This is a genomic window from Pseudomonas syringae (assembly GCF_000737245.1).
Classification (GTDB): Bacteria; Pseudomonadota; Gammaproteobacteria; order Pseudomonadales; family Pseudomonadaceae; genus Aquipseudomonas; species Aquipseudomonas syringae_J.
This window is the reverse complement of record NZ_JPQU01000023.1, coordinates 114,414-229,756: the sequence shown is the minus strand read 5'-3', so window position 1 is coordinate 229,756 and position 115,343 is coordinate 114,414. Positions and strand designations below refer to the sequence as shown.

The 115,343-nt window shown below is 57.1% G+C and carries 95 protein-coding genes and 5 pseudogenes (2 of these 100 cut by a window edge); 48 read left to right on the top strand and 52 right to left on the bottom strand.

Annotation, left to right across the window (positions count from 1 at the left end):
- The 3 genes from cobN to IV01_RS17735 all read left to right on the top strand — a co-directional run.
- Positions 1 to 955: the 3' end of a cobaltochelatase subunit CobN gene (gene cobN / locus IV01_RS17725; protein WP_032627264.1), read on the top strand. It extends 2,822 nt beyond the left edge of the window; 955 of the gene's 3,777 nt are visible here — the last part of the coding sequence; its start codon lies beyond the left edge, outside the window; the stop codon is at positions 953 to 955.
- Positions 955 to 1,980, top strand: coding sequence for an ATP-binding protein (locus IV01_RS17730; protein WP_080290245.1), 1,026 nt, complete (start codon positions 955 to 957; stop codon positions 1,978 to 1,980). Before cobN ends, IV01_RS17730 begins: the two co-directional genes overlap by 1 nt.
- Before the next feature lie 77 nt (positions 1,981 to 2,057).
- A complete protein-coding gene (locus IV01_RS17735; RefSeq protein WP_032627263.1) occupies positions 2,058 to 2,645 on the top strand; it encodes a vWA domain-containing protein in 588 nt (195 codons plus the stop codon).
- Between the two features lie 172 nt (positions 2,646 to 2,817).
- Here IV01_RS17735 and IV01_RS17740 read toward each other — a convergent pair whose 3' ends face one another.
- Complete coding sequence (locus IV01_RS17740) at positions 2,818 to 3,084, bottom strand: hypothetical protein (protein WP_032627262.1); 267 nt, start codon at positions 3,082 to 3,084, stop codon at positions 2,818 to 2,820.
- A 377-nt stretch (positions 3,085 to 3,461) separates the two neighbouring features.
- Here IV01_RS17740 and IV01_RS17745 point away from each other — a divergent pair, with 377 nt between their 5' ends.
- The gene (locus tag IV01_RS17745; protein WP_032627261.1) at positions 3,462 to 4,790 is read left to right on the top strand and encodes a sigma-54 dependent transcriptional regulator; all 1,329 of its coding nucleotides are present in this window, start codon (positions 3,462 to 3,464) and stop codon (positions 4,788 to 4,790) included.
- Between the two features lie 3 nt (positions 4,791 to 4,793).
- On the opposite strand, the gene IV01_RS17750 is transcribed toward IV01_RS17745, so the two are convergent.
- Positions 4,794 to 5,321 carry an AAA family ATPase gene (locus tag IV01_RS17750; protein WP_032627260.1) on the bottom strand — a complete coding sequence of 176 codons (528 nt, stop codon included), beginning with the start codon at positions 5,319 to 5,321 and terminating at the stop codon, positions 4,794 to 4,796.
- A gap of 343 nt (positions 5,322 to 5,664) precedes the next feature.
- On the opposite strand from IV01_RS17750, the gene IV01_RS17755 reads away from it, so the two are divergent.
- Together IV01_RS17755 and IV01_RS17760 are read left to right on the top strand one after the other, a co-directional pair.
- A complete protein-coding gene (locus IV01_RS17755; protein ID WP_032627259.1) occupies positions 5,665 to 6,495 on the top strand; it encodes an undecaprenyl-diphosphate phosphatase in 831 nt (276 codons plus the stop codon).
- A gap of 5 nt (positions 6,496 to 6,500) precedes the next feature.
- Positions 6,501 to 6,932, top strand: coding sequence for a DUF1294 domain-containing protein (locus tag IV01_RS17760; protein WP_032627258.1), 432 nt, complete (start codon positions 6,501 to 6,503; stop codon positions 6,930 to 6,932).
- Between the two features lie 128 nt (positions 6,933 to 7,060).
- On the opposite strand, the gene IV01_RS17765 is transcribed toward IV01_RS17760, so the two are convergent.
- Positions 7,061 to 7,405 (bottom strand): MmcQ/YjbR family DNA-binding protein, encoded by a 345-nt coding sequence (locus tag IV01_RS17765; RefSeq protein ID WP_032627257.1) that lies wholly within the window; start codon positions 7,403 to 7,405, stop codon positions 7,061 to 7,063.
- A gap of 35 nt (positions 7,406 to 7,440) precedes the next feature.
- Entirely contained in the window at positions 7,441 to 8,346 is a 906-nt protein-coding gene (locus tag IV01_RS17770; protein WP_032627256.1) for a LysR substrate-binding domain-containing protein, read from the bottom strand.
- 129 nt (positions 8,347 to 8,475) lie between these two features.
- Here IV01_RS17770 and IV01_RS17775 point away from each other — a divergent pair, with 129 nt between their 5' ends.
- Both IV01_RS17775 and IV01_RS17780 read left to right on the top strand, forming a co-directional pair.
- Positions 8,476 to 9,084, top strand: coding sequence for an FMN-dependent NADH-azoreductase (locus IV01_RS17775; protein WP_032627255.1), 609 nt, complete (start codon positions 8,476 to 8,478; stop codon positions 9,082 to 9,084).
- Positions 9,085 to 9,572: 488 nt separating this feature from the next.
- Entirely contained in the window at positions 9,573 to 10,610 is a 1,038-nt protein-coding gene (locus IV01_RS17780; protein ID WP_032627254.1) for an alpha/beta hydrolase family protein, read from the top strand.
- A gap of 4 nt (positions 10,611 to 10,614) precedes the next feature.
- On the opposite strand, the gene IV01_RS17785 is transcribed toward IV01_RS17780, so the two are convergent.
- From IV01_RS17785 to glgA, 10 genes are all read right to left on the bottom strand, one after another.
- Positions 10,615 to 11,268, bottom strand: a complete 654-nt coding sequence (locus tag IV01_RS17785) for a glycosyltransferase (RefSeq protein WP_032627253.1) — start codon at positions 11,266 to 11,268, stop codon at positions 10,615 to 10,617.
- Positions 11,265 to 11,864 carry an SAM-dependent methyltransferase gene (locus tag IV01_RS17790; protein ID WP_032627252.1) on the bottom strand — a complete coding sequence of 200 codons (600 nt, stop codon included), beginning with the start codon at positions 11,862 to 11,864 and terminating at the stop codon, positions 11,265 to 11,267. The genes IV01_RS17785 and IV01_RS17790 overlap by 4 nt, the downstream gene beginning before the upstream one ends.
- Positions 11,861 to 12,619, bottom strand: a complete 759-nt coding sequence (locus tag IV01_RS17795; protein WP_032627251.1) for a PIG-L deacetylase family protein — start codon at positions 12,617 to 12,619, stop codon at positions 11,861 to 11,863. Before IV01_RS17795 ends, IV01_RS17790 begins: the two co-directional genes overlap by 4 nt.
- Positions 12,616 to 13,695 (bottom strand): acyl-CoA dehydrogenase family protein, encoded by a 1,080-nt coding sequence (locus IV01_RS17800; protein ID WP_032627250.1) that lies wholly within the window; start codon positions 13,693 to 13,695, stop codon positions 12,616 to 12,618. The genes IV01_RS17795 and IV01_RS17800 overlap by 4 nt, the downstream gene beginning before the upstream one ends.
- The gene (gene glgX / locus IV01_RS17805) at positions 13,692 to 15,884 is read right to left on the bottom strand and encodes a glycogen debranching protein GlgX (RefSeq protein ID WP_032627249.1); all 2,193 of its coding nucleotides are present in this window, start codon (positions 15,882 to 15,884) and stop codon (positions 13,692 to 13,694) included. Before glgX ends, IV01_RS17800 begins: the two co-directional genes overlap by 4 nt.
- Before the next feature lie 156 nt (positions 15,885 to 16,040).
- Positions 16,041 to 16,427 carry a DUF2934 domain-containing protein gene (locus IV01_RS17810; protein ID WP_032627248.1) on the bottom strand — a complete coding sequence of 129 codons (387 nt, stop codon included), beginning with the start codon at positions 16,425 to 16,427 and terminating at the stop codon, positions 16,041 to 16,043.
- A 17-nt stretch (positions 16,428 to 16,444) separates the two neighbouring features.
- On the bottom strand, positions 16,445 to 19,228 hold the full coding sequence (locus IV01_RS17815) for a malto-oligosyltrehalose synthase (RefSeq protein ID WP_032627247.1): 2,784 nt from the start codon (positions 19,226 to 19,228) through the stop codon (positions 16,445 to 16,447).
- On the bottom strand, positions 19,225 to 21,303 hold the full coding sequence (gene malQ, locus IV01_RS17820; RefSeq protein ID WP_032627246.1) for a 4-alpha-glucanotransferase: 2,079 nt from the start codon (positions 21,301 to 21,303) through the stop codon (positions 19,225 to 19,227). Before malQ ends, IV01_RS17815 begins: the two co-directional genes overlap by 4 nt.
- Positions 21,293 to 23,107 carry a malto-oligosyltrehalose trehalohydrolase gene (treZ, locus tag IV01_RS17825; protein WP_032627245.1) on the bottom strand — a complete coding sequence of 605 codons (1,815 nt, stop codon included), beginning with the start codon at positions 23,105 to 23,107 and terminating at the stop codon, positions 21,293 to 21,295. Before treZ ends, malQ begins: the two co-directional genes overlap by 11 nt.
- Before the next feature lie 15 nt (positions 23,108 to 23,122).
- The gene (gene glgA / locus IV01_RS17830; protein ID WP_032627244.1) at positions 23,123 to 24,709 is read right to left on the bottom strand and encodes a glycogen synthase GlgA; all 1,587 of its coding nucleotides are present in this window, start codon (positions 24,707 to 24,709) and stop codon (positions 23,123 to 23,125) included.
- Between the two features lie 596 nt (positions 24,710 to 25,305).
- Between glgA and IV01_RS17835 the strand changes: the two genes are divergently transcribed.
- Positions 25,306 to 25,797 carry a GNAT family N-acetyltransferase gene (locus IV01_RS17835; protein ID WP_032627243.1) on the top strand — a complete coding sequence of 164 codons (492 nt, stop codon included), beginning with the start codon at positions 25,306 to 25,308 and terminating at the stop codon, positions 25,795 to 25,797.
- Positions 25,798 to 26,029: 232 nt separating this feature from the next.
- Here IV01_RS17835 and IV01_RS0124800 read toward each other — a convergent pair whose 3' ends face one another.
- Together IV01_RS0124800 and IV01_RS17840 are read right to left on the bottom strand one after the other, a co-directional pair.
- Positions 26,030 to 26,206: a DUF6026 family protein gene (locus IV01_RS0124800; protein WP_032627242.1), complete on the bottom strand. Its 177-nt coding sequence runs from the start codon at positions 26,204 to 26,206 to the stop codon at positions 26,030 to 26,032.
- A gap of 23 nt (positions 26,207 to 26,229) precedes the next feature.
- On the bottom strand, positions 26,230 to 26,463 hold the full coding sequence (locus IV01_RS17840; RefSeq protein ID WP_032627241.1) for a hypothetical protein: 234 nt from the start codon (positions 26,461 to 26,463) through the stop codon (positions 26,230 to 26,232).
- 30 nt (positions 26,464 to 26,493) lie between these two features.
- Here IV01_RS17840 and gnd point away from each other — a divergent pair, with 30 nt between their 5' ends.
- From gnd to IV01_RS17860, 4 genes are read left to right on the top strand one after another with little or no spacing between them, the layout of a single operon-like run.
- On the top strand, positions 26,494 to 27,507 hold the full coding sequence (gnd, locus tag IV01_RS17845) for a phosphogluconate dehydrogenase (NAD(+)-dependent, decarboxylating) (protein WP_080290244.1): 1,014 nt from the start codon (positions 26,494 to 26,496) through the stop codon (positions 27,505 to 27,507).
- Positions 27,508 to 27,530: 23 nt separating this feature from the next.
- Positions 27,531 to 29,039 carry a glucose-6-phosphate dehydrogenase gene (zwf, locus tag IV01_RS17850; protein WP_418903515.1) on the top strand — a complete coding sequence of 503 codons (1,509 nt, stop codon included), beginning with the start codon at positions 27,531 to 27,533 and terminating at the stop codon, positions 29,037 to 29,039.
- On the top strand, positions 29,032 to 29,844 hold the full coding sequence (locus IV01_RS17855) for a Cof-type HAD-IIB family hydrolase (protein ID WP_032627238.1): 813 nt from the start codon (positions 29,032 to 29,034) through the stop codon (positions 29,842 to 29,844). The genes zwf and IV01_RS17855 overlap by 8 nt, the downstream gene beginning before the upstream one ends.
- Before the next feature lie 47 nt (positions 29,845 to 29,891).
- The gene (locus IV01_RS17860; RefSeq protein WP_032627237.1) at positions 29,892 to 31,712 is read left to right on the top strand and encodes a glycoside hydrolase family 15 protein; all 1,821 of its coding nucleotides are present in this window, start codon (positions 29,892 to 29,894) and stop codon (positions 31,710 to 31,712) included.
- Between the two features lie 214 nt (positions 31,713 to 31,926).
- On the opposite strand, the gene alkB is transcribed toward IV01_RS17860, so the two are convergent.
- Genes alkB through IV01_RS17875 form a run of 3 tightly spaced genes read right to left on the bottom strand, consistent with a single transcriptional unit; the run spans position 31,927 to position 33,127 of the window.
- Entirely contained in the window at positions 31,927 to 32,601 is a 675-nt protein-coding gene (alkB, locus tag IV01_RS17865) for a DNA oxidative demethylase AlkB (protein ID WP_032627236.1), read from the bottom strand.
- A 23-nt stretch (positions 32,602 to 32,624) separates the two neighbouring features.
- A complete protein-coding gene (locus IV01_RS17870; RefSeq protein WP_032627235.1) occupies positions 32,625 to 32,807 on the bottom strand; it encodes a hypothetical protein in 183 nt (60 codons plus the stop codon).
- Positions 32,808 to 32,821: 14 nt separating this feature from the next.
- Positions 32,822 to 33,127 (bottom strand): DUF1883 domain-containing protein, encoded by a 306-nt coding sequence (locus IV01_RS17875; RefSeq protein WP_032627234.1) that lies wholly within the window; start codon positions 33,125 to 33,127, stop codon positions 32,822 to 32,824.
- A 168-nt stretch (positions 33,128 to 33,295) separates the two neighbouring features.
- On the opposite strand from IV01_RS17875, the gene IV01_RS17880 reads away from it, so the two are divergent.
- Positions 33,296 to 33,646, top strand: coding sequence for a hypothetical protein (locus IV01_RS17880; protein WP_032627233.1), 351 nt, complete (start codon positions 33,296 to 33,298; stop codon positions 33,644 to 33,646).
- Positions 33,647 to 33,667: 21 nt separating this feature from the next.
- Here IV01_RS17880 and IV01_RS17885 read toward each other — a convergent pair whose 3' ends face one another.
- Both IV01_RS17885 and IV01_RS17890 read right to left on the bottom strand, forming a co-directional pair.
- Positions 33,668 to 33,949 (bottom strand): hypothetical protein, encoded by a 282-nt coding sequence (locus tag IV01_RS17885; protein ID WP_032627332.1) that lies wholly within the window; start codon positions 33,947 to 33,949, stop codon positions 33,668 to 33,670.
- 101 nt (positions 33,950 to 34,050) lie between these two features.
- On the bottom strand, positions 34,051 to 34,233 hold the full coding sequence (locus IV01_RS17890) for a hypothetical protein (RefSeq protein ID WP_032627232.1): 183 nt from the start codon (positions 34,231 to 34,233) through the stop codon (positions 34,051 to 34,053).
- 390 nt (positions 34,234 to 34,623) lie between these two features.
- On the opposite strand from IV01_RS17890, the gene galU reads away from it, so the two are divergent.
- The 3 genes and pseudogenes from galU to IV01_RS0124795 form a co-directional block, all read left to right on the top strand.
- Complete coding sequence (gene galU / locus IV01_RS17895) at positions 34,624 to 35,457, top strand: UTP--glucose-1-phosphate uridylyltransferase GalU (protein ID WP_020293893.1); 834 nt, start codon at positions 34,624 to 34,626, stop codon at positions 35,455 to 35,457.
- Positions 35,458 to 35,555: 98 nt separating this feature from the next.
- The gene (gorA, locus tag IV01_RS17900; protein ID WP_032627231.1) at positions 35,556 to 36,914 is read left to right on the top strand and encodes a glutathione-disulfide reductase; all 1,359 of its coding nucleotides are present in this window, start codon (positions 35,556 to 35,558) and stop codon (positions 36,912 to 36,914) included.
- A 140-nt stretch (positions 36,915 to 37,054) separates the two neighbouring features.
- A pseudogene (locus IV01_RS0124795) lies at positions 37,055 to 38,713 on the top strand (ATP-binding protein); the annotation flags it as partial.
- Positions 38,714 to 39,236: 523 nt separating this feature from the next.
- Here IV01_RS0124795 and IV01_RS17905 read toward each other — a convergent pair.
- Positions 39,237 to 40,259 carry a DNA-binding protein gene (locus tag IV01_RS17905; protein WP_032627230.1) on the bottom strand — a complete coding sequence of 341 codons (1,023 nt, stop codon included), beginning with the start codon at positions 40,257 to 40,259 and terminating at the stop codon, positions 39,237 to 39,239.
- Positions 40,260 to 40,428: 169 nt separating this feature from the next.
- Between IV01_RS17905 and IV01_RS17910 the strand changes: the two genes are divergently transcribed.
- The 3 genes from IV01_RS17910 (at position 40,429) to ahpF (ending at position 43,762) form a co-directional block, all read left to right on the top strand.
- On the top strand, positions 40,429 to 41,388 hold the full coding sequence (locus IV01_RS17910; RefSeq protein WP_032627229.1) for a site-specific integrase: 960 nt from the start codon (positions 40,429 to 40,431) through the stop codon (positions 41,386 to 41,388).
- A gap of 112 nt (positions 41,389 to 41,500) precedes the next feature.
- Positions 41,501 to 42,064: an alkyl hydroperoxide reductase subunit C gene (ahpC, locus tag IV01_RS17915; RefSeq protein ID WP_032627228.1), complete on the top strand. Its 564-nt coding sequence runs from the start codon at positions 41,501 to 41,503 to the stop codon at positions 42,062 to 42,064.
- A gap of 135 nt (positions 42,065 to 42,199) precedes the next feature.
- Positions 42,200 to 43,762: an alkyl hydroperoxide reductase subunit F gene (ahpF, locus tag IV01_RS17920; protein ID WP_032627227.1), complete on the top strand. Its 1,563-nt coding sequence runs from the start codon at positions 42,200 to 42,202 to the stop codon at positions 43,760 to 43,762.
- 77 nt (positions 43,763 to 43,839) lie between these two features.
- On the opposite strand, the gene gloA is transcribed toward ahpF, so the two are convergent.
- Positions 43,840 to 44,361, bottom strand: coding sequence for a lactoylglutathione lyase (gene gloA, locus IV01_RS17925; protein WP_032627226.1), 522 nt, complete (start codon positions 44,359 to 44,361; stop codon positions 43,840 to 43,842).
- A 154-nt stretch (positions 44,362 to 44,515) separates the two neighbouring features.
- On the opposite strand from gloA, the gene IV01_RS17930 reads away from it, so the two are divergent.
- The gene (locus IV01_RS17930; protein WP_032627330.1) at positions 44,516 to 45,061 is read left to right on the top strand and encodes a DUF4946 domain-containing protein; all 546 of its coding nucleotides are present in this window, start codon (positions 44,516 to 44,518) and stop codon (positions 45,059 to 45,061) included.
- Between the two features lie 580 nt (positions 45,062 to 45,641).
- Here IV01_RS17930 and IV01_RS17935 read toward each other — a convergent pair.
- From IV01_RS17935 to nhaA (IV01_RS0124790), 6 genes are all read right to left on the bottom strand, one after another.
- Positions 45,642 to 46,004 (bottom strand): histone-like nucleoid-structuring protein, MvaT/MvaU family, encoded by a 363-nt coding sequence (locus IV01_RS17935; protein ID WP_032627225.1) that lies wholly within the window; start codon positions 46,002 to 46,004, stop codon positions 45,642 to 45,644.
- Between the two features lie 365 nt (positions 46,005 to 46,369).
- Positions 46,370 to 47,470: a tetratricopeptide repeat protein gene (locus IV01_RS17940; RefSeq protein WP_032627329.1), complete on the bottom strand. Its 1,101-nt coding sequence runs from the start codon at positions 47,468 to 47,470 to the stop codon at positions 46,370 to 46,372.
- A gap of 151 nt (positions 47,471 to 47,621) precedes the next feature.
- Complete coding sequence (locus tag IV01_RS17945) at positions 47,622 to 49,019, bottom strand: efflux transporter outer membrane subunit (protein WP_032627224.1); 1,398 nt, start codon at positions 49,017 to 49,019, stop codon at positions 47,622 to 47,624.
- Positions 49,019 to 52,210, bottom strand: a complete 3,192-nt coding sequence (locus IV01_RS17950; RefSeq protein ID WP_032627223.1) for an efflux RND transporter permease subunit — start codon at positions 52,208 to 52,210, stop codon at positions 49,019 to 49,021. The genes IV01_RS17945 and IV01_RS17950 overlap by 1 nt, the downstream gene beginning before the upstream one ends.
- A 10-nt stretch (positions 52,211 to 52,220) precedes the next feature.
- Positions 52,221 to 53,462 carry a multidrug efflux RND transporter periplasmic adaptor subunit MexE gene (gene mexE / locus IV01_RS17955; RefSeq protein ID WP_032627222.1) on the bottom strand — a complete coding sequence of 414 codons (1,242 nt, stop codon included), beginning with the start codon at positions 53,460 to 53,462 and terminating at the stop codon, positions 52,221 to 52,223.
- Positions 53,463 to 53,669: 207 nt separating this feature from the next.
- Entirely contained in the window at positions 53,670 to 54,896 is a 1,227-nt protein-coding gene (nhaA, locus tag IV01_RS0124790) for a Na+/H+ antiporter NhaA (RefSeq protein ID WP_050507337.1), read from the bottom strand.
- Positions 54,897 to 55,188: 292 nt separating this feature from the next.
- On the opposite strand from nhaA (IV01_RS0124790), the gene IV01_RS17960 reads away from it, so the two are divergent.
- Together IV01_RS17960 and IV01_RS17965 are read left to right on the top strand one after the other, a co-directional pair.
- Positions 55,189 to 57,069 (top strand): DUF294 nucleotidyltransferase-like domain-containing protein, encoded by a 1,881-nt coding sequence (locus tag IV01_RS17960; RefSeq protein WP_032627221.1) that lies wholly within the window; start codon positions 55,189 to 55,191, stop codon positions 57,067 to 57,069.
- Positions 57,066 to 57,788, top strand: coding sequence for a 3'-5' exonuclease (locus IV01_RS17965; protein ID WP_050507335.1), 723 nt, complete (start codon positions 57,066 to 57,068; stop codon positions 57,786 to 57,788). The genes IV01_RS17960 and IV01_RS17965 overlap by 4 nt, the downstream gene beginning before the upstream one ends.
- 39 nt (positions 57,789 to 57,827) lie before the next feature.
- Here IV01_RS17965 and IV01_RS17970 read toward each other — a convergent pair whose 3' ends face one another.
- From IV01_RS17970 to IV01_RS27380, 6 genes and pseudogenes are all read right to left on the bottom strand, one after another.
- Positions 57,828 to 58,940, bottom strand: coding sequence for a mechanosensitive ion channel family protein (locus IV01_RS17970; RefSeq protein WP_032627326.1), 1,113 nt, complete (start codon positions 58,938 to 58,940; stop codon positions 57,828 to 57,830).
- Positions 58,941 to 59,041: 101 nt separating this feature from the next.
- Positions 59,042 to 60,712, bottom strand: coding sequence for a BCCT family transporter (locus tag IV01_RS17975; RefSeq protein WP_032627220.1), 1,671 nt, complete (start codon positions 60,710 to 60,712; stop codon positions 59,042 to 59,044).
- Positions 60,713 to 60,909: 197 nt separating this feature from the next.
- Positions 60,910 to 62,154: a D-alanyl-D-alanine carboxypeptidase family protein gene (locus IV01_RS0124785; RefSeq protein ID WP_229636101.1), complete on the bottom strand. Its 1,245-nt coding sequence runs from the start codon at positions 62,152 to 62,154 to the stop codon at positions 60,910 to 60,912.
- Positions 62,155 to 62,233: 79 nt separating this feature from the next.
- Entirely contained in the window at positions 62,234 to 63,634 is a 1,401-nt protein-coding gene (locus IV01_RS17980) for a sensor histidine kinase (RefSeq protein WP_032627219.1), read from the bottom strand.
- A pseudogene (locus tag IV01_RS27385) lies at positions 63,612 to 63,842 on the bottom strand (winged helix-turn-helix domain-containing protein); the annotation flags it as partial. The pseudogene IV01_RS27385 and the gene IV01_RS17980, both read right to left, overlap by 23 nt.
- Positions 63,843 to 63,928: 86 nt before the next feature.
- Positions 63,929 to 64,289 (bottom strand): annotated as a pseudogene (locus IV01_RS27380) (response regulator); the annotation flags it as partial.
- A 159-nt stretch (positions 64,290 to 64,448) separates the two neighbouring features.
- Between IV01_RS27380 and IV01_RS17990 the strand changes: the two are divergent.
- A complete protein-coding gene (locus IV01_RS17990) occupies positions 64,449 to 65,240 on the top strand; it encodes a substrate-binding domain-containing protein (protein ID WP_229636100.1) in 792 nt (263 codons plus the stop codon).
- A 20-nt stretch (positions 65,241 to 65,260) separates the two neighbouring features.
- Here the strand turns inward: IV01_RS17990 and IV01_RS17995 are convergent, their stop codons facing one another.
- The 5 genes from IV01_RS17995 to IV01_RS18015 form a co-directional block, all read right to left on the bottom strand.
- Positions 65,261 to 65,647: a DUF1850 domain-containing protein gene (locus tag IV01_RS17995; protein ID WP_032627217.1), complete on the bottom strand. Its 387-nt coding sequence runs from the start codon at positions 65,645 to 65,647 to the stop codon at positions 65,261 to 65,263.
- Positions 65,644 to 67,671: a TRAP transporter permease gene (locus IV01_RS18000; protein WP_032627216.1), complete on the bottom strand. Its 2,028-nt coding sequence runs from the start codon at positions 67,669 to 67,671 to the stop codon at positions 65,644 to 65,646. Before IV01_RS18000 ends, IV01_RS17995 begins: the two co-directional genes overlap by 4 nt.
- Before the next feature lie 80 nt (positions 67,672 to 67,751).
- The gene (locus IV01_RS18005; protein ID WP_032627215.1) at positions 67,752 to 68,705 is read right to left on the bottom strand and encodes a TAXI family TRAP transporter solute-binding subunit; all 954 of its coding nucleotides are present in this window, start codon (positions 68,703 to 68,705) and stop codon (positions 67,752 to 67,754) included.
- 326 nt (positions 68,706 to 69,031) lie between these two features.
- Positions 69,032 to 70,519, bottom strand: coding sequence for a SulP family inorganic anion transporter (locus IV01_RS18010; protein ID WP_032627214.1), 1,488 nt, complete (start codon positions 70,517 to 70,519; stop codon positions 69,032 to 69,034).
- A gap of 344 nt (positions 70,520 to 70,863) precedes the next feature.
- Positions 70,864 to 72,147 (bottom strand): DUF2254 domain-containing protein, encoded by a 1,284-nt coding sequence (locus IV01_RS18015; RefSeq protein WP_032627213.1) that lies wholly within the window; start codon positions 72,145 to 72,147, stop codon positions 70,864 to 70,866.
- Positions 72,148 to 72,382: 235 nt separating this feature from the next.
- On the opposite strand from IV01_RS18015, the gene nhaA (IV01_RS18025) reads away from it, so the two are divergent.
- A complete protein-coding gene (nhaA, locus tag IV01_RS18025) occupies positions 72,383 to 73,732 on the top strand; it encodes a Na+/H+ antiporter NhaA (RefSeq protein WP_032627211.1) in 1,350 nt (449 codons plus the stop codon).
- Between the two features lie 42 nt (positions 73,733 to 73,774).
- Here nhaA (IV01_RS18025) and IV01_RS18030 read toward each other — a convergent pair whose 3' ends face one another.
- Both IV01_RS18030 and IV01_RS18035 read right to left on the bottom strand, forming a co-directional pair.
- On the bottom strand, positions 73,775 to 75,193 hold the full coding sequence (locus tag IV01_RS18030; RefSeq protein ID WP_080290240.1) for an FAD-binding oxidoreductase: 1,419 nt from the start codon (positions 75,191 to 75,193) through the stop codon (positions 73,775 to 73,777).
- A 45-nt stretch (positions 75,194 to 75,238) separates the two neighbouring features.
- The gene (locus tag IV01_RS18035; RefSeq protein ID WP_032627210.1) at positions 75,239 to 76,573 is read right to left on the bottom strand and encodes an MFS transporter; all 1,335 of its coding nucleotides are present in this window, start codon (positions 76,571 to 76,573) and stop codon (positions 75,239 to 75,241) included.
- An 861-nt stretch (positions 76,574 to 77,434) separates the two neighbouring features.
- Between IV01_RS18035 and IV01_RS18040 the strand changes: the two genes are divergently transcribed.
- The 3 genes from IV01_RS18040 to IV01_RS18050 all read left to right on the top strand — a co-directional run bounded on the left by IV01_RS18040 (position 77,435) and on the right by IV01_RS18050 (position 80,496).
- The gene (locus IV01_RS18040; RefSeq protein WP_032627209.1) at positions 77,435 to 78,409 is read left to right on the top strand and encodes a tripartite tricarboxylate transporter substrate binding protein; all 975 of its coding nucleotides are present in this window, start codon (positions 77,435 to 77,437) and stop codon (positions 78,407 to 78,409) included.
- 63 nt (positions 78,410 to 78,472) lie between these two features.
- Positions 78,473 to 78,964, top strand: a complete 492-nt coding sequence (locus tag IV01_RS18045) for a tripartite tricarboxylate transporter TctB family protein (RefSeq protein WP_032627208.1) — start codon at positions 78,473 to 78,475, stop codon at positions 78,962 to 78,964.
- An 11-nt stretch (positions 78,965 to 78,975) separates the two neighbouring features.
- Positions 78,976 to 80,496, top strand: a complete 1,521-nt coding sequence (locus IV01_RS18050; protein ID WP_032627207.1) for a tripartite tricarboxylate transporter permease — start codon at positions 78,976 to 78,978, stop codon at positions 80,494 to 80,496.
- 46 nt (positions 80,497 to 80,542) lie between these two features.
- On the opposite strand, the pseudogene IV01_RS0124780 reads toward IV01_RS18050, so the two are convergent.
- The 3 genes and pseudogenes from IV01_RS0124780 to IV01_RS18060 form a co-directional block, all read right to left on the bottom strand.
- A pseudogene (locus IV01_RS0124780) lies at positions 80,543 to 80,710 on the bottom strand (LysR family transcriptional regulator); the annotation flags it as partial.
- Between the two features lie 528 nt (positions 80,711 to 81,238).
- On the bottom strand, positions 81,239 to 81,784 hold the full coding sequence (locus IV01_RS18055) for a redoxin family protein (protein WP_032627206.1): 546 nt from the start codon (positions 81,782 to 81,784) through the stop codon (positions 81,239 to 81,241).
- Positions 81,781 to 82,491, bottom strand: coding sequence for a DUF4410 domain-containing protein (locus tag IV01_RS18060; protein ID WP_154232193.1), 711 nt, complete (start codon positions 82,489 to 82,491; stop codon positions 81,781 to 81,783). The genes IV01_RS18055 and IV01_RS18060 overlap by 4 nt, the downstream gene beginning before the upstream one ends.
- 358 nt (positions 82,492 to 82,849) lie before the next feature.
- Here IV01_RS18060 and IV01_RS26190 point away from each other — a divergent pair, with 358 nt between their 5' ends.
- Together IV01_RS26190 and IV01_RS27000 are read left to right on the top strand one after the other, a co-directional pair.
- Entirely contained in the window at positions 82,850 to 83,650 is an 801-nt protein-coding gene (locus IV01_RS26190) for a helix-turn-helix domain-containing protein (protein WP_195758763.1), read from the top strand.
- Between the two features lie 268 nt (positions 83,651 to 83,918).
- A pseudogene (locus IV01_RS27000) lies at positions 83,919 to 84,407 on the top strand (IS21 family transposase); the annotation flags it as partial.
- On the opposite strand, the gene IV01_RS18075 reads toward IV01_RS27000, so the two are convergent.
- Positions 84,408 to 85,322, bottom strand: a complete 915-nt coding sequence (locus IV01_RS18075; protein WP_032627202.1) for a LysR family transcriptional regulator — start codon at positions 85,320 to 85,322, stop codon at positions 84,408 to 84,410. It lies immediately after the preceding pseudogene.
- 383 nt (positions 85,323 to 85,705) lie between these two features.
- Between IV01_RS18075 and IV01_RS18080 the strand changes: the two genes are divergently transcribed.
- The 10 genes from IV01_RS18080 (at position 85,706) to IV01_RS18115 (ending at position 96,969) form a co-directional block, all read left to right on the top strand.
- Positions 85,706 to 86,728, top strand: a complete 1,023-nt coding sequence (locus IV01_RS18080) for a zinc-dependent alcohol dehydrogenase family protein (protein WP_032627201.1) — start codon at positions 85,706 to 85,708, stop codon at positions 86,726 to 86,728.
- 542 nt (positions 86,729 to 87,270) lie between these two features.
- Positions 87,271 to 88,776 (top strand): hypothetical protein, encoded by a 1,506-nt coding sequence (locus tag IV01_RS18085; RefSeq protein ID WP_032627200.1) that lies wholly within the window; start codon positions 87,271 to 87,273, stop codon positions 88,774 to 88,776.
- A gap of 292 nt (positions 88,777 to 89,068) precedes the next feature.
- Complete coding sequence (locus IV01_RS18090) at positions 89,069 to 91,330, top strand: ATP-dependent DNA helicase (protein ID WP_032627320.1); 2,262 nt, start codon at positions 89,069 to 89,071, stop codon at positions 91,328 to 91,330.
- A gap of 158 nt (positions 91,331 to 91,488) precedes the next feature.
- Complete coding sequence (pgm, locus tag IV01_RS18095; RefSeq protein ID WP_032627199.1) at positions 91,489 to 93,129, top strand: phosphoglucomutase (alpha-D-glucose-1,6-bisphosphate-dependent); 1,641 nt, start codon at positions 91,489 to 91,491, stop codon at positions 93,127 to 93,129.
- A 428-nt stretch (positions 93,130 to 93,557) separates the two neighbouring features.
- On the top strand, positions 93,558 to 93,956 hold the full coding sequence (locus IV01_RS0124775; protein WP_050507332.1) for a PAAR domain-containing protein: 399 nt from the start codon (positions 93,558 to 93,560) through the stop codon (positions 93,954 to 93,956).
- A gap of 3 nt (positions 93,957 to 93,959) precedes the next feature.
- Entirely contained in the window at positions 93,960 to 94,565 is a 606-nt protein-coding gene (locus tag IV01_RS25865) for a PAAR domain-containing protein (RefSeq protein ID WP_080290238.1), read from the top strand.
- Entirely contained in the window at positions 94,562 to 95,296 is a 735-nt protein-coding gene (locus IV01_RS18100) for an N-acetylmuramoyl-L-alanine amidase (protein ID WP_032627198.1), read from the top strand. Before IV01_RS25865 ends, IV01_RS18100 begins: the two co-directional genes overlap by 4 nt.
- A 367-nt stretch (positions 95,297 to 95,663) precedes the next feature.
- On the top strand, positions 95,664 to 95,951 hold the full coding sequence (locus tag IV01_RS18110) for a hypothetical protein (RefSeq protein ID WP_032627196.1): 288 nt from the start codon (positions 95,664 to 95,666) through the stop codon (positions 95,949 to 95,951).
- 100 nt (positions 95,952 to 96,051) lie between these two features.
- Complete coding sequence (locus IV01_RS0124765) at positions 96,052 to 96,381, top strand: hypothetical protein (RefSeq protein WP_050507330.1); 330 nt, start codon at positions 96,052 to 96,054, stop codon at positions 96,379 to 96,381.
- Between the two features lie 60 nt (positions 96,382 to 96,441).
- Entirely contained in the window at positions 96,442 to 96,969 is a 528-nt protein-coding gene (locus IV01_RS18115; protein WP_032627195.1) for a hypothetical protein, read from the top strand.
- A gap of 135 nt (positions 96,970 to 97,104) precedes the next feature.
- Here the strand turns inward: IV01_RS18115 and IV01_RS18120 are convergent, their stop codons facing one another.
- Positions 97,105 to 97,800: a pirin family protein gene (locus IV01_RS18120; RefSeq protein ID WP_032627194.1), complete on the bottom strand. Its 696-nt coding sequence runs from the start codon at positions 97,798 to 97,800 to the stop codon at positions 97,105 to 97,107.
- Between the two features lie 277 nt (positions 97,801 to 98,077).
- On the opposite strand from IV01_RS18120, the gene IV01_RS18125 reads away from it, so the two are divergent.
- The gene (locus IV01_RS18125) at positions 98,078 to 100,564 is read left to right on the top strand and encodes a UvrD-helicase domain-containing protein (protein WP_032627193.1); all 2,487 of its coding nucleotides are present in this window, start codon (positions 98,078 to 98,080) and stop codon (positions 100,562 to 100,564) included.
- Positions 100,565 to 100,574: 10 nt separating this feature from the next.
- Here IV01_RS18125 and IV01_RS18130 read toward each other — a convergent pair whose 3' ends face one another.
- A complete protein-coding gene (locus IV01_RS18130) occupies positions 100,575 to 100,832 on the bottom strand; it encodes a DUF1652 domain-containing protein (protein WP_032627192.1) in 258 nt (85 codons plus the stop codon).
- 673 nt (positions 100,833 to 101,505) lie between these two features.
- On the opposite strand from IV01_RS18130, the gene IV01_RS18135 reads away from it, so the two are divergent.
- Complete coding sequence (locus IV01_RS18135) at positions 101,506 to 103,131, top strand: methyl-accepting chemotaxis protein (RefSeq protein WP_032627191.1); 1,626 nt, start codon at positions 101,506 to 101,508, stop codon at positions 103,129 to 103,131.
- 143 nt (positions 103,132 to 103,274) lie between these two features.
- On the opposite strand, the gene IV01_RS0124760 is transcribed toward IV01_RS18135, so the two are convergent.
- The 4 genes from IV01_RS0124760 to IV01_RS18150 form a co-directional block, all read right to left on the bottom strand.
- Positions 103,275 to 104,591, bottom strand: a complete 1,317-nt coding sequence (locus tag IV01_RS0124760; protein WP_050507329.1) for an MFS transporter — start codon at positions 104,589 to 104,591, stop codon at positions 103,275 to 103,277.
- A 64-nt stretch (positions 104,592 to 104,655) separates the two neighbouring features.
- The gene (locus IV01_RS18140; protein ID WP_032627190.1) at positions 104,656 to 105,621 is read right to left on the bottom strand and encodes a sugar kinase; all 966 of its coding nucleotides are present in this window, start codon (positions 105,619 to 105,621) and stop codon (positions 104,656 to 104,658) included.
- The gene (locus IV01_RS18145) at positions 105,614 to 106,411 is read right to left on the bottom strand and encodes a sugar phosphate isomerase/epimerase family protein (RefSeq protein ID WP_032627189.1); all 798 of its coding nucleotides are present in this window, start codon (positions 106,409 to 106,411) and stop codon (positions 105,614 to 105,616) included. Before IV01_RS18145 ends, IV01_RS18140 begins: the two co-directional genes overlap by 8 nt.
- Positions 106,412 to 106,473: 62 nt before the next feature.
- Positions 106,474 to 107,457: a LacI family DNA-binding transcriptional regulator gene (locus IV01_RS18150; protein ID WP_195758761.1), complete on the bottom strand. Its 984-nt coding sequence runs from the start codon at positions 107,455 to 107,457 to the stop codon at positions 106,474 to 106,476.
- Between the two features lie 331 nt (positions 107,458 to 107,788).
- Between IV01_RS18150 and IV01_RS18155 the strand changes: the two genes are divergently transcribed.
- The 6 genes from IV01_RS18155 to IV01_RS18185 form a co-directional block, all read left to right on the top strand.
- Positions 107,789 to 108,877, top strand: coding sequence for an MFS transporter (locus IV01_RS18155; protein ID WP_418903514.1), 1,089 nt, complete (start codon positions 107,789 to 107,791; stop codon positions 108,875 to 108,877).
- Positions 108,878 to 109,153: 276 nt separating this feature from the next.
- Positions 109,154 to 109,834 carry a hypothetical protein gene (locus IV01_RS18165; protein ID WP_032627186.1) on the top strand — a complete coding sequence of 227 codons (681 nt, stop codon included), beginning with the start codon at positions 109,154 to 109,156 and terminating at the stop codon, positions 109,832 to 109,834.
- 55 nt (positions 109,835 to 109,889) lie between these two features.
- On the top strand, positions 109,890 to 110,507 hold the full coding sequence (gene lexA / locus IV01_RS18170) for a transcriptional repressor LexA (RefSeq protein ID WP_032627185.1): 618 nt from the start codon (positions 109,890 to 109,892) through the stop codon (positions 110,505 to 110,507).
- Complete coding sequence (gene imuA / locus IV01_RS18175; RefSeq protein ID WP_032627184.1) at positions 110,507 to 111,124, top strand: translesion DNA synthesis-associated protein ImuA; 618 nt, start codon at positions 110,507 to 110,509, stop codon at positions 111,122 to 111,124. Before lexA ends, imuA begins: the two co-directional genes overlap by 1 nt.
- Positions 111,125 to 111,131: 7 nt before the next feature.
- On the top strand, positions 111,132 to 112,547 hold the full coding sequence (locus IV01_RS18180) for a Y-family DNA polymerase (RefSeq protein WP_032627183.1): 1,416 nt from the start codon (positions 111,132 to 111,134) through the stop codon (positions 112,545 to 112,547).
- On the top strand, positions 112,544 to 115,343 hold the 5' portion of the coding sequence (locus tag IV01_RS18185; RefSeq protein WP_032627182.1) for an error-prone DNA polymerase. The gene runs 299 nt beyond the window's last position; 2,800 of the gene's 3,099 nt are visible here — the first part of the coding sequence; it begins with the start codon at positions 112,544 to 112,546; the stop codon falls past the right edge of the window. Before IV01_RS18180 ends, IV01_RS18185 begins: the two co-directional genes overlap by 4 nt.

Below are 115,343 nucleotides of genomic sequence, written 5' to 3'. Positions count from 1 at the left end.
GGTAGATGATTTCGAGATTCTGCCGCTGAGCCTGCTCGACCGTCCGCGAGTGGATGTCACGTTGCGGGTCTCGGGATTTTTCCGCGATGCGTTCGCCAATCTGATTCGCCTGTTCGATGCCGCCGTACAAGCGGTCGCCGCCCTGGACGAACCGGATGACCTGAACCCGCTGGCGTCCAAGGTGAGAGAAGAGCGTGCCACGCTGCAAAATCAGGGCGTCGACGCTGATCAAGCCTCAAGGCAAGCCGGCTGGCGTATTTTCGGTGCCAAGCCCGGCGCCTATGGCGCGGGCGTGCAGGGTGCCATCGACGCTCGTTTGTGGCAGAGCCGCGAGGATCTGGCGGAGGTCTATCTGAACTGGGGTGGCTACGCTTATGGCGCTGGCGACGAGGGCACGCCAGCCCGCGAGCGCTTTGCCAAGCGGCTCTCTCAGGTACAGGCGGTGGTGCAGAACCAGGACAACCGCGAACACGATCTGCTCGACTCCAATGACTATTACCAATTCCAGGGTGGCATGCTCGCCGCCGCTGAAAGCCTCAGCGGGCAGAAGGCAGCAAGCTATCACGGCGACCATAGCCAGCCCGATTTGCCGAAGATCCGCACCCTCAAGGAGGAGCTGAACCGGGTGATCCGCTCCCGGGCCGCCAATCCAAAATGGATCGATGGTGTGAAGCGCCATGGGTACAAAGGTGCTTTCGAGATGGCGGCGACGGTAGATTTCCTGTTTGCCTTCGATGCCACCACCGAGCTGATCGACGATCACCAGTATGCCTTGCTGGCCGATGCTTACTTGCTGGATCCCTCGACCCGGGATTTCATCCAGCAGCACAACCCTGATGCATTACGCGACATGACCGAACGGATGCTTGAAGCGCAGCAGCGGGGCCTCTGGCAAGAACCGGGTGAATACCGCGACGCGCTGGAAGGCCTGTTGCTGGATATAGAAGAGAACTGATGACGACATTGCCCGATCCCCCTCATTTCCCGCTGGCAGCAGTGGTTGACGCTGATGAGCTGAAACTGGCCCTGTGCCTCACCGCTATCGATCCGAAAATCGGTGGCGTGCTGATTGAAGGCCCCCGAGGCATGGCTAAATCGACCTTGGCCCGTGGGCTGGCGGACCTGCTGGCCAGCGGTCAGTTTGTGACCTTGCCACTGGGCGCGACGGAAGAGCGCCTGGTGGGCACGCTGGATCTGGATGCTGCACTGGGCGAAGGTCGCGCGCAGTTTTCACCTGGGGTGCTGGCCAAGGCCGATGGCGGGGTGTTGTATGTCGATGAGGTCAATCTGCTGGCTGACCATCTGGTTGATTTGCTGCTGGACGTGGCTGCCAGTGGCGTCAATCTGGTGGAGCGCGATGGCATCTCGCACCGGCATGCGGCGCGCTTCGTGCTGATTGGCACCATGAACCCGGAAGAAGGTGAATTACGCCCGCAACTGCTGGACCGTTTTGGCCTGAATGTAGCGCTGAGCGGGCAGACCTTGCCCGTGCAACGTGGACAGATCATTCGTCGTCGTCTGGAGTTTGACGCTGATCCGCAGGCTTTCTGCGATCAGTGGCAGGGCGAGCAAGACGCCTTGAAACAGCGCTGCGAACGAGCCCGGCAGCTACTGGGCAGCATTGCACTGGATGACACCTCTCTCGACATCATCACTGAGCGTTGCTTTGCAGCTGGTGTGGACGGGATGCGCGCCGATCTGGTCTGGCTCAGGGCCGCTCGCGCCCATGCCGCCTGGCGCGGTGTGACGGCCATCGCCGAGCAGGATATCGACGCGGTGGCTGAGTTTGCCTTGCGCCACAGACGTCGCAACAGCACGCCGCCTCGGGACGAATCCGCGTCGCAAGACAACGCACCACAATCTGCGCCACGTAACGCGTCACAGCAAGATCAGGGGCAGGGCAGTTGGGGCCAGTTACCGGCACAGCCCATGGCGACTGGCGCCCGTCGTGAAGTACCCAGCTGGCCAAAAAAGCCCTAGGCATCCGTCCTCGTGCTGCATCGGGCACGGATGCCAGACCCCGGCCCGGCAAGCTCCCTGGTGGTAAAACCGGCACTGTGCGCCATGGTGCTGCTGGTGCTATCGCCTGGTTGCCAACCTTGTTGCGCGGCCGCCCGAAATCTCGAAATGATCTGATCCGCCAGCCCCGCAGTCAGCAGGCCAAGGAACTGTGGCTGCTGATTGTTGATGCCTCCGCTTCCACCAAGCGCCATCAGGCCTTGAGCCAAGCCAAGGGGTTGCTGGCGCAAGTGTTCGACGATGCTTATCGGCGACGTGTTCGCCTGGCGCTGTTGACCGCCAACGGCAACGCGCCACGCTGGCAACATCAGGGCCTCAAGGCTTCCAGAGCGTTAATGCCATGGCTGGACGAATTGGGCGCTGGCGGGGGAACGCCGCTAATGGTCGCATTCGAGCAGGCGGGCGAATGGCTTGAACAGCGCAGGAGAAAACATCCGTCTGAACAGCAGCGTGTGCTGGTGATGACCGATGGCCGGGTAAAGGCTATGCCTTCAGATAGCCCATTCAACTGCCCGGGGCTGCTGATCGATATTGAAAGTGGGCCGATTCGCTTGCGCAAAGCCGAGCAGATGGCGGCAAAGTTGGGGCTTGAGTATCAGCATATCGAGGGTTTGCGGCCGTCGTAAATGATCCCTCAGGACTCAACGGAAACCCTAGGGCCGGCCAAAGCCGGTCCTATGAAACTCTGTGGGAGCGAATTCATTCGCGAATGGGTAAGTCCAGTCGATGCATCTTCATCGGCTTTTACATCGCCTTCGCGAATGAATTCGCTCCCACAGGTCCGAGGTCTGCCGACTATCAGGCTGGCATGGTCCACGGCTCGAGCCGGTAGCCTTCGTTGCTGATTTCCGCGCGGGCTTGTTCCAGAGCGCTGGCCAGCTGCGCCGGGTCCGAATAGATGCTGCGGGCAATCTGCCGACGGCCGATACGTGTGCTGGTACGGTCGATCACCGTCAGGCTCAGCTCGCCATTACCATCCTGTGGTGCCCAGGCGACGCATTGGAAAGGTTCAAAAGCGTGTCCAGCGATCAGGAGTGCATCGTTGAAGCGCAATGGGGCGTTCATGGTGTGTTCCTCAAAGTGCCCATATCAAGAGTGAGCGCCGGCGGTTGGGCGTACCGTTCGGCTGGATACTTGTGTTGATGACGAAGCCCCCCATTGAAGTCACACAGTCGGACATTTATTTTCGTTTTTTTTACGCATCCCACGTATTTCGCTGGCTCCAGGCAGGCGGCTTGACCATGGGCGAAGGTGCGGCACGGCGGCGCAGCGAAGACAGGCGCTTGTTTTATTCGCCTAATTCTATTTGGGTCTGAACCATATAGTTAATCGGTACAAGCGCCCGTCAAAAACTTGCTAATGTTCAAATCGAGACCGCCAACTACCTGTTTATAAATAGTTTTCTCAGCTTAATTCCTAAGTCATGGCGCCAGGGACTTCTTATGCATGAATCGGCACCACCATTGCGACGCTTGTTGATTGTTGATCCGTGTGACGATTGCCATCAGCTCATCCCCGTTCTACGCGCATCGATGTGGGATGTGGACATCAGCACCCTCGAAAACGCAGTCGGGCGCAGCTGCGATGTCGGCTTGATCCGCCTTATGCCGTACCATTTCGAGCACCCGGAAGTCGTCAAGGATTTGATTGCCCGCAGCCATACCGAATGGATCGCGGTGTTAACTCCTGATGATTTGCGTCGGGAGAAAATCGGTGACTTCGTCTGTGAATGGTTTTTTGATTTTCACACCTTGCCATTCGACGTCGCGCGGATGCAGGTCACTCTGGGGCGCGCGTTTGGCATGGCACGCATGCGCACTCAGGGTGCTGGCTATGTGTCCGGCCCGGAACACGAGATGCTCGGCGAAAGCCGGCCTATCCGTGAGTTGCGTCGCCTGCTGAGCAAATTGGCACCCACTGAATCCCCTGTCCTGATTCGCGGCGAGCCTGGCACTGGCAAAGAACTGGTGGCGCGCACCCTGCACATGCAGTCACAACGACGCCACAAGCCATTCGTGGCGATCAATTGCAGTGCTACCGCCGAACATTTGCTGCATACCGAACTGTTCGGCTATGAGCCGGGCGCCTTCGAGGGCGCCAATGAGCTGAAGATTGGCCGGATCGAGGCCGCTAACGGCGGAACCTTGTTTCTGGATGAGATCGGCGATTTGCCCATGGAAGTGCAAGCCAACCTGCTGCGCTTCCTCCAGGACAAGCAAATCGAGCGCATAGGCGGGCGCGAAGCTATTCCGATCGACGTGCGGGTGCTGGCGGCCACCCATGTCGATCTGGAGGCGGCAATCCGCAAGAAAAGCTTCCGCGAAGATCTTTATTACCGCCTGAATGTGCTGCAGGTCGGGACCGCACCGTTGCGCGAGCGCCATGGGGATCTGGCATTACTGGCTAACCACTTCGCTCATTTCTACAGTCAGGAAACCGGCAGAAGGGTGCGCAACTTCAGTCAGGATGCGCTGGTTGCCATGGGCAAGCATGACTGGCCAGGGAACGTGCGCGAGCTCGCCAATCGGGTGCGTCGCGGCCTGGTGCTGGCTGAAGGACGGCAGATTGAAGCGGCGGACCTTGGCTTGCTGGGCGAGGACGACATCATCAGCAGTATGGGCACGCTGGACGACTATAAATCCCGGGCAGAACGTCAGGCCCTGTGTGATGTGCTGACCCGCCACAGCGACAACCTGAGTGTCGCCGCAAAAGTGCTGGGTGTTTCGCGGCCGACGTTTTATCGGTTACTGCACAAACATCAGATCCGTTGAGAGTCAGTCCTTGCTCAGCAGATGATGCACGGCGGTAAACGCCTGCTCGCGACGTTGCGCCCAGTCGCCGCCAATCACCAGGTGAGTCTGCCGGTTTTGCTCAAGCCAGCGCAGGCTGTCTGCAAAGAATCGTTGGCGCAGGGCCAGTTCCGGCTGGCAACGCTGGCCGTCGCCAATCCATTCGACGCCTTCCGGGGCCAGAAGCAGATGCAGATCGTAATGCCGCGTCAGTAATGCCTGCTCTACCCATCCCGGACAATCCCCAAATAACGTCAGACTCCAGAGCATATTGCTCAGCAGGTGAGTATCGAGAATCAAAAGCTCGGGGGCGGCAGCGCGGGCGGCATCTTCGCTGTCGAGCTGGCCCTGGGCGATGGCCGGGATGTCAGCGTAACTAGTGTCCCGCTGGTGTTGTTCGATGAAATCACGAACGTATTCGCTCACCAGCCTCCCACCAAAGCGGTTTTGTATTTCTGCGGCCAGCCAGCTTTTGCCGCTGGACTCAGGGCCAGCCAGCACCAGAACCTTCATTGTTGCCGCTCCTTGGGGGTAGAAAACGGCGTGGATTGTAAGCGGATGACGCCTGGAGATACATGATTCGTGCAATCTCGCAGGTCCGGCTTTAGCCGGGAGAGCGGGAGTTAATGACGAAACAGATGGAGCGTATGTAACGCCATATTCCCGACTAAAGCCGGTCCCACGGGTTCAATGGAAGCATGCGCTCTGTATGTCTGTTAGGATCGCCGCGCCCGGTAATACTCAGGCCCGCGACCAGCGTATTCAGCTGCTGTTCACCGTTGGCCGGGTATATTCACACCGGTTGAAAACAATACGACTTACAGGCCTCCTTCGAGTGGGCCACATTGGGGGAATGATGGATCTTTGGACCGCCGCTCAGGCATTGATTCTCGGGATTGTCGAGGGGCTTACGGAGTTTCTGCCGATCTCCAGCACCGGACACCAGATCATCGTCGCGGACTTGATCAATTTTGGCGGCGAACGGGCGATGGCCTTCAACATCATTATCCAGCTTGGCGCGATTCTCGCGGTGGTCTGGGAGTTCCGGCGCAAGATCATCGACGTCGTGGTCGGCTTGCCAAAGCAGCGTCAGGCCCAGCGCTTTACCGTCAACCTGTTGATCGCGTTTCTGCCAGCCGTGGTGTTGGGTGTGCTGTTTGCGGACTGGATTCACGAATACCTGTTCAACCCCATCACCGTGGCGACGGCGCTGGTCGTCGGCGGCATTATCATGTTGTGGGCCGAGCGCCGCGAGCATACGGTCCACGCTGAAAGCGTCGATGACATGACCTGGGTAGACGCCCTGAAAGTCGGTTGCGCACAGTGTCTGGCGATGATCCCGGGAACCTCGCGTTCCGGCTCGACGATCATCGGCGGTTTGCTGTTCGGCTTGTCGCGCAAGACGGCCACCGAGTTTTCATTCTTCCTGGCCATGCCCACCATGGTCGGGGCTGCAGTGTACTCAGGTTACAAGTATCACCACCTTTTCCAGCCCGCAGATTTCCCAGTGTTTGCGATTGGCTTCGTCACTTCGTTCGTGTTCGCCATGATCGCGGTGCGTGGTTTGCTTCGGTTCATCGCCACCCATAGCTATGCGGTATTCGCCTGGTATCGGATCGCGTTCGGTCTGCTGATTCTCGCCACCTGGCAGTTTGGCTGGATCGACTGGACGTCGGTGAGCGGCTAAAGCGTATGGCTCAGCAGATTCGAACTGAACGCAAGGCCTCCGGCAAAACATCGGCGCGGCGCTTTGTGCGCCTGAAGCTTTTCGTGCTGCTGACGCTCTGCGCGCTGCCGATCATCGGAGCGGGGGCGTTGGCAATCAATGGCGTCTGGTTGCCGCTGGCGATCTATCTGGTTATGAGTGTGCTGGCGGTGTTTCTGTACTGGCGCGACAAGCGTCAGGCCAGAGCCGACGGCTGGCGCACGCCGGAAAAGGTCCTGCACGCCGTGGAGCTGTTGGGTGGTTGGCCGGGAGCGTTGATTGCACAGCAACTGTTCCGCCACAAAACCCGCAAAGTGTCCTTTCAATTGGTGTTCTGGCTGATCGTGCTGCTGCATCAGGCGTACTGGGTTGATCGGCTGTTGTTGGGCGGGAATTACCTGGCTCGGCATTTTTATTGAGCTCGCTGGGTTCGACTCCTGTGGGAGCGGTGCTTGCCCGCGATAGGTTTTACGCTATCTAACTGACATCTGCGGTGTCCTTATCGCGGGCAAGCACCGCTCCCACACAGTGACGGCACATCCATCCTCTACAACTTCAATCCGATCTGTTGCTTCTTCGGCAGCTTGCCGACCACCAACTGGTGGGAACGGGTCAGCAAATCCTGAAGTTCGTCGTCACTCAGGGCGTAGGGTACCGCCACGCTGATCCAGTAGGCTCTGGCCAGATAGGGCGCGGGGCGGACGCCGGGGCGGTCGACGTAACCCAGAAACAACTCCGGCGCGACTTTGAATGACAGGCCTTTGCCCGCCAGGTCCAGCACTGCGAACATCTTCTTCTCGGCTACGGAAAACACCCGCATGCCACCCCATTTGTAATCCTCTCGGGCGCCCGGCAGTTGCAGGCAGAATTGCGCGACTTGTTCGGCAAACATGGCATTCCTCGATTCAATCCCAGGATTCAAGAGTCTCAACGACAACCGGGCTCCGCGCCGAATGCTGCACTGACGTGCTCAATCCAGGCCCGCACCGCAGGCAACATTCCCCGCCTTTGGGTGTACGCCGCTTGCAGATTACCTCCGGGCAGTGACCAGTCAGGCAATAGCTGGATGAGTTGTCCGCTTTCCAGCTCCTTGTAGCAATTCATCATCGGCAGAAGCGTGAAGCCCAGGCCCTCTACCGCCGCATTCTTGCGAATCGGGAAGTCATCGACCACCAGCCGCGGCTCCAGGGCCAGATCACAGTGGTCGCCGTCAGCGTGCCGCAGTTGAAAGTGAACTTTGCGATCAGCCTCGACGGCACCCAGCACGGGCAGGGTGGCAAGGTCGCGGGGGTGGACGACGCTACGCCCGGCAATCAGGGCGGGTGAGGCAGCCAATATGGCACGGGCAGGGGATAGCTGACGAACAATGAGGCTGGGGTCTTCATCGCCGATATCCCGCACGCGCAATGCAACGTCGATGCCTTCATTGACCAGATCCACCCGGCGGTTGACCAGCAGCATTTCCAGTTGCACAAGCGGATGGCTGATAAGGAACTCGTTGATCACTGCCGACAGGTTCCAGTGAATCATGCCGACCGGACAGGATACCCGCAGCCGCCCGCGGGGTTCGGCGGACAAAGAGGCGACCACTTCGTCTGCCATTTCGGCCTCCAGCAGCATTGCCTGGCAATGGCTCAGATAGCGCTCGCCCACTGCAGTCATGGCCAGTTTGCGGGTGGTGCGTTGGAGCAGACTGGCGCCAAGCCTGGCTTCGAGCTCGGCAATACGGCGCGACAGTCGCGATTTGGGTATGCCCAGTAATCGTCCAGCCGCTGCGAATCCCCCGGATTCGACAACCTTGGCGAAGTAGTAAAGATCATTGAGGTCTTGCATGAAACGCTCGATTGTCCTGTAGGTGGGACGAACTATCGCATTTATGGCGACTAATCAGCTATTGGTTTCAAGGGTAGGATTATCGCCACTTGCCGCCTGCTGGCGACTCACTCACTCGGGAAGCTCCTCATGAAACTCTTGCACATCGATTCCAGCATCCTTGCCGACCATTCTGCCTCGCGTCAGCTGAGCCGCAGTGTGGTTGAGGCGTTCAGCGCCGTTGAAACTAGTACTCAGGTGATTTATCGCGATTTGGCCAGTGAAGCATTGACTCACTTTTCCGCAGGTACCCTGGCTGCTGCCGGCACTCCTGAAGAAGGTCGTGATGCTGCTCAACAGCAGGAAGTTGCCAGCAATGAAGCAACGTTGCAGGAATTTCTCGACGCAGACGTCGTGGTCATTGGCGCCCCGATGTACAACTTCACCATTCCAAGCCAGCTCAAGGCCTGGATTGACCGCATCACGGTCGCCGGTCGCACCTTCCGTTACACCGAAACCGGCCCAGAAGGGCTGTGTGGCGACAAGCAAGTGATCATCGTCTCCACCGCGGGTGGTTTGCACGTTGGTCAGCCAACCAGCGTAGGGCATGAGGACTTCTTGAAAGTGCTGTTCGGTTTCATCGGCGTCACTAACCTGAAGTTTGTTTTCGCTCACGGCCTGGCCTATGGCGACGAACCTCGCGCCAATGCAATGACCGCTGCACAGCAGCAGATTGCTGAAGAGTTGTTCGCGGCCTGAGGCAGCTACGAGCGGAAAGCTACAAGCGGCCCGGTGACACCTGTGGGAGCCGGGCTTGCCTGCGATAAGGTTTCGGTGATTTTTTCAAGAAGACCGCGGAGTCTGTATCCCGGGCAGGCACTGCGCAGGTGGTGCAAGGAGCCGTGGGAGCGAATTCATTCGCGAAGAGGTCGGTACATTCGCTGGATATGCTTCGGTTGTACGTCAGCATTCGCGAATAAATTCGCTCCCACGAGGCTGAGATCGACCAGCGCGTTGAGGTGTTTCCGAGAAGCCTTGCAGGTAATCAAGAATCTCCCCCAGGTTCTGAGGCCGCTCGGCCCGATTCACAAAACATCTGGCCCGCCCTATGCACTAATCCGTAAATCGTGACTCTTATCTCTGTACGCCAGTACTGCGAGAGTTCGCGCCAGAGCATGAAGCTCAGGTTCAGCTGCCGCAGAGGCGTCTGGATGGGTCATTTCGGATTACAAAGGTTGGGCCTTGTGATGGTACGTCTTTGTGCATTACTGATGTTTTCCCTGCTGGGCGGCATGGTTTCGGTGCACGCAAGCGCTGACGAACACTGGAGTGTCGGCTATCACCAGCTGACGTTTCCTGATCCGCTGGATTCTCAGCCGATGCATGCTCTGGCGTTCTACCCCTCTACCGACGAAGAACACACCAGCAAGGTCCAGGACTACTGGATTGAAGCCAGCCCTGATGCGGCCATCGCCATGGGGCGTTTCCCGCTGATACTGCTGTCCCACGGCAATACCGGCACACCCTTGGCGCTGCATGATCTGGCGACTTCCCTGGCACGCCAGGGCTTCGTGGTCGTAGCGGTTGTTCATCCCGGCGATAACACCCAGGATCACAGCCGATTGGGCAGCCTCAGCAATCTCTACGGCCGGCCGCTGCAGATATCCGAAGCCATCAGCGCAGCGCTGCTCGATCCCCGATTGTCTCCATATTTGAGCGCCGATCAGGTCGGAGTGATTGGGTATTCGGCTGGCGGTGAAACTGCGTTGATTCTGGCGGGCGCTGAACCTGATCTGAAGCGCCTGAAAACCTATTGTGTAGAGCATCCGCTGGATCGCGACGCTTGCAAGACTCAAGGCGAGTTGTTGCTGGACCGGGATGATTTGCATGCCCAGGCCGATCCCCGGGTGGGGGCCTTGATGCTGATGGCACCGCTGACTTTAATGTTCGGCCGCACTACGCTGTCAGGCGTGCATGTGCCGGTATTGCTTTACAGCGGTGGTGGTGACGAACTGCTCGCCGTCGACAAGAATGCCGAAGCGCTGGCCCGCAAACTGCCGCAGACCCCTGAATACAAACTGCTGGCCGGGGCAGGGCACTTCGTGTTCATGGCACCCTGCAGCGACGAGCAGCGAGCCACGGCGCCCATCGTCTGTACTGATCGCGAAGGCGTGGATCGTGAAGACATTCATCGTAATCTGAGCGCCGAGGCTGTGCGTTTTTTCGAGGATGCCCTGGGTATGCCCGAGCTGAACACCGGCTTGCAAACAGCCCATCAGCCATAGCCTTTCAGTCAGCCAGAGCCCTTAAATAGTCAGCAAAACCGCCAGAGGCCCGAGCTTGTAGCCGGGTACTGGTGGTGACTCGCGGGCGGCAGCTCCAGGCAATGCGTGCGCCCCTCAACTCCAACTGCCGAATGAGATGGACGTCTTCATGACACGCCAGCGGTGGGAAGCCGCCCGCCAAGGTGTAAGCCGCTGCGCTGACACCCAGATTGGCGCCGTGGATATGCCGATGCCCGTCCCGATGCTGATAGCTTTGTTGGTAGCGGATCTGCGCTTCCAGCGGAATCTCGTCGTGCCACTGGCCAGGCGTCACGGTCCCGCAGACCGCATCAGCGTCCAATGCCAGCTGCTCAACCAGCCAGTCCTGCGCAACCGTACTGTCGCCGTCCGTACAGGCAATCCAGCGGGCGCCGCGTTCCAGCAGCAATGACGCACCCGCCGCCCGCGCCTGACCCACGTTTCGGACCGAGACTTCCAGAGTGGCCACAGAATAATGCTCCGCTATAGCCGCCGAGCCGTCTGTGCAGCTGTCCAACACAACCAGGACCAACACCTGCTCATCCGCAAGTGCCGGGTGCTGGCCCGCCGCAAGCACCGTCTCCAGACATTCACCGAGCAGTTGTTCTTCGTTGTGGACCGGGATGAGCACGCCAATCATCTTAGAAGCTCCTTTTCTGCCACGGATTCGCCTTCGCGACTCCAGATATCGAGTAAGAAGTCGGGTTCCTGGTGAGTGAACAGTCGGGGCATTTGCAGCCGTTCCTGAAGGATTGCGTGAACCCGCTCCGCGTTCAGCGGGCAGCCGTCGATGTCGGGTCGCCAGTGGCAAGCCAGCAGTTGCCCGCTGTCGGTGAGTGAAGCGAGCGCGCGATCAATCCACAGATTCAGGTCGACTTCGTCCAGGTAATAGCCCAGTTCACTGAGCACGATCAGGTCGAAGCGTTCATCGGGCCATTGTTGCGGCAAACGCGCCTGTATCACTCTGACATGGCTGAACGTGCGCAAACGCTGACGGGCCAGCTCCACGGCGGGCAAGCAGGTGTCGCAGGCCAACAACCGGTCGCAGCGTGTCGCAAGGTCTGCGCTGAGTTCGCCGTTGGCACATCCAGGTTCGAAAATGGCCGCATAGCGCTCTCGGGGCAACGCCGCGAGGGTTAACGCGCGCTTGCGGCGTTCATACCAGCGCTGCTTGAAAGCCCAAGGGTCATCACTGGCCTGGAAGAGCTCGTCGAAATAGCTGTCGGCGACGCTCACACGAACACCACTTCAAACGGTTGCAGCAGACGCTCCAGGGCAGACGCCGAGAGGACTGGGGGCAGACCAATGAGCGGGTCGCCTTCCAGTTGGCTGGCGAAAGCGTGGACCGCATGACGTTTGCGGGCGATGGTGACTGGATCCAGCAGCACCTTGCGGGCCCTGTCCCACGGCAAACGCTCATCTTCCGGCGACGCCCAGTGCCAGGCCCAGATCGGCACTTCATGAAAGGGCGCGCCGACTGCTTCTGCCGCCCGGGCACTGGCGCGGCCTACGGCTTCGTGGTCAGCGTGGCCGTCCATGGACCAAGTGGCGATAACCACGTCAGTGGGGCACAGATACCGTTGCAGATACTCCACCAGCTCGTCTTCCTGCGCTGCAACGCTGGTGTCACTGAAGCCACCGCGGATCCATTGCAGGCTGTGCATTGGTAGATCCAGCCGACGTAATGCCTCGGCGCTTTCCTGGGGGCGGACCGCGCTCAATCGCTCCGCAGGCCATAGGTTGGAGCCCGGATGACTAGCGCTGCCATCGGTGACGGAGATCAGCTTTAAAGGCCGATCCAGCTGCGCCAACTGGCGCATCAGACCGCCGCAGCCCAGCACTTCATCATCAGGATGGGGTGCGATGATCACCGCGCGGGAATTGATCGGCACCAGCATGTCGGCACTGATGACCGGCAACTGGGCGAGTTTCTTCGAGGTGTTCCACTCGTGCAGCGACGTACCGCTGCCAGTGATCGGATTATCCGTCATAACATCCATGTCCTTGAGGAGGGAGTGATCGGCTGGGCTGCCGTCAGTCGTCCGAGCGCCGCCAGATCCCGCTCGGCATGGCTCTGACGCAAAAAGACCGGCAGATCGGCCACTAGCCGCGCAAAGTGCGCGTCCTTGCAATAAGGCCCTGCGCCCAGTGCATGGCCGACGTGGGTAATGATCTGCTCGGCGCTGAATTCGATAGCCGCCCGACTGCGCCGGGCGAGAAGTTCGATGTTGCTCTGTTCGGTGATGTTGCTGTGTTCGGTAGTGTGTTCGGCATTGTCCTCAGGCGCGTTATCGATGCAGCTAGCCGCATGATGCAAAACGCTGAGCGCGCTGTGCAGCGCCGTATCGACCGCACCCAGATGAGCCTGGGCATGGGGTTCATCCTGTTTGATTACATGCTGCAACAGCCTCGAGGCGATGGCACGCGCCGCTCCATACCAGCAGGCAGCGATGCCGATCCCGCCTTGCCAGAAACCGGCCCGCTCGATGTAGGCACCGGGTGGCCCTACAGCCACACCTCGGGCCGCTTTGAATTGAACCTCAAAGCTGCCCGTTGCGCCCATACCCACCGCGCGCCAACCGTCCTGAGTAACAGTCACCCCAGCCTGCCTGAGATCGACAGCGACCAACTGCTGTTGGCCGTCGTCATTCCAGGCAGTGACCAGGCTGTGGCTGAGCACGGCAGCACCCGAGCACCAGGCCTTGCGGCCATCGAGCTGCACCGATGAGCCGCTCCCACTGACCCTGACGCGGGCCTGCGGCGGTTCAGCCGCCCACACTCCCCAAGTGCTGCCGGGTTCAGCAGGAACCGAACTGAACCCCTGAAAGCCCAGCTCCTGCATGATCGCCAGTGCGTCAGTGTGACCTTCATACAACTTGCACAGACCCAGGTCGTGGCCTGCGACACAGGCCAGACTGCGCCAGCGATCCAGTGTCTGACCGCTGGCGGGCATTGGCAGCTGATCCAGCCCCTCGTCAACCAGCGCCTGCAGGCACTCGCCTAACGCTCGCGTATCGGCATAGCCGTGCTTGCGCCAGTCGAGGAACTCGCTCAGCGCCAGGCTCATGGCTGCTCGTCGTGCTGCAGTTCGAACAGCAGCAGCGAGCGGGCGGTGATGGTGTAGTGCTCGCCAAAACCAAACTGCTCTTTTGCTTTCATGTCTGGCTGATTGGTATCAATCAGGCAGGTCCAGTGCGCACCTTCCGGCACTTGCGGCAGGGTGAAGTTCACGCCGTCATGGTGCGAGTTGACCGCCAGCAACAGCGTCGCATCAGAGCCGGGCCGGCGAATACCGGTTTCCTGCGCGCGACCGTCCATGAGCATGCCCAGGCAGCGCGCATTGGCGTCTTCCCATTGCTCGATACCCATCTCACTGCCGTCCGGCGAAAGCCAGGTCACGTCCTTGACGCCGATTTCTTCGTTGTAATCGCCCACCAGGAAGCGGCTACGACGCAGGATCGGGTAAGACTGACGCAGCTTGATCACACGCTTGACGAACTTGAGCAATGCCTTGCCGTCTTCGTCCAGATCCCAATTGACCCAGCCAATTTCGCTGTCCTGGCAGTAGGCATTGTTATTGCCATGCTGGGTGCGGGCGAACTCGTCACCGGCCACCACCATCGGCGTGCCCTGTGCGAGCAGCAACGTGGCGAAGAAATTGCGCATCTGACGCAGACGCAGCGCATTGATTTCCGGATCTTCCGTCGGACCTTCGACGCCATGGTTCCAGGACAGGTTGTTGTTGCTGCCGTCCTGGTTATTTTCGTCGTTGGCTTCGTTGTGCTTGTCGTTGTAAGACACGAGGTCATGCAGGGTGAAACCGTCGTGGGCGGTGATGAAGTTCACCGACGCCTGAGGACGGCGGCCACGCTGGTTGAACATGTTGCCGGAGGCGGTCATGCGCCCGGCGAAGTCTGCCAGTTGGCCTTCGTCACCTTTCCAGAACGCCCGAACGGTATCGCGGAACTTGTCGTTCCATTCCATCCAGCCCGGTGGGAAACCACCCACCTGATAGCCACCCGGACCGCAGTCCCAAGGCTCGGCAATCAGTTTGACCTGGCGCAGTACCGGGTCCTGACGGCAGGCGACGAGGAAGCTATGGCGCTCGTCAAAACCGTCGTGGTAACGGCCAAGGATGGTCGCCAGGTCGAAGCGGAAGCCATCGACGTGCATTTCGGAGGCCCAGTAGCGCAGCGAGTCGGTGACCATCTGCAGGACACACGGGTGGCTCAGGTCAAGGGTGTTGCCGGTACCGGAGTCGTTTATGTAGAAGCGCTTGTCATCGGGCATCAAGCGGTAATACGAGGCGTTGTCGATACCGCGCATGGACAGGGTAGGGCCCAGTTCGTTGCCTTCAGCGGTGTGGTTGTAAACCACGTCAAGAATGACTTCGAGCCCGGCATGGTGCATGTGCGCGACCATTTCCTTGAACTCGGCAATCTTGCCGTGCGCCAGGTAGCGTGGGTCCGGGGCAAAAAAGGCGATGCTGTTGTAGCCCCAATAGTTAGTCATGCCTTTCTGCAGCAAGTGCTGGTCGTTGACGAAGGCATGAATCGGCAGCAGTTCAACGGAGGTCACACCCAGCTTGCGGATGTGATCGATAACGTCCTCAACCATCATGCCGGAGAACGTGCCCTTGAGTTCATCAGGCACGGACGGGTGACGCATGGTGAAACCACGGGTGTGGGTTTCATACAGAATGGTCTTGTCCCAAGGCACACCGACCCGCTGATCACGGCCCCAGGTGTAGGCGGGGTCGATGACTTTACTTTTAGGCACGAAAGGCGCGCTGTCCCGCTCGTCGAAGCTCAGGTCGCCGTCTTCATGGCCGATGGTGTAACCGAACAGCGCTTCCGACCATTTGAGTTCGCCGACCAATTGCTTGGCGTAGGGGTCAATCAGCAATTTGTTGTGGTTGAAGCGGTGGCCGTTCTGCGGATCGTAAGGGCCGTAGACACGGTAGCCGTAAATCAGCCCCGGGTGGGCGTCGGGCAAATAACCGTGGAAGATTTCGTCAGTGTATTCCGGGAGTTCGATACGCTCGAGTTCCACTTCGCCAGTCGAATCAAACAGGCAAAGTTCTACCTTGGTGGCGTTGGCCGAGAACAGCGCGAAGTTAACGCCGAGGCCGTCCCAGTTGGCACCCAACGGAAAGGGTAGACCTTCACGAATGCGCGAAACAGTCGGCTCTGCTTGTTCAACCTTGGCCTTGTCGGCTTTGGCACTGTCCTTGGGGGTTTTTGACTGCGTGCTCATTATGCATTCCTGACGTCTGGTGTTTTTCGGGGCGGCCGAAACCGCAGTCGAAGCGAGGCGGCTTCAACAAATAAAAGGAAACTGAACGGTTGAATGACCGCAGATCACGACCCTGAGTCGGCGGTCACTGCGGTCCGGAACGTCACCCTGACTGATTCAAGGCGCCGAGGGTTTACCGGGCTTTTTGGCCGTTGGTTTCTTCGGTGCTGCTTTAGTCGGTTGCTCAGCCTGCGCCGCCGGTGCGGGCGGCTTGGTTTTTACTGCTGCCTTGGGTGCAGGCTTGGCCGGTGACTTGCCGGTCGGCGCAGGAGCAGCCGGTTTACCGGGTTTAGCAGGTGATGGCTTGGGTTCAGCCGCACCATCCACTTTCGGCAACTTGGGCTTGGCCGCCTTGCGGGCGGTGGATTTGTCCGGGGCCAGTGCTTCGGCCTCAGCCAGCTTGCGTGCCATCTCCCAATGGCGCTCATCCTGGCCGGAGGGCTGGCCTTCCGATTCCCATATCTGATACGCGAACTCACGGATCCGCTTTTCGTCGGCACTCATCTCGACACTCCCAGGTATTACATAGTTTGAATAAGCAGATTTACTGAAAATTCTTCGAGCGCTGCGCTAAGCAGCATCTCCTTGTCAGTTGTGACTACATCGTCTGAAAAAAGTCCCTTCCAACTTCGATTTGAATCCGCGAACGGTAGGACCACTCGTGTATCACCCCAACTTGTCGCATTGATCAATGGAGTTTGCGCCGTGCCTAATAGTTCATTGAACACGCGTGGCACGATCACGATCGCGCGTTCCTGCTTAGAGACGCGAGCGAAGGCCAGCACTTGTTCAGCATGACTGCCCAACACTTGCAGCGGCACATAATCCCCCCGGCTGAACAGCTCAGAATGCCCGGCCCGCACGTTCAGCACTTTATGGATCAGCGCCTGCTTGACGCGACCGTCCTGCCAGTTTTGCAACAGCTCTTGAGGTTCAGAACCCTGCTTCAGCGCCTGCGCCCGAGCTGCGTAATCCACAGGCCGACGGTTGTCCGGATCCACCAGGCTGAAATCCCAATACTCGGTACCCTGGTAAAGATCGGGCACGCCAGGCACTGTCATGCGAAGCAAGGTTTGCGCCAGACTGTTTAACGCTCCTGCGGTCGCGATACGGTTGGCGGTGGCGCCCAGTGACTGGCGCAGTGCGGTGCCTTCCGTGCTCAGCAGGATACTTTGGAGGAACTCCCGGCAAGCGCGCTCATAGGGTTCGTTGGCCGCGCTCCAGCTGCTGTGAAGTTTGGCTTCACGCAGTGCTTTTTCCTGCCATTTGGTCAAACGCTCAGCATAGGCGTTCAACGCGTCTTCGCCATCCAGATCCAGTGGCCAACTGCCCAGCATCGCCTGGTAAAGCATCAGCTCGTCGCCAGCGCTGATCGTTGGCTCCTTGTCGCCCTTCAGAGGCAACGCCAACTGACGCCAGCGCTCCACCTGTTCGGCGTACCAGCCCGCGCACTCGCTCAGCACCGCGAGGCGCGTACGGGTGTCTTCACCGCGCTTGTGGTCGTGAGTGGCCGTGGTGAGCAAGTTATCCGGGAAGGATTCGTGTCGAGCCAGGCAGGCATCGTGAAACGCCTGGGGTGGTGCACTGAAATGCTGCGGATGGAAGCCCACGTCGTTGCGCGAGAGCAGCACCGCACTGCGATAGAACGAAGTGTCCTCCACCGACTTGGCTGCCACCGGCGAGGTCAATTGCTGGAATCGAACGCAGGCATTTTTGTAAAGCTTACGCATCCGACCTCGCGGCAGTTGCCGCCACGGCTCGCCTCCAAGCCAGCGCTGCAGATAATCCAGCACCGACCAGTCTGCTTCGCTCAAGGTGTTGCGGGCACCCTGCATGGCCTGCTGGAAGAATCGCTCATCTTCCGCCGAACGCCCGCACACGCTGATGTAAGTCCGGTAAATCGGGAAATTGACCACCAAAGCCAGGAGGGCGCGACGTATGGCCCCCAACGTCAGGTCGCGGCTCATCAGGTCACTGCGCGCAACCTGAAGCAACGACTGGGCGACGTTCTCGAAGTCCCCTGCCAGCGTGCCATGCAGCACCAGATCACGAGCTTCAAGCACTTCCTGATCAAAGTCTGCGGTGCGCTCGCTCAAGCGGCTCCACAGTTCTCCCAACGGCGCCTGACCCTTTGGATCATGCTGTAGCAGCGAGACCTGGTTCATGAACTCATAGCCAGTGGTGCCGTCCACGCCCCAGTCCTTGGCCAACTGCTCGTCTGGGCCGAGAATTTTCTCGACGAAAATCGGCAGATGCTCAAGTTCAGTGCCTGCAGGACGTGCGGCCAACAAGCCATTCACCCGACGGCGCAACTTGCGGCAGTAGCCTCTAGGGTTGGCAAGACCGTCAATGTGGTCGATCCGTAATCCGTCAACCATACCCTCGGCGATCAGTTCGAAAATCTTGCCGTGGGTCGCTTCGAATACATTTGGCCGCTCGACCCGCAAGCCGCCTAGCTCGTTGATGTCGAAGAACCGCCGCCAGTTGATGTCATCACCGGCAGTGCGCCAGCTCGCCAGGCGATAGTGCTGGCGTTCCAGCAAGCCGTGCAAACGCTGGAAACCTTCGGGCCGGGTGGAGTCGAAGCGCTGCATGGCTTGCTCGATTGCCCCGACGATTTGCGGATCCTTGGCCAATTCCGCCAGCTCGGCGCGGGCCTGACGGGCGCGCTCATAGGCTTGGGGGAATTGATCCAGAGCGGCGAAGCGCTTGCTCAGTTCGTCCAGTAGCGGGTTGTCGTCGGATTCGAGCAGGGGCCCATAAGTCCCGGGGTTGATCGGGAAGTGATGCTGGTAGTGCTCGATGTAGAACATGCCGTGCTGGGCGTCGAAACGCAGGGGGATTTCTCCGGCCTGCAATACGGTGCCGTAGTCAGTACTCAAAAATGGCAGTAACAGTTGGCCTTCGAGCAGCGGGTCCGGTGAATTCCACTGGATGTCGAAAAAATCCGCATAGGGGCTGCGGCGCCCCCATTCCAGCAGATCAAGCCACCAAGGATTGTCAGCGCCTCCCACGGCCATGTGGTTCGACACGATGTCCAGAATCAAGCCCATGCCGTGCTCGCGCAGTGCGCTTACCAGCCGCTTGAGCGCAGGTTCGCCTCCAAGCTCCGGGTTGATGATCCGCGGGTCGACCACGTCGTAGCCATGCATGGATCCGGCGCGAGCCTTGAGCAGTGGCGAGGCATAGAGATGGCTGATACCCAGGCTGGCGAAGTAGGGCACCAGAGGCACCGCGTCATCGAGGGTGAAGTCTTTATGAAATTGCAGGCGTTGTGTCGCGCGCAATGGTTGAAGTTGGGTCATTGGTCACGCTCGGCAGCTTGCAGGCGCGCCTGTGAAAGCAATTCCACGCGGCGTGCAACGGTTTCGTCTTCCATCAGTGAGGCGCTGAACGCCGGAAGGCGCCGCCGCCAGTTTGGATGGCTATCGGTAGTCCCAGGGAGATTGAACTGCTCGGAAAGGCCCATCGCATCTTCCATGGGCAATAACACTAACGGTGCGCGGGTATGTCCGAGGTAGCGCACGCTGGCATCAATCATCTGCTCGGACTCAGAGCGATGATCGCTGAAATTGTCCGAATTCTGGCTCAACGCAAGGCGCAAGCCGTCACGCTCGCGTTCGCGATCAATGCGCCAGTTTTGCGCCTGCTCCTCATCCACCAGGCCCAGACGCAGATTCCAGTCAATGTCGTTTTCAGCCAGCCAGCCGGCAAGTGTCGGCAGGTCATGGGTGCTGGTGATGGCCAGCGCTTCATCCGACCAGTCCAGGATGGGCTTGAAGTGCGCGTTGTGTTGTTCGAACAACAGCACGCGCATCCCCAGAATGGCCCTCGCGGATAATTTTTCATGCAGGCCTTCAGGCACCGTGCCCAGGTCCTCGCCCAGCACGATTGCTTTGTGCCGCCACGATTCGAGGCTCAGCAACCTGAGCATGTCGTCCAGCGGATAGTTCAGGTAGGCACCGTCGCTGGCAGGAGCACCCAGTGGCACCACCCACAGGCGCTGCAAGCCCATGATGTGATCGATACGCAAGCCACCGGCATGGGCGAAATTGGCCCGCAGCATTTCGATAAACGCGCGGAACCCGTTACGCTTCAGACCTTCCGGTGAAAACGCGGAAATCCCCCAGCTTTGTCCGGCGCGATTGAGGATGTCAGGTGGCGCACCGACGGTCAGTGCCGACAGCAACTCATCCTGCCGACTCCAGGCCTGGCTGCCAGCGCCGTCGGCACCCACGGCGAGGTCAGCAATCAACCCAATGCGCATGCCACCGCTGCGTGCGGCCACCTGGGCGCGCTCAAGGCCGCGAGCCATGAGCCACTGGGCGAAGGCATGAAAGCTGATTTGCGGACCATGATTGGCGGCAAAGCGTGCGATCTCTTCGCTGCGCGGGTCTTTGAATTCGGGCGGCCATTCGTGCCAGTTGTCACTCATGCCCAGCTTGGCGCATTCGCCGCGAATGGCTTCGAAGCGACAGTGATTTTCCAGCGCTTCGCCGCCGCAATGGCGGAAGCTGTTGAAGTCTTCGTGCAAAGGATGAGCACTGCCGCTGAAGGCATCGTAAAGCTTGTGCAGGATTTTCCACTTGGCGCTGGAAGCGGCGGGCCAGTCAATGAGCGGCAGATCCTCTAGACGCTTGAGCTCATCGCTCAATCCGGACTCCTCAATGGCCAGACGTAAGGCGCGCTCGCCCAAGATAGTGCCTGGCGAGCAATACAGACTATTCAGAAACAGTCGGCTGGAAGGCGAATACGGGCTATAGCGGTGCGGATCGTTGGCGAACATTGCATGAACGGGGCTGATTGCCAGCGCATCGGCGCCGCGTTCGCCAGCGGAACGGGCAAAACTCTCAAGCGCCTGAGTGTCACCAAAACCGCCGTCGCCTTCACGCCGCAGGCCATACAGCTGAACGGTCAAGCCCCAGGTCCGAGGCACTGCAGTATCGGTGGCCATGGCCACGCTGAAGCAGCTGTCCGGCGCTACGGCGATGGTCAAGTGTTGTCCGGCGATATTCAGCTGCTGATAGCCCACCGGAGCCAGCGCAGGCAGGGAGCCTGTAGCGGTCAGGTTGGCATCGATGGTCGCGCCGTCTTCCAGATGCAGAACGAACGGTGTGCCGGGTTCGAACCAGGCGCTCAGGTCAAGGTTGCTGCCATGATCAACCGTCAGCAGAGGCGGTGGCGTCGGCTGATGATGAGCCTGCTTCAGTTTTTGCAAACTGGCGTCAATCTGTTCGTTTGTCTGCGCTGGATAGCCAAGGCTTTCCAGTACGTTGCTCAACACTTCGGGGCTGACCCGTTGCGGTCGACCATTGGCGTCGACCCAGTCGACCGAGAGACCCGCCTCAGTCGCCAGGTGCTCCAGTTGATCATTGCTCATCCTGTTTCTCCATAACATCGGTTGCTATCAGGCTGACAATGGCCGTGTAAGGATTGAGGACGCCTCGCCGGGAAAGTTCTGCTGCGTTGGGCAGGGTTTCGAAAACAACGCTGCCGGCACTCCATTCAGGCGCGCTAACCGCGTGCTCCGTCAGATTCAGATCAATGCGCAGGACTGTGCCGTCTCCCATGCGCCAGCGTGCCATTACCGCGCCTTCGCTAAGCACCTCGGCACCCAGCGCCTGCGCCCCTGGCAGGCGAGGCACAATCTGGCTGTGGCGCAGGGTCAGCAATTGCCGGTAGAGCGCCAGCCAAGTCTGGTGATCGGCGCCTATATCGGTCTCAAGCAATGCCGCATCAAAGGCAGGCTTGGACGCTTCGAACGTTGCCACGTCATTGGGGTCAGGGATGTGCTCACGCTTTTCTTCATCCGCGAACGCCGCGAAGTCGGCGAACTCTGCACGTCGCCCTTCACGCACTGCATCGGCCAGTTCGCCGTGATGGTCGGTGAAAAACAAAAAGGGTTCGCTAGCGGCCCATTCATCGCCCATGAACATCAGCGGGATCATGGGTGAAAGCAGCAACAGTGCTGTCGCTGCCCGTAACGCGGGTCCATAACACAGCTGTGGCAAGCGCTCGCCGTAGGCCCGATTACCGATCTGATCGTGGTTTTGCAGGAACAGGACAAAGGCGCTGGGCGGCAAGTGGCCACTCGGTTCGCCGCGGTTGTGCCCATGCCGGGTACTTTCGCCCTGATAGACAAAGCCTTGGCTGAGCAAGGTCCCCAGCTTGTTGGTTGCCTGATGGGCAAAATCGGAATAGTAGGCGTCGGTCTCGCCGGTCAGCAGCACGTGCAGGGTGTTGTGCCCGTCATCATTCCACTGCGCATCAAAGCCTTGCTCCAACAGGCTGGCCTGATTGAACTCGTTTTCCAGATTGAGCCAGACATGGCGCGGTGCGTCGATGTGCTGATGAATTTTGGTGGCGAACTCTTGCAGGAACGTCGAATCGTTGATGGCATGCACGGCATCCAGACGCAACCCGTCGAAGCGGTACTCCAGCAGCCACATCAAAGCATTGTCGATGAAGAAATCGCGCACTTCGCGCCGGCGGAAATCAATGGCGTCGCCCCATGGGGTCTTCACATCGCTGCGGAAGAATCCTTTGGCATAGCGCCCGAGATAATTGCCGTCCGGGCCGAAGTGGTTGTAAACCACGTCCAGAATGACCGCGATGCCAAAACCATGGGCCGTGTCGATCAGGTGCTTGAGCTGTTCCGGAGTGCCATAGGACGACTGTGGGGCATAAGGCAAAACTCCGTCGTAACCCCAATTGCGCTCACCGGGGAATTGCGCGATGGGCATCAGTTCGATGGCCGTCACACCGAGGTCCGCCAAGCGCTGCAGGTGTGCTTCTACGCCGACATAACCGCCCAGAGCGCCCACGTGCAATTCGTAGATCACCGCCTCATGCCAGGGCCGTCCCTGCCATCCGGTGTTTTGCCATTCGTAGGCCAGGGGGTCGACCACCACGCTGTAACCGTGAACATCAGACGCTTGAGAGCGGGAGGCGGGGTCGGGGACTTCTATTTCCCCATCGATGTTGTAGCGGTAGCGAGTACCCGCCGGGCAGCGGGTCTCAAGTATGAACCAACCTTCGTTTTGCGGGAGCATGGCCAGAGACTGGCCACCCTCGATTTCAATACTTACGTAGTAGGCATCCGGTGCCCAGAGGGCGAACCGAGTGTGTCCAGAATCCAGCAGAACGGCGCCGTGGCGCCAGTTCTCATCCGTACGCAGAGGCATCCGTTGACCCCTTAATCAGTAGTGAAGTGAAGCACCCACGTTCTTTTTCAACAGATCTTGATAGAGCTCTGCGTAAGGCTCTACCGCTTGATGCCAATTGAAAGGTGCCGCCATGGCGCGACAGCGCATGGCATTGAGTAGTGAAGGGTTGGAGAACACTTTGAAGGCACGGTTCAATGCTTCTTTGTAGCTTTCGACGGTTGACTCATCGAACAGGAAACCGGTGACGCCGTCTTCGATGGTGTCAGCAAGGCCGCCTGTGTTACGTGCCACTGGCAGAGAACCGAAGCGCTGGGCGTACATCTGACTCAGCCCGCATGGCTCGTAGCGCGAAGGCATCAGCAGGAAGTCGCTGCCGGCAAACATGCGTCGGGCATCGGTCTCGTTGAAGCCGATTCGCACGCCGATCTGACCAGGAAACCGCAATGCCAACTCACGCATTGCATCTTCTTCTTCCGGCTCGCCGCGGCCGATGATCGCAATCTGACCACCTTGGCTCACAATCTGCTCAGCCACGCCGATGGTCAGGTCCAGACCTTTCTGGTAGACCAGACGGGAAACCACGGCAAACAGCGGGCCTGTAGACGGCTCAAGCTCGAACAGCTCTCGAACGTGGTCAGCGTTGATTTCTTTGCGCTGCCATTCATTCGGGGCGAAGTGGCAAATCAGATGTTCATCGGTGGCGGCGTCCCAGCTGGCATCAATACCGTTGGGGATGCCGCTGAGCTGGCCGCGATCGGCCTTGCTTTGCAGGAAGCCTTCCAGGCCGCAACCGAATTCAGGGGTGGTGATTTCCTTGGCGTAGGTTGCACTGACGGTCGTGATATGACTGGCGTAGGCCATGCCGGCCTTGATGAACGACAACTTGCCGTAAAACTCCATCCCGTCAGCGCCCAGAGCTTCGTTGGGTATGCCCAGTTCGACGCTGGAACCGGTGCTGACAGTGCCTTGATAAGCTAGGTTGTGGATAGTGAAGATGCTCGGTGTGGTCTGGCCGCGCCATTTCATGTAGGCGGGCGCCAGGCCGGCTGGCCAGTCATGGGCGTGAACCAGTTCAGGGCACCATTGAGTCTTCACTGCGCCAGCGGCAAAGTCGGCTGCGGCCAAGCCTAGACGCGCGAAGCGGATGTGGTTGTCCGACCAGTCGCGACCATTCCTGTCAGCGTAAGGCGTGCCTTCGCGTTCATATAGTTCAGGGCAGATCAGTACATAAATGACCAGGCCATCTTTCATGTCCATGCGACCAATCTTGCAAGGTGGCAAAGCGGCGTAGCCACCCAACTGGCTGATCACGTGAATCGGATTACCGCTATTGAGGACCTGTGGATAGCCGGGTATCAGCACGCGGACATCGTGCAGGTGACGCATGGCTCGCGGCAGCGCGGCAGACACATCGCCCAAACCCCCGGTTTTGACCAGGTCAGCCAGCTCCGATGTGACGAACAGAACTTTGCGTTTGTTGGTCGGCACGATGGTTGGCTGTGAAACAGGCAGTTGCAGCAGTGGAACGCTCGTCGTAGCGAAGACCGGCAGATGAGTCAGCTCGCTGGCCGGCTGATTAAAACTCTCTCCCTTCTGGGTTTTGACAGCGGCGCTAATCATCGTTTTCTCCCATTTAATACAGTGTAAGTACTGCACTCGAATTGTTATTGGCCATGTCCTATGGCCAGACACAAATGTACTACGCAAGATCAGTACCCATTTACCGTTTGCGCAATCGCTGGACAGGGTGGCAGCGCTCAAATTGCAGGGCTAACCAACAGCATAGGCGCTCTATTCACCTGACCTATGGCTGTTTCAGAAGTTTCGACTTTTTTTGTGGGAAATGTCTGGAATGCGGGACGGCGGAACAATCATCGCTCCAGCATTTCGTTGATATCAGCTATCAGAATGGTGGTTGCGCTTTTTTATAGCGCTCTTTTACCCGCCAAATGCGTCCTATGCCGCTGGTCGGATTGTTTGACAATCCGGGTCTTAGACCACGGAACGAGGGGCCGCGCAGAGGCGAGCGAGCGTCACTCGTCAGCCAGAGATAATATGAATGCCTTTTCTCGGTGCGCTTGTCGTTCTATCCGAGTGCGTTAGAGGATTTCCCCTACAAAGGTCATGGAACATTTTTTGGTGGAGCGCGATAGAATCCACGGCCCGGCTTGCCATAGGGCAGCCATCTCGGTCTTTGATGAACGCACGAGGATGAAATGGATACCCCAGAGGTTTTGGTGCTGCAGGCGAGTTACACGAATCCGGTACACGCCGAGGCGATTGGCTTCGTGCTGAATCATTATGCTGAAGACGTAATGGGCGGCGGTCAGTCGATCTCTCTCGACACGCAGCAGCAACTGGCAATCGAGTTGGCCAAGCGGCCCCACGCGTTCAGCGTGCTCGCATTCATTTCCGGCGAGCCTGTCGGGCTTGTGAATTGCTTCGAAGGTTTTTCGACGTTCCAGTGCCGGCCTTTGATCAATATCCATGACGTTGCGGTAGTCGCCCAATATCGCGGCCTGGGTATCAGCCAGAAAATGCTGGCCAAAGTCGAGGAAATAGCCCGTCAGCGTGGCTGCTGCAAAATGACTCTGGAAGTTCTGGAGGGCAATGCAGTCGCTCAGAACGCCTATCGCAAGCTTGGTTTCGCTGGCTATGAACTCGACCCGGTCATGGGCAAGGCGATGTTCTGGCAGAAATCTCTTTGAATGACGCAGCCCGGTGTGCTCTTGCGTCTGACTGAGGGTTGGACTCAGGTACATGATCGCCGCCCGGTGTGACGAGGAACATTACAAGACGCGTCGGGTCGGAGCTTTTAGTAGCGGGGCGTAAGGTGGCCGGGAGTGTTTTGCATGAGGGCAAGCCGGTCAGGGCGGGCTTGCCGCTTTGGATTACTGTCTATCGAAGGGATGTTGCAGGGCTGCAACATCCGGCGCAGGATCAGGCGCGAAGGGCAGTGGTGCTGGATCCGGTGAGCTGTGACTGCTGCAGCATCAGGCTCAAATGAGCGACCTTTTTCTGCAATTGTTCGCGCTCTTCTTTAAGCTGGCGCAGTTCGTCACGACGGACAGTAACGTAGAGGGTTTGTGGTGCGGTAGCTGGAAGTACAGTGCCCATTGCTCACCTCGCAAATGGCGGATTCAAACCTGAAAGGTCCATGGCAAATGACTATCGATCCTCGAATCGCCTCTGCTTACCTCTCTATCGGCGACGATTCTGATTTCTTTTGCAAAAAAAAGGAACTTTTTTATTTTTAATTGTCCGGAACGTTTCTCAATCATGGCAATGAGCTTGTAGATGCGGGCTGGAACCTGCTTTTCCGGTGCCTGGACCTCGCCCCAATCGTGGCGGTCACCGCACCAATCAAACCCCATGCTTGGCCCTGGTTGTGGCTGAGCTATAAAATGAGACACTTTTTTACAATTACGGAGCATCTGCACATGCAACTTGGAATCATCGGACTGGGCCGTATGGGCGGCAACATCGCACGGCGACTGATGCTCAACGGTCACACCACGGTTGTTTATGATCGCGATGAAGCCTCCTGCAGTGCGCTCGCCAAAGAAGGCTCGACCGCCGTTGCAGATCTCCCAGCGCTGGTCGCCGCAATGGACAAGCCCCGTGCTGTCTGGGTCATGTTGCCTGCCGGTGAGCCAACGGAAGAGACCATCAATGTTCTGGCTGATCTGCTGGATGCCGATGACGTCATCATCGACGGTGGCAACACCTTCTATAAAGACGACGTGCGTCGTGCCAAGGCGCTCACCGAAAAAGGCCTGCATTATGTGGATGTCGGTACCTCGGGCGGCGTCTGGGGGCTGGAACGTGGGTATTGCATGATGATTGGCGGTGAAGCCGACGTGGTGCAGCGTCTGGATCCACTCTTTGAGACCCTTGCTCCAGGCTATGGCTCTGTAGAGCGCACCAAGGGTCGCAGCTCCACAGACGATCGTGCCGAGCGTGGTTATATTCACGCGGGCCCAGCCGGCTCGGGCCACTTCGTGAAGATGATCCACAATGGCATCGAGTACGGCATGATGCAGGCCTTCGCTGAGGGCTTCGATATTCTCAAGCAGAAGAACTCGGAAAACCTGCCACCTGAACAGCGCTTCGACCTGAACATGGCTGATATCGCCGAAGTATGGCGTCGTGGCAGCGTGGTCTCGTCCTGGTTGCTGGATCTGACGGCAGACGCGCTGGCGACCGATCCGCAGCTGGATGCTTACTCGGGTGCCGTTGCCGACAGTGGCGAAGGGCGCTGGACGATTGAGGCGGCGATGGAGCAAGCGGTTCCAGTACCGGTGCTCTCCAGCGCGTTGTTTGCGCGTTTCCGTTCGCGGCAGAAAAGTTCCTACGCCGACAAGATGCTCTCTGCCATGCGCTTCGGCTTTGGTGGCCACAAAGAGGGCCCCAAATAATGGGGTTAACCCAAGGTAATAGAGTGCCGAAGCCTGAAGTCGCGCCGCCTACCACGCTGTTCCTGTTTGGCGCGCATGGTGACCTGGTCAAGCGTCTGCTGATGCCGGCGCTTTATAACCTGACCCGTGACGGTCTGGTTGACGAAGGTCTGCACATCGTCGGCGTTGATCACAATGCGATCAGCGATGCTGACTTTGCCAAAAAGCTTGAGGATTTCATCCGCCAGGAAGCCGCAAGCAAGGTGGCGTCCGGCGGTGAGGAGCCCCTGGATCCAAAGCTCTGGGCCAGTCTCGCGAGCCGTATCAGCTATGTGCAGGGGGATTTTCTCGATGATTCCACCTACGCCGACATCGCCGAGAAGATCAAGAGCACCGGCAGCGGGAATGCGGTGTTCTATCTCGCGACGGCTCCTCGGTTCTTCAGTGAGGTCGCGACGCGGCTTGGCTCTTCCGGCCTGCTGACGGAAACCGAGGATCAGTTTCGGCGGGTGGTGATCGAAAAGCCGTTTGGTTCCGATTACGCCAGCGCGGTGGAACTGAACGCCTGTTTGCTCAAGGTCATGACCGAAAAGCAGATCTACCGTATCGATCATTATCTGGGCAAGGAAACCGTCCAGAATATTCTGGTCAGCCGGTTCTCCAATGCGTTGTTCGAGTCGTTCTGGAATAACCATTACATCGACCACGTGCAGATCACCGCAGCGGAAACCGTTGGCGTCGAAACGCGTGGCAGCTTCTACGAAAACACTGGTGCATTGCGGGATATGGTGCCCAATCACCTGTTCCAGCTACTGGCAATGGTTGCCATGGAGCCGCCGGCGGCATTCGGCGCCGACGCGGTTCGCGGCGAGAAAGCCAAGGTCGTCGGCGCCATACGGCCGTGGTCCGAGCTGGAGGCTTTGGCCAATTCGGTGCGTGGTCAGTATTCGAAGGGCAACAAAGAAGGGGCTGACATCACCGGCTACCGTCAGGAGAACAAGGTCGATCCGGAAAGCACCACTGAAACCTACGTGGCCCTCAAGGTGATGATCGATAACTGGCGCTGGGTGGGTGTTCCGTTCTACTTGCGTACCGGGAAGCGCATGAGCACTCGCAGTACGGAAATCGCCATTTCCTTCAAGCCGGCGCCCTATGCGCAGTTCCGCGATACTGAAGTTGACCAGCTCAAGCCCAACTTCCTGCGTATCCAGATTCAGCCTAATGAGGGGATGTGGTTCGATCTCTACGCCAAGCGTCCGGGACCGAATTTGCACATGGAAGACATCGAGCTGGGTTTTGAATACAACGAGTTTTTCGAAATGCAGCCTTCCACCGGCTATGAAACCCTGATTTACGATTGCCTGACGGGCGACCAGACGCTATTCCAGCGCGCGGACAACATCGAAAACGGCTGGAAGGCAGTGCAACCATTTCTGGACGCATGGCAGAAACACCCGCAGGTCGAGCTGTATCCAGCTGGCGAAGACGGCCCTCTTGCGGCCGATGACTTAATGGCCCGTGACGGTCGGGAATGGCGGGATATTAATGGTTGAAGATACGAGAGTTCAGCTTCTGCTTTCCGATATCGACGGCACGCTGCTCCGCCCCGATCACACCCTTAGCCAAGCCAATATAGACGCAGTTGCCCGCTTGCGGGCCGCCGGGGTTCATTTCACGGTGGCCAGCAGCAGGCCTCCACGCGCCATGCGTCAACAGATCGAGGCCCTGGGGATTGATCTGCCAACCGTGGGGTTCAATGGCGGCAACATTGTCAATGCGGACGGCAGCCTGTTGGTCGCCCATCGCATTGATGAAGCGGCTGCCCGGACGACCCTTGACCTGTTCGCTGAACACGACGTTGCGGTATGGGTATTTGCCGATGATCAGTGGTTGCTGACTGATCCTGACGGTGACTACGTTGAGCACGAGTGGCACACGCTCGGATATGCGCCGGTTCAGGTGGCGAGCTTTGAAGCTTACCTCGATCGGATCGACAAGATCGTAGCGGCCAGCACCGACTTTGAACTGCTCAAGCAGCTTGAAAGCAGGCTTAACCCATTGATCGCAGGTTTGGCGCTTGCTGCACGCTCACAGTCGTATTACCTGGATGTCACGGCACTGGACGCTAACAAGGGCACCGCGCTAGTCACGCTGGCTGCTCAGCTGGGTGTTCCGATGGCCAACACCGCAGCCATAGGCGATGGCGGTAATGACGTCGCCATGTTCCAGCAGGCGGGACTGTCAATTGCCATGGGGCAGGCTGAAGAGGTTGTGCGCAGTAAGGCCAGCTTCATCACCGGCAGTAATCTTGAAGATGGTGTTGCTAGCGCTATCGACCGCTACATCCTGCAACGCTGAACCGGTCGGCTCGCTGACTGGCATGACTCGACAAGGGCGGAAGTGTAATGGCTGCATTGATTGAAGACTATGCGCTGCTCGGCAACTGCAAAACCGCCGCGCTGGTTTCCAGAGATGGCTCGCTCGATTGGTTGTGTTTCCCGCGCTTCGACTCGCCGGCATGTTTCGCCGCACTGTTGGGCGATAGCGATAACGGCCGCTGGAAGATCGCGCCGGTGTCGCCGACTGTCAAAACAGAACGGCGCTACCGTAGCGGCACCTTGATTCTCGAGACCCTGTTCGAAACTGAAACCGGTCGCGCGATGCTGGTCGATTTCATGCCTGTCAATCATGGCAGCCATGTCGTGCGTATCGTGGTCGGCCTTGAGGGTCATGTGGTTTTTGATATGGACCTGGCGATTCGCTTCGACTATGGCAGCAGTGTGCCTTGGGTCGAGAATAAGGGTGGTCACCGGCTTACGGCAGTCGCAGGGCCGGAAATGCTCGTGTTGCGCACACCCGAAGCGTTGCAGGCGATGGATCATCACACGGCGAGTCATTTTCGTGTCGATGCCGGGGAGCGCAAACCCTTCGTGCTCAGTCATCAGGCATCCAGTGAGCCGGTCGAGGATGGCATAGATTCCGAGCAGGCCCTGCAAGAGACAGAGTATTTCTGGCTGGAATTCTCGGATCGTTGTCCTGATGTCGGGCCGTGGACCGAGCGGGTCAAGCGTTCGTTGATCACCCTCAAGGCCATGACTTACCAGCCCACCGGTGGCATCGTCGCCGCAGTAACGACTTCTCTGCCAGAACAGCTGGGGGGCGAGCGCAACTGGGATTATCGCTACTGCTGGCTGCGCGACGCGACCATGACCTTGCTGGCATTCATGAATCTGGGCTACTTCGAAGAAGCAGCAGCCTGGCGCGAATGGTTGATGCGAGCGGTCGCCGGCAATCCCGAGCAAATCCAGATCATGTACGGTCTGGGTGGCGAGCGGCGACTGCCAGAATTCGAATTACCCTGGTTGAGCGGGTACGAGGATTCCCGTCCGGTCCGCATTGGTAACGGCGCAGCTACGCAAATGCAGCTGGATGTGTACGGGGAGGTGGCCGACGCGATGATCCAGGCTATCAAGGGCGGCTTGCCTCGCCCACCACGCAGTATCGCGATTTCGAAAGTCATCATGCCGTTCCTCGAGAAAGTCTGGCACCAGCCTGATCGAGGTATCTGGGAAATTCGTTCGGAGCCACGTCACTTTACTCATTCGAAAGTCATGGCCTGGGTTGCATTTGATCGCAACGCCAAGCTCATTGCCGAAACGGCACAGACCGATGAAGAGCGGGCGATGGCGGTGCACTACCGCAGCGTTGCTGACGAGATCCATGCCGATGTCTGCCGCAATGGCTATGACGCCGAGCTGGGCAGTTTCACCCAGACCTATGGTGAAAAGGCGCTGGACGCCAGTCTGCTGCAAATCGCCCTGACGGGGTTCCTGCCGGTTGACGACAAACGATTCATCGGCACTGTCGCTGCCATCGAACGCAGCCTGATTGAAGACGGGTTGTTGTTGCGCTATGACACGGATCACAGCACCGATGGCGTAGCAGGTCGTGAAGGGACTTTTCTGGTCTGTTCGTTCTGGTTGGCGGATGTTTATGTATTGATGGGGCGGGACGAGGATGCTGCTGTCTTGTTTGAGCGCCTGTGTGGCTTATGCAACGACCTTGGCTTGCTCGCGGAACAATATGACCCCCGTGAAAAACGCATGCTGGGGAATTTCCCTCAGGCCTTCAGCCACATCGGGATCATCAACACTGCGCTCAACCTGCATCGGGTTGTTTGCCCGGTGAAAACCCGGGCCAGGGCCGAAGCAGATACCGTTAAATAAGCGCGCGGATCGGTTTGCGGTTTTGCTATGTGTTGTGGGAGCAAATTCATTCGCGAAGAGGCCAGTACAATCGACGCATTTTCAGCGTTTTCAATGTTGCCTTCGCGAATGAATTCGCTCCCACAGGTTCGATGTCAACCGAGGGTTTATGAGTTGTCAGAAGTTCTGCAGACAAATACAGAAATTCCCTCAGCCCAGACAAAACACAGCGCGATCACATGGCCTTTCTGAAGGTGAAGTTGATGCGTTGCTCGCCCAACTGAGCGTGATAACCGGGTTTGATGGGCAGCACCCCATGGAACCGAAGACGATCTTCTCCACCCCAGACCACCACATCGCCGTGCATCAGCGGGATGCGTTGTGCTTTGTCCTGACGCTGAAAACCACCAAATAGAAAGATCGCGGGCAGGCCCAACGACACCGAGACGACGGGCCACTGCAATTGTTTTTCGTCCCTGTCCTGATGCAGGGACATTTTTGCCCCGGGCACGTAGCAGTTGATCAGACACGCGTCGGGAACGAACCCCGGAAAATCGCACGCCAAGGCGGCCGCCTGGGCCAACTCCATGAAAACCGCAGGGATTGCTGGCCAGGGCAGGCCGGTTTGGGGGTCGGTTGGCGAGTAACTGTAGCCGGATCGATCAGTCTTCCAGCCATAACTGCCGCAACTGCTCAGCGCCGCCGACATGGTGAACCCGCCGGGTGTGACCATGTGGCGAAAGGGCGCCTGGCTCAACACCTCGCTCAGTGCCGGCAGCAGTCCCTCGATCAGGGGTAGGGCGAAGCCGCGCAACACGTAAGAGCGCGGCCCGATCTGCTCAGTTGCCGTATGAACTGGCGCATCATCGAACAGATCAAAGGTAATGGGCGTCGTGCTTTCTCGTTTCATGGACGTGCAGGTGTACCGCCGGCTTACAGGGCTTTGCTGACTTTGACGTCGGTAATCTCATCGCCGCTCTGGCCGTGCATTTTTTCCAGGGCGCTCCTTGCTTCTTCGACAGATGCCGACTGCAATTGAGCGAACTCGAAGCGGCGTTCGCCATTGAGTTTATAGCTGACGGCGTATTTGGTGGTACGGGGAACAGGCGTGCTCACATTGGCTCCTTGTGTCAGCTCAATCGGGAAGTCGAGCGGCGGACGATTTTAATCGAGTGAGTAAAGGTGGTCTTGCGCCCGCCATTGGAATCCATCTTGCGACCTGACGTGTCGATCGTGATGTTCCAGAATCCGGTGCTTGGCGCGGCGATCTTGGCAGGGAACCGGTCGAATGCGCCGCCGTGGTAGGTGTGCTTACCGCCATTTTTGAAGCTGCGGAAGTTGGAATCGTTCATCAGGCGAATATTGCAGAGCTGAGAACACTCGATGACGACCAGGTCGTCTTCATTGAGGTGCTCGCGCTGGTGTACGAATTTCATGGGTGTCTCCGACGGGAAGGCTTTTTTCGAAAAATCAAAACGATAGCATGACGCGCACCGGCATTTACCGGCGATTCATGATTTATTGCAGTCTTTCACGGTAAAACGACCTTATCGGGGATTTAATCCTCATCAAGCTTGTCGTAGGACCTTTATTGGGAGGATTGTATGAAATTGGCCGTCGTGATTTTGGCTCTGGCGATGACTGGTTGTGCCACCGTCGCAGATATCGAACATACCCCAGCCACAATGAATGTCATGTCTGGAAAAAGCCCGAAAGAGTATGCCGCGTGTTTCGTCGGCAAGATCTCCAATAGCCGCAAAGCTCCGGTCGTGATGGATCATCACGACGGGCTACGGGTGATCGTGGCGCAGAAACTAAGCAAAGACCCAGCCGCTGTTCTGGATATCGAAAACCGCTCAAACGGCAGCTCGATCAAGGTCTATGAGCGCTTGTCCAACCTGCCGATCCGGCCGAAAGATGTGCAGACCGCGGCTACCGAGTGCATCTCCGGCTGATCAAGGGGGTAGGCCGGGGAATTATTTACATACCACCAAAACGCTACGGGCTTTGTAGTTGCCGACATCCACGCCCAGGGTTTTATCGCTCTCCCTGGGTTGCGGTGTTCCATCGGTCCCAACGATTTCGTATCCGGTGCCTGCACAAGAGGCATCGGCTTTTTCGTAGCAACTGGCCCACGACATCGCTTCGCCTGAACAATCGATGCTCAGACCTTGCTTGCCATTCTTGAGATAAGTATTGGAGGAGGTTGCGCAGCCAGCGAGGCCCAGTACAGCAATAATGGACAAAAATCGGATCATGTTTTTTGCGCTTCGCAAGAGAGGCCAAAGAGTAGGGTTATTGGTTCGACTGATGAACGATGCCATCGTTCCGACATCATTCTGGTAAGTGAACTAAAGCGTCATTTTTCCGAGCGGCGGCGGGCTGCCTTGGGTTGGTCCTGCAAAACTGCCGCGACTTCCACAGCGGCACTTTCGCTGGCGAACGGTCCGGCAATGGCTTCTGCGTTAGCGGCGCAAACCCACCAATGACCATCGGCGAGCTTATTGATCAAATAGCCGTTAACGGTTTTTGTGTCTGACATCGAATTGTTCTCGGATAAGGTTATTCAGCCGCGCATGATAAAGCGCCGCCCACTGGGCTGTCGCCCCCGGTATGCAGCGGTGTCGGTTACGATAATTCCTACACGCTTAAGGGTAGTCAGCTACGCTGCATGTCGTGGTATCGCTAAGCGAATATGGACATCGAGACAGTCGTTCTGCCCGTTAAAAGATTTGCGGAGGGCCTGATTATCCTTAGTAATTGGCGCTGTCGACGGTGCTCCAACGGTCACAATATCTGCGATTGGGCGGAACTATCTGCTCAGGGATCTCTCTACCATGGCATCGCACGGCCAGTGGCGGGGCATTGTAAGCTAGCCCCCGCCTGATTAGACTGCCTCGCTAATGCCAACAGCCCTTTATTAAGGACCTTTATGATCAAGAAATGCTTGTTCCCAGCAGCCGGTTACGGCACTCGCTTTTTGCCAGCGACCAAAGCCATGCCCAAAGAGATGCTGCCGGTGGTCAACAAGCCACTGATCCAATACGGCGTGGAAGAAGCACTTGATGCAGGCTTGAATGAAATCTCCATCGTAACGGGTCGTGGCAAGCGCGCTCTTGAAGATCACTTTGATATCAGCTACGAGCTGGAAAACCAGATCAAAGGCACCGACAAAGAGAAGTATCTGGTTGGTATTCGCCGCCTGATCGATGAGTGCAGCTTCTCCTACACTCGCCAGACCGAAATGAAAGGCCTTGGCCACGCGATCCTCAGCGGTCGTCCATTGATCGGTAACGAGGCGTTTGCCGTTGTGCTGGCGGATGACCTTTGTGTGAACCTGGACGGCGAAGGGGTCCTGGCTCAGATGGTCAAGCTGCACAAACACTATGGTTGCTCGATTGTTGCCATTCAGGAAGTTGATCCAAGCGAGACCCAGAAATATGGTGTCATCGCCGGTGAAGAAATCAAGCCTGGCCTGTTTCGCGTAACTGACATGGTTGAAAAACCAAAGCCTGAAGATGCGCCATCGAACCTGGCGATCATCGGTCGTTATATCCTGACGCCGGATATCTTCGAGAAGATCGAAGCGACCGAGCCGGGCAAAGGCGGCGAAATTCAAATCACCGACGCCTTGATGAAGCAGGCTGCCGAAGGCAACGTGCTGGCTTACAAATTCAAGGGCACCCGTTTTGACTGCGGCGGCGCTGAAGGCTACATCGAAGCGACCAACTTCTGCTTCGAACACTTCTACAAAAAAGGCAGCTAAGTCGCCTGGATGTTTCGGGCTCACTGCTCAACAAGGCCACCTTCGGGTGGCTTTGTCGTTTCTGGCTGATATGCTGTCGTTCTGTTCAGGAGATTCCAATGGCTTACGATTTTGACCTCTTTGTAATCGGTGCGGGTTCCGGTGGTGTGCGTGCCGGGCGTTTTGCGGCTGGCTTTGGTGCTCGTGTCGCCGTTGCGGAGAGCCGCTATCTGGGCGGCACTTGTGTCAACGTCGGTTGCGTGCCGAAGAAGCTGCTGGTTTACGGCGCTCATTACTCGGAAGAGTTCGAGCAAGCCAAGAGCTTCGGCTGGTCGGTCAGCGAGCCGGATTTCGATTGGGCAACGCTGATTGCCAACAAAGATCGCCAGATTCATCACCTCAACGACATCTATCGCAACCTGCTGGTCAACAGCGGCGTCACGCTGCTGGAAGGGCACGCGCGGCTGACTGGCCCGCGTGAGGTTGAAGTGAATGGCCAGCGCTACACGGCCGAACATATCCTGATCGCCACCGGTGGCTGGCCTCAGGTCCCTGATATTCAGGGTCGTGAGCACGCTATTACCTCGAACGAAGCGTTTTTCCTTCCGCAATTGCCCAAGCGCGTCATTGTGGTCGGCGGCGGGTATATCGCGGTTGAATTTGCGTCGATCTTCCATGGGTTGGGTGCTGAAACCACCTTGATGTATCGCGGTGAAATGTTCCTGCGCGGCTTTGATGGCAGCATTCGTCAGCATCTGCACGAAGAGTTGGTCAAGCGCGGCATGGATGTGCGATTCAACGCCGACATCGAGCGTATTGAAAAGCAGAGCGATGGCAGTCTTCAGGTTTTCCTCAAGGATGGCTCCACCGCCACCGCCGATTGTGTTTTCTATGCCACGGGTCGTCGGCCTATGCTGGATAACCTCGGGTTGGAGACTGTGGACGTCAAGCTCAACAAAGACGGTTTCATTCAGGTCGATGACAACTATCAAACCAGCGAGCCGTCGATTCTGGCCCTCGGTGACGTTATTGGGCGGGTGCAGCTCACACCGGTTGCTCTGGCTGAAGGCATGGCCGTGGCGCGACGGCTGTTCAAGCCAGAGGATTATCGCCCGGTGGATTACGCCCACATACCTACCGCAGTGTTCAGCTTGCCAAACATCGGTACGGTGGGGCTGACTGAAGAGGAAGCCCGCAAGGCGGGGCACGAGGTGCAGATTTTCGAGAGCCGCTTTCGGCCGATGAAATTGACCCTGACCGACAATCAGGAGCGAACTTTGATGAAGTTGGTGGTCGACGCCAATACCGACGTGGTCCTGGGTTGTCACATGGTCGGCCCTGATGCTGGGGAAATCGTACAGAGTCTGGCCATTGCGTTGAAGGCCGGGGCGACCAAGCGCGTCTTCGATGACACCATTGGCGTGCATCCGACCCTCGCCGAAGAGTTCGTCACCATGCGCTCGCCAGTGGCTCGTTAATCTTTATGCATTGAGCTGAGCCCCCGAGATTCAGGATGAAACTCGGGCTGTACGATGTTCCAGGAAGGAAAACTGCGATGAGACGTCACTATCACTGGACAGCACTGCCATTGAACACTGCTGAGCAAGAACCGCAGCCCATGCGCAACATTGATGCCCTGCTGGAAAGTGAGCGGCAGTTCCGGACGCTGGCGGACAACATGAGCCAGCTGGCCTGGACCGCTGACGCCGCTGGCAGCATTTATTGGTACAACGAGCGCTGGTACGAGTACACCGGCTCTTCGCTAGAGGCCATGCTCGCACTGGGCTGGCGCTCTGTACATCATCCCGATCATGTCGACCGTGTTTCGGCGCGGCTCTCCCACTGTTTTGCGACAGGCTCGATCTGGGAGGACACCTTTCCATTGCGGGGAAAGGACGGCGTTTACAGCTGGTTTCTGGCTCGGGCGCTGCCGATTCGCGACGAGAAGGGCCACATCACCCATTGGTTGGGCACCAATACCGACATTACTGCGCAGGTCAGCGCCGAAGAGGCGCTGCGCGAACTCAATGAAAGCCTGGAACTTCGGGTTCTCGAACGGACCCGCGAGCTGGCGACGACCAATGAATTGCTGCAGATTGAAATGGCGGAGCGCGAGCAAGCGGAGGAAGCGTTGCGGCATGCGCAAAAGATGGATGCCATCGGCCAGCTAACCGGGGGCATCGCTCACGACTTCAATAACATGCTGACTGGCGTGCTCGGCGCACTGGACCTTATTCAGCGCAGAGTGGCGGCAGGTCGTGTCTCAGAGATAGACCGCTATATCGCTGCCGCCATAACTTCGGCCAACCGCGCCGCCGCGTTGACCCATCGGTTGTTAGCGTTCGCTCGTCGCCAGTCACTCAATAACAGCGCCGTTGATGTCAACCGCATGGTCCGTTCCATGGAGGAGTTGGTGCGGCGCACCGTGGGTGAAAGTGTCGAGTTACGTATTCAACTGAGTGAGGAGTTGCGTCGTGCGCAGACCGATGAGCATCAGTTGGAAAACGCGCTGCTCAATCTGGTGATCAACGCCCGGGACGCGATGCCGGAGGGCGGGGAATTGTCTGTTTCTAGCTCCAACGTCACCGTCGTGGCGCAGCAAGGGGCGATCACCCCCGGTGATTATGTACAGCTGTGTGTAGAGGACTCCGGCAGCGGCATGTCCAGCGAGGTGCTGGAAAAAGCGTTCGATCCGTTTTTCACCACCAAGCCCATTGGTCAGGGCACTGGTCTGGGTTTGTCCATGGTCTATGGTTTTGTGAAGCAGACGGGTGGCCACGTGCTGATCGACAGTCGCGAAGGAACCGGCACACGTGTTCAACTGTTTTTGCCCTGTCATCTGCACAATGTTGAGCGCAGCGAGCAGGTTCTGGCGATCGAGTCGGCTCCTCGTGCCGGTTATGGTGAGCAGGTGTTGGTGGTAGAGGACGAGGACGCAGTCAGGATGTTGGTGGTAGATGCCTTGCGCGAGCTGGACTATTGCGTGCTCGAAGCCAGTGATAGCAAGTCTGCCTTGCCCCTATTGCAAGGCCCGAAACGCATTGATTTTCTCATCACTGATGTCGGTTTGCCGGGCCTGAACGGTCGGCAGCTTGCCGAGGTCGCCCGGCAGCACAGGCCTGGATTGAAGGTGCTGTTCATGACCGGGTACGCGCGTAACGCGCAAAACCTGGATGACTTCCTTGAAGATGGTATGGATCTGCTGACCAAGCCTTTTACCGTGGATGAGCTGGCGCTGCGAGTACGCACGATGCTGGAAAGTCATCGCACGGGGTGAGGTGTTCAGTAAGCGGTGGACCTGTGCGAGCGAGCTTGCTCGCGAAGACTGCGTTCCCTCAGCAAGGTACAGGCAGGAGATGGCGGCCTCTTCGGGAGCAAGCTCGCTCCCAAAAGTGATTTCAATATTGGCGCGACGACGTGGGACCGGCTTTAGCCGGGAAGGGGCCGGGACATTCACCTGATATTTATCGTCTGGAATGCCGCCTTCCCGGCTAAAGCCGGTCCCACGTCATTCATCCGCTTGCGAGCAAATATAGAATCTCCCACAGGGTCAATGTCAGGGTCAGAATCGGAACCAACCGCCCGATCACAGAAGCAGGTCGGTGCGGGCTGTTATCTAGCGAACGAGTACTAAACCGTGGGAGCAAGCTTGCTTGCGAAGGCGGTATTGCAGCCGACCAAGATGCATCGGACGGACTGGCCTCTTAGCGAGCAAGCTCGCTCCCACAAATATCATCCAGGTTCAGTTCGTCATGTTGTGCTTCTAAGGGGGGGCGGAGGTTGCGGTAATGCCTTGGGCTTTACTCTCTCTCTGAGGTTTTATCAGGCGAAGCCTCGCTAGCCGAGGCTTGAGCCTCTGTGGCTCGAAGATTCTCCAGCGCCAGCTCGGTCTTGATAAGGATCAGCTCCAGAACCCGATTCTGCTGCTCCACATCCGTTGCCCGCTGCTTCAATCCACTGCTTTCTTCCAATGCGCTACGCAATCGTTCTTCCAATACCGCGCAACGTGCCTCGCACTGCTGGAATTTCTCCGTGGTGCTGTTGACTTGATCGCTGAGGGTACTCAAATGGGTCTGTTGAGTGTGCAACTCTCGCTGTGCGTTTCGACTCTCTGTCAGCAACCGTTCGTTATCGCGATTGAGTTGAGTGATTTCTTCCTGCCGCCCCATGGCGCTTTGCTGGGCCTGGCGTAATTCCATCTGCAATTGCTGCACTTGGGTCTCGTGGCGCCGTTGCTCCTGTTCGCGCTGTTCCTTGATGGCGCTGCGGTAATGCTCCAGCGCGTCACGGGCATGCACGTGCTTTTCTTCCAGCGAGCGTATGTGCCCATCCTTGTCCTGCAGGCGCGTTTCCAGGTCTTGATTGGCCTGGATCAGTCGCGCGTTTTGAGACTGTTGGTTGCGCAATTGCTCCCGCGTCGCGTCGAGCGCTGCGACTTGCTTTTGCAGTTGCTCGCTTTCACTGGCGAGCATCACTTCACGATCCGCCAAGTGCTTTTCTGTCTCCTTTAGCGTGTCTTGCAGGGCTGCGCACTGTTGGTCGAACGCCGTTTGTGCGTTCGACACCAGCTCCTGAGCCTGGCCATTGAGGCGCTGGGAGAGGCGGGCGACCAGCTCGGTCAGCTCCTCACCAATGTCGACTTCCGACGAGCCGTTTCGTAAATCACTGTCATCAAGTTCCCGCAGATAGCGGTGGATGGTGGTTTTCGAGCCGGTATTACCCATTTCTACGCGTACTGCATCAATGCTTGGGTGTTCGCCTCGGGCGATCAGTGCCAAGCGTGCGGTTTGCACCACAGCCTTGTTAATGCCGCCCCGAGCCATGCTATCTCCTACGATTACGTACTGTGGTATGTACTCTGTAATTACATACTAAACATTGGGAAATAATCAATTTTATTTTCGATAATATGAGGCGGGATATTGGCGTATTATCCCGTGTGATGCGCATTTTCGTGATGTGCCATCCCGATTTCAGTACGCCAGGGCTGCCATGCAGGACATAAATCGCTATATCGACGCGGCAACCCGGGATAACACCCGTCGGAGCTACCGAGCGTCCATTGAACATTTCGAAGTGATATGGGGAGGGTTCCTGCCCGCGACCAGTGAAAGCGTTGCCCGCTACCTGGCGAGTTACGCGGGGGATCTGTCGGTCAACACGCTCAAGCTGAGGCTCTCTGCGTTGGCGCAATGGCACATCAGCCAGGGTTTCAACGACCCCACCAAGGCGCCGGTGGTGCGCAAGGTCCTCAAAGGCATTCGTGCGCTGCATCCGGCGCAGGAAAAACAGGCCGAACCGCTGCAGCTATTGCATCTTGAACAAGCGATCAACTGGCTAAGCAATGAGGCCGAGCAGGCTAGGTCGCGCCACGACCACGCCACTGTGTTGCGTTGTCGGCGAGATACGGCGTTGATCCTGCTGGGTTTCTGGCGGGGTTTTCGCAGCGATGAGTTGTGCCGCCTGCAAGTGGAGCACGTCAAGGCGCTGGCAGGCTCGGGCATCAGCCTCTATTTGCCGCGCAGTAAAGGTGACCGCGACAATCTTGGCAAAACCTATCAGACCCCGGCGTTGCAGCGATTGTGTCCAGTGCAGGCCTACATCGAATGGATAAACTGCGCAGCGCTGGTGAGTGGTGCGGTCTTCAGGGGCATTGATCGCTGGGGCAACCTGGGTGATGAGGCGCTGCACGCCAATAGCGTGATTCCGTTATTGCGCAACGCTCTTGAGCGTGCGGGCATTGCCGCGCAGTCCTACACCAGTCACTCGCTGCGTCGCGGTTTTGCCACATGGGCGCATCATAATGGGTGGGACCTGAAATCGTTGATGAGCTATGTCGGCTGGAAAGATATGAAGTCGGCCATGCGTTACGTCGAGGCCACGCCCTTCATGACCGGGCTGGATGGCTCAGCGGCAATTCCGATTTCTTCTATTAATAAACATCTCTTATAGTGAAAAACAATCAGCGGCATGAGGTTTGCCAATGAGCCCATGGCCGCGATTGTGCGTAAGCTCCACTCCATCGAATTTCAAACCCCTTCACAAACCATCAGGAGATTCACCGATGCCTATCATCAACAGCCAGGTAAAACCGTTCAAAGCCACTGCATTCAAAAACGGCGAGTTCGTCGACGTTTCTGAAGCTGACTTTAAAGGCAAGTGGTCTGTCGTGTTCTTCTACCCAGCTGACTTCACATTCGTGTGCCCAACCGAGCTGGAAGACCTGGCAGACAACTACGCCACCTTCCAGAAGCTGGGCGTTGAGATCTACAGCGTTTCGACCGACACCCACTTCGCTCACGCTGCATGGCATAACACTTCGCCAGCAATCGGCAAAATCCAGTACACCATGATCGGCGACCCAACCCTGCAGATCTCCCGCAACTTCGACGTTCTGATCGAAGAAGCAGGTCTGGCTGACCGTGGCACTTTCGTGATCAACCCAGAAGGTCAGATCAAAATCGTTGAGCTGAACGACGGCGGTGTTGGCCGTGACGCTTCCGAGCTGCTGCGCAAAATCAAGGCCGCCCAGTACGTTGCTGCTCACCCAGGCGAAGTTTGCCCAGCCAAATGGCAGGAAGGCGAGGCTACTCTGGCTCCGTCCCTGGACCTGGTTGGCAAGATCTGACTCCGATGAGTTGGCTAGGGGCGTCGAGCTCTTGAGCAAGTAAACCGCTTCGCCCCTCAAAACGCCCGGGCGACCATCGCCTGGGCGTTGTTTTTTCTACTCCAGTAAAAACCTGATCAAAAGGAAATCGCCCGCATGTTGGACGCCAATCTTAAAGCCCAGTTGAAGTCGTATCTGGAACGGGTCACCCGACCAATCGAGATCGTCGCGTCCCTTGATGACGGCGCGAAATCCAAAGAAATGCTGGAGCTGCTCAACGACGTCATCAGCGTTTCAAAAGACATTACCCTGAATGACAGCGGCACCGATGCGCGCACGCCGTCGTTTTCGCTCAATAGCCCGGGACAAGACATCAGCCTGCGTTTCGCCGGTATCCCGATGGGCCACGAATTTACTTCACTGGTGCTGGCGCTGCTGCAAGTCGGCGGTTACCCGTCCAAGGCCAGTGCAGACACTATCGAACAGGTTCGCTCACTGCAGGGCGATTTCAGGTTCGAAACCTATTTTTCCCAGTCCTGCCAGAACTGCCCGGATGTCGTCCAGGCGCTGAACCTCATGGCAGTGCTGAACCCGAACATCAAGCACGTTGCTATCGACGGTGCACTGTTCCAGGCGGAAGTCACTGATCGGCAGATCATGTCGGTCCCGAGTATTTACCTGAACGGTGAGCTGTTTGGTCAGGGCCGCATGGGCCTGGAAGAGATCCTTGCCAAGATCGACACCGGTGCCGGTGATCGTCAGGCAGAAAAACTCAATGCCAAGGACGCTTTCGACGTCCTGGTGGTCGGCGGTGGCCCGGCAGGTTCGGCGGCGGCTGTTTATGCAGCACGTAAAGGCATTCGTACGGGTGTCGCGGCTGAGCGCTTTGGCGGTCAGGTGCTGGACACCATGGCCATCGAGAACTTCATCTCCGTGCAGCACACCGAAGGCCCAAAACTGGCCGTTGCCCTTGAAGAGCACGTCAAGCAGTACGAAGTCGACATCATGAACCTGCAACGCGCAGACCAGCTCATCCCTGGCAAGAACGGCGAGCTGCATGAAGTCAAATTTGCCGGCGGTGCGACCCTCAAGGCCAAGACTGTGATTCTGGCCACCGGTGCGCGCTGGAGGGAGATGAATGTCCCTGGCGAGCAGCAATACCGCAACAAAGGCGTGGCGTACTGCCCGCACTGCGATGGCCCATTGTTCAAAGGCAAGCGTGTGGCCGTGATCGGTGGTGGTAACTCCGGCGTTGAAGCAGCGATTGATCTGGCGGGTATCGTGGCGCACGTCACACTGCTGGAGTTTGATGTGCAGCTGCGCGCTGACGCGGTGCTGCAACGAAAATTGACCAGTCTGCCAAACGTGACCGTGATCACTAATGCCCAGACCACCGAAGTGACCGGCGACGAGCAGAAGGTTAATGGCTTGCGCTACAAGAATCGTCTGAACGGCGAGGAAGTCACCGTTGAGCTGGAAGGTATCTTCGTGCAGATCGGTCTGCTGCCTAATACCGATTGGCTCAAAGGCACCATTGAACTGTCGCCACGTGGGGAGATCGTGGTGGATTCCCGTGGTGAGACTTCAATCCCCGGTATCTTCGCCGCCGGCGACGTTACAACCACCCCGTACAAGCAGATCATCATTGCTTTGGGGGAGGGCGCGAAAGCTTCTCTCAGTGCGTTCGATCACTTGATCCGGACGTCTGCCCCAGCCTGATAGCCGGTAAGCATAAAAAAAGGGCCTCATGAGAAATCATGAGGCCCTTTTCGTATCAGCTTTGCTCGATCAAGCGATCAGAGCGGCGTCGGCTGAATGATTTCTACCCAGTAGCCGTCCGGATCCTTGATGAAGGCCAGGCTGTTCATGCGGCCATCGGCCAGGCGTTTCTGGAAGTCTACGCCCAGCGCTTCAAAACGCTCACAGGCTACGTGCACGTCTGGCACTGAAATGCAGATGTGACCAAAGCCGCGAGGGTCGGTATTGCCGTTGTGATAAGCGAACGACGCGTCTTTCTCGGTGCCGTGGTTATGAGTGAGCTCCAGAATGCCCGGGATGGATTTCATCCACTCAGTGCGTGCGGCGTCATCGGCAGGGATCTGTGCCTTATCAACCAGCGCCAGGAAATACAGGCTGAATTCTGCCTCGGCGAAATCACGCTTCTCGACCAGGCTGAAGCCCAGCACGCGGGTGTAGAAGTCCAGAGATGCGGTGATGTCCTTGACCCGCAACATGGTGTGGTTGAACACGAAGCGTTGGGTGGCAGCCTCAGGCTCGGCGGTTACGCCAGGGAAGGTGTTAAGGTCTTGCAGGCTCATGAATATCTCCGCTGGAGGTGTAAAGGTTTTACCAAATGATACGGGGCGACGCCGGGGATGCCAAACCCGTCGGCCAACAAAGCGTTATTGCCCCTTGTTCGTTGCTGGCTGGGCAGTCAGACTTTGCGATCTACCTGCCTCAGCGATGTCCATCATGATTGACCCGCTCTACAGACATTCATTCCTTGGCATTTGCCTGGCGCTAGCTCTGGGTTGCACTCAGGTGCAGGCTGCGGTGATCGTGTGGCCAAGCGGTTGGCAGGTTGAAGATCTGTCCAGCGCGCAGACACCCGCACAGAGCCCGACGCAGTCACGACAGCGAGCGGCCAAGCTTGATGAGGCCGGTAACCCGGTGATGGTCATGGAGCTGACTCAGTCGAGTCTGGCGGCGGGGCACGAGGTCAATGTGGAGGGCGTATTGCTGGAAATGCGCAAGTCTGTGCAGGTCAATTTTGCTCGCACGGGCTTTCAAAGCGTTTGTACCCGCGTACGACAGACCACGCTTGATACTGTTCCCGCGCTTGAGACCACATGCACCATCACGCAGAACGGTGTTCATGTCATGACGCAAACCCTGTTGGCTGCAGCCAACAAAGAAACCGCCTGGTCTCTGTCCTATGCCGGATCGGCTGAAGGTTACGCAGCGAACAAGGATGAAGCACTGCAGATTCGCAATGCGCTGAAGCTCACACCTCCTTAGGACTGCGGCGGTGAGAGGTGAATGAGCACGCGATTTGCCGATCATGCGCCAAACCTGTGGCAGCGAGCTTGCTCGCGAATTGCTTTCACATCCAGCGGAATCTATCGAGCGCACTGGCCTATTCGCGAGCAAGGAAGGGGAGTGATATCAGACAAATTTCAGGCAAAAAGAAGCCCGCCGAAGCGGGCATTGGGGCGCTAATCCTTTAGCAGCCTCTATCCTCGCGCACGGGGTGTGAAAAAATCGTGAACATTTCCGTAAAATATTATGGAACGTCCGTACTTATAAATATCAGAATATTCTTACAAACAAGAATGACAATGCCGGTTGTTATGACCGCTTCTTTAATGTCGGTTATTTTTTGCGAGTAGACCGGTGCGGGAAAGGCTTAATTCAAAAGTGTAGACATCTCTAGCGGAGCAGCAGCATTTCGCGCTTCATGGGGTATTGAACGAAATTGAACCATGCCTATTCAATAACAATCAGCCCCTTATGAGCAGGTGTTATATGCTGACGTCAGATTATTGTCGGGCAATAAAAAGCCCCGGGAATTCGGGGCTTTTTATACTGCGTACATGGATCAAGCGCGCAGCCATGAATCTACGGTGTCGACACCGTACTGCTCTTTCCAGGATTTCAGACCGCGGTGGTTGCCACCTTTGGTTTCGATCAACTCACCCGTGTGCGGATTCTGATAAACCTTGACGACGCGGGCACGGCGGCGCTTAGGCCCTGTAGTCAGAGGCTGTGCCGACGAGCCTTTAGGGTCGAGGATGGCGATGATGTCGCGCAAACCCTTGTCATAGCTGCTCATCAGGGCCTGGAGTTTCTGTTCGAATTCAATCTCCTTTTTCAGGCCAGCGTCATTCTTCAGGGACTCCAGCTGGGCAAGCTGTTCCTGAAGGGCTTTTTCTGCTGCACGAAACTCGGCAAGTCTGGACAAATAACATACTCCGAAGGTGATTGGCTGATGCCAGCGTCACAAAGCGATAAGACAAGAACTTCTGGCTGATTCGCTCATTCGATTCCCGACCCGGGTATCCAAGCGCGCTATCCCCTGATGACACTAAGGCTTCCTGTCTATCTCGCCTCGATGAAAGGGGTAGTTGTATTCAGTAGCGTGTAAATCATGCACGTTTTTTTCGAGTTAGAAAATAGTTTTGATGCAATTAACTAGAGCACGGCCAGAATTATTGTTGTGGCGCGGCGCTGGATTGCGTTAAACAGGAAGGACTGTTTGTAAGTAATTTCTGATATTAGACGCTGACAGGCATAGATCAATTTGCGCGATTTTTCCCTTGCGTATGCCTAAAGTCCCTGTTGCAGCTCGGGGTCGTCGGGGTTCTGTTGCTCCAGTTCAGCCTGCAGGATCTGCACCTTCTGCAACTGGCCGTTTTCCTTCCAGTAGCTAATCAACAAAACACGCGCTCGGCGGTTGGCAGGCTGGCGTTGGAGGATTTCGGCGAGTTGTTTCTGGGCGGCCTCCAATTCCTGGAGGTCATGCAATGCTACCGCCAGGTCATAGCGATAGCCGACGTTGTCCTGTTCCAGCTCAACGGCCTTGGCAAGTGCGAGTAATGCGTATTCGGTCTGATCATGGGCCAGCAGCCATCTGCCCAGCGCGTGTTGAAGGCGCGACGAATCAGGATGCTGCTCCAGCAGTTGGGCCAGAAGCTGACGGGCTCGCTCGGTTTGCCCTTGTCGGTCAAGCAGATCAATGTAGGCGAGGGCCGCTTCAAGGTTCTTCGGTTCAAGCTGGGTCGCTTGTTGCACTGCCGCGAGGGCTGCTGCCGGGTTGCCGCTGTGTTCCAGGAGTCTTGCCAGTTGCAACTGGTTTTCAACGGACGGTGGCTGACTCCTGAGGAAAGCCTGCCAGGCGTCCACATTGTCCTGCAACGCGGCGTAGTACAGCCCCAGGTCGTCGGGGGTCAGATCCAGCAAGGCATTGACCGCATGCCGACGAACCGAAACATCAGGGTCATCCAGCAACGGGCCGAGCAACAGGCTTCGTTTGCCATCCGGGACGAGTATTTGTGTGGAGTCGATGGCCGCCTGTTTCACCAGCTCCGAGCCATTGCGCAGGTCTGCACTCAATAATTTCAGCGCCTGGGGGCTGGGGTAATTGCCGAGTTCGGCAAGCAGGCTGGCGCGACGGATGTCGGAGAGGTCGGTACGGGCCAGTTGCTGATACAGCACCCGTGCGGCTCCGGGCTGTCCGTTATGGGCCTGCTCCAGCGCTTGCTCGTAGGTATGGCTGAGTAGCTTGGGTGCGGGGGGCGCCGCATGTTTATTCCATGCAATGACGCCCACGAGGACTGCGATCAACAACAGTCCGATGCCTAGCCCCAGCTGTCTGCGGCGCCGAGGTTTGATCTGTGGAAAGGAGCCTTGAAAAGGCATTTTGAACATACCGATATCCATTTCTTGACGGCTTGCAGCTTCGAGGAGTGATCGCCCGGTGTCAAACGCCAATCCCTGACCCATAGCAAATGCAGCATGAAAAAAGGCCCCGCGACTCAGGAGTGGCGGGGCCTTGGCGATAACGCAAATATCAGGTGAATCAGGCCTGTGGCTGCCAGCCGCCGCCCATCGCCTTATAGATAGCGACGATGCCGTGGTACAGGTCGATCTCGGCCTGAGCCTGAGAATCTTCCGCGGCCAGGCGCTCACGCTCAGCGTCCAGCAGCACCAGGAAATCAGCGGTACCTTCGCGATACTGGACCGAAGCCAGATTGGCGGCTGCACGGCTGGCTTCACTCTGGCGGATCAGCGACAGCAGGCGCTGCTGACGTTTGTCGTAGTCGCTGAACGCGTTTTCCGATTCCTCAAGAGCGAGCAGCACTTGCTGTTCGTAGTTGGCCAGCGCGCCTTCTGCATCTGCATCGGCGCCACGAATTCGCGCTCGCACGCTACCCAGGTCAAAAGCTGCCCAGGTAATGCTTGGACCCAGAGCCCACGCTTTGGCGGCAGACGAACCGATCTGCGACCCGCGCCCTGCGGTGAATCCCAGGAAACCGCTGAGGCTGACGCGAGGGAAAAGGTCCGCCGTTTCTACGCCAATACGCGCCGTTGACGAGGCCAACTGACGTTCAGCGGAACGCACATCCGGACGATGGCGCAGCACTTGTGTCGGGTCGCCAATAGCCAGTGCCTTGGCAATGGCTGGCAGTTTCGCCGGGCTGAGGTCGACGCTGAGGTTTTCCGGACGCTCGCCCAGCAGCGTTGCAATACGATTGCGCTGGCGGACCTGTTCGGCCTGCAACTGCGGAACCGACGCTTCAACGGCTGCCAGACGCGCATCAGCGCGCACTACATCCAGCTCATTGCCGACCCCGGCATCACGCAGCTGAGCCGTTACGCCACGGGATTCCTGCTGGTTTTTCAGGTTCTCCCGGGCGATGCCTTCACGCAGCTGCGCGCCGCGCAATTGACCGTAGGCATCGACTACTTCCGCAGTGAGCGTCACCTGCAACTGATACAGGTTGGCTTCGGCGACATCCTGATCGGCGTCGCTGGCTTCCAGTTGCCGCTGAATACGCCCGAACAGGTCCAGTTCCCAGGCCATGTCCAGGCCCAGGTCGTAGCGCTCGCTGTGTACCCGACGCTCGGTAATGCCCGGTTGCTGGCCTTTGGCCTGATCACTGCTGACCCGGCTGGTGATCACCGGCATGGCGTCGTTGCTGACGTCGTCACGGATGGCTCGCGCTGCCTTCAATCGAGCGAAGGCGACCCGCAGTTCGCGGTTGCCATTCAGGGACTGGGCAACCAGCTTGTTCAGGGTCGGGTCATCAAACTGCTGCCACCAGATGGTTTCCTGGTGGCTGCGGTCGTAGTTGCCCTGGGCTGCCGAGGCAATTTTCGCCGGGGCAGTTTCAGGTGCTTTGTAATCCGGGCCGACGGCGCACGCCGCGAGAGCAAGAACCAGCAGGCTCGGCATGAACAGCTTCAACGATTTCATCAATGCGCCTCCGGGTTCAGGGTTTGCAGGCGTTTGGCCTTGGCCGCTTTGCGGGTTTGCTGACGTTCAACAAAGTTACGGATCAGTACGTAGAACACGGGTGTCAACAACAGGCCGAAGAAGGTCACACCGAGCATCCCGGAGAACACCGCAACACCCATGGCGTGGCGCATTTCAGCACCGGCACCGCTGGAGAACACCAGAGGCACCACACCCATGATGAAGGCAAAGGAGGTCATCAGGATCGGCCGCAGACGCAGACGGCACGCTTCCAGTACCGCATCGAGGGGGCTCATGCCTTCGCTCTGTTTGTCCTTGGCAAACTCGACGATCAGAATCGCGTTCTTGCACGCCAGGCCCACCAGAACAATCAAGCCGATCTGAGTGAAGATGTTGTTGTCACCCCCGGACAGGATCACCCCGGTGATGGCTGACAGCAGGGTCATCGGCACGATCAGAATCACCGCCATCGGCAGGCTCCAGCTTTCGTACTGGGCTGCCAGCACCAGGAAGGCCAGCAGTACGCAGAGCGGGAAGACCAGCAGCGCGGTGTTACCGGACAGGATTTGCTGATAGGTGATTTCCGTCCACTCATAGGTCATGCCGTTGGGCAATTCATCCTTGAGCAACTTTTCCATTGCCGCCTGGGCCTGACCCGAGCTGTAACCTGGCGCAGCTGCACCGTTGATCTCAGCGGTGATGAAGCCGTTGTAGTGCATGACGCGGTCTGGGCCTGCGGTGTCGCTGACCTTGATGAAGGTCGCCAGGGGAATCATCTCGCCCAGGTTATTGCGCACCTTCAACTGACCGATCTGGTCGGCGTCCTGACGGAATTGCTGCTCGGCCTGAACGTTGACTTGATAAGTGCGGCCGAAACGGTTGAAGTCGTTGGCATACAGCGAACCCAGGTAAACCTGCAGGGTGTCAAAGATGTCGCTGATGGCTACGCCGTGGGTCTTGGCTTTCTCCCGGTCAATGGCTGCATCGACTTGAGGCACGTTGACGGTGTAGCTGGTGAACAGCGCCGCCAGTTCGGGCACGCCCTGGCTTTTGGCGATGACGTTCATCGTCTCTTTATACAGTTCGTCGTAGCCCAGGTTGCCTCGGTCCTCGATCTGCAGGCGGAAACCACCGATGGTGCCCAGCCCTTGTACCGGCGGTGGTGGGAAGATCGCCATGTAGGCGTCCTGGATCGCAGCGTATTTGCCATTCAACGCACCGGCAATGGCCCCCGCAGACTGGCTTGGATCCTTGCGCTGGTCGAAGGGCTTGAGGGTGACGAACACGATCCCGGCGTTAGGGCTGTTGGTGAAACCGTTGATGGACAATCCCGGGAACGCGATAGCGGCTTCCACGCCGTCCTGCTTGAGGGCGATGTCCGACATGCGCTTGATCACGTCTTCGGTGCGGTCCAGGCTTGCGGCGTCCGGCAGTTGTGCAAAGGCAACCAGATACTGTTTGTCCTGCGGCGGCACAAAACCTGTCGGGGTGGTGGCGAAACCGACATAGGTCAGCACCATCAAGCCCGCGTAAAGGATCAGAGCAATACCGCTGCCACGAATCACACGGCCGACGATACCTACGTAGCTATTACTGGCCCGGGCGAACGCCCGGTTGAACGGCCGGAACAACCAGCCACCAAAGATTCGGTCCAGGAAGCGGGAAAAACGGTCCTTGGGCGCGTCATGGGCCTGAAGCAACACTGCAGACAATGCCGGTGAAAGGGTCAGGGAGTTGAACGCCGAAATCACGGTGGATATGGCGATGGTCAGGGCGAACTGCTTGTAGAACTGCCCGGTCAGCCCGGAAATGAACGCTGCAGGTACAAAGACGGCACACAGCACCAGTGCCGTTGCAATGATCGGTCCTGTTACTTCACGCATGGCGATTTTCGTGGCTTCCACCGGGTTGTGGCCAAGCTCGATGTTTCGCTCGACGTTCTCCACCACGACGATGGCATCGTCCACCACGATACCGATGGCCAGTACCAGCCCGAACAGGGACAGCGCGTTCAGCGAGAAGCCGAACAGATGCATCACCGCGAAGGTGCCGATCAGCGATACCGGAACAGCCACAAGAGGGATGATCGATGCGCGCCAGGTCTGCAGGAACAGGATCACCACCAGCACCACAAGGATCAGTGCTTCGAACAGCGTGTGAACCACTGCTTCGATAGAACCCCGGACAAACACGGTGGGGTCGTAGGCGATGGCATAGTCCATGCCTTCCGGGAAGCCTTTCTTCAATTCGGCCATCTTCGCCCGAACATCGTTGGAGATGTCGATAGCGTTGGAGCCGGGGCGCTGGAAGATCGGGATCGCTACAGCCGGTTGATTATTCAGCAGCGAGCGCAGGGCATATTGATTGGAACCGAGCTCGATCCTTGCGATGTCCCGCAGGCGAGTGATCTCGCCATCGGCACCGGCACGAATCACGATGTTTTCGAATTCCTCTTCGTTGACCAATCGACCCTGGGTGTTGACCGACATCTGGAAACTGGTGGCGCTCGGGGAGGGCGGCGCACCGAGCTGGCCGGCAGCCACCTGGCGGTTCTGTTCACGAATGGCGTTGACCACATCTGTGGCGGTCAGGTTGCGCGAGGCGGTCTTGTTCGGATCCAGCCAGACTCGCAGGGAATAATCGCCCATGCCGAACAGCTGCACATCACCGACACCGCCCAAGCGGGCCAACTCATCCTTGATATTCAGGATGGCGTAGTTGGACAGGTACAACATGTCGTAGCGCTTATCCGGCGACGTCAGGTGGACAACCATGGTCAGGTCCGGAGACGCCTTGTCGACGGTGATACCGATACGCGTCACTTCTTCTGGAAGTTTCGGCTCGGTCCGGGTCACACGGTTCTGCACCTGCACCTGGGCGTTATCCAGGTCAGTGCCCAGAGCAAAGGTGATGGTTAGCGTGATCTTGCCGTCAGCGGTAGATTGCGAGGACATATACAGCATGTTCTCGACACCGGTGATGGCTTGTTCAAGCGGTGCAGCCACGGTTTCGCCGATGACTTTCGGGTTGGCACCCGGGAAGTTGGCACGGACCACCACGGTCGGAGGCACGACTTCAGGGTATTCACTGATCGGTAACTGGAAGAGCGAGATGGAACCGGCGATCAGGATCATCAGCGACAACACCGCCGCGAAGATCGGACGCGAGATAAAGAATTGAGAGAAGTTCATCAGTTGTCCCTTAACCGCGTGGCACAGCGATGCCGGCCACCTTGACAGGTGTTTTGGGCGTCGCTTGCGGCAAGTTGCTGGCTTCTAGCGCCTGGCGTTGTTTAAGTAGCGCAGCGAGGGTATCGGCGCTGGCCATTTCGGTGACTTCCGGGGTGACAGGCTGACCTGGGCGCACTCGTTGCAAGCCCTTGACTACGATGGTGTCGTCTTTGCTCAGGCCGCTGCGCACGATGCGCAAGCCTTCCACTTTTGGTCCCAGCTCGACCGGGCGATAGGCCGGCTTGTTGTCCTTATCCATGACCAGGACGAATTTCTTGCCAAGGTCGGTGCCGACCGCTTCGTCGTTGATCAATACGGCCGAGTAAACGCCACTGCCCACCAGCTTGACCCGTGCATACAGGCCTGGAGTAAAGCTGCCGTCGCTGTTATCGAACACAGCGCGGCCACGAATAGTGCCGGTACGTGGATTGACTTGGTTATCGACGAAGTTCATCTGCCCCTGATGCGGGTTCCCCACTTCATTGGACAGGCCCAGATACACCGGGGTGGTCTGACCGCGTTGGCCTTTGCGGGCCAGGTCGGCGTATTTGAGGAAGACACGTTCGTCAGCGTCGAAGTAGGCGTAGACCTTATCGGTAGAAACCACGCTGGTCAGGGGCGTGACATCGGCGGTCACGATGTTGCCTGCGGTGATTTCTGCGCGGCTGACCCGGCCACTGATGGGGGCCGTCACCCGGGTGAAGCTCAGGTTGAGTTTCGCCAGATCCAGTTGCGCTTGAATGGCGGCAACCCCGGCGCGGGCTTCTTGTGCGGTGGTGGTGCGCGAGTCTGCCAGTTCGGCGGAAATCGCGTTGTTGGTGCGCAGGCGTTCACCGCGTTGCGCTTCGTTTTCAGTGCGGGTCGAAGTCGCGCGAGCTTGTTGAAGCTGGGCTTCCAGGCGACGAACTTCCGACTGGAAAGGGCGAGGGTCGATCTGGAACAACAAGTCACCTTTCTTGACCAGTGCACCATCGGTAAAGGCGACGGCGTCGATCTGGCCGGAAACCCGTGGGCGGATTTCGACAGTTTCCGGTGCTTCCAGGCGTCCCGTGAATTCATCCCATTCATTGACGGGCTGTTCCAGAACCTTGGCAACGCTGACCTTGGCGGCTGCCGGGGCCATCGTCGCCTCAGGCGCTTTGCCGCAAGCGCTTATCACCACCAGAGCCAAAGCGGCGAGGGGGAAGCGCAAATGATTGAATGTCTGAGCCATCGGGAAATCCGCCAGTATTGATTAGATGGGCGGATTCTGTTCCCGAGGCTTGTATTGCACGAATCGAATAAGGCAAAGGTTAATATCACTCGGAATGATATTGACCTTCTCTAATACGGTAATAATTGCCCGCTGAAGCTATGTGATGCTGCGGTTTTTGCTGCTGTTAGCGGTCTGCGGGCACGTGCTGTTTTCGTAGCGCTACATCTATTCAGTCTGATGCATCTTTGAAGGGATGCCAGCCGGTTTTGCACTGAGAAGAACGGCAACTCCCAGAGCGGCGGAAAGGACCGAGCCCAGTAATACGCCAACCTTGACCTCATCAACCAGTAGCGGATTACCGGCGAACGCCAACGCGCCGATAAACAGGCTCATGGTGAAGCCAATCCCGCACAGCAGTGCTATGCCATACAGCTGCAGCCAGCCACATTCTTCCGGCAGTTTTGCCAGGCCCGAACGAATGGCCATCGCGGAGAAACCGAATACGCCCAGTTGCTTACCTAGTAACAGCCCGAGAGCGACCCCGAGTGGCACCGGATCAATCAGATTGCCAGGCGAAATGCCTGCAAGAGAAACCCCTGCATTGGCAAAACCAAAGACCGGCACAACGGCGAAGGCGACCCAGGGGTGCAGTTTTTCTTCCAGGTGGAGAAGAGGAGACTTTCGCTCGTCGTTGGAATCACCTAGCGGAATGCAGAGTGCGAGAATGACCCCTGCCAGCGTCGCATGGACTCCAGACTGGAGCATGAAGAACCACAGTAAACCGCCCGCCACCAGGTAAGGCCAGAGCTTCCTTACGCCACAACGGTTTAACACGACCAGAAAAACGGTCACGGCCAGCGATGCCAGGAGCATGCTGATGGACAAACCACTGGTGTAGAAAAGCGCGATGATAACTACTGCCCCAAGGTCATCGAGAATCGCCAGAGCGGACAGAAAAATTTTCAAAGAAATAGGAACACGTTTGCCAAGTAGCGACAGGACGCCCAGTGCAAAGGCGATGTCCGTTGCCGCGGGAATCGCCCAGCCACCCAGGGTTTCAGGGTTTCCCCAGTTGACGGCGATGTAGATCAAGGCAGGTAAAAGCATTCCCCCCAGTGCGGCAAACCCTGGAAGCGCGCGCTGGCTCCAGCTCGATAGCTGACCCACCAGCATTTCACGCTTGATCTCCAGGCCGACCAGCATGAAGAAAATCGCCATCAACCCATCGTTGACCCAATGTTCGATCGAAAGACCGAAGAATTTGATATGCAGGGTTGAGAAGTACGTTTCAGACCAGGAGGAGTTTGCGACGATGAGTGCTGCCAGCGCAGCCGCCATCAAAATCAGGCCGCCAGCGGATTCGGCAGCGAAAAAGCGAGAGAGAAAAGCCAGCGTTGCGGGTGTTGCTCGATGGTTTTGGTCTTTTTCAAGACGCGAAGGATCCAGGTTCATAGGCACAATAACCCCGCGCGGCGGCCCGACCTGCGCTAAGTTAAACCTGCCTTGCCGCGTTTTGCGGTGACACCCAGCGGGGCATTTTACACAGATGTCCATCGCAAGACGACCCGTTACGGGCTATCCGGGGAAATACTGATGACACCGCATCCCGATGCGTGGCTGTTCACACGAGCATGGCCAGGTTGAACATCACCGAGACATGTGATTTGGTGGGTATCGGTGGAGCAGCAGCACTGCTCAGGCATTTAGCCCATTCAACACCCTCGCACATCAACCTTGAGGTTCCATGCAGATCGAGTTACTGGAGATTCGCGATCATCTTCAACGCTTCGCACCTTTCGATACGCTGCCGCAGGCATCGCTGGACGCAATCGCCCAGCGCGTAGAAGTCAGCTATTTCAAAGCCGGCAGCGATATTCTTGAGGCCGGAGCGGTTATCCAGGATTTGCACTATGTGCGCAGTGGGGCGGTGGAGGTTTACCGCCGAACAGGGGAGCTCTACAACCGGCTGGTTGAGGGCGATATCTTTGGTCAGGCAGGCTTACTGCGCAGCAACAAAGTTCGCTTTCCAGCCCGAGCCCTGGAAGACAGCCTGATTTACTTTATCCCTGCCGATGTGTTCGCCCAGCTTTGCGAGCAGCACGATGCTTTTGCCGATTTTGTCGAGGCTGAGGGCCACTCCAGGCTCAAGTCTGCCGTCGAGGCACAGGGGCGTGCGAGCGAACTGACGCAGCTCAAATGTCGGGCCTTGGTCTCCCGATCTCTGGTGTCGGTCACTAGCGATACCTCGGTGCATGACGCCGCCAAAGTCATGACCGAGCAAAGCGTTGCTTGTGTCGTGGTCATGGCCCCGGCTGACCGGGAAGCAGCAAAGATGGTCGGGATAGTGACTGATCGGGATTTGCGCACCCGCGTGGTTGCGATGGGGCGAAGCGATGGCTGTACCGCCATCAGTGAGATCATGTCCCGCGATCCTGTAGCAATACAGGCAGATGATTCGGTGTTCGAGGCCATGCTGGTCATGCTCCGGCGTAATATTCATCACCTGCCGGTCGTTCACAAGGGCCGTACCCTGGGGCTGATCAACCTGTCGGATATCATCCGCTACGAGTCGCAGAGCAGCCTGTACCTGGTCAACCGAATATCTAATCAGACCTCAGTCGCCGGACTTCGATCATTACTCAGAGACCTGCGCGGGACGTACATCAGGATGGTGCGCGATGGCGCAACGGCGCACATGATCGGCAGCGCAATTTCCGGCATCGGCCGCGCCTTTACCCAGCGCCTGATCGAACTGGCAGAGCAAGAACTGGGCCCGCCGCCAGTGCCTTATTGCTTCATGGTGCTGGGCTCCATGGCCCGGGATGAACAGTTGCTGGTGACCGATCAGGACAATGCCCTGGTCCTCGATGATCGCTTCGACCCCGTTCTGCATGACGGTTACTTCCACAAACTGGCGACCTTTGTCAGTGATGGTCTGGCAGCCTGTGGTTACAGCTATTGCAAGGGTGGAGTAATGGCCACCAACGATCAGTGGCGGCAGCCATTGCGGGTCTGGCGTGCCTACTTTGAGCAATGGATCGAAAAGCCCAATCCCGCAACGCTACTCAATAGCTGTATTTTTTTCGATCTGGACGGCGTCTATGGCCAGCTTGAACTGGTTGAGGAGCTGAAGACATTGTGTGCGCGCAAATCCAGCGCTCATCCTGGATTTCTCAACGCCATGGCCCGAATCGCGCTCAACCGCACGCCACCGTTGGGATTCTTCCGCACTTTTGTCGTGGAAACAGACGGCGAGCAGAAAAGGATTATCAATTTGAAGGGCAGAGGTACGGCCCCGCTGACCGACCTCATCCGCATCCACGCGCTGGCAGCCGCAAGCACGACGCAGAACTCTTTTGATCGCCTTGAAGCGATCAGCACAACCCGGCTTATACCACCCGACGCGGTAGAGCACTTACGTTACGCATTGGAGTTTTTGTCCATGGTCCGCATCCGGCATCAGGCAGATGCACTCGAGCAAGGGGCCACGCCGGACAATTACATCGAGCCAGAACACTTTTCCACCAGTGAAAGGCACAACCTCAAAGAGGCGTTTCAGGTTTTGAGCAACGCGCAGAACTTTCTGCGGTTTCGCTATCAAGGCAAAGGGCGTTCCTCCCTATGAGCGTTAGCAGAGCCACTGACAAACCCGAAACCCTGGACTGGGCCGGCACATTTCAAGCGCTCGCCCGGAAGGCGGTTCATCCGTGCCTGCAAAAATTCTATGAGGCGGGGGCCATTGCTGCACAGACACCTATTGACCAGGTAGAGCTGCTCGCAATGGATGTCGAGACCACTGGCCTTGACGCCAAGGCCCACAGCATTGTCAGCATCGGCCTGATACCGTTCACCTTGCAGCGGATACGCTGTGGCCAGGCGCTGTATTGGGTGATAAAACCGCCGTCAGAGCTCATTGATCAATCGATCACCTTTCACCACATCACCCATAGCGATATTTTGCATGCCCCCCCGCTGACGGAGGTGGTCGAGGCATTGTTGGACGCCATGGCGGGAAAAGTGATGGTCGTCCACTACCGAAATATCGAGCGAGGCTTTCTGGATCAGGCATTTCGCCGGTACTTGGGCGAGGGGGTGCAGTTCCCGGTCATCGATACGATGCAACTGGAAGCAAGAATGCACAGGCAGAAGCCGGGATGGCTAGACCGGCTCCTGCGCCGCCCGGAGCCTTCGATAAGGCTGGCTGACAGCCGCGCACGCTACAACCTCCCGACTTACCATGCCCACCACGCCCTGACCGATGCCCTCGCGACTGCCGAGTTACTACAGGCGCAAATAGCCAATCACTATTGTCCCGCCACCTCCATTGGTAGCTTGTGGGATTGATCTGCTGCCTCGTCCGCCAGGCATTTTTTGAAAGCTTGGTTATGTGGCGTACTCACTTCGGGGGGCGAGGGCGCTGCCATTGGGGACCGAGGCCACATGAATGGTGCGTGACGGGTGCGCGAAACTGACACCCAACTCGGTGAATGCCTCAAGTATTGCAAGATTGATTTCCTGTTGAACATCCATGTAGACGTTATAACTTGGGTCGAGCACGATGTATACGGTTTCGAACTCCAGAGCGCTGGTACCGAAGTTTCGTAAGTGACAACGATCAAATCGGGCTTTGTCCTGATGTCCGATAATACTTTCAATCAGCTCAGGCACTTTTCTGGCTTGTTCTGGAGAACAGGCATAGGTCAGCGCGACCTCAAATACAATGCGACGCTCTTGAAGTCGCTTGTAGTTCTGTATCGTGCTACTGATCATTTCGGCATTGGCCATCACAATCTGTTCGCCACCCAGACTCCGTATCCGTGTCGTCTTCAGACCCACATGTTCTACGGTGCCGGACAGCGAGCCGACAACAATAAAGTCGCCCACTTCAAAAGGCTTATCTACAGCAATAGACAGTGAAGCAAAAACATCGGCCAATATATTCTGCACCGCCAGTGCAACGGCAATGCCGCCTACACCCAGGCTTGCAACGAAGGCAGTAATGTTCACACCAACGTTGGAGAGCATGGACATCACGACGATGACCCATAGTAATACTTTCGCGCCCCACAGACTCAGTGTTGCCAGCGCACTGCCCTGGAACGTTTCGCTGGCGCCGTGGCGTCGAAAGTAGCGCGACAGCGCGAGCGCAATGGCCCGGTTGGCCCACAGCCCAACCTGCAATGCGGCTACAACAAACCAGAGACTGCTGACTCTGCCCAACCAACGCTCAGGCAAGTCAAGGAAGCCGATGCCTATCAGTATGGACGCGAGTAGCAACAGCGTATTACTGGTACCCGACAGCACTTCAACTGCGATATGGCTTATAGGGGAATTGGGTTGTGATGATTTTGCCTGGAATTTTCTAAGGAAAAACCCAATCACGGCGCTAGCGCAGACAAAACTAATTGTGGACGCTAGAAGCGCTATTACCCAATTGGCTAATGTAATACCCAAGAATTGGTAGTGTATAAAAAAATCAGTAGTTTCTTGAAACATGGGGTCCTCAGTGAAAGCCTGCGAGGACATAACTCCTGTTCAGAGTTATGCACCTCACAGATGACGTTAATTCACGTTCTCATTAACTTACCCGCTACGCATCACGATCGGGGTTCAGACATCAAGCCTTTGACCAGCGAAATGCATCCCACCATCAGTACGATCGCGAACGGTAGACCTGTTGAAACTGCCATCGCCTGCAACGCCACCAGACCGCCCCCGAGCAGCAGGGCGATAGCGATTACGCCTTCTATCACGGCCCAGAACACGCGCTGTGGTACAGGTGCGTCGACTTTGCCACCTGCGGTAATAGTGTCGATCACCAGCGAGCCGGAATCTGAGGATGTGATGAAGAAGACAATGACCAGGATGATCCCGAGGAATGAGGTGATTTCCTTGAGCGGTAATTGCCCCAGCATCGCGAACAGTTTGAGCTCCAGGACGGCATCCTTGACCCCGACAAACCCCTGGACAGTGGCTTGATCGATCGCTGTTCCTCCGAAGGTGGTCATCCACAGTACTGAAACCACCGTAGGCACCAGCAACACCGAGACGAGAAACTCTCGCACGGTTCGACCCCGACTGACGCGGGCGATAAACATCCCGACAAAGGGCGACCAACTGATCCACCAGGCCCAGTAGAACGCGGTCCAGCCTTGGGTGAACTCGGTGTCGGTACGTCCGAAGGGGTTGGAAAGGGCCGGCAAGTACTCGGCGTAAGTCACCAGGTTCTTGAAGAAGCCGGTGAAAATAGCCAGGGTCGGGCCCACCACGATAATGAACAGCAGCAGGAGCAGCGCCAGCCCCATGTTGATCTGGGACAGCAGCTTCACGCCTTTGTCCAAACCCGCCAATACCGACCAGAGCGCGATCATTGTGATGCCTATGATTAGCACCACTTTGCTCAGATTCGTGGACTTGATCCCGAATAAGTACTCAATCCCCGCAGCAGCCTGTTCGGCGCCAATCCCCAAGGATGTGGCCAGACCGAACAGCGTGGCGAAAACCGCGAGGATATCGATTATATGCCCCGGCCAACCCCAGACACGCTCACCCAGCAATGGATAAAAGATCGAGCGTATCGAGAGCGGCAGGCCTTTGTTGTAAGAGAACAGCGCGAGCGACAGGGCAACAATCGCGTAGATCGCCCAAGGGTGCAGTCCCCAGTGGAATATCGTCGAGGCCATCGCCAGGTCGGCGGAAACTTTCATATCGCCCGCAGCGCCCGATAAAGGCGCCCAGTCGGTGCGAACGCCGTTGGCGTCCAGAGTGACACCGCCCATTGACGCAGCGTAGTGCGACATAGGCTCTGCTACACCGTAGAACATCAAGCCGATGCCCATACCAGCAGCAAAGAGCATTGAAAACCAACCGATGTAAGTGTGATCTGGCTTGGCGTCTCTACCGCCCAGGCGAACCTTGCCTAGCGGCGAGACAATCAGCACCAGGCACAGCACGACAAACACATTGGCCACGCTCATGAAGAACCAGGCAAGGTGGCTGGTCAGCCAGTTTCGAATCGAACTGAACAGGGGTTCGACTTCATTCTGTAGCGCTAATGTCAGGATGACGAACAGCAAGATCGCAGCTGCCGAAATGATGAAAACCTTGCCATGGATGTCGAGCGAAAAAGAAAAGTCGCCCTTGATGTTGTCTTGGCCGATGACGTAGTCGGTGTCGATCAGATTTGCTGCTCCACTGGGAGCGGGAATGCCATCATCGCTGAGGGGCTTGGGATTGTCGGGTAGATCATCCTTAGGATTTTGACCCATGAGAGCCTCCTTGGTTAGGGCACGCGCTGGCGTGCATTTGATTTGATGCCCGCTGTTCCGAGGTTACTACCGATAGATGGTTCCCCATTATCATCAACACTGCCGAAAAAAATGACTTAACACTCCACCCATCGATTCTGACGGGGCAGGGGTCGCACCTAGCGGTTCCATGTAGGACCGTTGAGTGCGAAGTGGCGTCATTGACTGTTGCTGGAGCGCTGAAAGCTGTCAGCGACACCACTGACATGAGGCACCAGTGATCCTGAACTCGCGCCAAAAAGTTCGAGAAAGAAGAGTTTTACCGTATCCCAGGTGCGTGCCCACCAACCGCCTGATGGCTGGCTCTCGAGCGCAATCAGCGGGCGAGTCGCCAGTTTCTCGTCACCCTCGTAGAGTGTGAGGCTACCGACCACAGCGCCCATGGCAATTGGCGCAATCAGTGGCTCATTGAGGGTCAGGCGAATGTCGGTTTTGCGATTCACATTCTTTGGCAGGGTAAGCGAAATGTCGTCCAGTAACCCAACCGGTAATGTCCGGCTTTCGCCTTTCCAGATCATCGGGTTTGCCAGCACTTGGGCAGCTTTGGCATAGGTTTGGGTATCGAAGAAGCGGAACCCGTATGTCAGCAGCTTACCCGCGTCATTGGCACGATTGGCTTTTGAGGAGGAGCCGAATACCGCAGTAATCAAGCGGCGGCCGTCGCGCACTGCTGAGGTGACCATGCAATAACCTGCCGCTTCGGTATGACCAGTCTTGAGGCCGTCTACCGAACTGTCGCGCCACAGCAACAGGTTTCTGTTGGGCTGACGGATGCCATTCCAGGTGAAGTGCTTCTGTTTGTATAGCGGGTAGTAAGCCGACTCATCAATGATGATTGCCCGAGCCAGGTTCGCCATATCCTGAGCCGACGAGTAGTGGTCAGGCACTGGCAGCCCTGTCGCGTTCATGAAGTGAGTGTCTTCCAGGCCAAGCTTTTTTGCAGTGGTGTTCATGAGGTCGGCAAAGGTGTCTTCACCGCCCGCAATGTGCTCGGCCAGCGCAACACTGGCGTCATTGCCTGAGCCGATGACGATGCCTCGCAACAGGTCTTGCACGGGCACTTGGCTGCGCGGATCGAGGAACATGCGCGAACCACCCGTGCGCCAGGCGTTTTCGCTGATTGTCACCAGATCATCTTCTTTGAGGCGGCTGGCCTGAATCTCATTAGTGGCTACATAGACCGTCATCAGCTTGGTCAGACTGGCGGGCGGTAAACGTTCATGAGGGTCGTGACTGGTAATAATGTCACCGCTGGCGGCATCCATGAGTACCCAGGATTTGGCATTGAGCTGCGGCGCTGAAGGGATCATCGGCCCTGAGGGAGAAGGGGCGGCCAGGGCCGGCAAACCGGGAGCGCAAACCAGTGTCATAGCGAGCCATAGTGTCGGATATTTCACGAACATCAAGCCTTGGGGCGGCGAAGGGTCCGCCACCCTAGGTGAACGATCCAGGGGGCTCAAATTAACCAGGATTAAGATTTATTTAAGGAGCCTTGGGCAGTAATCCTTGTCGCGGACAATCCAGCGTGATCCTTGTACCAGGGCCCTGATGACCCGCTTCAATGCTCAGGCCAAATCCGTGCAGGCGGGCAATGGCTGCGACCAGTGAAAGGCCAAGTCCATTACCGGGTTGTTGTCGCGTAGCGTCGCCGCGATACAGACGTCGAGTGACACTGCCACGTTCGCTAGCTGGAATGCCGGGGCCGTTATCAAGCACTTCGATAGTGACACCGTGCTCCTTTGGCACACAGCTCAACTGGATTTCGCCCCCCACCTGAGTGAACTTGATCGCGTTATCCATCAGATTCACCAGCGCCTCGAACAAGAGCGACACATCGCCCTGCAGCGTCGGGCACTGCCCGGTCAGCAGCAGTGTCAGCCGCTGGCCTTTTTCCTGGGCCAGAGGCTCATAAAATTCGTGCGCCTGTTGTAACAATGCCTCGGGTGCAAAGCTGGTGAAAGCCGAGCGGCGCCGGGTGTCTTCCAGTTCCGAGATACGCAGCAAGCCTTGAAACCTCGACATGATGGACTCGCTCTCTTCCAGTGCCAGATTCAGCGTCTGGGTGTGGTCCGGTGTCAGCGGGACCTTCTGCAATTGATAGAGTCGCGCACGAAGCCGCGTCAACGGCGTTCGCAGGTCATGTGCGATACCGTCGCAAACGCCTTTGACCTCCAGCATCAGTTGTTCGATATGTTCAAGCATGGTGTTTACGGCATTGGCCAGCATGTCCAGCTCGTCGCGCCGATCCGAAAGCGGCAGGCGTTCACCGAGGTTGCCCGATACGATGCTTTCGGTGCTGCGCTGTAATCGCTCGACACGGCGGATAGGACGCCTGCGCAGTAAGTGCCACCCTACAAGGCCGGGGATTAGCGTGAGTGACAATCCCCAGAACAAGGCTTGCCCAATGATGCCCGCGACCGCCGCAATGGAACCCCCGTCCCGGGCGAGAATGAGGATCCTGCCGTCCGGACGATTCAGTCTGAGCGCATAGCTGCTGCGGGTTTGCTCGCTGGGCAGGGCAATGCTCAGACCTCGCTCCATATAATGGACGCGGCCGTCGTCAGGCAGATTGGTGCGTAGTCTGAGCAGATCCCCCGTGATGTGCCTGCCATCGGCTTCGAACAGGCCATAGGCGTCAATCCCCTGGACAGAGTAGGCATCGTTGCCCGCCAGTTCGGCCAGCAGGGAGGTGTCGTCCACCTTCTGGTAATAATGCGCACGCTGCATCAGCGTACGCTCGGCGACAGTGCCCAGGTAGGCTGAAATCTGCCAGTACAGCACACCGGTAAATACCGCGCACCACGCCACAAAGAACAGCGCATACAACCCGATCAGACGGCTATTGCTGGAGCGCCAGCGCTCAGTTTTTTTCGACCAGAACATACCCTGACCCACGAATCGTCTGGATGGCCGGTGCGCCATCGCCTTCTATTTTTTTGCGCAAACGCGCGATATGCACGTCGATGATGTTGGTGCCGGGATCGAAGTGGTAGCCCCAGACTTCCTGGAACAACATGGTGCGCGTGACCAATTGTCCGGCGTTACGCATCAAGTAGGTCAGGAGCTTGAGTTCGGTGGGAAGCAGCGTGATTGCATCACCGTTGAGTGTCACGGTCTGCGCTATCAAGCTGATATGCAGGCCGCCAAAATTCAGGCAATGGTCCGTGCTACCCGACGCAGGATCGCGAAGCAGGACTTCGAGGCGCGCGATCATTTCAACCATTGAGAACGGCTTGGTGAGGTAATCATCGCCGCCGGAGCGCAGGCCGCGGACGCGTTCATCAATGTCCGATAAGGCGCTGATCATCAGCACCGGCGTTTGAATGGCCAATTGACGTAACGTACTGACGATGGTCAGCCCATCGTAATCAGGGAGCATACGATCCAGGGTGATGACCTCGTGGCCACCGGCAATCGCCATGGCCAGTCCGTCGCGTCCGTTGTCGGCCCAGCTTGTGCTGAACCCGTGGGCGTGGAGCTCGGCAATGATTGCCTGTGCCGTGACTTCGTCATCCTCGATGACCAATGCACGATTCATTCATATCTCCAGGCTGAGAAGGGCAGTCATTCTAACGGCAGCGGCGCCTTGATCCGGTACGCCTGTCCGTTAACTAAATTTTTCTTAATGCGGGTTAACACGGGTGGAGCCAACGCCTGCTTTAGCGTGAAGGTTTTTCCATACGAGGAACTGCCTGTCGTGCGCGTTTTATTCAGAACTGTTTTGTTGTCCTGTGCGGTGTCAGTCACAGGTGTTAGCTATGCGGACGATGCATCCAAGAACCCGCCAGTAACCCTGACGCTACTCAGCTCCAGTGGCGTCATGGGGGCGGTGCAGGCCATCGCGCCTGAGTACGAAAAAATAAGTGGCGTGAAGCTTCTGATCCAGGCAGCCCCGCCCAGGGGAGCAAACCCCCAGGCGATTCCCAACCGGCTTGACCGCAATGAACCAGCGGACGCAGTGCTTACGGGTGGCGTAGCGTTGGACAGATTGATTGCCCAAGGCCAGGTCGACAAGAGTTCGCGTGTCGATCTGGGCAAATCCTTCATCGCCGTGGCTGTGCTTGAAGGTGCCGAGAAACCTGATATCGACAGCATGGAGGCGTTTCGTACAACCTTGATCAATGCCGATTCGGTAGCCTACTCAGGTAGCTCCAGCGGTGCGTATTTGTCCCACTGGCTTTTCCCGCACATGGCCCTGGACCAGAGTTTCAAAATCAAAAGCAACGAGGTGCGCGACGAACCGGTTGGCAACGTTGTGGCGCGTGGTGAGGCTCAGTTGGGCGTCCAACAACTGAGTGAACTCATGTCGGTACCCGGTATTGATATCGTTGGGCTGATCCCGGATAAAGCTCAGCAAATGATTCTGTATTCGGGCGGCGTATTGAAAAAAAGCCCTCATCCGGCCGAAGCCAAGGCTCTGCTGGACTATATGGGCTCGGACAAGGGCCGCGAAGCCATTACTAAAAGCGGCTTGAAGCCGATGCACTAGCCGCGTCAGCGCTCACAGCTTCAATCGTTGGTGCAGGTCCATAGCTCTATCGCCGCGTCCTTGGCGTTGGGGGCTCCGACCCATTCGCTCATTAAGCGGCAGCTGCCATCGAAGCACAGTTCGAAGTCGCCAGCCTCCGGCGTTCGCCCAAGGTTCAGCGGTTGCAAGGGCGGCAGTACGCGCCGGTAGTGCCAACTGCCGTCTTGCAGCCGAGCTCCTTGGGGTATCTCCATCCCCGCGCCTGTTCCCCGAACCCGGGCCTCCCCCAGCAGCAAGCCCTGAGGGGTGACGCGATAGTCTTCCTCCCAACGGATTTTCTCTATGGTGTGGTTCCAGGCGAGCGTGAAATGAGACACCGGGAGCTGGGCCCAGACCACGCCGGCAAGGCCCAGGCACAAGCCAATCATGTTTTTGCCAAATCTGCCTGACGAGCGCGCCAGTAGTGCTGCGCTATGACCAATAACCCCAGCGCGAAGCCGATCTCATCGGTCAGCGGTAAAGCCACTACCAGTAGAGCACCGGCAATAAAGCTCAGAGAGCGTTCCCAGAGCGGCATCTTGTGTTGCAGATAGCCGGTTGAAGCCATGCCCCACAGACCCACCGCCAGTATTGTCTTGATCAGCATGTAGGCGGTCATCCACAGATTGTCACCTTGCAGCATAAGCGCCGGGTTGTAGACCGCCATGAATGGGATGACAAACCCTGCCAGCGCGATGCGGACCGCCCATAGACTGATCTTGAAGCCAGTCTCCTTGGCGATCGGCGCGGCGGCAAAGCAGGCCAGCGCCACCGGAGGAGTGAGGTCCGCAAGGATGCCGAAATAAAACACGAACATATGCGAAACAATCAGGGGTACACCCAGCTCTAGAAGGGCGGGCGCAGCGATTGAACTGGTGATGATGTAGTTGGGGATGGTCGGGATGCCCATGCCCAAAACCAGGCAGGTGATCATGGTCAGGATCAGCGACAACAGCAGATTGTCCCGGCCAATCGCCAATATATAACCGGCAAAGGTAGAGGCAACGCCGGTGAGTGACACCACCCCAATGATGATGCCCACCAACGCACAGGCGATCCCTACCGGCACCGCGTGGCGTGCACCATCGACCAGCGCGTGCAGGCAAATGGTCAAGGTGGCGCGGCCCCCCTTGATGAACCAACAGACCACCACCAACACCGCGATGACCGCAAAAATCACTGCGATTCCTAACTGGAAGAAGCCAACGCACAGCACGCCCAACGCAATCCAGAAGGCACAGCGCAAGGCGAAACTGGACACTCTGAGAATGATCGCCGAGCCGAGAATCACGATGGCGGTCAAGGCCAGTCCGACCATGCCCGAGAACAGAGGGGTGCGCCCGGAAAACAGTAGATAGACCAGCACCAATAGGGGGATCAGCAGGTACCAGCTTTCTTTCACCGCACCTAGTGCACTTGGGCATTGGTCTTTGGGCAGCCCCTGGAGATTGGAGCGCTTGGCTTCCAGATGAACCATCCAGAACACCGAGCCAAAGTAGAGAATGGCGGGGATCAATGCCGCCTTGGCAATCTCCACGAAAGGCACGTTGATGGTCTCGGCCATGATGAACGCCACAGCGCCCATCACCGGCGGCATCAACTGACTGCCCATGCTTGAGGTCGCTTCTACTCCGCCAGCGAATGCGGCCCGGTAGCCAAAGCGCTTCATCAATGGAATGGTGAATTGCCCGGTGGTGACCACGTTGGCAATACCCGATCCGGTAATGGTGCCCATCAACGCTGACGAGGCCACGGCGACCTTGGCTGGTCCACCCAGTTTGTGACCAAACAGCCCCATGGCGAAATCGGTGAAGAGTTTGATCATGCCCGCCTGTTCAAGAAACGCACCAAACAGGATGAACAGGAAAATATAGGTAGCGGACACATAGGTGGGGGTCCCGTACAACCCTTCAGTGCCAAAAGACAATTGATTGACGATCTGGTCGAAGCCATAGCCTCGGTGGGCCAGATCGCCGGGCAAGTATTCACCCAATAACCCGTAGGCAAGGAACAGGCCGCAGATGATCGGCAGTGCGATCCCCATGACCCGTCGGGCTGCTTCGAATACCAGCACGATCAGGACGAGCCCGATCACCATGTCGCTAGTGGTCAGGTCACCGGAGCGCTGAATCAGATCCGCTTCGAATATCCACTGATACAGCGCCGTGGCAATACCGGCCATGCTGAGTACCCAGGCCAATGGCTGCCAAGGTCGCGACCTGCCGTAAGCCGGATAGCTCAGAAACACGACCCACAGCAGAAAGCCAACATGGACGGCCCTTAATACCTGGCTGGAAATAGGAGCGAACGCTGCGGTGACAATCTGAAAGATCGAAAACGCCAGCGCCACATAAAACAAGGATTTAGGCCAGTCCCGCGGGTTTGCGGGAATACCGTGGGAATCTTCACTCATGTGCTGCCTGCCTCATGACTACATTGAAATAGTGCGGAGTGCGGGTGTAGCGGCGAACTGCGCCGCTACACCTTGTCTCGTTAAAGCACGCCTTTTTCTTTGTAATAACGCTCTGCACCGGGATGCAGTGGGATGGGCAGGTTTTTGGCTGCATTTTCCAGCTTGATGTCTTTGGCTGCTGAGTGGGAGTTACCCAGGCGCGTGAGGTTGTCGAATATCAATTTGGTCATTTGATAGGCGACCTCATCCGAGACATCGTCACGGGTAACAAGAATATTGGTAATCGCAACTGTCGGTACGGCCTCCGGTTGTCCATCATAGGTGTTGGCTGGAATCATTGCGCTTTGATAGGCCGCGTTGCCAATTTTCGCCACTACGTCTTTAGGGATGGAGACGTAGTTCAATGGCATGACCGAGGAAAGGTCGCGAATCGCGGCCATGCCCAGCCCGGAAGATTGCAGGGTGGCGTCCAGTTGGCGGTTTTTGATCAATTCAACTGATTCGGCAAAGGGCAGGTATTGCACTTTGCCCATATCTTCATAGGTCAACCCGGCGGCCTTGAAGATCGCCCGGGCATTGAGTTCCGTGCCTGACTTCGGGGCCCCGACCGATACGGTTTTGCCTTTGAGGTCCGCCAGGGTCTTGATGCCCGACTCCTTGCTGGCGACGATTTGAATGTAATTCGGGTAAGCCCCGGCAATGGCGCGCAACTTGGTTAAAGGCGCTTTGAAGCCTGCGTCCTCCACTCCGTTTTTGGCATCTGCGACCGAATCACCCAAGGCAAAGGCCAACTCGCCGCGCCCGGACTGCAGGAGATTCAGATTCTCCACGGAAGCCTTGGTCGCCTGAACCGAGGTCTTCATCCCGGGGATTGCCTCACCGTAAATTTGCGACAAGGCAACGCCGATTGGGTAGTAAACCCCGCTGGTGCCCCCGGTGAGAATGTTGATAAACACCGGGGCTGCCTGAGCTGAGGTGGTGACTGCCAGGGTGGCCGCTGCGGCCAGAAGGGTTAAGCGGTGTGCTACTCGCATTGGGAATGCTCCGTCTTGTTATGGCTTTATGCAGAGTCATTGCACTGTAGTCGATGCGAGGGAAAAAGGTGGCGAGTTGCTGGCCAATCTGTGCGCAAATGTGTCTTTATGACTGAAACGTGGGGAGGGTGGACGCTGACACTCGCCCCGACCAAGGCAGTCTGCTTGACGATCTACTCGATATTTATATTGCAGCTATCGAAGTTCATATGAATGCAGCCAATCCGCCGATCGCACCGACCTAGCACGTCATAAGCCCAAAGCGTGAACCATTGCCGCCACAGTTCGCGCGAACCATGCCATTACGTGGGTCATTGCCGTTCTCCTTAGTGGCTCATTAGCTTGTCGATGGCAGCGGGTTTGTCATGCACGCCGAAGCGGTCAACGATTGTCGCGCTGGCTTCATTGAGTCCGAGCACTTCGACTTCCGTGCCTTCACGGCGGAGCTTGATCACGACCTTATCCAGCGCTGCGACCGCGGTGATATCCCAGAAGTGCGCTCGTGTGAGATCAATGGTGACCTTGTGAAGCGCTTCCTTGAAGTCAAAAACTTCGGTGAACTTGTCCGCAGAGCTAAAGAATACCTGGCCCACGACGTGATAAGTCCGATGCGATTTCGTCTCTTCCAGAGTGCTCTTGATATCCAGGTAGTGCCCGACCTTGTTCGCAAAGAACAGGGAGGCCAGGAGCACCCCTACCAGTACTCCGTATGCGAGGTTGTGAGTGGTCACCACGACGACAACAGTCGCTACCATCACAAGGTTGGTCGACAGCGGATGTTCTTTCAGATTGCGCAAGGAATCCCAGCTAAAAGTGCCGATGGACACCATGATCATGACTGCGACAAGTGCTGCCATAGGGATTTTGGAGAGCCATTCGCCAAGAAATACCACCATCAGCAGCAGGAAAACGCCGGCACACAGTGTCGAGAGACGGGTGCGGCCGCCAGATTTCACGTTGATGATCGACTGGCCGATCATTGCGCAACCCGCCATTCCGCCGAGCATGCCTGCGGCGATGTTGGCCAGGCCCTGACCCTTGCACTCGCGGTTTTTGTTGCTGGGGGTATCCGTCAGGTCGTCGACGATGGTCGCGGTCATCATTGACTCCAGCAGGCCTACAACTGCCAGCGCTGCGGAGTAAGGAAAGATGATGCGCAGGGTTTCAAAGTTCAGCGGCACTTCAGGCCAGAGGAGAATCGGTAGCGTGTCCGGCAGTTGGCCCATATCACCTACGGTGCGGATATCCAGCCCCAGGTAAATCGCGACAGCAGTCAGGGTCAGGATGCACACAAGCGGCGAAGGAATCAGCTTGCCAATCTTCGGTACATAGGGAAATAGATAGATGATTCCAAGGCCCGCTGCCGTCATGGCGTAGACATGCCACGTGACATTGGTTAGTTCAGGTAGCTGCGCCATGAAAATCAGGATTGCCAAAGCATTTACAAAACCAGTGACCACTGAGCGCGACACAAAGCGCATCAGGGAGCCAAGCTTCAGGTAACCGGCGAGGATCTGGAGAACCCCACATAGCAAGGTAGCGGCCAGCAGATACTGAAGTCCGTGATCTTTAACAAGGCTTACCATCAACAGTGCCATCGCACCCGTAGCCGCTGAGACCATTCCAGGACGCCCACCAACGAAGGCGATGACGGCGCAGATACAGAAGGAGGCGTAGAGACCGACCTTTGGGTCAACCCCGGCGATGATGGAAAAGGCGATGGCTTCAGGAATCAGCGCAAGTGCGACCACGATTCCCGCGAGCACATCTCCACGGACGTTGGAAAACCAGGTTTGTCTAAGTTTTTGCAGCATAGAAAATATCCAAGGCAAAGCATCGCGCACGCCAAGGGAATGGCGGGCGAATCGATACAAATTCGAATTTTTGAGGATTTCTTGCTGTGTGCTTAAGGTGTAGAACCAGGCGTACAGCAGTGCGCGCCCGCAAGCGAGACTAGCGGAAGCAAGGTGTTGCGAGGGGGGCGTAGCGCTAAGGCGGCGTAGGCTGCCAGTAGATCGTTTGGAGTACAGTCATGCTGATGTTCCTGTGCTCAGGGGTATGCGGAGCCGAAGTATACAGTGAAGCCGTCGTCGATTGCGACCCGCCAGCCTGGTGGGCGTGTTGGTAGTGATGTTTGCCCGTCTGGCCGAACCATACATCAGACCTGCACTCCCAACTGTTGGGCCAAGACGCTGATCCGGTCCTTATCTTCTTGCAGGGCCAGAGCGAGGTTGGCGCGTTTGAGCAGAAGGTCAGCATGCCTGGCGCAGGGCTTGTTGAATACTCCTGGATTGATCTGCGAAAGACTCACAAGGGCTTTCATCAACCGTACATCGACTTCGACTAAGGCCGCACCATCCCTGGCGATAGGTCCGAAGAAGTCATCGAACAGGTCGTCGACGGTCAGGCCACGCAGGTAAACCTGCTCGCAGTCTGAGTCTATCTGCGAAACCGGTAGGTGTGGGTTTCCCCAACAAGTGAGAGTTCTGACTCCCCGGCCAATCACGTCAATGGCCGTCCCCGGGTCATTGACTGCCGGTGAGAGGGCGCGAGAGGCAATTTCAGAAAGCACAGAAAGTCCGAACCGCGGGTCGTGTTCAAAGGTTCGACGAACCCCTAGCGTCAAAGCCTCAAGGATTTTTTCAGCCAAAGGATATTGATCGTCGACCACGTCGTTGCTCAACGCCACGGTGTGAGCAAGTGGCCTGCCCAGATGCACAAAGCTTCCCGGAAGAATATCCAGATAGATTTGCACACGGCGCGCTTTGGCGATAAGGCCCAAAGCATGCACATCAATGTGCTGCACGTACCCGGTGTCACGACTTTTCACCGCTTGTGCAGAAGTGGCGAGCACACGGTCATGGGGATAAGCCGCACCGCCCAGGTAAGGCCATTGGACCCTATTGTCGAGTGCGTCGATTACCGCATTTTCTACACGGTCGATGGTTTCCCCGACGCGCCCGAGCTTGGATAAATGGTCGATCCAGCGCAGAAGGGTGTAGACGATCAGGATTACCACCATGATGGTGACGGCAAACAGCAGCACGCGACCCTGCCTGCCGTATGCACCGGTGCTCAGCGCGATGATGCCCACCAGACTGAACAGAAATGAGCCAATGAAAGTTGCAAGGGCATTTTGTGTCGTGGTGTCTTCCATCACCAGAGTGGTTGCTCGGGGTGTCACGCCACTGCTGGCAGCGCCATAAGCCGTCACCATGGTGCTTAAGGAGAAAGTTGTGACCGCCAGCATGCTGGAGGCGATGATGCCCAGAATCTTATCAACTGCGTCGGCACCGATCCGGGTAGGTAGCGACTCTGGAATGAAGTCTTTGAACACCACGGCAAGCAATGCAGTGGCCACGCCGAGCAGGGAAAACAAACTGGCTCTGAACCACAGCCGTTTGGTCAGTTGATTCAACAACCAGCGCCAGCGAGCGATCATAGTCCTACCTTCAATAGTTGGGGGTGGGGGGTTGCGTCAAACCAACTCGATGACATGCACCCACCGGCTACCGCCAGATTGAGTGTCGCCCAAGGCAGAAGTTTCATGTCACTAGGGGCGATGGCAATTTGCATCACAACGGCCAGCTTCTTATCATCGCGCTGGGTGCGTTGTTGCATAGGGCACTGCGCAGGTTAAATTCCAACGTTGGTCGGGCCGCCATCGGAGTGCATTCGTGTCTGAAAACAAATCCGCCTCGCCCACCATTCCTCGCCCTCAGGTTTTAACAGAACGTGCGTTTTCAGCACTGGAGCGGTTTTCGCACATTGAAGCGGTCAGCGGTATCGTCCTTCTGCTCGCTGCCCTGGCAGCGCTGATCTGGGCCAATAGCCCGGTCGGCGATTCCTACGAGCATTTCTGGAACACCCAAGTGACCTTGGGGTTGGGGGATTTCAGCGTATCCCGCTCGCTGCATTTCCTCGTCAACGATGGCTTGATGACGATTTTCTTCCTGGTGGTTGGCGCTGAAATCCGCCAAGAGATCAAGGACGGTGCCCTGGCAAACATGAAACTGGCGACCCTGCCTTTAGGTGCGGCGCTGGGCGGTGTCATGATGCCGGCCATCATCTATACGCTGCTCAATCATGGGAGCGAGGCGAGTGCTGGCTGGGCTGTACCTACCGCGACCGACATTGCGTTTGCCGTCGGAGTACTCGCGTTGTTGGGGAAATCGATCCCAAGCGGGGTGCGCATCCTGCTGTTGGCATTGGCAATTATCGATGACATCGTCGCCATCTTGATCATTGCGATTTTCTACACCGCCAGCCTGGACTACCTGGGGTTGGTCGTAGCGGTAGGCGGTTTGTCACTGGTTCTGCTTTTACAGCGGATGGGTATAGGTAAGGCGTACGCCTATGTTGTGCCAGGCGCCATCGTCTGGTTCGGCTTGCTGAAAACGGGTGTCCATCCAACGCTTGCGGGGGTGGTGCTTGGCCTGATGACTCCGGTGAATTCCAAGCCTGCAACGGAGCGTCCACTGGAAACAATCGGACGGACCTTTCATGAGCTGATGGATCGCTTTTCTCAGGCCAAAGATAATCCGCAGGCGGTCGCCGAACCACTGAAGCAATTGCGTCACGCCCAGCGCGAAGTGTTGCCACCTGTGCAGCGAGTCCAGGTCGGATTGCACCCATGGGTCGCATTTGGCGTCATGCCGCTGTTCGCACTGGCCAACGCGGGGGTCAGCCTGTCTGGCGCCAACCTTGACGAGGCACTTTCACAGAAAGTGTTTGTGGGAGTGATGCTGGCGTTGGTGCTCGGCAAGCCACTGGGTGTAATGCTGGCCAGTTTGATTCTGGTCAAACTGAACATCTGCACGTTACCTGAGGGTGTGACGTGGCGTGGGGTAGGGCTGGTTGGGCTGTTGGCCGGGATTGGCTTCACCATGTCCATCTTCATTGCATCGCTGGCGTTTTCCGATGCTGCGTTACTGTCGTCGGCCAAACTCAGTGTGCTGTCAGCGTCATCTGTTGCAGCGGTAATCGGTTTGATCTGGGGGAAGATAACGTTTCAAAAACGTGTCTGAGACGTCGTCGCGTCCCCAGTCCAATGGTTCAAACCCCGGCGGTCACAGCAGTTTGCCGGGGTTCATCAAACCAGCCGGGTCCAGAGCCTGTTTGAGGGTTCGCATCAGTTCCAGTTCAAGAGGGGACTTGTAGCGCTGCGCAGCATCCCGTTTCGCCTGGCCTAGGCCGTGCTCGGCGCTAATGCTGCCTGCAAACGCTACCGTCGCGTCGTAAATAACGTGCATGATCGCTTCGGCTTGCGCTTTGAAAGGAGCGTCTTCGGCGCCTGCTGGTTTACTGATGTTGTAATGCAGGTTGCCATCGCCGACGTGCCCGTAAGCGACGATCCGCACACCGGGGAAATCTTCGAGTAGCTTGCAATCAGTCGCCTCAATGAAAGCCGGAATACTGCTGACAGGTACGCTGATATCGTGTTTAAGGCTCGGACCTTCATGGTTCTGAGCTTCAGATATACCTTCGCGTAACGCCCACAGGGCCGCAACCTGGGTTTGGTTGCTGGCGACAACTGCATCGAGCGCGTCGCCTTGCTCCAGGGCCTCAACCAGGCCGCTTTCCAGCAGCTGAGCCAGTGGCGCATCAACCAGGGTGTCGCTGAGTTCGATCAATACGTACCAAGGATGAATTTCGCTGAACGGGTCGTTGCAACCGGCCACGTGCCGCAAAACGAACTCCACGCTTTGTCGCGACATCATTTCGAAGCCGGTCAGGCGATCGCCACACAGGGTGCGCATGCGGCCAATCAGGTCGACCGCTGCCTGCGGGCTCGCCAATGCCACCCATGCAGTCGTCAGACTGCATACCGCGGGGAACATTTTCAGCACTGCGGCAGTGATGATCCCCAGTGTGCCCTCGGACCCTATGAACAGATGCTTGAGGTCATAACCGGTATTGTCTTTGCGCAGACCACGCAGGCCGTCCCATATGCGCCCATCGGCCAGTACCACTTCCAGCCCCAGGGTGAGGTCGCGCATGTTGCCGTAGCGTAATACGGCGGTGCCGCCAGCGTTGGTCGCCAGATTGCCGCCGACCGTGCAGCTCCCCTCGGCACCCAGGGACAAGGGGAACAACCGGCCCACTTCAGCGGCGGCTTCCTGCAAGCGCTGAAGGACCACACCAGCCTCAACCGTGATGGTTTCGTTGGCCGGGTCGATTGCGCGGATAGCGGTCATTCGCGTCAGCGACAGTACGACCTGAGTGCCTGAGGCGTCCGGGATCGAGCCGCCGCATAGCCCAGTATTGCCTCCTTGTGGTACCAGAGATACGCCGGCCTCTCGACACAAGCGCACGACTTCAGCGACCTCGGCAGTGCAGGCTGGACGCACCACCAGCGCGGCCTTTCCGCGATAGGCATTGCGCCAGTCACTCAGATAGCTCTGCATGCGCTCGGCATCCTGAATCAGGCCAGCCGGACCGACTACCTGCTCAAGTGCCTGCACCAGTGCTTCGCTCAAACGACTCATGACATGCTCCTTGTTATTGTTAGCCCAACATGAAAACCGATGGTTTTAGCCTGTTACAACCACACGGCTCGACCCGGTATCCAATTCGATCCGGTGAATACGACCCACGACGATCAGATAGAAAAACACCGCCAGCAAGGCATTGGCCGCGACGTAAACCAGCGCTGAATCGAACGAGCCGGTGCGGCTCACCAGATAGCCAACCACGATTGGCGTGGTGATCGCCGCCAGATTGCCAAAGGTGTTGAACAGACCGCCTGAAAGGCCAATGATCTGGCGCGGCGAAGTGTCGGCGACCAGGGTCCAGCCGTGTGAACCGAACCCCTTGCCGAAGAAGGCCAGGGCCATGAGTCCGACCACGGCGGCGTCACTTTGTACGTAGATGCACAGCACCATGCTGCTCGAAAGGAGCAGACCGCAGACGATTGGCAGCTTGCGCGCCAGTGTCAGGGAATAGCCACGACGCAGCAGACCGTCCGATATCAAACCACCCAGGACGCCGCCAACGAAGCCGCTGATCGCTGGCAAGGCCGTGAACAAACCGGCGGACAAGATAGTCATGCCTCGCGCCTGCACCAGGTAGACGGGGAACCACGTCAGGAAGAAATAGGTAATCGCGTTGTTGCAGTACTGGCCTAAATACAGGCCGATCAGGGTGCGGTGGCTCAGAAGCAATTTGAGGTAACGCCACTGCGATTCGCTTGAATCGCCAACCCGGGGCTCCAGGTCCATCAACCCGCCGCCGGATTCGATGTGAGTAAATTCGGCTTGAGTGAGTGCCGGATGCTCGCGGGGGCCATGGATAACCCTGAACCACAGGATGCTGAACAGCAGACCACATCCGCCCAACACAATGAACACATACTGCCAGCCCAGAACCTGGACGACCCAGCCCATCAGGGGCGCGAAGATCGCCGTGGCGGAATATTGCGCTGAACTGGAGATGGCCGTTGCCGTGGCGCGTTCTGCGCTTGGAAACCAGGCCGCAATGATCCGCGCGTTACCTGGGAAGCAGGGCGCCCCGGCAAACCCCACCGCCATTCTCAGGAGAAACAGACTGACGATTGTCCAGGTCAGCGGTAACAGGCCAACAAAACCCTGCAGCAGGGTAAACAGCGACCAACCAAACAGCGCGATGCCATAAACCCGCCGCGCGCCAAAGCGATCGCACAGCCAGCCTCCAGGAATCTGGCCGATCACGTAGGCCCAGCCAAACGCCGAGAAAATGTAGCCAAGGGTCAACGCATCGATCCCCAGATCAGCCTGCAAGGCGGAACCGGCAATGGACAGGCTTGAGCGGTCAGCGAAGGTCACCGAAGTGACAAAAAACAGCATCAGCAAGATTGAATAGCGTACCCGGCCGGGTTTAGTTGCAGGCATCTGGCGTGATCTTCCATTGATCGAACAAGCCTCGCTCGGTCCGACCATCCGCTCGGCAGGAGGATCGTGGCGTGCAGCTTGCCAATACCTCAAACGGTGGGAGATCCGCGTGCATGACATTGTCCTGTTGTTATTGTCGTTATTGTTGTTTTCGGCTCGGCATCCCGACCGGGGATGCCTGTCTGGCTAGCCACGTTGGCGTCAGCACTGTCGCCCGATGACGGCTAAGTTATCGTACGACCAAAGAAAAAACACCATTAAACTTATCCGAAGAGATGCGTGCCTTAATACCCGCCCGGGCGGTGGATTGAAATCAGAGAGCCCTAATAGCTAAGACTTTGCCTCTCGTAATGGGAGGGAGCATACCTTTCGATCGCGCATTGACAGCAGTTGTAGCAGTTGGTAAAAAACCTCAAGTCATACGACAACGTATGACAACCAATAATAATAACTGAGGCTCAGATCATGCTGACGACCCTCGTTGCGCACATTGAAAGCTGCACACATCAGTCTCGAAATTGCCGCTGCTTATCTCAAGACGCCTGTCCGGGCCGTAGCTCAATTACGACGTCACGGCTCGCAGGGACAGGCAGAGCAGGGCGCTCAGCACTTTCTCTCTCCCTGAAAAGATCTCGCAGCTCGACAGTTGCGAAACTGCCATGCGTGCACATTCACGGATGTCGACTCATGGTTGCCGGTGTTTATGCCCGCAGCGTGCATCGCCGAGCAAGCATCTTGTTTACCTCCTGCACTGACGGCTTTTAACGGCTGTTGGTCAATAGCTCGGCACATCGACATAAAGAGTTACAACCTCGGCCGAATCCATTAGTTCGGTCAGTTTTCTAAAACCGGAGCATTCCAATGATAAAAACACTTCGCGTCTCCCTTCTCTCTGCCCTCGTTGGTATGGGTGCGATCACATCACACAACGTGGCGTCCGCTGCTGACGTCAAATGGCCGACCCGTCCTGTGCAGGTTGTAGTGATCGCCAACCCCGGTGGTGACACGGACTTCAACGCTCGCATGATGGCCAAGTACTTCAACAAGATCACCGGCAAGACCATGGTGGTGACCAACGTCGCCGGAGGCGGAGGTACGCTGGCGGCCGAGCAGGTGAAAAGTGCAGCAGCAGACGGCAACACCATCCTCTTCACACACCCGGGTCAGCTAATCGTCAACGAAGTCGCTGGCCTGTCCGATGACAGCTTCGAAGCATTTGATGTTGCGTGTATTGCCGGTGTCGACAAAGGCGCGGTTTTCGTAGCTTCCAGTCAATCCGGGGTGACCAGCGTCAAGGATCTGGTTGCCAAGGCCAAGGCCAAACCGGAGAGCATCACCTATGGCACTGAGATGGGTAATTTCTCCCATATTCAAGGCTTGATGTTCGAAAAAATCACGGGCGTCAAACTGAAAATGGTTGATGCCGGCACCGTATCGGAGAAGGTTGTTGCGCTGCTTGGTGCACGTATCGACCTGGGCGCAATCAGCTACGGCTCGGTGCAGGACTACGTCAACGGTGGCCAGATGGTCGCGCTGGGTCAGCCCAATGATGAGCGTAATGCCATGCTCGGTGACATCCCCACCTTCAAAGAACAGGGCGTCGATTTCACCATCGACAAGCCCTACGTCGTGGCCTTCCCCAAAGGCACCGATACCGCCATTGTTGGCAAGATGGCTGACATCATGAAGCAGATCACTGAAATGCCCGAGTACGCCGAGGAACTGAAGAAGTTCAAACAGCCAGTGGCTTACTACGGCACCGAAGAGTCCAGGAAAATCCTCGCCAAGACCCGCGATGACTTCATGCAATTCAAGGATGCTTTGCGCACGAAGTAAGACCTGAAGCTGGCTGGCCTGGTGCCAGCCAGCTTTACCTGGCCAATATCCCGAGGTTTTCCGATGGCTACCAGTAAGAGAAAAGAGCTGATAATCGGCGGCGCCATGCTTGCCACCGCACTCGGTTATCTGGCGATGAGCTTCAAACTCCCAGGCCATTCCGGCATTGATGCGGCATTCGTTCCCACCCTGTTGGCGACGATGCTCTGTCTGCTTGCCGTCATACAGCTATTCAGTACTTTCGCCACGCCGCAAGCGCCTGCTGACAACGTTCCACATGTCGACACTGAGGAGACGGGCAGCGCCATAGATGTGAAGACCGTTGTCAAGACGCTGGCATTGATCGTGGGTTACATCGCCCTGATGAAGCCCATCGGGTTTCCAATCATGACTGTGGTGTATCTGTATTTGCAGTTCATTGTCCTCACTCCGGTTGATCAAAAGGTACGGCACATCACCTACGCACTGGTTGCTGTCTGTACCTCTGCTGTCATTTATCTGTTGTTCCGCGAGGCGTTCGATTTGATGCTGCCCGCCGGCCTGACCAACTTCTAGGAGTTTCGAGCATGCTCGACTTGTTGCAGCAAGGCTTCGGTGCCGTTTTTTCGATCAATATCATGCTGCTGATGGCCATCGGTGTGGCCGTAGGCATCGTGTTTGGTGCAGTACCTGGACTGTCGGCCACGATGGCAGTAGCGCTCTGTTTGCCACTGACTTTTACCATGGGGCCTCAGGCGGGTCTTTCGTTGCTGGTCTCACTCTTTATCGGCGCGACCTCCGGAGGCCTGATTTCAGCGATCCTGCTGAAGATACCAGGTACACCCTCATCGATTGCCACCGTGTTCGACGGCGGGCCACTGATGGAGCAGGGCCATGGCGTCAAGGCTCTCGGCATCGGCATTGTGTTTTCCTTTCTGGGGACCTTGTTCAGTATCGCGGCCTTGATGTCTATCGCCCCGCAATTGGCCAAAGTGGCGCTGCGCTTTGGTCCGCATGAGTATTTCGCGATTGCAGTTTTCTCCTTGACCCTGATTGCCACGCTGTCTGCAGGGTCCATGGCCAAGGGGCTCTTCGCGGGAGCACTGGGTTTTGCCGTATCTACGGTAGGCATTGCTCCGGTTGAAGCCATCCGCCGGTTCACTTTCGGCTTTCCCGAGCTGAACGGTGGCTTCTCCATGCTCACAGTGATGATCGGCATGTTCGCAGTGGCCGAAATCATCAAGCTCGCCGAAAACGGTCGTCACACCAAGCAGGGCAAGGCTCGCTCAGTGAGCATGAAAAACATCAAAGGCTTCGGCTTTTCGATGAAGGAGTTTCGCGAACAGATTCCCAACGCCTTTCGCTCGGGCTTGATCGGCTTAGGCATTGGCATTCTGCCGGGCATCGGCGCTGGCACCTCGAACCTGGTGGCTTACATCATCGCCAAGAAACGCGCCAAGGATCCGGAGTCCTACGGTAAAGGCAACATCGGTGGCGTAGTTGCCAGCGAAACGGCGAACAACGCCGGTATCGGTGGCGCCATGATGCCTTTGATGACCCTGGGCATCCCGGGCGATACCGTGACTGCAATCATGCTGGGTGGCTTTCTGATCCATGGCATCCAGCCAGGTCCGCTGTTGTTCATCAGCCAAGGTCCTTTGGTTTACACCATCTTCGCTGCACTGATCGTCGCGACCTTCATGATGCTGTTCATGGAGTTCTACGGCCTGCGCCTGTTCATCAAACTGCTGGACGTGCCAAAACATATCCTGCTGCCGATCATCCTGGTGCTCTGTGTCGTGGGGGCTTTCGGCTTGTCCAGCCGTCTATTCGATGTGTGGTCGATCCTGCTTTTTGGGGTACTTGGCTACGGCTTCGTGAAGGCGGGGATGCCCGCAGCACCGTTTATCATCGGCTTCATTCTCGGACCTATGGCCGAAACCAACTTGCGTCGAGGCTTGATGCTGTCGGACGGTAACTTCCTGGCCTTCCTCGCCAACCCCATCGCTGCCTCGTTCCTGGGGCTCGCGCTGGCCTTCATTATCTGGCAGGTCTACAGCGCCATGCGCCCCAAAAAGAGTGCGATCGACGAGATCCTGCGTTCTTGATTGACCAGGCGTTGAATTAAAGCGAATGGCTCACCGGCATCGATTTTCGAATTGATGCCGGTTTCCGAACGAATAGCTGGAGGCCAAGGTCCTCTTCCAACTCCTTGATGGCTCGCGACAGCGGCGACTGCTCAATGTGCAGCCGCTCGGCTGCCCGGCCGCAATGGAGCTCTTTGGCCACGGCCAGAAAACACTTCAAATGACGAAGATCCATTAGCCGTCGCCTCCCGCAATGAAAGGTTCTACTTAGCCTTCACCACACATCGGGGTCGGCGCTGTCCAGCAGCCGGTGCACTTGCATACAGCAACATTTCTGGGCCGGGATCGCCTTGCCTATAAAGGCGGGGAGCCCATGAACTTCCAGTTGCAGTTGTCAGCGCAAACTGCGCATAGGGTCGCTCCGGGTGTGCATGCGGCTTGGCAAATCCATTGATGTGGTCGGTGTAGGCGGCCGGAATCTCTGATTTGGCTCCAAAGCCGGCTACAATTCTTTTGCCGCATGTCCTCCCAGGCTGGCGCTCAACGGAAGCCCGATTGCTACTTGTAGGATCGAGTTGCTCAGATACCGAATCGGCGGGTATATGCGTCTTCGGAGACCGATTTCGGCAGCAGATGCGTTTTTCCCAACACACATTGTTTTCTTCACCGATAGTGCCGTTGAGATCGCATAGCGCCGTGCGACGGGCTCGAACGATGCAATGCGGCTGCACACCTTTTCAGACCGCTCTGGAAAAAGCACAGATCAGGAAAGCAATGAATGTCGTAGTTCTTCACATATGTTATCTGAGGCTGCTTGGAAAGAGATCTGGCGTGTTATTAATCCCATTTTGGCTTCAATGACGAGCACGGGAAATCTCCGCGTTCTACCTTCGGAGAGTAAAGGTATTTTGAGCGCACGCCCCAATTCCGCGTTTTTGTCGCTCAACAATGGATACTTCAGACCTAACGCATCAGAGATTATTGCTTGCATGTGCGTTGATTGGATATTTACACCAAATGTACCGGCGCCCAATACCGCTAATTCTTCTTGCAATTCGTTGAACGCCATTAGTATTGCCATACTTAATTTTATAGAAAAAATGGCATCGAGCTTATTATCGATAGGGACATCCAGAGGTAATGCAACTGGATGAAATACAAAAAAATTACGATTAGGCAAATTTGCAAAATTGATTGTTTCACCGTAAGTCGATGGCAGGTCGACATGGGGTAAAGAGGTGCCAACTAGGGAGGGGACCGTCTCAAGCGTCCGATCATGGCCGCCAAAATTATTATCACCCTTCATCATTCGCTGACCCCAGGCTGCCCCGGCAAGGTTGCCACATTGCCGGTAGACGAGGGTTTGGGGTATGGCCAACCTCGGGCAAGAAAATACTTTTCAAGTTCGCTGTCTATGAGCTTAGCTGTCTCGGTGACTTCGACTTCAAGGCCGTCTTTGCCAAGGCTTCGGACCGCGCCACTAATTACGTTGCCAGGCATGGTGCCGGTTGTACTCTTTGTCTGAAAGGAAAGCAGCGGCGCTTGCGGTGCGTTAGGAAGTCGCAAACTGGTATTAACCTCTAACTCTGCTCTCCCTGCGCCATAACCTACAAATAAACGTAATGCTCTTTTGCCCTGACGGACGTCGACAACGCGATTGTAAAGTAATATATCCGGCTTTTCGTTGGGATTTACCACAAGCAAATGGCGTGCTCTCAGGGTCGATTCTAGGTCGCTGTTAAGCGATCTCCCTGCCTGGGTCGCGGCATCCAACTGAACCTCTTTCGACTCGTGACGAGGTGGGTATTCAAGCTCCACCTCAGTTTGGACTGCAATCGTTCTAGGGGCGGGGACGGCAACATCGTGCGACCTAACAACATTGTTCACTCGACTGCCGGCACAGCCTGAAACGAGGAGTATTGCTATCCCTATTAATATCGAGCGAGTGCGAATGTCAAAAAGATATTTCATTTTAATTTGCCATTTTTTAACGATAACGAATTCTGCACGTGGCAATCAATACGCGCCACGCGAGAAGTGCTGCTGGCATATGATTTCGGGCCACTTCAAGGTTTTTAAGTATTTGCGGGGAGCACTGCGTTTGTTGAGCCGTGCGAGGGTTGTCTGGGGATTTGGTGCTATCTTTCATTACGCCAACGTTTGCCGCACAATGGCTAACGAGAAATGCCTCGGTAGAGTTCATCAGGCAGCGCTCCGCAGCTTTCACAGCGACGAACCTGCCGCAGACCAGCTGGCCCCCGTAGAGAAAGTGCAGGAGACGTCGAATTGTTCAGCTAGTCACGGCTTATACGTTCAGATCCGCTATTTACCAAGAGCTCGCCTTGCTGCGCATTAATAGACGGAGATGGGCCTTATGCAAAACCTCGTAACGCCGCCATCTGTTGCCTCAATCGATTCGTTCAGCGAAGGGGGGCTCATTAATGTCGCTCGGAGCATCGATCAGCGTCTGCCCATCACCTCCCATTCGCATCCGCACGGAGAGCTGTTCCTCCTCCATGCTGGCCATCTGAAGGCTTATAGTGAGACGGGCCACTGGCTCATCCCGCCACTTCAAATTTGCTGGATTCCGCCTTACGCAGTGCATGGTGCGGACACACAAGACCTCGTATGGACGCGCATTCATTTGGCGCCAACTTTGTGCGCGTTACTTCCTAGCCGGCCTTGCGTGTGGACTTCTTCTCCGCTAGCCCGAGCTGTAATTGAAAAACTGGCTCGACAATCAGGGACGTACGAGTCGATTTCTGCGGCCGAACAACGTCTAATCGACGTCCTCTTCGATGAATTAGCCGTCGCAAGGGGCGCGCCGCTCCTTCTTCCAATGCCAAAATCTGCTGAGCTGCGAGCAGTGGCAGAGAAGTGGCAGCAGCGCATTGAAGATATGGCCGGACTAGATGAACTGGCAGCGTCATCTAACATGTCTCGGCGCACGCTTACACGAACCTTCAAACAAGAAACTGGGATGTCTGTAGGGAAATGGCGGCAGGTCGCCCGTTTGATGGCGGGAATTGACATGCTTTCCGAGGGAAAATCCGTCACTGATACCGCGATGTCTCTTGGCTATGACAGCGTGAGTAGCTTTGTTTCGTTGTGCCATCGACTGACAGGTATGAGTCCAAAGATTCTCGCAGGAGTCATTCCTCACCTCCCACGTTGATCGGTGCCATAAACTGTCGCTTTCCGGCCAGCGAGCGCGTACCTGCCTGATCCGCCGCGGTGTTCGGTGTCAGACCGGAGGGCAGGGTTCTGACGACCGGTGCGGGAGGATTGCCTTCACAATTAAGTGGGACTGCTTTCGGCCAGTTCGCGCCATTTCCTGAGACGACCCACCGGCCGATACTTGCTGTTGCCGCTGACCGAAAACTGACCCAGGTGTTCAACTGCTTCTGCTCACTTTCCGAGCAGGAGAACACAGGGTGATCAGCATGGAAATGTTGGGAAAAATCCGGCGGATGTACTTCCGCGACAAGCTCTCGCTGCACCAGATAGCCAAGCGTACCGGGCTGTCGAGAAACACCATTCGAAAATGGGTCATAGCGCCTGAAGCTACTCAGCCGGCGTACCAGCGGTGCGCGACCTTCAACAAACTCAACCCTTTCCACGACACGCTGGAACAGGCGCTGAAAGCCGATTCGTTCCGGGCAAAGCACAATCGCAGAAGCGCCAAAGCACTTTTCGAGCAGATCAAGGCCGAGGGTTATGACGGCGGCTACAGCCAGCTCACGGCGTTTGTACGCTCGTGGCGAGGTGAGCAAGGCAAGTCTTCACGCGCTTTTGTACCGCTGACGTTTGCGCTCGGTGAAGCTTTTCATTTTGACTGGAGCGAAGAAGACCTGCTGATCGGAGGCCTGTTTCGACGCATCCAGGTCTCCCACATGAAGCTGTGCGCCAGTCGCGCATTCTGGTTGGTTGCATTACAGACTATCCGGGTCCCCGAAGAACATCTGAATCCTCGACCGCAACCAACGCTCGCCCGGGTCGTTATCCTGCGAGCCGCGCCAGGCCATGTGCAGTTCGAAGGTCTGCGTCTCGATGGGCAGCGGCTCGGCCCTCACGCCCCCGGCAGCGGCCAATACTGCGGCGGCATAGTCCGGCACCGTGGCAAGGATGTCGGTGCCGGCGAGCAGGGTTGCCAAGCCGTTGAATTGCGGGACAGCGAGCACGACATGGCGTTTGCGGTCGATCTTTGCCAAGTGCTCGTCGATAAAACCGCTTAGATCACCGGCAAATGAAACCAACGCATGGGGGCGGGAGCAAAAGTCTTCCAGGCTCAGCGCACCCGGCATACTGTCTGCACGCAGCAACATGGCCTTGCTGCGCCGCAGGACTTTGCGCTTTGCATTGGCTGGCAGATCATTGGTGTAGCTGACGCCGATGGATATCTCGCCGGAAGCCAGCAAGGCAGGCATCAGAATGTAATTGACGCGTCGCACCACCAGCACAATGCCGGGCGCTTCCGAGCGCAGGCGCTTTAACAGCGCTGGCAGCAAGGCGAACTCAACTTCATCTGACAGGCCAATCCGAAACACCGCGGTGCTGGTGGCCGGATCAAATTCCGATGCACGACTGACCGCTGTTGAAATTGAGTCCAGCGCAGGCGAGAGCAGGCCGAAGATCTCGGTGGCTCTGGCGGTTGGCTCCATGCTTCGCCCGGTACGGACAAACAGCGGATCATCGAACAGCCCCCGCAACCGGGAAAGAGCGGCGCTGATCGCCGGTTGCCCGAGAAACAGCTTTTCGGCGGCACGTGTCACACTGCGCTCATGCATCAGGGTTTCGAAGACGATGAGCAAATTGAGGTCAACGCGACGCAGGTCGTTGCGATTCATGGCGGGATATCTCGGCCGTTGGTCGTTGCGGTTGTGCGAAAACGGCTCACGGTCTGTCGGAATGTGCTGTGAGCCCGGCGTGAATAGTACGAGCAAACGCAGGTTTTGCGCATGGATAAATTCTAAGTCGAGCAGGGCGCTGAGTTTTCGATGACATCAGGCCGGGCCTCGGCGTTGGGCGACATGGGTTGCATTGTGGGCCTGACATGCGAACAATGGCCGCCCATGAATGCATGGAGCTGTGTTGATTGATCCTCAGAATTCCCTACGCAATTCAGGGACAATCAATGACAGGCATGTCGACTATTAATAGCCACTCATAGTGTTACCGGCAGAGCCCGGATAGAGTTCATGGCATCAAGGTTATCTAGGCGAGGTTCGAAATGTCCCGCACGATTCGTTTTCATCAGTTTGGTCCAGCCGAGGTGCTCAAGATTGAAGAGCATCCTGCTGCGTTGCCTGCGCCCGGCGAGGTACAGGTGCGTGTTCAGGCGATAGGCATCAGCTGGTATGACGTGCTCTGGCGGCAAAACCTCGCCTCTTCACAGGCGCGGCTCCCTGCCGGTCTGGGTCATGAAATGGCCGGTGTGGTGACGGCGCTGGGCGAAGGTGTTGACGATCTAAAGGTCGGCGACAAGGTCGCCAGTTTCCCGGCCGCTGATCCTAATCAGCATCCGGTATATGGCGAGGTGATCGTCCTGCCACGTACTTCCCTGACCCGTTATCCGGATGTATTGACCCCGGTTGAAGCCAGCGTGCACTACACGCCGTTGTTGGTCGCTTACTTTGCATATGTCGATCTTGCGCGTATCAAGCCTGGGCAAATCGCACTGGTGACGGATGCCAGCCACTGTGCCGGTCCATCGTTTGTGCAGCTGGGCAAAGCATTAGGAGTGCGAGTGATCGCGGCGACCAAGACTGATGATGCCCGCGAGTATCTGCTGTCCCTGGGGGCCGACAAGGTTGTCGTCACCGAGGAGCAGGATTTGTTGATGGCTATCAACAAATACACTGACGGTCGCGGCGTAGATGTGGTCCTCGATGGTTTGGGCGGCCCGCAGATGTCGATCATGGGTGATGTACTGGCCCCGCGTGGCAGCTTGGTGCTTTATGGGCTGCAAGGTGGTAACCAGACCCCGTTCCCGGCCTGCGCAGCGTTTCAGAAGAACATTCAGTTCTTCGTGCATTGCCTGGGTAACTTCACGGGTAAACCGGAGCTTGGGATCTGTCAGGATGCAGAGGCGCTACAGCGTGCCTTGCGAGAGATTAACCAGCTGACCGCTGACCGCGTTCTCGAGCCGCTCAAGACCCGGGTTTTCCCGCTCAGTGAAGTGGTCCAGGCGCATCGTTACATGGACGGTTGCCCGATTGGTGGCCGTGCAGTTCTGGAAGTTGAATCAGACTGACTCTCGCGGTAGATAGCTCAAATGCCTTCCTCTTCAGGAGGGCATTTTATTTTGTGCCTTATCATTTTGCAGACAGGCAGTGTATTTTCGTCGGGCGTTTAAAACGTAACAGGGTTTTCAGCACGATTATCCTGTCGCGTGTGGGCAATTAAACATCCGAATCAAAGTTCAGCTCCTGGTGCCTGTCTTCGATGGTATTTGAAGTAGTCGAGATATAAGTTCTCGTGCGGGGCGTCGTGACATTGGGAGGTCTGCCGCGATAGGCATTACTTAGCTCTGCAGGGTGTCTGCGCGCCGTGTAGACGGGATGCTGGGGGTGCTTGCTTGTGGCGCGCTTAAACATCTTTGTATAGTTTATTAATGTTTAATTTGAGCAAATTAGTGTCCGTCTTAAAGTGTGACGCATGTCTTGTAATTAAATTTTTATTACTGATAATGGCGGGGTGCTTACCACTCAGGGAATGAGTTATGGTCAATGATCTCCTTTTTATTCTGTCCACTATTGAGCCTCTCGGTTGCTTATTGCAGGAGGGCGCCGGGTTATGAGCTCTATTCACGAACAGGCCATGAACTATGTCTATCAGCAAGTGCTGCAGCGCTTGCTGAGCTATTTCACCCGCGCAGAGCGCACCGCGTTGCAGTTGTTGATCCAGCGCCTGATTGTCGCGGCGGGGGGGATCGAGCGCATTGCCAGTTTCAAGGTGCTGGTGCCCTTCAGTGGTGGAAAGGACAGCGCCTACACCGTTGCTCTGTTGCGTGCTGCGCAGTTGAGTATCGCCGGTCGATCACCCGCCACTTTCAATTTGCGCGTTGCCACCATGCGTCATGCGGGGATGACGCCAGCGGTTATGGATAACATCCACAGAACTTACTGCGCATTGTTTCTGCACGATGATCCGCGCGTCGAGCTGCTGCTCGTAGAGGGCGAGCAGGTGCAGATGTTCGAGCCGGATTTTCCTGTCTCTGCCGCCCACCGCGAGCTGAATCGCTCCGATATGCTGGTCAGCGGACACGTGTCCGCAGGTGATGGTCGAACCACGTTCTGCAATAGCTGTTATCTGGGCATTGCCGGTTTCTTCGCACGTGCGACAGCCTGGGGCAGCGGCGTGGATGCGGTAGTCAGCGGCGATCCACGCAAAGAGCAAAAGCAATACGTCACCTGGATCATGCGTCTGGCACCGCGCAGTGGCTATCGCTTCAGTGACTGGGGGAATCAGAACTTCAATGGCATGCTGAAGATCATCGATAGCATTGGTCAGGCGTACCATCAGGAATTGTATGGCGAAGGCAATGACTCATCCGCCCCTTTTCCAAGGCCGTACATCGGAGCAAACAAGGCGGTTGTCCCATCTTTTATCAGCATCGCCGATTTGATACCCAGCGGCATTGAGGATCACTGGAAGTTGTTGACTGACTTTCTGGGTTTTCGTTTTGAAGACCTTGCATTCAGCTTCAGCGAGTCAGACTGCGCCAATCCGCTATTGATGGCGCACATGCGCGGGTTGAAGGTTCAATACGTTCAGGGCCGCAGTTACGCTGAAGGTATCGCCGAATATTTGCAATTGGCCAAAGTGCTGATGCGCAGAAAGGGAATGCCCCAGCGCTTGATCGACCAGGCGCTCGGTGCTTACCAGGGTGAAGAAAAAATCAATGCTCGCCGAGCCCTGGCAGCGGAATTCGCTCAACAGGGCTACGGGTTGGGTGAGGCACAGCTCATCTGCATGATGTTCTCGCCATTTGTGGATGAAGGTCGGGAGCTGGAGGCGTTTCTGCGCCGTTGCCACCCCGGCATGTTGGTGGCCATACCCGATCTGCACAAGGCATTGCAGGGTCATGGCGCTCCGGATCAGGTGTTGCAATGGCTGGTGGATATCAGTGGGCTGACGCTGGAGGGTCTGCAAAACCTGTATCGCAAACACCGAGTGGACTTTAACGACCAGAGCTCACTGATCGCCCGGGTCCGCGCTGCGGACCCAGACAAGCGCAAGATCATCACTGTTGATGCTGATACCGGTGAGCCGGCATTTGAAATGCTCTCCGGGCGCTGATGAGGTTGTGTAGCGCAGCAAACAAGAAATCCTGGAGGAGCTTAAGAGCACCGCGAGGCAGCGATAACGGTCTGTCTGATCTACCGCTATCGCGGCCTCGCGGTGCTCGTGCGCTCCTACGGAAGGACGGTTCCATCAGGTCGAGGACGCGCCCGCCGATCCATTAAGTTTGCCAGCGCCGGTCAGGGCTGTTATCTGTATGCCCATCCAGTATCCACCCTGATGGCATTTTTGCACTGTGGCACTCCCTCTAGCTTCAAGCGCTGAATCTTCGCGCTCCCTCGCTCCTGATCTGGCTGACCAGGCTTTTTACGGTGTCGCCGTGCGCGCGTTGTGTGAGTTCACTGCCAAGTGCGGCGATCTCGATTTGCGTTTCACGCCTTCACCCACTGCTCAAGAGGGCATCGCCGGGCACCGGACGGTGGCAGCCCGACGCGGTCCTGGCTACCAGACAGAGGTGCCGTTGGCGGGCCAATACCTGCAATTGAAGATTCGGGGCAGGGCAGATGGTTACGACCCGGAGTTGAATCGGCTGGAGGAGGTCAAGACCTATCGGGGCGAGCTTGATGCAATACCCGACAACCACCGGCAGCTGCATTGGGCGCAGGTCAAGATCTACGGCTGGTTGCTGTGTCAGCAGATGCAATTGAGCGAGGTCAACCTGGCGCTGGTGTATTTCAATATTGTCACTGAGCAGGAAACCCTGCTTAGCGAGCGCTTCACCGCAGCCACCCTCGAAGTTTTTTTCCAGCAACACTGCGGGATTTTTCTGGAATGGGCCCAGCAGGAGTTGATCCACAGCCGCGAGCGTAATCAGGCTTGTGACCTGCTCAAGTTTCCGCATGCCACGTTTCGCACCGGCCAGCGTCACCTTGCCGAGTCTGTTTACAAAGCGGTGAGCACAGGACGCTGCCTGATGGCGCAGGCCCCAACGGGTATCGGGAAAACCATCGGCACCTTGTTTCCGATGCTAAAGGCAGCTTCGACCCAGCAACTGGATAAGGTGTTTTATCTCACAGCAAAGACGCCGGGCCGCAAGCTGGCGCTGGATGCTTTGTCGGTGATTGGCGATAGCGCGCCAGAGCTGAAGCTGCGGGTGCTGGAACTGGTGGCTCGGGACAAAACCTGTGAACACCCGGACAAAGCCTGCAACGGCGATTCATGCCCGCTGGCCAAAGGTTTTTACGATCGGTTGCCAGCCGCGCGGGCCGCGGCTGCCACCGCGCCCTGGCTGGATCAGGCAGGTATGCGCGCCATCGCGCTGACTCATCAGGTCTGCCCGTATTACCTCAGCCAGGAAATGGCTCGCTGGGCCGATGTGGTAATTGGCGACTACAACTATTACTTCGACCTGAGTGGTTTATTGTTCGGGCTCGCGCAGTTCAATCAGTGGCGGGTCGCGGTTTTGGTGGACGAAGCCCACAACATGGTCGAACGCACGCGGCAGATGTACAGCGCCAGCCTCGACCAGCAAAGCCTGAACACCCTGCGTCAAAACGCTCCCGCCCCTCTGCAAAAGTCTTTGCAGCGGATCAATCGTGAATGGAACGCGGTGCAAAAACCTCAGATTGCGCCTTACCAGGCCTATCCCGGCACGCCGGGCAAACTGCTGCAAAGCCTCAACCAGTGCATCACCGCGATGGGCGATTATTTCAACGAGCATCCCCAAGCGGTGGATGGCGCCCTGCAGAGCTTCTATTTCGAGGCCATTGCCTTCGTGCGGATAGCCGAGCTGTTTGATGAGCATTTCGTCTTTGATATCAGCAAGCGGGATGTTGGCAAGCGCAGCCTGTCGCGCTTATGCCTGCGAAATGTGGTGCCAGCCGGCTTCATCCGCCCTCGACTGACCGCTGCCCGTAGCAGCGTGTTGTTCTCCGCAACCCTCAGTCCCCGGCACTACTACGCAGACTTGCTGGGTTTGCCTGCAGATACCGCGTGGATTGATGTGGAGTCGCCATTCAGCCGCGAGCAGCTGGACGTGCGCATCGTCAGCCAGATATCCACGCGCTTTACCCATAGGCAGGCTTCTCTGGCGCCGATTGTCGATCTGATGGCTGAGCAGTTCGTGAAGCGACCGGGCAATTACCTGGCATTTTTCAGCAGCTTTGACTATTTGCAGCAGGTCGTAGAACTGATGCAACGTACTCATCCGCAGATCACCCTGTGGCAACAGGCGCGGGGGATGAGTGAAAGCGAGCGTCAGGCTTTTCTGGATCGCTTTACCCTGCACAGCGAGGGCATTGGCTTCGCCGTACTGGGCGGGGCTTTTGGTGAGGGGATTGATTTACCCGGCGCGCGGTTGATTGGGGCATTCATTGCGACGCTGGGGCTCGCGCAATTGAACCCGATCAACGAGCAACTCAAACAGCGCATGGCTGCATTGTTCGGCGCAGGCTACGATTACACCTACCTTTATCCGGGCGTGCAGAAAGTCGTACAGGCTGCGGGGCGGGTGATCCGCAGTCAGCAGGATAGCGGCGTAGTAATGCTGATCGACGATCGATTTGCCGAACGCAAAGTGCAGCAATTGCTGCCGCGCTGGTGGCAGCTTTGATTCCTCAACGGCTTATGGATCGATAGCCAAGCACAGCGGTCAAACTGCCAGTAAACTGCCGCGCCGCTGTTTTTTCTGCGTTGTTTTTTTAAAAAGATGCGGTTCTGCCCCTGTACAGCAGCCAGCTCTATTTCTTTTGCTTACTTCATGGAGGTTGTATGAGTCTCAGTCCCTTCGCCGGCAAGCTGGCACCGGCTCAATTGCTGGTTGATGTTCCTCGTCTGGTCACGGCTTATTACACCGGCCAGCCTGATGCGTCGGTATCCACCCAGCGTGTGGCCTTCGGTACTTCCGGCCACCGTGGCAGCTCTTTCGAGTTGAGTTTCAACGAGTGGCACGTTCTGGCCATTAGTCAAGCCATTTGCCTTTACCGCCAAGCCAACGGCATTGATGGTCCGCTGTTCCTGGGGGCCGATACTCACGCATTGTCTACCCCCGCAGCCGCGACAGCGCTGGAAGTGCTCGCAGCCAACGGCGTTCAGGTGATGATTTCCGAGGGTGACGAATTCACCCCGACGCCTGCGGTTTCCCACGCGATCATTTGCTACAACCGTGGCCGCACTAAAGGCCTGGCAGACGGGATTGTGATCACCCCGTCGCACAATCCGCCGGAAAGCGGCGGCTTCAAATACAACCCGCCCAATGGCGGCCCGGCGGACAGCCACATCACCAAGTGGATCGAGGCCAAGGCTAACGAACTGCTGGCAGAAAAAGTCCTCGGTGTTAGCCGCATGAGCCATGAAAAAGCCCTGCGCGCAGATACCACGCACCGTCATGACTACCTGAACACCTATGTCGCTGACCTGAAGAACGTCATCGACATGGACGCGATTCGTGATGCAGGCCTGCGCCTGGGTGTTGATCCGCTCGGTGGAGCAGGGGTCAGCTACTGGTCGGCGATCGGTGAGCATTACGGTTTGAATCTGGATGTGGTCAACAAATTCGTCGACCCGACGTTCCGTTTCATGTGCGTCGATTGGGACGGCAAGATTCGCATGGACCCGTCGTCCAACTTTGCCATGCAGGGTCTGATCGGCCTCAAGGACAAGTATCAGGTTGCGTTCGCCTGCGACCCGGATCACGACCGCCACGGCATCGTGACCCCAACCGGTGGACTGTTGGCGCCCAACAACTATCTGGCAGTTTCCATTGACTACCTGTTTCAGAATCGCCCGGATTGGCGGGCTGATGCAGCGGTCGGCAAGACCGTGGTCAGTAGCGGCATGATTGACCGCGTAGCTGCGCGTCTGGGCCGTCGTCTGTATGAAGTGCCGGTGGGCTTCAAGTTCTTTGCCGACGGCTTGTTCGATGGCTCCCTGGGTTTTGGTGGCGAAGAAAGCGCGGGCGCGTCATTCCTGCGCAGGGACGGCACGGTCTGGACCACTGACAAGGACGGCTTGATCCCGGCGTTGCTGGCAGCAGAAATCACCGCTCGCAAAGGCCGTGACCCGAGCGAGATCTCTCAGGCGCTGACACAAGAGCTGGGCGAACCGTTCTCTACCCGAGTCGAGGCCAAGGCCAGTCCCGAGCAGAAAGCCGCTCTGGGCAAGCTGTCGCCGGATCAGGTCAAGTCAACTGAACTTGCGGGCGAGGCTATTCAAAGCGTGCTGAGCCATGCGCCGGGTAATAACCAGGCGATTGGTGGGCTGAAAGTCATCACCGAAAACGGCTGGTTCGCGGCGCGTCCGTCGGGCACCGAGGATATCTACAAGATCTACGCGGAAAGCTTCGTCGGTGAAGACCACCTCAAACGTCTGGTGGCCGAGGCTCAAGTGCTGGTGGATACGGCGATTGCCTGATGGGATAACCCCACACATGTAGGAGCGCGCGAGCGAAGCGAGGCCGCGATAGCGGTTTGTCTGATACACCGCTATCGCTGCCTCGCGTTGCTCGTGAGCTCCTACAGGTTCTGTGTTTTTCAGGCGCAGCACAGCGTTCATAAAAAAGCCCGGACTCGCGAGAGTCCGGGCTTTTTTTCGTCTGCGGCATCTGTTCGCTTAGCAAATCGGCGTTGAGGGAGCGGCAGCGAAGCGGCCTACATCACATGAGGCACAGCTCAAGACATTTCTTATGTTTTACCCGGAAACATCCTACTTACTTCCCATGATCATACGTTTACGGTGCGACCTGCTTCTCACGTCACGCTCTCAGGGTCGTCCGCAGGTGCGGGCATTTTCACCCAGGTGGCAACCGGAGCACGGTCCAATACCCCAAGGAAATCATGATCATGGAAATCAATACCACTCTGACCGAACGTTATACAAACGAAGAGTCAGCTGAGTTTCTGAGCGCCCAGCCTCCGATCGCCATCTACCGCTTGGCAACGCAAGGCAGTCAAACCCGCAACGGCGGAGTGATCCAGCAAGCGACGACGAAGATGGAAATCACCCTCAGTGGCGGCCAGATAGTGCGTGTCGCCCAAGTAGGCGATGAGGTTCAGTATCCCGATGGCAGCACGGCTCAAATAGTCACAGGCTCGGGACAGGAAACCGGGGATATGGCGCTGGTCGGCAGCCGCTTGAGCAATGGCGACGAGATCATTGATACGCCCCAAGGCACTGTTTACTTCGTGCACTACGAAGGCATACCTATGGCAGAGGACTTCCTGCCGCCGGTTGAGGGTTGAGCCATGGGACGGGGTTCTGTTAACGGAATCGGTCAAGGATTGGACGGCGACCTGACCACCACTGAAGCGCGTTGCATCACCAGCCTGCCCCAGGCAGCGCAAGGACGGCGCGGGGTTTTGCGGCTTGGAGATGTCACCACTCCATGCCCGAAATGTGGGACGCCCGGCAAGATAGTTGAAAGCATGCCAGCCATGAAATGGGACGGGATACCCACGGCGCTGGATGGCGCATTAATCCAATGCGGTTGCCCGCTCGGCACCCATCGGCTGATTGCCCCGCTGGAGCAATTTCGTCCGGATTCTGACTATTCCAGACCTGCCGCTGCCTTTGACGGTGCAGGTGCAGGTGCAGGTGCCTTCAAGCCGGCTGACAAGGCGGCACCAGAAAAAACCTTCGCCCGAGCCTTCGCCATCACTGACAGCGACGGGCAGCCGCTGATCAACCGCAAGTTCGTTGCACGAGTCGATGGACGTGAAACGTCAGGTGTCACTGATGCCCGAGGCATAGCCCACGTACAGGCCCCAGCGGCCAACTCGACTGTCTCGCTGCATATCGTCTTCACTGCCCCGGCGCGGGCACTTAATGAGCTATTGGAGAATGGCCAATGACTACCCGATCTTTCACAACCGTCGCCCAGGCACAGGAAGTAATCCCCGGACAGCCCCTTATACCCATTGAAATTACCGTCAACGACCGAGCCGCTACCCGCGAGGCGATCATTCGTCATGTGCGTAGGTCTGGGCATAAGTTTGTGGAGCGGTCGGGGTGGAAGGCAAAGGCCCCCAAGGGAATATTGGAAGATGACTGGGACTACAGCATGATTGCGCTGCATCACGCAGGGCGGAGTTATTCATGTGGCACAGGTGCAGAGCAGATGCTAGCTACTCAGAGGCATCAGCAGGATCCAAATCAGCCTCACCCGTTTGAAGATATAGGTTACCATTTTGGCATCGACTGTTCCGGTATTGTCTACGAAGGTCGTGATATTCGCTTCAAGGGATCTAGCGTTAATCTCTATAACACTGGAGTTATAGGTATAGTTCTGCTCAACAATTTGACAACCCCTGAAGAGGGGAATGATTGGGTTACATTTGGCCGGAAAGAACTAAAATATATCGGCATAGATACTACCAATCAAAATCCCTCTCTGCAGATAGACGCATTGCTCAATCTCACTGGCGCCTTGAAGAGTGTTTTTTATATTGAGAAGCTCGGAGGGCACAGGGAGTACCCAGGCCAGACCAAAGGGGAAGGAAGGATATGTCCTGGGAATATAGGGATGAAGTTGGTGAAAAAAATACGAGCTAGTACCAGATTGTCAAAGCCTCCTGCTTCATGAAAAAAATATTGATAACTTTTGGGGCATTTTTAACTGCTCACCTCTACATAGGTTACTACACAGAGCTCGGGGTCCATGGTGGCAATATGGTTTTCTTTATCAAGAAATACCCGACGTTCCAGGTAGAGTTCGAGAATCTCTATACTAGAGAAGGTGACCATACACCTCTAGCCAGAATGAATATGGTAGAAGCGAGCATCATAATCGATTACTGCAAGCACCGTCTGGGGATAGATACCTGGTTGGAAACTGAGGAGGAGTTGGAAGCCTGCAAGGCACGATAAACACCGAAATATGCCTCGTCTCAGAAGAGCAAAACGCCCTTTGGGATGGGGCCATTTAAAACAGTTTTTTTGCGGGTCTCGTCATGAAGTACATACTGGCAATTGCGGCACTGGTGCTTGTCACTCATTTCTATGTTGGTTATTACACGATTTTGGGTGTCCATGGCGGAGATCTAGTGTTCTTCATAAAGAAATATCCAACACTTCAGGTCCAGTTCACAAATCTCTATACCCGTGATTCTGAGGATGTACCGTTGGATGAGCTGAATATAGCTGAAGCAAATCTCATAAAGTCCTACTGCAAGTATCGTCTTGGGGTAATTAATAGACTAGGCACCGATGAGGAACTGGAAGCCTGCAAGGCACGATGAGATAGTGAAATAAGCTTCGTTGGTGGTGATAAATGGTCTGTCAATATGAGCTTTCATTCACCTAGCGTGCATGTAATCTGACATATGGGAAGGTGGTGCAATGAAAAAAGTCTTTGTCCTTACAATACTGTTGGTGCTGCTCATGCCAGTCTTTCTGTTTGTTGGCTACTACGAAACTAGCTGGGCAGAAGATAATGCGTTGGTTTTTTTTATAAAAAGAAAACCTACATTTAAGATCGCGTTTGGGAATTTTTTTGCAACTGACTCTGACGGTAAGAAGCTGCAAAATTTAACTGAGCAGCAGCGTCGAATGATCATTGATTACTGCAAATATCATCTGGGTATCGAGATCGAGATGAAAACCCAGGCAGAGATGGATCGCTGCGAGCAGGGATTTTACGAGACGTTAAAAAAATCCACTGAGCGATGAGACCTATGAGCTAACTGCTGCCGCAGCTTGCATGTCAATAACATGAATGGAACGTCATAAATGCGAGAAAAAATGGATGCTGCTACTCAGGCCGCTGTGTCGTTTTTGAAGGGGCTCAGTACGGGCCCGCATATTGAATGGCCGCATGATTTTCGCGTAGTTGAGCCTAGCGACGAACAGCTCGCTGAGGAGTTTGGTTATTGTTTTGGTGGCCAGCGTTGGTCCACGTCGGGAGATACGTTTGTTCAGTTCGGCAGAGATGCTTCTGGCTCAATGTTCCTGCTGTGGTATTACCCTGGCCTGAACGCGAAGCCACCTGTGGTCTATGTTGGTTCAGAAGGTGAATCCATGTTATTGGCCACAGACATAGAGGATTTCATCAGGCAACTTGGCTTGGGGGAATCTTTTTGTTGTGGTGCTTTCGGGTGTTCTGATGAATTTAATGAGCGCGTCTGGAGTGAGCTTCGACGGATTATTCAGGATGAATTCGAGTTCAGTGACGAAAACCTGCAACAGCTGATTGACAAGGCCAGCCAAAGTCATCCGGATTTCACAATGTGGTTTGAATCCGTGGTGGAATATAAATGAAGCTTAAATTACGAAGCGTAAGGTCGAGTGACGAGCACATTAGCTGGCCGTGTCGATATCAAATCGGCGAAGGCTAACAAAAAGCCCGGACTCTCACGAGTTCGGGCTTTCTTATGCGTTGCCTTCAGCAGGTGATCAAGCCACATCCACCAGCACGATTTCGCTGTCTTCGATGGCGGTGACCCGCAGGACACGCTCATCTTCCACCGCGATACCGTCCCGTGCCACAGCCTTCACACCGTTGACCTCAATGCTACCGGTAGCTGGCACGAGATAGGCACGACGACCTGCGTCCATATGGTATTCGGCGCTTTCCCCGGCTTTCAGATTGGCGGCTACCAGTCGGGCATCGGCGCGGATCCGCAAGCTGACGTCGTCACCCGACTTACCGCTGGCCAGGGTCACGAAGCCTTCGCGATCGCCTTTCGGAAACGGTTTGGCACCCCAAGAAGGTGCTGCGCCGGTTTCGTTGGGCATGATCCAGATCTGGAAGATCTTGGTGGCTTTGGATTCCAGGTTGTATTCGCTATGGGCAATACCGGTGCCAGCGCTCATGACCTGGACGTCACCGGCTTCGGTGCGGCCTTTGTTACCCAGGTTGTCTTCGTGAGTGATAGCACCTTCACGAACGTAGGTGATGATTTCCATGTCCCGGTGGGCGTGTTTCGGGAAGCCGGTGCCCGCCTGGATCACGTCATCGTTCCAAACCCGCAGTTGACCCCAGTTCATGCGTTGGGTGTCGTAGTACTCGGCGAAGGAGAAATGGTGATGTGCGTCCAGCCAGCCGTGGTTGGCGCCGCCCAAAGTGTTGAAAGGTCGTAATTGCAGCATGGTGTGGCCTCCTGAGCAGGGGCGGGCCATAAGTGAGCCCGGCTGCTGAACGTTGTTCGGTTGTCGATGGGGCTATGATTGATCAAATTATTATCGATAAAAAGCGTAAATAATCGCTTTAACCTATCTGGATTATCGATTCATAAATGCCTCGATATTCTCTACACCACCTGCACTTGATCGGCTAATAGCTTGATGGCAAAGCATTTCACTGGAGCTGAGGGGCAAATCGGGTGACCATACGCGCCCTCTGCTTAATCATCCGCCTGGAGCCTGCGTGCCAGACAATCTGCCTGTCGATGCCCATTCCGATAACGAGCCTGAACTGATCACCCCGCAACAGTTGCCGTTCTTCAAGCGCCTGGCCTCGCGTTTGCTGGGCCGCGGACTTGATCGTCTGCGCGCCCAGCATCAACCGTCATGGAAACAGGGTCACGCGGACGGTTACCTCAATGGTCATCAGCATGGGGTCGATGAGGGCTACGCCGATGGTCATCTGGACGGTATCGAAGAGGGGCGCAAGGTGCTCGTGATCCGCGACACGCGGCCTTTGGAGCATCGTGGGCCGAAGGTGGATGACCATTTGTTCGCTGACTGGCGGCTACCGCTGACGGCCGATCTCAAGAAGCGCATCAAAGCTGATGTTGCGCTCAAGCTGCCGGCTGATGGGCAACCCAGCGCGGCGCAGTGGAAAATGATCTTCGGCGATACCCCATCGACCTATGTGATTGCCGGGGCAGGCGCTGGCAAGTCCACCTCCCTGGTGCTGCGCATCCTGTTGCTGACCCATTATCTTGATTTCGAGCTGGACTCCATGACCGTGGTGACTTTCACCCGCGAGTCACGGAAGGACTTCGTCAATAAGCTCATTGAAATCCTGGGGCTTTGGGGCCGTGATCTCAGTCAGAAACAGGCTCGGGAGGTGGTGCGCACTTTTCATTCGCGGATTCTGCCGCTGGTCCGCAGCATGCCGGGTCTGGAAAAACTCATCGCTTTTGAGAACCTTGGCAGTCAGACGATGGGGCTGGAAGAGGGGGCCGACAGCAATCCGTTTGATCTACGCATAAATGACGCACAGCGCCAGCAGCTGAATCTCTGTTATCGCGATCTGTATGCCGGTAACGAACGCTTTCGTGAGGTCATGGCACCACTTTACCGCCAGGCGCTGCAGCTCAAGGAGTTGGAACGGGACCATCCTGATGTACAGAAGCGGGTGACGGTGACCGAGTTGTCAGCCAAACGCGACGAAGAACTGTGCGATATCGTGGAAGACTTGTGGATTCGCGCCAAGGCGTGGCCCATCAAAGGCATTGAACCGATGCGCCAGACCGTGGAAATCAACGGGTTCGGTTTCCATTTGCATGGCTACAGCGCGGAGCTGGATGCCTGGGTGGTGCTGGGTTATGACCCCTCGGAAAATCAGCAGATGAAACGCCCCGGGGCCAAATTGCCGGTGTGGGCCGAGTGGGTGATCAAGCGCACCCTGTTTCAAGCTTTCTGTCGTAAGCCGTTGATATGGCTTGATAACTACGAAGCGGGAAGTCGCGTTTTGCAATCCCTGTCGGGTGCCGCAGTCGCTGGGCCTGGTTTTGACTATAAGGTCAAAGGAGAGCTCGGCTCTGCACCTTTGCTGGACAGCTTTGTGGCCGCCGCCGGGTTTATCGAGAATCTGGGGCTGGATGTCCCGGCAGCTGTCGCCGAGATGAGCTTCGCCAGCAATGATCCGGATCGATACTACTTCGAAGCCTTGAGCCTGTTCTGGAAAGCTTTCGAGAACCAGCTGTTGACCCAAACGCCCCCGGTCATGACCTACAACCGAATGTTTGCCATGTTTGGTGAGAACTCTCCGGAGAATCTCAAACTGGTAGGCGATGAGCAGCTCAGGCCGCTTGCACATTTGATGATCGATGAATTCCAGGACGTCTCGCCGCAAATCGTGTCCTGGGTGCGCGCCAGTTTGCGCGAGATTCGCCGCCGGGGGCCGAACATGCACGTCGGACGCGGTGCGCAGCATGCTTCGCTGCTATGCGTTGGTGATGACTGGCAATCAATTTATGGCTGGCGCGGCAGTTCGCCCAAATACTTCATGGAGTTTCCGAAGGAATTCCCGTCACCTGCGACCACAAAGGTGTTGCTCAGTGACAATTACCGCAGCCACCAGCACATCATTGACGCGGCAGAGCACATTGTTCGCGCCGCGCCCGCCATTGCCGGCAAGAAGGCCCGTGCCAGCGGGGCCAACCAGGAGCTGCTGCCGGTCAAGGTCATGGATCGCAATGACGAGCAATTGGCGCAGCAGGTGATCGAGCACTACAACGCCGGTGATTCGATTCTGCTGCTGTACCGCAAAAGCAGTGAGAAAGCGCTGTTTACGCAGCAGTTGGAGGCGCTGGTGAATGCCGACTATGCCTTGGCGCCTTCAGCGCGACGATTCAAGCAGTTGACCTATCACAGCGCCAAGGGCTTGCAGGCCGACGCAGTATTTTTGCTGGGAGATTGCCAGCATCTGACCCAGTCCCCGTACAAAAATCAGCTATACCGGCTCGCTGGACTGGGCACTCCGACAGACAGTGATCCGTTCGACAAGGCTCAACGTGATGAGGTCCTGCGGCTGGCGTACGTCGCCATCACCCGGGCGGTGCGCCACTGTTATTGGTATATCGATAACAACGCTCGTGACGCAGTGAACGTCAGTAAAGCATCTGATCGGATAGATCAGAGCAAGCCGTTTTTCGAGGACTTGCGCAGCGGGCGCGGCGCATAGGGGCTGCCGCTTACGAGATTCGCGAAACACGGGGTGGAATAAAGGATTCGAGCTCCGCCTCGATGGCTTCAATGATCAGCTCCACCTCGGTGGCATTCATCACGGTGGCGCAAGGCAGGCCGGCAATCGCGATTACGGTCTCGCCACTGGCGCGATCAAACAGACGCGCGACCATGCTGCTGGGTGCATCCATGGTGGCTTCGAACCCAACCGGATGGAAGTACCAGCGCATTAGCTGACAGGCGTTGGGGAACGTGACTTTATTCATTGAACCCACCTCTTTGAAACGAGCACATGCTTAAGCTCAAATCGGAGGCAAGGGAGCTGTCTTATAAGTTTTTCTGCAAAACTATAGGACAGTCCTTACGTGTTTCAAAAATAGCACTCTGAAAACTCCCGTCAGCTTTTTTTTGCAGAACCTGCAAAGTATTTGCAAAACCTTGACGCCAGTCATGCTGTTTATACCTTTTTATGTCTTATGGAGTGCCCCCTTGGAACCGTTAGCGTTGATCTGCGGGTGCAGCCGTGGGGTGATCCCCGCCTTCGCCGCGCAAGATTGCTGACGCGCTGATGGGTCCCAAGCTGCGGACCAATTCTGCCGCCTGTCCGGGGGAGATACCATGAGCCGACTTTTTCCGTTGCAGGCGGTGCCTGAAACCAGCGAACTTCTGCGCAATAAGCTTTGCGCTGAAGTTTAGGTGGGCAATAAGCGAGACGAATTAGCGCGAGCTTGAGTGCTGTAGCGCGCCACTTGAAGGTTTTGGACTTGGTTTGGCGTCGAAAATAAAAAACACATTCCACTCATTGAACACTCCATCGCTGCCGATAGCCCTGATAGGCGCGAAGGAGTATCTGCGCCTCCGCTCATGAGGCGATTAACGCCTCAAGAGCCGGTCCCTGCAAGGAACGCTGCCGTCGTTGTTCCAACTGAGAATACATCCATGTCGCCAAGAACTATAAATATTGCGCCGCGGGCATTTCTGGGGTTTGCGTTTATTGCACTGCTGGTCATTGTGCTGGGCTTTTTCGCCCTCAATCGTATGTCAGTCATTCGCCAGGCCACCACTGACATGGAAACCAACATGCTGCCCAGCATCGGGTTCCTGGGCAACGTCACGGAAGGTGTGCTGCGCCTTCGGATCCTGTCCTTTAGGATCTTGACCAATCGGGAGCCGGCTGCCCTGCAAGAAGCAGAGAGGCGGATCGCCGAATTGACCAGCAACCTGCAGAAGGCCAAGGTCAGTTATGCGGAGCTTCCGGCGGACGTTGATGAACGGACCCTTTATAAAGAATTTGATGAAACGCTCGGCAAGTATCTGGCTGCCCAGGACGAGGCGCTGCAATTGTCGCGTCTGGATAAAATTGAAGAGTTGCGCGCGCTGATCAATACCCGGATCAAGAACGGTACGGATTTGATGGGCGAGCAACTCAACAAGTTAGTGGCGATCAACAGAGCCGGGGCGACTGCTGAGTCTAGAGTGGCTGGAGCGCAATACGACCAGGCGACGCTGGGCATTATTTGCTTTTCTATTGCTGCTGCACTCATGACGGTATTGTTGGCCTGGGTACTGACCCGCAGCATCGTCACCCCGCTGAGCAAGGCAGTGCGCGCAGCCGAGGAGATCGCGGCTGGCGATCTGACCAAGACGATTGAAGTGGATGGCAATGACGAACCTGCACGGTTGCTCGCTGCGCTCTGCGTCATGCAGCAGAACCTGCGCAAGACCATCGAGATGATTTCTGGCTCGGCCACGCAACTGGCGTCGGCCGCCGAAGAGCTGAGCGCGGTTACGGAGGAGTCTTCCCGGGGCCTGCAAAAGCAGAATGATGAAATCGAGCAGGCCGCGACTGCGGTTAATGAAATGACCGCAGCGGTAGAAGAGGTCGCACGCAATGCGGTGTCTACCTCCGTAGCCTCGCAGCAATCCAACGCGACAGCCGCGCAAGGCCGGGACAAAGTGGTCGAAACCGTGAAGGCCATTCAGGTCATGACGCTGGATGTGCAAACCACTTCGGAGCTGGTCGAAGGGCTGGCCGAACAGGGGCGCGACATAGGCAAGGTGCTGGACGTGATTCGCTCCATCGCGGAGCAGACCAATTTGCTGGCATTGAACGCAGCCATTGAAGCGGCTCGAGCTGGCGAGGCGGGCAGGGGCTTTGCGGTAGTGGCTGATGAAGTCCGTGCCTTGGCGCATCGCACTGCGCAATCGACTCGGGAAATCGAGCAGATGGTCGCGGGGATTCAAAGCGGTACCGGCAGTGCTGTGCAGTCCATGGCGCTCAATACCAGCCGCACACAAACTACCTTGGACCTGGCCCGTGCGGCGGGTGAAGCATTGGAGCAGATTACTGAGGCCATCTCGCAAATCAATGAGCGCAACCTGGTAATCGCCAGCGCATCGGAAGAGCAAGCCCAGGTATCCCGCGAGGTTGACCGCAATCTGGTGAACATCCGTGACTTGGCGACTCAGTCCGCCGCCGGAGCCAACCAGACCAGCGCCGCCAGCCACGAATTGTCGAGACTGGCAGTGGACCTCAAAGGCATGGTGGCTCGGTTTGTGATCTAGATCGGCAGTGATTGCATCCGTGGGGCTGTGTCGTGGGACCGGCTTTAGCCGGGAAGGGCTCAACAAGAGCGCTGCCTAAGTGGCGTCTGCAATGCAGTCTTCCCGGCTAAAGCCGGTCCCACGACAGAGAGGCCACAGTCTTCTCACGAATGCACATGCACCCGGCGACCATTGCCCTGATCCTTGGCAGCTTGAGGTTTGTTATCGGGCCTGAGCATCAACGTCAGCAGTACCGAAACCAAGAGTGATCCGCTCATGAACAGGTACGACGCGCTCAGAGTGCCCGTCATGCCATTCAGGTAGCCCACCAGATAAGAGCCTGCAAATGAACCCAGTGCGCCCAGGCTGTTGATCAGCGCCATGGCACCGCCAGCCACGTTAGCTGGAAGGATTTCCGGGACAATGGCGAAAAACGGCCCATAAGGCGCGTACATACAGGCACCAGCGATGACCAGCAAGGAGTACGACCACCAAAAGTGCTCAGTACCCAAGGCATAGGAGCCGTAGAAAGCCACAGCCGCCAGCAGCAGCGGTGGCCAGACGAACAGTTTGCGTTTCTGCAGTTTATCGGAGGCCCAGGACACCGCGACCATGCCAATCACCGCCGCCAGGTAAGGCAACGCGGACAGCCAGCCAGCCTCGACCATGTCCATCTGCATGCCTTGCTTGAGAATGGTCGGCAACCACAGCACAAAGCCATAGACCCCGATGCTCCAGCAGAAATATTGCGCCGCCAACAGCAACACTTTGGGCGAGCGGAAGGCCTCGGCGTAGTTCTTGACCGGTTTGATCCCCACCTGCTCGGCATCCAGTCGGGTTTGCAATTCGGTCTTTTCAGCATCGGTCAGCCATTTGGCCTGAGCTGGGCGCTCGTCCACCAGACGCCACCAGATGAAGGCCCAGATCACCGCTGGCAGCCCTTCAACAATAAACATCCAGCGCCAGCTGTAATGGGCGACCAGATACCCCGAAACCACGGACATCCAGAGCATGGTCACCGGGTTGCCGAGGATCAGCACGGTATTGGCCCTAGAGCGTTCAGCGCGGGTGAACCAATAACACAGGTAGACCAGCATCGCCGGCATCACCGCAGCTTCCACCACTCCGAGCAGGAAGCGGATCACGATCAACATGTAAACGTTGGAGATCACGCCGGTCAGCGTCGCCAGGCTGCCCCAGAGGATCAGGCTGACGAAGATCAGTTTCTTCACGCTGCGCTTCTGGGCGTAAATGGCTCCCGGCACTTGAAAGAAGAAGTAGCCCAGGAAAAACAGCGCCCCAAGCAACGAGGACATACCCGGTGTGATGTGCAGGTCTTCGGCCATGCCTGACGCTGCGGCGAAGCCATAGTTGGCCCGGTCCAGATAGGCCAGGCTGTAGGTGATGAAGACGATGGGCATGATCAACAGCCAACGGCGTTTCAATCCACCGGTTTTAATCGTATCGAGCAAGTGGTCCATTTTGTTCTCCTGAGCTTGTTGTTTTTGTCGCAGCAGGTTCGGTTCTTAATGTTGTTGAATGGGGTCAGACCGGTTCTGGTAACACGCTTTGGCTATTGAAAGCGGCATGCAAAGCCGCCCGGGTCGGCAGGCCTTCCATGTCGCCGCGACTTTGCACGGCCAGGCTGCCAACCCAGTTGCCACGGGCCACGGCATGGGCAAAGCTGTGATTTTCCAACAAGGCGCTGATCACGCCGACGGCGAAACCATCGCCAGCGCCTACTGTGTCAACGACCTTGCGCACCGGTACAGCGGCGATAAAACCCTGATCCTGCGCCGTGCGGTAATACGCGCCGTGGGCTCCCAGTTTGATCACCACGGCTTCGACGCCAAGGTCCAGATAGAACGCCGCGATGTCGGCAGGCGCTTCCTGGCCGGTCAACAACATGCCTTCGGTCAGGCCGGGCAAAACCCAATGGGCCAGGCTGGCCAGCGCATTGATCTCGGTGATCATGGTCTTCTGACTCGACCACAACGACGGGCGCAAGTTGGGATCGAATGACACGCTGCGTTCTGCCTGGTGCATGCGCGTCATCAATTCTCTGGACAGCTCACGGGTGCTGTCGGAAAGCGCCGCCGGGATACCGGTGGCGTGGAGATGGCGGGCATTGAGCAGCGACGGATCAAGGTCAGCTATCGACAAATGGCTGGCGGCCGAGCCTTTGCGGAAGTACTCCACGGTGGGATCGGCACCTTGCAGTTCCAGAGACTTGAACTGGAAGCCCGTGGGGTAACGGTCATCGGTGGTGACGTAGCGACAGCTGACACCTTCGCGTTGGAGGCTCTCTGTGACGAAGCGTCCCAGAGAGTCATTGCCCACCCGGCTGAGCCAGGCGACGTTGAAGCCCAGCCTCGACAAACCAATGGCCACGTTGCTGTCAGCCCCGGCGATGCGTTTTTCGAAATGGCTGACCTGAGCCAGATCCCCACTTTGCTCGGCGACGAACATGGCCATGGTTTCGCCAAATGAAAGAATATCGATCTCACACATGGCTCGGCTCCTTGGGTTGGGCCGCTTCGTGGGTTCCGGCGAGATCTGCGAGGATGCTCACCTGGTGCCGGGTGACCTCAAGCAAGTCATCGCCTTGCAGGGGGTATTCGATGGCGCGGGGCAAGCCCGGTGTCATGTAACCCAGTAATTCACCCCAGGCTGGCAAATCGCAGGGCTGTGGCGGTATGGCGATCAGCTTGCCTGCTGCATCACGTGTGACCGCCTTGAAATGAACATATTCAACGTACTGGCCCAGCTGTCGTGCGGCACTGAGAGGCGATTGCTCTTGCCAATGCCAATTGCCGACATCGAAGGTCATACCGACCGGAATGTGCAGGTCGCTGATCTGAGCAAAGAAGTGCACAAACCCGTCGATTCGCCCTCCATGAAGTGTTTGGTCGTTCTCAACCAGCAGGCGTACCGGCTGCTGCGTCAAGAGCTGAGCAAGTGCTGCCAGGTCGCAGTCTTCCCTGTAGTGCCCCAAAGACACTTTCAGCCATTGGGCACCGGCTAGCACTGCCCGCTGCAGTGTGGCGCTCAGTTGCGGGTTGGGTGTCAGAGTTTCAGGCAGCCAAAGCTCAAGAGGTGACGAATACAGGCATTCCAGTTGTCGACTGGCGACAGCTGAGCAGAGCGCTGACAACGATTCATGAGTCATCAACTCTTCGCGTAATTCAATCCGCGTAGCACCTGAAACTGCCACAAGATCAACGAAGGCTGCCTGTCCCTGATGGCGCACCGGATCGGCGCCGAAGCTGGAAAGGCTGATGGATACGGGGTTCATGTTCATTCTTGTTGTCCTCTGAAACCGGTTTCATTTTTATTCAGCAGCAAACGTTGAGCGGTTCAAGCTCAGTTACGCTTTCGAGTGGAACCGCGAACAATCAATCGGGCCGGGAAATCGAACGCTCGACATGGCGCCTGATCGCCGCGCAGCCGATTGAGCAGGCATTCGAACGCCGTCACGCCAATGTCGTGGGTGGGTTGCGCCAGGGAAGTGATACCGGTGCCCACCAAGGGGTACCAATCAAGCTCGTCGAGGGCAATCAGGCCGACGTCGTCAAACAACGCACAACCCTTTTCCCGCAGCAAGCGCGTGCAGGTGAGGGTGGCGACACCGTTGGCAGTAAACAGAGCTTTTGCGCCTATGGCTGGGGCATCCAGAAAAGTATTGAGCTGAGCGCCGAATTGCTCGTCGGTTTCCAACACCTGCCCACGCAGGTGCGGGCGCTCAGCGATCAACGATGTGAAGGCTTCCATGCGTTCCAGTCGCGAACTGGTGCCATCCTGTTGCTCGGTGACGAACAGGATGTCGCGATAGCCCGCGTCATCCAGATGGTCAATGGCCTGCAACACCGCCGCCGTGTTGTCCAAGCCCACCAGATCGCTTTCTAGCTGATCGACTTTGCGATCCACCAGCACCATGGGCAACTCGCGATGCAGTTCCCGCAGTTCATCCCGTTGGTGACCGAGGGTGTTCACGATCAAACCTTCGATGTTGTAAGAGCGCAGGGCGGCAAGGTGCAGGCGTTCCTGTTCATCATCGCGGTCGGTATTGCATACCACCAGGCTGTAACCGTGGCGACGGCAGGCGGTTTCGACGCCATGCATGACGGCAATGGAGTAGGGGTTGCGGATATCTGCGAGCAACATGCCGATCAAGCGGGTACGACCGCGTTTCAGGCCGCGGGCCATTTGATTGGGCCGATAGCCGAGGGTGTCGATGGCCTGTTCGATGCGCAGAGCAATGGCGTCAGACAGTAAGGCCCGGTCTTCGCCGATGAAGCGCGAGACACTGGCTTTGGAGACGCCAGCCAGATCCGCGACATCATTCATGGTCACGCGTGGCCGCGTTGACGGAGGGAAGCTACTCACAATTTGCACCCTGTTGGATTTATTGGTGGGCTGGTCGATTTCAGGCTTGGTCTACATGGCCTGAAAACGGTTTCAGAAAACACCAAAGCCAGAGCGGAGTCAATACGAGTTCAGATGAAAGGCACAGGACGAGTGCGTGCAGCAGCGTCAGAAAGTCTGCCGCATGAGTGTTGCTGAATCGTTTATGGAGGGTCACAGGGTTGTCATAAAGCCCTCCAGAGCGGCATGCTGCGGCTCCCTTTGTAACCGGACTTTACTGGATATGGCTTCGGCTTCTCGCAAGGCTGACCTGATGTCGCGTCGCTCCGCGATGGTTCTGGCCCTGTGCCTGCCCAGTGATGTGCTGCTCTACCTGTTGTTGCCGCTGCATGCTGAGGCTTTCGACATCACGCTGGCTCAAGCCGGTGTGCTGCTGGCAGCCAATCGCCTTGTCAGGATTTTCGGCTACAGCTATGTGGTTCGCTATTACGCCCGCTGGGGTGATCGCCCCACGGTCATGCTGGCCGCTGCGACAGCCGCTGTTTGTGCGGTGGGCAATGGCCTGATTTCTGGCTTCTGGTGGTTGCTGATACTGCGCCTGGGCTGGGGGCTGGCGTATGCGGCGATGAACCTGTCTACCCAGGTGTTGGCAACTTCGGACCCTGCTGGAGCAGCCCATCGTTCCGGCCGTTCACGAGCCTATGTTGCGATCGGCCCGATGATTGCCTTGCCATTGGGAGCATTGATCAGCATTGAGTTCGGGCCTCGCCTGATATTCCTGCTGCTCGCCGTCGCATCAATGATCGGATGGTGGGTTGCACGGGGATTGCCCAGCATAGGGCACGCCATGCCAACGCCATCCGGTCGGCGTTTCAAGACGCCTGACAGTGTCGCGGTCTGGTCCTTTATTGAAGGTGTTGCCCTGGATGGTTTGTTCATCTTCGGTCTCGCGCTTCAAGCGCAAACCATGATGGGCAGTAATGCAGTGGTGGTGGCCGGTGTGCTCTTGGCCCTGCGCTATGTCTCGGAAATGCTCTTGAGCCCGTTGGGCGGCCGTGCGGCTGAGCAGTTTGGCGCGGTGCGCATGCTGGTGATTTTTTCAGTACTGACCTGTATTGCCCTGACGGCATTTGGCTCGCATTGGTTGATTCTGGGGGCGGGCAGTGTGCTGATTTTGCGTGCCGTGCAGTTACCGCTGGTGACCACACTGGTCGCTCAGCGCAACCCCGGTCCAGGCCGGGTCCAGGCGTTGGCCGCCAATGCAGTGTGGCGGGATGTTGGTGCAGGCGTTGGCCCCTTGCTGGCCGGGTTAATACTGCCGGTGACGTCAGCCGTATGGGTGTATGCTCTGGCGGGTCTGGCGGTGGCATTGAGTGCAGTGTTTTGCAGCTTGCGCAAATGACTCAGGCTTTATGTCTTTCGGCACTCCAGTGAATGTCAATTCTTCATGCATCTAATGATTCACTCGCCTTTTTGCAGCCTGGATGCAACCTCCGGCCCGTTTTCGACTCTCATTCTCTCGTCAACAAGACCGACATATTCGCGCGTTAGGCTGTGGAGCGTATCAAGGACGCGCTTCAAGATGCCTGAAAAAGGGAGTTTCCAAGGGTAGCGGACCCAGTCATGGATGCAGTTCACGCTACGCATCTCAATGCCCGCTCATAAAAATCAGAGAATCATGAATTTTTTAAAAGCCCCCGTTAGCACCCGATTCAAGCGACGCTGTGCTTTTTTGCTCGTTCCGGTATTCGTCGTCGCTTCCTCCGTTGCTCTGTTCAGCCTGGGCAGAGGCGTACATGCCGAACCCAAGAACGGTACTCAAACGCTAGTGTTCATGCGTCACGCGGAAAAACCTTCAATGGGCCTGGGCCAGCTCAACTGCCAGGGTCTGAACCGTGCCATTGATCTTTCTGACCTATTGCCTCGGCAATTTGGCAATGCAAATTTCATTTTTGCCGCCAATCCCAGTCGTCATGTGGAAGAAGGAGAGGGTGATCTTTCCTACAGCTATCTTCGTCCCCTGATGACGGTTGGTCCCAGCGCGATCAAGCTCGGGCTGCCGATCAATATTGATTACGGTGCCAATGACACCAGCGCGCTAGCCGATGAGTTGATGCGTGACAAGTATCATGACTCAACCATCTATACCGCCTGGTCCCACGGTTATCTGCCGGAATTGATCAACAAGGTCGCCGAGGAGGCTTCCGGCAAGAAGATCACTTTGCTCGACGACTGGACCGGGGACGACTTCGACTCGGTACTGGTCCTGACTCTCAAATGGACCAATGGCAAAGCCACCCTGGAGTACGAGAACTATAAGCAAGGCCTTAATGATGGTGCCCAGGGCTGTCCGAGCTGAAGTGTAAACGCTGGCGACAGGTGGTTCTGGTCAGATAAAGCGCAATGGAGTACAAATGTACTCCATGAGCACATTATCTCCCCGCCGCAGCGCAATACTGACTTTCATCCGCGATCGAATCGCGCAACAAGGTCAATCCCCAAGCCTGGCCGAAATTTCCGAAGCCTTTGGTTTTGCTTCGCGCAGTGTGGCCCGTAAACACATTATTGCCCTGACTGAAGCGGGCCTGATCGAAGTCATGCCCAATCAGGCCCGGGGCATTCGTCTGGTTCAGCTTGAGCCGCGGCCAGAGCTGTTGGAAATCCCGGTGCTGGGTCGAGTCGCCGCCGGCGCACCGATTGGCCCTGACGTCGATCACCATGACACGCTGCTGCTGGATCGCGGCACATTCTCCCGTGTCCCTGACTATCTATTGCGAGTGCAGGGCGATTCGATGATCGAGGACGGCATCCTTGATGGCGATCTGGTGGGTGTGCATCGCAGCAGTGATGCCCATGACGGGCAGATTGTCGTGGCGCGTCTTGATGGCGAAGTCACTATCAAGCGCCTGCACAAGGGCAGTGATGCAATCAACCTGCTGCCTCGCAATCCGGCGTATGCCCCTATTGTGATTCGACCGGATCAGGACTTCGCCATCGAAGGCGTGTTCTGTGGTCTGGTGAGGCGTGCATGATGGGCGCCGTCGTCAGCCTTGATTCGCTGCTGGATGAGCGCCGGGTCTGGAAAGGCCGGCAAAGTGCAGCACCTGTCAGCCTGCAACCTACCGGTCATTCAGCGCTGGACGCTGCCTTGCCTTCTGGGGGCTGGCCTCCGGCGGCGCTCAGTGAAATTCTCGTCGCCTCCGACGGCAGTGGTGAATTGCGTCTGCTCTGGCCAACCCTCGCACGCTTGGCAAGCAGTGGTGAGCGGCTGGTGCTGGTGGCGCCACCCTATATTCCTTACCCCCAGGCCTGGCTGGCCGCCGGGATTGACATGGGTCAAATGACCGTGGTTCAGGCTCGCGACAGGGACGCTCTGTGGGCGGCTGAGCAATGCTTGCGCTCCGGCAGTTGTGGCGCCGTGCTCTGCTGGCCTGGCCATGTGGATGATCGGGCACTGCGCCGTTTGCAGGTCGCGGCAGAGACCGGGCAAACCCTGGCCTTTGCCTGTCGACCGCTTGCGGCCGCGAATAATCCTTCACCTGCTGCGCTACGGATTGCCATCGATACACGGCCTCAGCAATTGCGAGTGCTCAAATGTCGCGGCGGTCTGGCACCTACAGCCCCCATCCCGTTCACCCCGGACGCTTGAGGTCGCCATGTTGTGGGCCTGTGTATTGCTACCGCAACTGGCGCTGGATGGTGTCATGCGCCGTCGAACCGACCCTGATGAACCATTGGCTTTGCTCAGCGGCACCCCTCAGCGCCGGGTACTGCAAACAGTCAATCAGGCGGCCCGTGCTCTTGGACTCCGCCCCGGCCAGTCACTGATCAGTGCGCAAGTGTTGGCCCGGGATTTCGCAACGGAGGAATACGATCCGGCTGAAACCGAAGCTTTAGAGCAATTATTGGCGGCCTGGGCATATGGTTTCAGCTCACAGGTCAGCCTCAAGTATCCTCGGGCGTTGCTCATGGAGATTGAATCAAGTCTTGGACTGTTCGGACCATGGCCGATTTTCGAAGCGCGCCTGCGCGAGGAGTTGACCGCTCTGGGCTTCAGCCACCGGATAGTCGTGGCGCCCAACCCGGTTGCAGCGCGGATGCTGGCCAATGCTCACGACGGCCTGGCGATCATGGAGGCTGCGCATCTGCGGCCGGCGCTGGAGCAGATGCCTCTGGATCGAATCGGCTTGAGCCGCGATGTGTTCACTGCGTTGTCGCGGATGGGCTTTCGCTGCCTTCGACAGGTGCTTGAACTTCCTCGTCATACCTTGGCTCGTCGCTTTCCAGCGCAGGTTTTGCTGCATATCGACAACCTGCTGGGTGAGCGTCCGGTTGCGCTGGAGTGCTATACACCGCCTGACTTTTTCGATGTCAGGATTGAATTGAACTTCGATGTCGAGTCGCATCAGGCTCTGCTGTTTCCTCTCAAGCGTCTGGTCACCGATCTGGCAGCCTTTCTGGCCGGGCGAGACAGCGGTGTGCAGCGTTTCTGCCTGTCTCTTGAGCACCATGAAGGTCCGGATACCCGGTTGCCGGTGGGTTTGCTCAGCGCCGAGCGCGAAGCCGGCATGTTGTTTGAGCTGGCCAGAGGGCGTCTGGAGCAGATTCAGGTACCTTCACCGGTACACGCCGTGCGTTTGGAGGCTCGTGATTTGCCCACATTCGTACCGGTACGTCGTGAGTTGTTCGATGAGCGGCCCCATCAGGCTTTGCCTTGGGAGCAACTGCGGGAACGCTTGCGCGCGAGGCTGGGTGATGAGTCGGTGAGCAGTTTGCGCATGCATGCGGATCATCGGCCGGAATGCGCCTGGCAGTGCGATGCGCCAGGCAAAGTAAAAACTGCTATTCCCTGTGTGCCCAGGCCTGGTTGGCTGTTGTCCACACCGCAAGCTTTGCGTGAGAGTGAAGCCCGAATCCTTGCCGGACCTGAACGCATCGAATCCGGTTGGTGGGACGGTGGCGATGTTCGCCGGGATTATTACCTGATCGAGACCCGAACCGGCCAGAGAGGCTGGGCTTATCGGGCGGTGGGTGAGGGTGACGACTTGTTACTGCATGGCTGGTTCGCATGAACACGGGTTACGCGGAGCTGCATTGCCTTTCCAACTTCACGTTTCAGCGAGGGGCTTCCAGCGCTGGCGAATTGTTCGACCGTGCCCAGGCTCATGGCTACGCAGCGCTGGCGATCACCGATGAGTGTACGCTGGCCGGGATTGTTCGTGCCTGGCAAGCCGCAAAAAAAACCAGCCTGGAGCTGATTGTCGGCAGCGAGATGCAGATCAACGATGGCCCCAGAATCGTCCTGCTGGTGGAGAACCTCGCCGGTTATCAAGCCTTGTGCCAGTTGATCACCGTGGCCCGGCGGCGCGCCAAAAAAGGCGAATATCTGCTGTTGCGCGACGACTTCAAAACGCCTCTGGACGGTTTGCTGGCTCTATGGCTTGCCGATTCCGATCAACCAAACGCCTCATTGATGGAACAGGCTCGGTGGTTGCGCACCTGCTTTGAAAGCACTTTGTGGCTGTCCGTTGAGCTGCACCGTGGGCCGGACGATAAGCAGCGGCTGGACAGGCTGTTGGAGCTAAGCCGCAAATTGCACATCCCGGCTGTCGCCACTGGCGACGTGCATATGCATGCCCGGGGGCGACGGGCCTTGCAAGATACGATCACTGCCATTCGCCATCACACCACGGTGGCTGCGGCTGGCCATAACCTCTTCCCCAATGGCGAACGGCACCTGCGCCCGCTGGACGTTCTGTCCAGTCTCTATCCTCAAGCGTTGTTGGCTCAAACCCTGTGCATCGCCAAACGCTGCCGTTTCGACCTGAGCCAGTTGCGTTATGAATATCCTCATGAGCTCGTACCTCACGGGCATTCGCCTGACTCTTGGTTGCGGGAGATGACTGAGCGTGGTGCCCGTAAGCGCTGGCCCAAGGGGTTGAAGCCGGAGACCCGCGCCCAGATCGAAAAAGAGCTGAGCCTGATCCGCGAGATGAAGTTCGACAGTTATTTCCTGACGGTGCATGACATCGTCGAATTTGCCCGTGAGCGCAGCATTCTCTGTCAGGGGCGCGGTTCTGCGGCCAACTCCGTGGTGTGCTTCGCGCTGGGCATAACCGAACTGAACCCGGAAACCAGCAACCTGCTGTTCGAGCGTTTCATTTCGAAAGAGCGCAATGAGCCGCCGGATATCGACGTGGATTTCGAGCACGAGCGTCGTGAAGAAGTCCTGCAGTACATCTTCCAGCGCTATGGCCGGGGCAGGGCAGCACTGACTGCGGTAGCCAGCACCTACCACGGCACCGGGGCTGTGCGTGACGTGGCCAAAGTGCTGGGTTTACCCCCGGATCAGATCAATGCCTTGGCTGATTGCTTCAGCAGCTGGAGCGATGACCTACCTTCCGAGGCCAGGTTACGTGAGAGCGGCTTTGATCCTGAGACGCCTATTCTGCGCCGTGTCCTGACTTTGACCCGCGAGCTGATCGGCTTTCCCCGACATCTCTCACAGCACCCCGGTGGCTTTGTAATCTCCGAACATCCGCTGCATACCCTTGTGCCGGTGGAAAATGCGGCCATGGCGGATAGAACCATCATTCAGTGGGACAAGGACGATCTGGATGCAGTAGGGCTGCTCAAGGTCGATATTCTCGCCTTGGGCATGCTCAGTGCCTTGCGTCGGACCTTTGATCTTGTGCGTCGGTATCGGGGCAACGACTGGACGTTGGCGACCTTGCCGGCCGATGATCCGGCCACCTACGAAATGATCGGCCGGGCCGACACCATTGGGGTGTTCCAGATTGAATCCCGGGCGCAGATGGCCATGTTGCCGCGCATGAAGCCTAAAGAGTTCTACGATCTGGTGATTGAGGTTGCCATCGTCAGGCCGGGGCCTATTCAGGGGGACATGGTGCATCCCTACCTGCGCCGGCGAAACAAGGAAGAGGAGGTCACATATCCGGCGAAGCTGGAAAAGGTCTTCAAACGGACTCTGGGCGTGCCGTTATTCCAGGAACAAGTCATGGAAGTGGCCATCATCGCAGCGGACTATTCACCGGGCGAGGCCGATGAGTTACGTCGATCCATGGCCGCCTGGAAGCGTCATGGTGGATTGGAGCCACACCGGATACGGCTTGCGAAACGGATGCAGGCCAATGGTTATGAACCTGAGTTCATTGAGCGGATCTTCGAGCAGATCAAGGGCTTTGGAAGCTATGGTTTCCCGGAGTCCCACGCTGCCAGCTTTGCCTTGCTGACTTACGCCAGTTGCTGGCTCAAATGCCATGAACCGGCTGCCTTTGCCTGCGCCTTGATCAACAGCTGGCCCATGGGTTTCTACAGCCCGGATCAGATTCTTCAGGATGCACGTCGCCACCACATCGAAATCCGTCCGGTGGATATCCGCTATAGCGATTGGGATTGCAGCCTGGAGCCGGTCGAACATCCTGACCGCAATCGTTCGCTGGCACTGCGTATGGGCTTGCGCATGATTCGCGGGTTTCGTGAGGACGATGCCAAGCGGATTGAGGTGGCCCGGGAACGCAAGGCGTTCATCGATGCAACTGACTTGAGCCTGCGTGCGCAACTGGACAGTCGTGCAAGAGAATCCCTGGCTGATGCTGGCGCCTTGCGTGGTCTGATCGGGCATCGCCACCGCGCACGCTGGGAAGTGGCGGGGGTTGAAGCGCAACGGCCTTTGTTCGGGTTCGATGAACCTGTCGAAGAATCGCAAATCGCGCTTCCACTGCCCACGGTTGCCCAGGACCTGATGGCGGATTACGCCATGACCGGCACCACGTTAGGACCGCATCCGTTGGCCATGCTGCGACGCCAGCTTGCCGCCAAACGGTTTCGCAGTTCAAAAGAGCTGC

Excerpts from the sequence above, each read along its gene's own strand:
- IV01_RS17960 (WP_032627221.1), top strand. The coding sequence starts at position 55,189 with ATGCAGATCGAGTTACTGGAGATTCGCGATCATCTTCAACGCTTCGCA.
- IV01_RS18075 (WP_032627202.1), bottom strand. The coding sequence starts at position 85,322 with ATGAATCGCAACGACCTGCGTCGCGTTGACCTCAATTTGCTCATCGTC.
- gorA (WP_032627231.1), top strand. The coding sequence starts at position 35,556 with ATGGCTTACGATTTTGACCTCTTTGTAATCGGTGCGGGTTCCGGTGGT.
- IV01_RS25865 (WP_080290238.1), top strand. The coding sequence starts at position 93,960 with ATGGGACGGGGTTCTGTTAACGGAATCGGTCAAGGATTGGACGGCGAC.
- IV01_RS17745 (WP_032627261.1), top strand. The coding sequence starts at position 3,462 with ATGCATGAATCGGCACCACCATTGCGACGCTTGTTGATTGTTGATCCG.
- IV01_RS18150 (WP_195758761.1), bottom strand. The coding sequence starts at position 107,457 with ATGAATGATGTCGCGGATCTGGCTGGCGTCTCCAAAGCCAGTGTCTCG.
- malQ (WP_032627246.1), bottom strand. The coding sequence starts at position 21,303 with ATGAGCAATGATCAACTGGAGCACCTGGCGACTGAGGCGGGTCTCTCG.
- IV01_RS17970 (WP_032627326.1), bottom strand. The coding sequence starts at position 58,940 with ATGTTTCAAGAAACTACTGATTTTTTTATACACTACCAATTCTTGGGT.
- IV01_RS18080 (WP_032627201.1), top strand. The coding sequence starts at position 85,706 with ATGTCCCGCACGATTCGTTTTCATCAGTTTGGTCCAGCCGAGGTGCTC.
- IV01_RS18050 (WP_032627207.1), top strand. The coding sequence starts at position 78,976 with ATGCTCGACTTGTTGCAGCAAGGCTTCGGTGCCGTTTTTTCGATCAAT.
- IV01_RS17890 (WP_032627232.1), bottom strand. The coding sequence starts at position 34,233 with ATGTCAGACACAAAAACCGTTAACGGCTATTTGATCAATAAGCTCGCC.
- IV01_RS17980 (WP_032627219.1), bottom strand. The coding sequence starts at position 63,634 with ATGTTCTGGTCGAAAAAAACTGAGCGCTGGCGCTCCAGCAATAGCCGT.
- IV01_RS17785 (WP_032627253.1), bottom strand. The coding sequence starts at position 11,268 with ATGATTGGCGTGCTCATCCCGGTCCACAACGAAGAACAACTGCTCGGT.
- IV01_RS0124765 (WP_050507330.1), top strand. The coding sequence starts at position 96,052 with ATGAAAAAAGTCTTTGTCCTTACAATACTGTTGGTGCTGCTCATGCCA.
- nhaA (WP_050507337.1), bottom strand. The coding sequence starts at position 54,896 with ATGAACCTGGATCCTTCGCGTCTTGAAAAAGACCAAAACCATCGAGCA.
- IV01_RS17775 (WP_032627255.1), top strand. The coding sequence starts at position 8,476 with ATGAAACTCTTGCACATCGATTCCAGCATCCTTGCCGACCATTCTGCC.
- treZ (WP_032627245.1), bottom strand. The coding sequence starts at position 23,107 with ATGCCTCTGCGTACGGATGAGAACTGGCGCCACGGCGCCGTTCTGCTG.
- IV01_RS18030 (WP_080290240.1), bottom strand. The coding sequence starts at position 75,193 with ATGAGTCGTTTGAGCGAAGCACTGGTGCAGGCACTTGAGCAGGTAGTC.
- IV01_RS18015 (WP_032627213.1), bottom strand. The coding sequence starts at position 72,147 with ATGATCGCTCGCTGGCGCTGGTTGTTGAATCAACTGACCAAACGGCTG.
- IV01_RS17730 (WP_080290245.1), top strand. The coding sequence starts at position 955 with ATGACGACATTGCCCGATCCCCCTCATTTCCCGCTGGCAGCAGTGGTT.
- IV01_RS18040 (WP_032627209.1), top strand. The coding sequence starts at position 77,435 with ATGATAAAAACACTTCGCGTCTCCCTTCTCTCTGCCCTCGTTGGTATG.
- IV01_RS17840 (WP_032627241.1), bottom strand. The coding sequence starts at position 26,463 with ATGGGGTTTGATTGGTGCGGTGACCGCCACGATTGGGGCGAGGTCCAG.
- IV01_RS17855 (WP_032627238.1), top strand. The coding sequence starts at position 29,032 with ATGGTTGAAGATACGAGAGTTCAGCTTCTGCTTTCCGATATCGACGGC.
- IV01_RS18100 (WP_032627198.1), top strand. The coding sequence starts at position 94,562 with ATGACTACCCGATCTTTCACAACCGTCGCCCAGGCACAGGAAGTAATC.
- IV01_RS18135 (WP_032627191.1), top strand. The coding sequence starts at position 101,506 with ATGTCGCCAAGAACTATAAATATTGCGCCGCGGGCATTTCTGGGGTTT.
- IV01_RS17815 (WP_032627247.1), bottom strand. The coding sequence starts at position 19,228 with ATGACCCAACTTCAACCATTGCGCGCGACACAACGCCTGCAATTTCAT.
- IV01_RS18055 (WP_032627206.1), bottom strand. The coding sequence starts at position 81,784 with ATGATGAAGGGTGATAATAATTTTGGCGGCCATGATCGGACGCTTGAG.
- IV01_RS17905 (WP_032627230.1), bottom strand. The coding sequence starts at position 40,259 with ATGGCTCGGGGCGGCATTAACAAGGCTGTGGTGCAAACCGCACGCTTG.
- IV01_RS17835 (WP_032627243.1), top strand. The coding sequence starts at position 25,306 with ATGGATACCCCAGAGGTTTTGGTGCTGCAGGCGAGTTACACGAATCCG.
- IV01_RS17965 (WP_050507335.1), top strand. The coding sequence starts at position 57,066 with ATGAGCGTTAGCAGAGCCACTGACAAACCCGAAACCCTGGACTGGGCC.
- IV01_RS18115 (WP_032627195.1), top strand. The coding sequence starts at position 96,442 with ATGCGAGAAAAAATGGATGCTGCTACTCAGGCCGCTGTGTCGTTTTTG.
- IV01_RS17755 (WP_032627259.1), top strand. The coding sequence starts at position 5,665 with ATGGATCTTTGGACCGCCGCTCAGGCATTGATTCTCGGGATTGTCGAG.
- IV01_RS18110 (WP_032627196.1), top strand. The coding sequence starts at position 95,664 with ATGAAGTACATACTGGCAATTGCGGCACTGGTGCTTGTCACTCATTTC.
- IV01_RS18130 (WP_032627192.1), bottom strand. The coding sequence starts at position 100,832 with ATGAATAAAGTCACGTTCCCCAACGCCTGTCAGCTAATGCGCTGGTAC.
- alkB (WP_032627236.1), bottom strand. The coding sequence starts at position 32,601 with ATGAAACGAGAAAGCACGACGCCCATTACCTTTGATCTGTTCGATGAT.
- IV01_RS17780 (WP_032627254.1), top strand. The coding sequence starts at position 9,573 with ATGGTACGTCTTTGTGCATTACTGATGTTTTCCCTGCTGGGCGGCATG.
- ahpC (WP_032627228.1), top strand. The coding sequence starts at position 41,501 with ATGCCTATCATCAACAGCCAGGTAAAACCGTTCAAAGCCACTGCATTC.
- lexA (WP_032627185.1), top strand. The coding sequence starts at position 109,890 with ATGTACTCCATGAGCACATTATCTCCCCGCCGCAGCGCAATACTGACT.
- IV01_RS18010 (WP_032627214.1), bottom strand. The coding sequence starts at position 70,519 with ATGCTGCAAAAACTTAGACAAACCTGGTTTTCCAACGTCCGTGGAGAT.
- IV01_RS17800 (WP_032627250.1), bottom strand. The coding sequence starts at position 13,695 with ATGAGCCTGGCGCTGAGCGAGTTCCTCGACTGGCGCAAGCACGGCTAT.
- IV01_RS17740 (WP_032627262.1), bottom strand. The coding sequence starts at position 3,084 with ATGAACGCCCCATTGCGCTTCAACGATGCACTCCTGATCGCTGGACAC.
- galU (WP_020293893.1), top strand. The coding sequence starts at position 34,624 with ATGATCAAGAAATGCTTGTTCCCAGCAGCCGGTTACGGCACTCGCTTT.
- mexE (WP_032627222.1), bottom strand. The coding sequence starts at position 53,462 with ATGGCTCAGACATTCAATCATTTGCGCTTCCCCCTCGCCGCTTTGGCT.
- IV01_RS17760 (WP_032627258.1), top strand. The coding sequence starts at position 6,501 with ATGGCTCAGCAGATTCGAACTGAACGCAAGGCCTCCGGCAAAACATCG.
- IV01_RS18155 (WP_418903514.1), top strand. The coding sequence starts at position 107,789 with ATGTCGCGTCGCTCCGCGATGGTTCTGGCCCTGTGCCTGCCCAGTGAT.
- glgX (WP_032627249.1), bottom strand. The coding sequence starts at position 15,884 with ATGAGCACGCAGTCAAAAACCCCCAAGGACAGTGCCAAAGCCGACAAG.
- IV01_RS0124785 (WP_229636101.1), bottom strand. The coding sequence starts at position 62,154 with ATGTTCGTGAAATATCCGACACTATGGCTCGCTATGACACTGGTTTGC.
- IV01_RS17860 (WP_032627237.1), top strand. The coding sequence starts at position 29,892 with ATGGCTGCATTGATTGAAGACTATGCGCTGCTCGGCAACTGCAAAACC.
- ahpF (WP_032627227.1), top strand. The coding sequence starts at position 42,200 with ATGTTGGACGCCAATCTTAAAGCCCAGTTGAAGTCGTATCTGGAACGG.
- IV01_RS17945 (WP_032627224.1), bottom strand. The coding sequence starts at position 49,019 with ATGAAATCGTTGAAGCTGTTCATGCCGAGCCTGCTGGTTCTTGCTCTC.
- IV01_RS18035 (WP_032627210.1), bottom strand. The coding sequence starts at position 76,573 with ATGCCTGCAACTAAACCCGGCCGGGTACGCTATTCAATCTTGCTGATG.
- IV01_RS0124760 (WP_050507329.1), bottom strand. The coding sequence starts at position 104,591 with ATGGACCACTTGCTCGATACGATTAAAACCGGTGGATTGAAACGCCGT.
- pgm (WP_032627199.1), top strand. The coding sequence starts at position 91,489 with ATGAGTCTCAGTCCCTTCGCCGGCAAGCTGGCACCGGCTCAATTGCTG.
- IV01_RS0124775 (WP_050507332.1), top strand. The coding sequence starts at position 93,558 with ATGGAAATCAATACCACTCTGACCGAACGTTATACAAACGAAGAGTCA.
- IV01_RS17770 (WP_032627256.1), bottom strand. The coding sequence starts at position 8,346 with ATGCAAGACCTCAATGATCTTTACTACTTCGCCAAGGTTGTCGAATCC.
- IV01_RS17885 (WP_032627332.1), bottom strand. The coding sequence starts at position 33,949 with ATGATCCGATTTTTGTCCATTATTGCTGTACTGGGCCTCGCTGGCTGC.
- IV01_RS17950 (WP_032627223.1), bottom strand. The coding sequence starts at position 52,210 with ATGAACTTCTCTCAATTCTTTATCTCGCGTCCGATCTTCGCGGCGGTG.
- IV01_RS18005 (WP_032627215.1), bottom strand. The coding sequence starts at position 68,705 with ATGCGAGTAGCACACCGCTTAACCCTTCTGGCCGCAGCGGCCACCCTG.
- IV01_RS18165 (WP_032627186.1), top strand. The coding sequence starts at position 109,154 with ATGAATTTTTTAAAAGCCCCCGTTAGCACCCGATTCAAGCGACGCTGT.
- IV01_RS17875 (WP_032627234.1), bottom strand. The coding sequence starts at position 33,127 with ATGAAATTCGTACACCAGCGCGAGCACCTCAATGAAGACGACCTGGTC.
- IV01_RS17975 (WP_032627220.1), bottom strand. The coding sequence starts at position 60,712 with ATGGGTCAAAATCCTAAGGATGATCTACCCGACAATCCCAAGCCCCTC.
- IV01_RS17795 (WP_032627251.1), bottom strand. The coding sequence starts at position 12,619 with ATGACGGATAATCCGATCACTGGCAGCGGTACGTCGCTGCACGAGTGG.
- gnd (WP_080290244.1), top strand. The coding sequence starts at position 26,494 with ATGAGACACTTTTTTACAATTACGGAGCATCTGCACATGCAACTTGGA.
- IV01_RS17750 (WP_032627260.1), bottom strand. The coding sequence starts at position 5,321 with ATGAAGGTTCTGGTGCTGGCTGGCCCTGAGTCCAGCGGCAAAAGCTGG.
- IV01_RS0124800 (WP_032627242.1), bottom strand. The coding sequence starts at position 26,206 with ATGGGCACTGTACTTCCAGCTACCGCACCACAAACCCTCTACGTTACT.
- glgA (WP_032627244.1), bottom strand. The coding sequence starts at position 24,709 with ATGATTAGCGCCGCTGTCAAAACCCAGAAGGGAGAGAGTTTTAATCAG.
- IV01_RS18045 (WP_032627208.1), top strand. The coding sequence starts at position 78,473 with ATGGCTACCAGTAAGAGAAAAGAGCTGATAATCGGCGGCGCCATGCTT.
- IV01_RS17880 (WP_032627233.1), top strand. The coding sequence starts at position 33,296 with ATGAAATTGGCCGTCGTGATTTTGGCTCTGGCGATGACTGGTTGTGCC.
- IV01_RS17995 (WP_032627217.1), bottom strand. The coding sequence starts at position 65,647 with ATGATTGGCTTGTGCCTGGGCCTTGCCGGCGTGGTCTGGGCCCAGCTC.
- IV01_RS18140 (WP_032627190.1), bottom strand. The coding sequence starts at position 105,621 with ATGTGTGAGATCGATATTCTTTCATTTGGCGAAACCATGGCCATGTTC.
- IV01_RS18000 (WP_032627216.1), bottom strand. The coding sequence starts at position 67,671 with ATGAGTGAAGATTCCCACGGTATTCCCGCAAACCCGCGGGACTGGCCT.
- IV01_RS18145 (WP_032627189.1), bottom strand. The coding sequence starts at position 106,411 with ATGAACATGAACCCCGTATCCATCAGCCTTTCCAGCTTCGGCGCCGAT.
- IV01_RS17930 (WP_032627330.1), top strand. The coding sequence starts at position 44,516 with ATGATTGACCCGCTCTACAGACATTCATTCCTTGGCATTTGCCTGGCG.
- IV01_RS26190 (WP_195758763.1), top strand. The coding sequence starts at position 82,850 with ATGCAAAACCTCGTAACGCCGCCATCTGTTGCCTCAATCGATTCGTTC.
- imuA (WP_032627184.1), top strand. The coding sequence starts at position 110,507 with ATGGGCGCCGTCGTCAGCCTTGATTCGCTGCTGGATGAGCGCCGGGTC.
- IV01_RS17810 (WP_032627248.1), bottom strand. The coding sequence starts at position 16,427 with ATGAGTGCCGACGAAAAGCGGATCCGTGAGTTCGCGTATCAGATATGG.
- IV01_RS17940 (WP_032627329.1), bottom strand. The coding sequence starts at position 47,470 with ATGTTCAAAATGCCTTTTCAAGGCTCCTTTCCACAGATCAAACCTCGG.
- IV01_RS17910 (WP_032627229.1), top strand. The coding sequence starts at position 40,429 with ATGCAGGACATAAATCGCTATATCGACGCGGCAACCCGGGATAACACC.
- IV01_RS18180 (WP_032627183.1), top strand. The coding sequence starts at position 111,132 with ATGTTGTGGGCCTGTGTATTGCTACCGCAACTGGCGCTGGATGGTGTC.
- IV01_RS18085 (WP_032627200.1), top strand. The coding sequence starts at position 87,271 with ATGAGCTCTATTCACGAACAGGCCATGAACTATGTCTATCAGCAAGTG.
- gloA (WP_032627226.1), bottom strand. The coding sequence starts at position 44,361 with ATGAGCCTGCAAGACCTTAACACCTTCCCTGGCGTAACCGCCGAGCCT.
- IV01_RS18120 (WP_032627194.1), bottom strand. The coding sequence starts at position 97,800 with ATGCTGCAATTACGACCTTTCAACACTTTGGGCGGCGCCAACCACGGC.
- IV01_RS17765 (WP_032627257.1), bottom strand. The coding sequence starts at position 7,405 with ATGTTTGCCGAACAAGTCGCGCAATTCTGCCTGCAACTGCCGGGCGCC.